At 67.8% G+C, this 109068-nt stretch carries 107 protein-coding genes, 5 tRNA genes and 1 pseudogene (1 of these 113 only partly in view); 55 read left to right on the forward strand and 58 right to left on the reverse strand.

Going from position 1 to position 109068, the window contains the following annotated elements:
• Positions 1 to 529: 529 nt before the first annotated feature.
• Entirely contained in the window at positions 530 to 2683 is a 2154-nt protein-coding gene (gene pnp, locus NGJ44_RS14430; protein WP_251864365.1) for a polyribonucleotide nucleotidyltransferase, read from the reverse strand.
• Between the two features lie 90 nt (positions 2684 to 2773).
• A complete protein-coding gene (gene rpsO / locus NGJ44_RS14435) occupies positions 2774 to 3043 on the reverse strand; it encodes a 30S ribosomal protein S15 (protein WP_053246178.1) in 270 nt (89 codons plus the stop codon).
• A gap of 195 nt (positions 3044 to 3238) precedes the next feature.
• Between rpsO and NGJ44_RS14440 the strand changes: the two genes are divergently transcribed.
• On the forward strand, positions 3239 to 3757 hold the full coding sequence (locus NGJ44_RS14440; RefSeq protein ID WP_053246177.1) for a hypothetical protein: 519 nt from the start codon (positions 3239 to 3241) through the stop codon (positions 3755 to 3757).
• Between the two features lie 48 nt (positions 3758 to 3805).
• Here NGJ44_RS14440 and pssA read toward each other — a convergent pair whose 3' ends face one another.
• The 4 genes from pssA to NGJ44_RS14460 form a co-directional block, all read right to left on the reverse strand.
• Positions 3806 to 4579: a CDP-diacylglycerol--serine O-phosphatidyltransferase gene (gene pssA, locus NGJ44_RS14445; protein WP_053246176.1), complete on the reverse strand. Its 774-nt coding sequence runs from the start codon at positions 4577 to 4579 to the stop codon at positions 3806 to 3808.
• Between the two features lie 138 nt (positions 4580 to 4717).
• Positions 4718 to 5734 (reverse strand): ketol-acid reductoisomerase, encoded by a 1017-nt coding sequence (ilvC, locus tag NGJ44_RS14450; protein ID WP_053246175.1) that lies wholly within the window; start codon positions 5732 to 5734, stop codon positions 4718 to 4720.
• Positions 5735 to 5822: 88 nt separating this feature from the next.
• Complete coding sequence (gene ilvN, locus NGJ44_RS14455) at positions 5823 to 6314, reverse strand: acetolactate synthase small subunit (protein WP_053246174.1); 492 nt, start codon at positions 6312 to 6314, stop codon at positions 5823 to 5825.
• A 13-nt stretch (positions 6315 to 6327) separates the two neighbouring features.
• Complete coding sequence (locus NGJ44_RS14460) at positions 6328 to 8097, reverse strand: acetolactate synthase 3 catalytic subunit (protein WP_255352277.1); 1770 nt, start codon at positions 8095 to 8097, stop codon at positions 6328 to 6330.
• A 520-nt stretch (positions 8098 to 8617) separates the two neighbouring features.
• Between NGJ44_RS14460 and NGJ44_RS14465 the strand changes: the two genes are divergently transcribed.
• Positions 8618 to 10837 (forward strand): FUSC family protein, encoded by a 2220-nt coding sequence (locus tag NGJ44_RS14465; RefSeq protein WP_251864366.1) that lies wholly within the window; start codon positions 8618 to 8620, stop codon positions 10835 to 10837.
• 21 nt (positions 10838 to 10858) lie between these two features.
• Here the strand turns inward: NGJ44_RS14465 and yaaA are convergent, their stop codons facing one another.
• The 3 genes from yaaA to NGJ44_RS14480 all read right to left on the reverse strand — a co-directional run bounded on the left by yaaA (position 10859) and on the right by NGJ44_RS14480 (position 13729).
• Positions 10859 to 11629, reverse strand: coding sequence for a peroxide stress protein YaaA (gene yaaA / locus NGJ44_RS14470; protein ID WP_053246330.1), 771 nt, complete (start codon positions 11627 to 11629; stop codon positions 10859 to 10861).
• Between the two features lie 16 nt (positions 11630 to 11645).
• Entirely contained in the window at positions 11646 to 12428 is a 783-nt protein-coding gene (locus tag NGJ44_RS14475) for a 3-hydroxybutyrate dehydrogenase (RefSeq protein ID WP_053246331.1), read from the reverse strand.
• A gap of 98 nt (positions 12429 to 12526) precedes the next feature.
• On the reverse strand, positions 12527 to 13729 hold the full coding sequence (locus NGJ44_RS14480; protein WP_053246335.1) for a cation:proton antiporter domain-containing protein: 1203 nt from the start codon (positions 13727 to 13729) through the stop codon (positions 12527 to 12529).
• Between the two features lie 336 nt (positions 13730 to 14065).
• On the opposite strand from NGJ44_RS14480, the gene NGJ44_RS14485 reads away from it, so the two are divergent.
• A tRNA-Ser gene (locus NGJ44_RS14485) sits at positions 14066 to 14156 on the forward strand.
• A gap of 157 nt (positions 14157 to 14313) precedes the next feature.
• On the opposite strand, the gene NGJ44_RS14490 is transcribed toward NGJ44_RS14485, so the two are convergent.
• Together NGJ44_RS14490 and NGJ44_RS14495 are read right to left on the reverse strand one after the other, a co-directional pair.
• The gene (locus NGJ44_RS14490; protein WP_053246332.1) at positions 14314 to 15273 is read right to left on the reverse strand and encodes a carbon-nitrogen hydrolase family protein; all 960 of its coding nucleotides are present in this window, start codon (positions 15271 to 15273) and stop codon (positions 14314 to 14316) included.
• Positions 15274 to 15408: 135 nt separating this feature from the next.
• Positions 15409 to 16908, reverse strand: coding sequence for an EAL domain-containing protein (locus tag NGJ44_RS14495; RefSeq protein WP_251864367.1), 1500 nt, complete (start codon positions 16906 to 16908; stop codon positions 15409 to 15411).
• Positions 16909 to 17260: 352 nt separating this feature from the next.
• Here NGJ44_RS14495 and NGJ44_RS14500 point away from each other — a divergent pair, with 352 nt between their 5' ends.
• Entirely contained in the window at positions 17261 to 18004 is a 744-nt protein-coding gene (locus NGJ44_RS14500) for an NAD-dependent epimerase/dehydratase family protein (protein ID WP_251864368.1), read from the forward strand.
• 80 nt (positions 18005 to 18084) lie between these two features.
• On the opposite strand, the gene NGJ44_RS14505 is transcribed toward NGJ44_RS14500, so the two are convergent.
• Together NGJ44_RS14505 and NGJ44_RS14510 are read right to left on the reverse strand one after the other, a co-directional pair.
• Complete coding sequence (locus NGJ44_RS14505; protein ID WP_353506960.1) at positions 18085 to 19266, reverse strand: amidohydrolase family protein; 1182 nt, start codon at positions 19264 to 19266, stop codon at positions 18085 to 18087.
• A gap of 76 nt (positions 19267 to 19342) precedes the next feature.
• Entirely contained in the window at positions 19343 to 19543 is a 201-nt protein-coding gene (locus tag NGJ44_RS14510; protein WP_200908030.1) for a hypothetical protein, read from the reverse strand.
• Between the two features lie 205 nt (positions 19544 to 19748).
• Here NGJ44_RS14510 and NGJ44_RS14515 point away from each other — a divergent pair, with 205 nt between their 5' ends.
• Both NGJ44_RS14515 and NGJ44_RS14520 read left to right on the forward strand, forming a co-directional pair.
• Positions 19749 to 20258, forward strand: a complete 510-nt coding sequence (locus tag NGJ44_RS14515) for an ASCH domain-containing protein (RefSeq protein WP_053245281.1) — start codon at positions 19749 to 19751, stop codon at positions 20256 to 20258.
• Between the two features lie 270 nt (positions 20259 to 20528).
• Positions 20529 to 20864: a hypothetical protein gene (locus tag NGJ44_RS14520; protein ID WP_053245282.1), complete on the forward strand. Its 336-nt coding sequence runs from the start codon at positions 20529 to 20531 to the stop codon at positions 20862 to 20864.
• Between the two features lie 64 nt (positions 20865 to 20928).
• On the opposite strand, the gene NGJ44_RS14525 is transcribed toward NGJ44_RS14520, so the two are convergent.
• The 5 genes from NGJ44_RS14525 to NGJ44_RS14545 all read right to left on the reverse strand — a co-directional run bounded on the left by NGJ44_RS14525 (position 20929) and on the right by NGJ44_RS14545 (position 25165).
• Positions 20929 to 21093 carry a hypothetical protein gene (locus NGJ44_RS14525; protein ID WP_251864370.1) on the reverse strand — a complete coding sequence of 55 codons (165 nt, stop codon included), beginning with the start codon at positions 21091 to 21093 and terminating at the stop codon, positions 20929 to 20931.
• A complete protein-coding gene (locus NGJ44_RS14530) occupies positions 21080 to 21328 on the reverse strand; it encodes a hypothetical protein (RefSeq protein WP_082308375.1) in 249 nt (82 codons plus the stop codon). Before NGJ44_RS14530 ends, NGJ44_RS14525 begins: the two co-directional genes overlap by 14 nt.
• Before the next feature lie 237 nt (positions 21329 to 21565).
• Positions 21566 to 22912, reverse strand: coding sequence for a serine--tRNA ligase (gene serS / locus NGJ44_RS14535; RefSeq protein WP_251864371.1), 1347 nt, complete (start codon positions 22910 to 22912; stop codon positions 21566 to 21568).
• Between the two features lie 42 nt (positions 22913 to 22954).
• Entirely contained in the window at positions 22955 to 24295 is a 1341-nt protein-coding gene (locus NGJ44_RS14540) for a replication-associated recombination protein A (RefSeq protein ID WP_053245284.1), read from the reverse strand.
• Positions 24296 to 24370: 75 nt separating this feature from the next.
• Positions 24371 to 25165, reverse strand: a complete 795-nt coding sequence (locus tag NGJ44_RS14545) for a deaminated glutathione amidase (protein ID WP_251864372.1) — start codon at positions 25163 to 25165, stop codon at positions 24371 to 24373.
• 222 nt (positions 25166 to 25387) lie between these two features.
• On the opposite strand from NGJ44_RS14545, the gene NGJ44_RS14550 reads away from it, so the two are divergent.
• Genes NGJ44_RS14550 through NGJ44_RS14590 form a run of 9 tightly spaced genes read left to right on the forward strand, consistent with a single transcriptional unit; the run spans position 25388 to position 34949 of the window.
• The gene (locus NGJ44_RS14550; protein ID WP_251864373.1) at positions 25388 to 26671 is read left to right on the forward strand and encodes an amino acid deaminase; all 1284 of its coding nucleotides are present in this window, start codon (positions 25388 to 25390) and stop codon (positions 26669 to 26671) included.
• 53 nt (positions 26672 to 26724) lie between these two features.
• Entirely contained in the window at positions 26725 to 28287 is a 1563-nt protein-coding gene (locus NGJ44_RS14555; RefSeq protein WP_251864374.1) for an ABC transporter substrate-binding protein, read from the forward strand.
• Positions 28288 to 28321: 34 nt separating this feature from the next.
• Entirely contained in the window at positions 28322 to 29263 is a 942-nt protein-coding gene (locus NGJ44_RS14560; protein ID WP_053245441.1) for an ABC transporter permease, read from the forward strand.
• Between the two features lies 1 nt (position 29264).
• Complete coding sequence (locus NGJ44_RS14565) at positions 29265 to 30134, forward strand: ABC transporter permease (protein ID WP_053245440.1); 870 nt, start codon at positions 29265 to 29267, stop codon at positions 30132 to 30134.
• 1 nt (position 30135) lies between these two features.
• Positions 30136 to 31143 carry an ABC transporter ATP-binding protein gene (locus tag NGJ44_RS14570; RefSeq protein WP_053245439.1) on the forward strand — a complete coding sequence of 336 codons (1008 nt, stop codon included), beginning with the start codon at positions 30136 to 30138 and terminating at the stop codon, positions 31141 to 31143.
• The gene (locus tag NGJ44_RS14575; protein ID WP_251864375.1) at positions 31140 to 32147 is read left to right on the forward strand and encodes an ABC transporter ATP-binding protein; all 1008 of its coding nucleotides are present in this window, start codon (positions 31140 to 31142) and stop codon (positions 32145 to 32147) included. Before NGJ44_RS14570 ends, NGJ44_RS14575 begins: the two co-directional genes overlap by 4 nt.
• On the forward strand, positions 32144 to 33016 hold the full coding sequence (locus tag NGJ44_RS14580; protein WP_053245437.1) for a MurR/RpiR family transcriptional regulator: 873 nt from the start codon (positions 32144 to 32146) through the stop codon (positions 33014 to 33016). The genes NGJ44_RS14575 and NGJ44_RS14580 overlap by 4 nt, the downstream gene beginning before the upstream one ends.
• 26 nt (positions 33017 to 33042) lie before the next feature.
• Entirely contained in the window at positions 33043 to 34497 is a 1455-nt protein-coding gene (locus NGJ44_RS14585; protein WP_251864376.1) for an N-acyl-D-amino-acid deacylase family protein, read from the forward strand.
• Positions 34498 to 34523: 26 nt separating this feature from the next.
• Entirely contained in the window at positions 34524 to 34949 is a 426-nt protein-coding gene (locus NGJ44_RS14590; RefSeq protein ID WP_053245435.1) for a RidA family protein, read from the forward strand.
• Positions 34950 to 35524: 575 nt separating this feature from the next.
• Here NGJ44_RS14590 and lolA read toward each other — a convergent pair.
• Both lolA and NGJ44_RS14600 read right to left on the reverse strand, forming a co-directional pair.
• A complete protein-coding gene (gene lolA, locus NGJ44_RS14595; RefSeq protein WP_053245434.1) occupies positions 35525 to 36151 on the reverse strand; it encodes an outer membrane lipoprotein chaperone LolA in 627 nt (208 codons plus the stop codon).
• Positions 36151 to 38523 (reverse strand): DNA translocase FtsK, encoded by a 2373-nt coding sequence (locus NGJ44_RS14600; protein WP_152968075.1) that lies wholly within the window; start codon positions 38521 to 38523, stop codon positions 36151 to 36153. The genes lolA and NGJ44_RS14600 overlap by 1 nt, the downstream gene beginning before the upstream one ends.
• A gap of 42 nt (positions 38524 to 38565) precedes the next feature.
• Between NGJ44_RS14600 and trxB the strand changes: the two genes are divergently transcribed.
• The 3 genes from trxB to NGJ44_RS14615 are packed head-to-tail and all read left to right on the forward strand — an operon-like array spanning position 38566 to position 40522.
• Positions 38566 to 39525, forward strand: a complete 960-nt coding sequence (gene trxB, locus NGJ44_RS14605; protein ID WP_053245432.1) for a thioredoxin-disulfide reductase — start codon at positions 38566 to 38568, stop codon at positions 39523 to 39525.
• On the forward strand, positions 39522 to 40196 hold the full coding sequence (locus tag NGJ44_RS14610; RefSeq protein WP_251864377.1) for a Smr/MutS family protein: 675 nt from the start codon (positions 39522 to 39524) through the stop codon (positions 40194 to 40196). The genes trxB and NGJ44_RS14610 overlap by 4 nt, the downstream gene beginning before the upstream one ends.
• Positions 40193 to 40522, forward strand: a complete 330-nt coding sequence (locus NGJ44_RS14615) for a DMT family transporter (RefSeq protein ID WP_053245427.1) — start codon at positions 40193 to 40195, stop codon at positions 40520 to 40522. Before NGJ44_RS14610 ends, NGJ44_RS14615 begins: the two co-directional genes overlap by 4 nt.
• Before the next feature lie 54 nt (positions 40523 to 40576).
• Here NGJ44_RS14615 and NGJ44_RS14620 read toward each other — a convergent pair whose 3' ends face one another.
• Together NGJ44_RS14620 and NGJ44_RS14625 are read right to left on the reverse strand one after the other, a co-directional pair.
• Positions 40577 to 42670: a sodium:solute symporter family protein gene (locus tag NGJ44_RS14620; RefSeq protein ID WP_251864378.1), complete on the reverse strand. Its 2094-nt coding sequence runs from the start codon at positions 42668 to 42670 to the stop codon at positions 40577 to 40579.
• Complete coding sequence (locus tag NGJ44_RS14625) at positions 42670 to 42945, reverse strand: DUF4212 domain-containing protein (RefSeq protein WP_053245428.1); 276 nt, start codon at positions 42943 to 42945, stop codon at positions 42670 to 42672. Before NGJ44_RS14625 ends, NGJ44_RS14620 begins: the two co-directional genes overlap by 1 nt.
• Positions 42946 to 43617: 672 nt before the next feature.
• On the opposite strand from NGJ44_RS14625, the gene kdpF reads away from it, so the two are divergent.
• From kdpF to kdpE, 6 genes and pseudogenes are all read left to right on the forward strand, one after another.
• Positions 43618 to 43707, forward strand: coding sequence for a K(+)-transporting ATPase subunit F (gene kdpF / locus NGJ44_RS14630; RefSeq protein WP_053245429.1), 90 nt, complete (start codon positions 43618 to 43620; stop codon positions 43705 to 43707).
• Positions 43707 to 45492: pseudogene (gene kdpA / locus NGJ44_RS14635) on the forward strand (potassium-transporting ATPase subunit KdpA). Before kdpF ends, kdpA begins: the two are co-directional and overlap by 1 nt.
• 22 nt (positions 45493 to 45514) lie before the next feature.
• Complete coding sequence (gene kdpB / locus NGJ44_RS14640; RefSeq protein ID WP_251864379.1) at positions 45515 to 47635, forward strand: potassium-transporting ATPase subunit KdpB; 2121 nt, start codon at positions 45515 to 45517, stop codon at positions 47633 to 47635.
• 32 nt (positions 47636 to 47667) lie between these two features.
• Entirely contained in the window at positions 47668 to 48276 is a 609-nt protein-coding gene (gene kdpC / locus NGJ44_RS14645; protein WP_251864380.1) for a potassium-transporting ATPase subunit KdpC, read from the forward strand.
• A gap of 72 nt (positions 48277 to 48348) precedes the next feature.
• Positions 48349 to 51114, forward strand: a complete 2766-nt coding sequence (locus tag NGJ44_RS14650; protein WP_251864381.1) for a DUF4118 domain-containing protein — start codon at positions 48349 to 48351, stop codon at positions 51112 to 51114.
• Between the two features lie 3 nt (positions 51115 to 51117).
• Complete coding sequence (gene kdpE, locus NGJ44_RS14655; RefSeq protein ID WP_053244193.1) at positions 51118 to 51810, forward strand: two-component system response regulator KdpE; 693 nt, start codon at positions 51118 to 51120, stop codon at positions 51808 to 51810.
• Positions 51811 to 51878: 68 nt separating this feature from the next.
• Here kdpE and icd read toward each other — a convergent pair whose 3' ends face one another.
• Positions 51879 to 53135: an NADP-dependent isocitrate dehydrogenase gene (icd, locus tag NGJ44_RS14660; RefSeq protein WP_053244192.1), complete on the reverse strand. Its 1257-nt coding sequence runs from the start codon at positions 53133 to 53135 to the stop codon at positions 51879 to 51881.
• Positions 53136 to 53390: 255 nt separating this feature from the next.
• Between icd and NGJ44_RS14665 the strand changes: the two genes are divergently transcribed.
• Positions 53391 to 54275 carry an RNA polymerase sigma-70 factor gene (locus NGJ44_RS14665; protein WP_251864382.1) on the forward strand — a complete coding sequence of 295 codons (885 nt, stop codon included), beginning with the start codon at positions 53391 to 53393 and terminating at the stop codon, positions 54273 to 54275.
• Positions 54276 to 54333: 58 nt separating this feature from the next.
• Positions 54334 to 55350, forward strand: coding sequence for a LysR family transcriptional regulator (locus NGJ44_RS14670; protein ID WP_251864383.1), 1017 nt, complete (start codon positions 54334 to 54336; stop codon positions 55348 to 55350).
• Here the strand turns inward: NGJ44_RS14670 and NGJ44_RS14675 are convergent.
• Together NGJ44_RS14675 and NGJ44_RS14680 are read right to left on the reverse strand one after the other, a co-directional pair.
• Complete coding sequence (locus tag NGJ44_RS14675; protein WP_082308239.1) at positions 55274 to 55846, reverse strand: Ohr family peroxiredoxin; 573 nt, start codon at positions 55844 to 55846, stop codon at positions 55274 to 55276. The genes NGJ44_RS14670 and NGJ44_RS14675 overlap by 77 nt on opposite strands.
• A 67-nt stretch (positions 55847 to 55913) precedes the next feature.
• On the reverse strand, positions 55914 to 56393 hold the full coding sequence (locus tag NGJ44_RS14680) for a carboxymuconolactone decarboxylase family protein (RefSeq protein ID WP_053244188.1): 480 nt from the start codon (positions 56391 to 56393) through the stop codon (positions 55914 to 55916).
• Positions 56394 to 56651: 258 nt separating this feature from the next.
• On the opposite strand from NGJ44_RS14680, the gene NGJ44_RS14685 reads away from it, so the two are divergent.
• Positions 56652 to 57077 (forward strand): DUF1841 family protein, encoded by a 426-nt coding sequence (locus NGJ44_RS14685; protein ID WP_053244187.1) that lies wholly within the window; start codon positions 56652 to 56654, stop codon positions 57075 to 57077.
• A gap of 205 nt (positions 57078 to 57282) precedes the next feature.
• On the opposite strand, the gene NGJ44_RS14690 is transcribed toward NGJ44_RS14685, so the two are convergent.
• Together NGJ44_RS14690 and NGJ44_RS14695 are read right to left on the reverse strand one after the other, a co-directional pair.
• Entirely contained in the window at positions 57283 to 57645 is a 363-nt protein-coding gene (locus tag NGJ44_RS14690; protein WP_053244181.1) for a c-type cytochrome, read from the reverse strand.
• A gap of 13 nt (positions 57646 to 57658) precedes the next feature.
• Positions 57659 to 58012, reverse strand: coding sequence for a c-type cytochrome (locus tag NGJ44_RS14695; protein ID WP_053244182.1), 354 nt, complete (start codon positions 58010 to 58012; stop codon positions 57659 to 57661).
• 150 nt (positions 58013 to 58162) lie between these two features.
• On the opposite strand from NGJ44_RS14695, the gene NGJ44_RS14700 reads away from it, so the two are divergent.
• Positions 58163 to 59044 (forward strand): AAA family ATPase, encoded by an 882-nt coding sequence (locus NGJ44_RS14700; protein WP_053244183.1) that lies wholly within the window; start codon positions 58163 to 58165, stop codon positions 59042 to 59044.
• A gap of 19 nt (positions 59045 to 59063) precedes the next feature.
• The gene (locus NGJ44_RS14705) at positions 59064 to 60236 is read left to right on the forward strand and encodes a vWA domain-containing protein (protein ID WP_251864384.1); all 1173 of its coding nucleotides are present in this window, start codon (positions 59064 to 59066) and stop codon (positions 60234 to 60236) included.
• 7 nt (positions 60237 to 60243) lie between these two features.
• Here NGJ44_RS14705 and NGJ44_RS14710 read toward each other — a convergent pair whose 3' ends face one another.
• A complete protein-coding gene (locus tag NGJ44_RS14710; protein WP_251864385.1) occupies positions 60244 to 60798 on the reverse strand; it encodes a GNAT family N-acetyltransferase in 555 nt (184 codons plus the stop codon).
• 44 nt (positions 60799 to 60842) lie between these two features.
• Complete coding sequence (gene pdxR, locus NGJ44_RS14715; RefSeq protein WP_251864434.1) at positions 60843 to 62267, reverse strand: MocR-like pyridoxine biosynthesis transcription factor PdxR; 1425 nt, start codon at positions 62265 to 62267, stop codon at positions 60843 to 60845.
• Positions 62268 to 62420: 153 nt separating this feature from the next.
• Here pdxR and NGJ44_RS14720 point away from each other — a divergent pair, with 153 nt between their 5' ends.
• A complete protein-coding gene (locus NGJ44_RS14720; protein WP_502802136.1) occupies positions 62421 to 62798 on the forward strand; it encodes a GNAT family N-acetyltransferase in 378 nt (125 codons plus the stop codon).
• 3 nt (positions 62799 to 62801) lie between these two features.
• Positions 62802 to 63419: an FMN-dependent NADH-azoreductase gene (locus tag NGJ44_RS14725; protein WP_251864387.1), complete on the forward strand. Its 618-nt coding sequence runs from the start codon at positions 62802 to 62804 to the stop codon at positions 63417 to 63419.
• A 6-nt stretch (positions 63420 to 63425) separates the two neighbouring features.
• Here the strand turns inward: NGJ44_RS14725 and NGJ44_RS14730 are convergent, their stop codons facing one another.
• The gene (locus NGJ44_RS14730; RefSeq protein WP_053244178.1) at positions 63426 to 63797 is read right to left on the reverse strand and encodes a hypothetical protein; all 372 of its coding nucleotides are present in this window, start codon (positions 63795 to 63797) and stop codon (positions 63426 to 63428) included.
• A gap of 241 nt (positions 63798 to 64038) precedes the next feature.
• A complete protein-coding gene (locus NGJ44_RS14735) occupies positions 64039 to 64641 on the reverse strand; it encodes a GNAT family N-acetyltransferase (RefSeq protein WP_251864388.1) in 603 nt (200 codons plus the stop codon).
• A gap of 90 nt (positions 64642 to 64731) precedes the next feature.
• Here NGJ44_RS14735 and NGJ44_RS14740 point away from each other — a divergent pair, with 90 nt between their 5' ends.
• Complete coding sequence (locus tag NGJ44_RS14740) at positions 64732 to 67491, forward strand: M16 family metallopeptidase (RefSeq protein ID WP_251864389.1); 2760 nt, start codon at positions 64732 to 64734, stop codon at positions 67489 to 67491.
• A 493-nt stretch (positions 67492 to 67984) separates the two neighbouring features.
• Complete coding sequence (locus NGJ44_RS14745) at positions 67985 to 68371, forward strand: DUF4148 domain-containing protein (protein WP_251864390.1); 387 nt, start codon at positions 67985 to 67987, stop codon at positions 68369 to 68371.
• Between the two features lie 297 nt (positions 68372 to 68668).
• Here NGJ44_RS14745 and dnaJ read toward each other — a convergent pair whose 3' ends face one another.
• The 7 genes from dnaJ to hrcA form a co-directional block, all read right to left on the reverse strand.
• Positions 68669 to 69787 carry a molecular chaperone DnaJ gene (gene dnaJ, locus NGJ44_RS14750; RefSeq protein ID WP_053244174.1) on the reverse strand — a complete coding sequence of 373 codons (1119 nt, stop codon included), beginning with the start codon at positions 69785 to 69787 and terminating at the stop codon, positions 68669 to 68671.
• A gap of 108 nt (positions 69788 to 69895) precedes the next feature.
• Positions 69896 to 71821, reverse strand: a complete 1926-nt coding sequence (dnaK, locus tag NGJ44_RS14755) for a molecular chaperone DnaK (RefSeq protein ID WP_053244173.1) — start codon at positions 71819 to 71821, stop codon at positions 69896 to 69898.
• A gap of 78 nt (positions 71822 to 71899) precedes the next feature.
• The gene (locus tag NGJ44_RS14760) at positions 71900 to 72307 is read right to left on the reverse strand and encodes a thioredoxin family protein (RefSeq protein WP_053244172.1); all 408 of its coding nucleotides are present in this window, start codon (positions 72305 to 72307) and stop codon (positions 71900 to 71902) included.
• Between the two features lie 41 nt (positions 72308 to 72348).
• The gene (grpE, locus tag NGJ44_RS14765; protein WP_053244171.1) at positions 72349 to 72915 is read right to left on the reverse strand and encodes a nucleotide exchange factor GrpE; all 567 of its coding nucleotides are present in this window, start codon (positions 72913 to 72915) and stop codon (positions 72349 to 72351) included.
• Positions 72916 to 73090: 175 nt separating this feature from the next.
• Complete coding sequence (locus tag NGJ44_RS14770) at positions 73091 to 73327, reverse strand: hypothetical protein (RefSeq protein WP_053244170.1); 237 nt, start codon at positions 73325 to 73327, stop codon at positions 73091 to 73093.
• Entirely contained in the window at positions 73317 to 74432 is a 1116-nt protein-coding gene (gene hemH, locus NGJ44_RS14775; protein WP_251864391.1) for a ferrochelatase, read from the reverse strand. The genes NGJ44_RS14770 and hemH overlap by 11 nt, the downstream gene beginning before the upstream one ends.
• Positions 74433 to 74477: 45 nt before the next feature.
• Positions 74478 to 75482, reverse strand: coding sequence for a heat-inducible transcriptional repressor HrcA (hrcA, locus tag NGJ44_RS14780; RefSeq protein ID WP_053244168.1), 1005 nt, complete (start codon positions 75480 to 75482; stop codon positions 74478 to 74480).
• A gap of 122 nt (positions 75483 to 75604) precedes the next feature.
• Here hrcA and NGJ44_RS14785 point away from each other — a divergent pair, with 122 nt between their 5' ends.
• Both NGJ44_RS14785 and recN read left to right on the forward strand, forming a co-directional pair.
• Positions 75605 to 76504 carry an NAD kinase gene (locus tag NGJ44_RS14785; RefSeq protein WP_053244167.1) on the forward strand — a complete coding sequence of 300 codons (900 nt, stop codon included), beginning with the start codon at positions 75605 to 75607 and terminating at the stop codon, positions 76502 to 76504.
• A 25-nt stretch (positions 76505 to 76529) separates the two neighbouring features.
• A complete protein-coding gene (gene recN / locus NGJ44_RS14790) occupies positions 76530 to 78206 on the forward strand; it encodes a DNA repair protein RecN (RefSeq protein WP_053244166.1) in 1677 nt (558 codons plus the stop codon).
• A 131-nt stretch (positions 78207 to 78337) separates the two neighbouring features.
• Here the strand turns inward: recN and fur are convergent, their stop codons facing one another.
• A complete protein-coding gene (gene fur, locus NGJ44_RS14795; RefSeq protein ID WP_053244195.1) occupies positions 78338 to 78757 on the reverse strand; it encodes a ferric iron uptake transcriptional regulator in 420 nt (139 codons plus the stop codon).
• Between the two features lie 151 nt (positions 78758 to 78908).
• Here fur and NGJ44_RS14800 point away from each other — a divergent pair, with 151 nt between their 5' ends.
• Entirely contained in the window at positions 78909 to 79445 is a 537-nt protein-coding gene (locus NGJ44_RS14800; protein WP_251864392.1) for an outer membrane protein assembly factor BamE, read from the forward strand.
• 17 nt (positions 79446 to 79462) lie between these two features.
• The gene (dapB, locus tag NGJ44_RS14805; RefSeq protein WP_053244164.1) at positions 79463 to 80254 is read left to right on the forward strand and encodes a 4-hydroxy-tetrahydrodipicolinate reductase; all 792 of its coding nucleotides are present in this window, start codon (positions 79463 to 79465) and stop codon (positions 80252 to 80254) included.
• Positions 80255 to 80330: 76 nt separating this feature from the next.
• Here the strand turns inward: dapB and murB are convergent, their stop codons facing one another.
• Positions 80331 to 81368, reverse strand: a complete 1038-nt coding sequence (gene murB, locus NGJ44_RS14810) for a UDP-N-acetylmuramate dehydrogenase (RefSeq protein ID WP_251864393.1) — start codon at positions 81366 to 81368, stop codon at positions 80331 to 80333.
• A gap of 283 nt (positions 81369 to 81651) precedes the next feature.
• Between murB and NGJ44_RS14815 the strand changes: the two genes are divergently transcribed.
• A tRNA-Gly gene (locus NGJ44_RS14815) sits at positions 81652 to 81727 on the forward strand.
• A 142-nt stretch (positions 81728 to 81869) separates the two neighbouring features.
• On the opposite strand, the gene NGJ44_RS14820 is transcribed toward NGJ44_RS14815, so the two are convergent.
• Complete coding sequence (locus NGJ44_RS14820; RefSeq protein WP_053244162.1) at positions 81870 to 82709, reverse strand: alpha/beta hydrolase; 840 nt, start codon at positions 82707 to 82709, stop codon at positions 81870 to 81872.
• Between the two features lie 193 nt (positions 82710 to 82902).
• On the opposite strand from NGJ44_RS14820, the gene NGJ44_RS14825 reads away from it, so the two are divergent.
• Positions 82903 to 82978 (forward strand) — tRNA-Gly (locus NGJ44_RS14825).
• Between the two features lie 163 nt (positions 82979 to 83141).
• Here the strand turns inward: NGJ44_RS14825 and NGJ44_RS14830 are convergent.
• Positions 83142 to 83627, reverse strand: coding sequence for an NADAR family protein (locus NGJ44_RS14830; RefSeq protein ID WP_053244161.1), 486 nt, complete (start codon positions 83625 to 83627; stop codon positions 83142 to 83144).
• Between the two features lie 92 nt (positions 83628 to 83719).
• The gene (locus NGJ44_RS14835; protein WP_251864394.1) at positions 83720 to 84925 is read right to left on the reverse strand and encodes a CynX/NimT family MFS transporter; all 1206 of its coding nucleotides are present in this window, start codon (positions 84923 to 84925) and stop codon (positions 83720 to 83722) included.
• A gap of 114 nt (positions 84926 to 85039) precedes the next feature.
• Between NGJ44_RS14835 and NGJ44_RS14840 the strand changes: the two genes are divergently transcribed.
• Positions 85040 to 85837, forward strand: coding sequence for an AraC family transcriptional regulator (locus tag NGJ44_RS14840; protein WP_235488956.1), 798 nt, complete (start codon positions 85040 to 85042; stop codon positions 85835 to 85837).
• A 163-nt stretch (positions 85838 to 86000) separates the two neighbouring features.
• Here the strand turns inward: NGJ44_RS14840 and NGJ44_RS14845 are convergent, their stop codons facing one another.
• Together NGJ44_RS14845 and NGJ44_RS14850 are read right to left on the reverse strand one after the other, a co-directional pair.
• Positions 86001 to 86258 (reverse strand): NUDIX hydrolase N-terminal domain-containing protein, encoded by a 258-nt coding sequence (locus tag NGJ44_RS14845; protein ID WP_251864395.1) that lies wholly within the window; start codon positions 86256 to 86258, stop codon positions 86001 to 86003.
• Complete coding sequence (locus NGJ44_RS14850; RefSeq protein ID WP_286012369.1) at positions 86258 to 86707, reverse strand: DoxX family protein; 450 nt, start codon at positions 86705 to 86707, stop codon at positions 86258 to 86260. The genes NGJ44_RS14845 and NGJ44_RS14850 overlap by 1 nt, the downstream gene beginning before the upstream one ends.
• 133 nt (positions 86708 to 86840) lie before the next feature.
• On the opposite strand from NGJ44_RS14850, the gene soxR reads away from it, so the two are divergent.
• Entirely contained in the window at positions 86841 to 87386 is a 546-nt protein-coding gene (soxR, locus tag NGJ44_RS14855; protein ID WP_251864396.1) for a redox-sensitive transcriptional activator SoxR, read from the forward strand.
• A gap of 169 nt (positions 87387 to 87555) precedes the next feature.
• Here the strand turns inward: soxR and NGJ44_RS14860 are convergent, their stop codons facing one another.
• The 5 genes from NGJ44_RS14860 to NGJ44_RS14880 form a co-directional block, all read right to left on the reverse strand.
• Complete coding sequence (locus NGJ44_RS14860; protein ID WP_251864397.1) at positions 87556 to 88548, reverse strand: D-2-hydroxyacid dehydrogenase family protein; 993 nt, start codon at positions 88546 to 88548, stop codon at positions 87556 to 87558.
• Positions 88545 to 89924 carry an MmgE/PrpD family protein gene (locus NGJ44_RS14865; RefSeq protein WP_251864398.1) on the reverse strand — a complete coding sequence of 460 codons (1380 nt, stop codon included), beginning with the start codon at positions 89922 to 89924 and terminating at the stop codon, positions 88545 to 88547. Before NGJ44_RS14865 ends, NGJ44_RS14860 begins: the two co-directional genes overlap by 4 nt.
• A gap of 80 nt (positions 89925 to 90004) precedes the next feature.
• Positions 90005 to 90985: a Bug family tripartite tricarboxylate transporter substrate binding protein gene (locus NGJ44_RS14870; RefSeq protein ID WP_251864399.1), complete on the reverse strand. Its 981-nt coding sequence runs from the start codon at positions 90983 to 90985 to the stop codon at positions 90005 to 90007.
• A 131-nt stretch (positions 90986 to 91116) separates the two neighbouring features.
• The gene (locus tag NGJ44_RS14875) at positions 91117 to 91815 is read right to left on the reverse strand and encodes a GntR family transcriptional regulator (RefSeq protein WP_053244154.1); all 699 of its coding nucleotides are present in this window, start codon (positions 91813 to 91815) and stop codon (positions 91117 to 91119) included.
• A gap of 153 nt (positions 91816 to 91968) precedes the next feature.
• Positions 91969 to 92481: an MFS transporter gene (locus NGJ44_RS14880; RefSeq protein WP_251864400.1), complete on the reverse strand. Its 513-nt coding sequence runs from the start codon at positions 92479 to 92481 to the stop codon at positions 91969 to 91971.
• 435 nt (positions 92482 to 92916) lie between these two features.
• Here NGJ44_RS14880 and NGJ44_RS14885 point away from each other — a divergent pair.
• The 5 genes from NGJ44_RS14885 (at position 92917) to NGJ44_RS14905 (ending at position 94745) form a co-directional block, all read left to right on the forward strand.
• A tRNA-Gly gene (locus tag NGJ44_RS14885) sits at positions 92917 to 92992 on the forward strand.
• Between the two features lie 56 nt (positions 92993 to 93048).
• Positions 93049 to 93122 (forward strand) — tRNA-Cys (locus tag NGJ44_RS14890).
• Positions 93123 to 93410: 288 nt separating this feature from the next.
• On the forward strand, positions 93411 to 93686 hold the full coding sequence (locus NGJ44_RS14895; protein WP_235489832.1) for a hypothetical protein: 276 nt from the start codon (positions 93411 to 93413) through the stop codon (positions 93684 to 93686).
• A gap of 144 nt (positions 93687 to 93830) precedes the next feature.
• On the forward strand, positions 93831 to 94145 hold the full coding sequence (locus NGJ44_RS14900) for a hypothetical protein (protein WP_053245206.1): 315 nt from the start codon (positions 93831 to 93833) through the stop codon (positions 94143 to 94145).
• Positions 94146 to 94154: 9 nt separating this feature from the next.
• Positions 94155 to 94745 (forward strand): DUF2946 family protein, encoded by a 591-nt coding sequence (locus tag NGJ44_RS14905; RefSeq protein WP_053245205.1) that lies wholly within the window; start codon positions 94155 to 94157, stop codon positions 94743 to 94745.
• Between the two features lie 40 nt (positions 94746 to 94785).
• On the opposite strand, the gene NGJ44_RS14910 is transcribed toward NGJ44_RS14905, so the two are convergent.
• On the reverse strand, positions 94786 to 95193 hold the full coding sequence (locus tag NGJ44_RS14910; protein ID WP_053245204.1) for a DoxX family protein: 408 nt from the start codon (positions 95191 to 95193) through the stop codon (positions 94786 to 94788).
• A 152-nt stretch (positions 95194 to 95345) separates the two neighbouring features.
• On the opposite strand from NGJ44_RS14910, the gene NGJ44_RS14915 reads away from it, so the two are divergent.
• The 5 genes from NGJ44_RS14915 to NGJ44_RS14935 all read left to right on the forward strand — a co-directional run bounded on the left by NGJ44_RS14915 (position 95346) and on the right by NGJ44_RS14935 (position 99515).
• The gene (locus NGJ44_RS14915; RefSeq protein ID WP_251864436.1) at positions 95346 to 96248 is read left to right on the forward strand and encodes a LysR family transcriptional regulator; all 903 of its coding nucleotides are present in this window, start codon (positions 95346 to 95348) and stop codon (positions 96246 to 96248) included.
• 10 nt (positions 96249 to 96258) lie between these two features.
• A complete protein-coding gene (locus NGJ44_RS14920) occupies positions 96259 to 96840 on the forward strand; it encodes an NUDIX hydrolase (protein ID WP_053245217.1) in 582 nt (193 codons plus the stop codon).
• Complete coding sequence (aat, locus tag NGJ44_RS14925; RefSeq protein ID WP_251864401.1) at positions 96837 to 97610, forward strand: leucyl/phenylalanyl-tRNA--protein transferase; 774 nt, start codon at positions 96837 to 96839, stop codon at positions 97608 to 97610. Before NGJ44_RS14920 ends, aat begins: the two co-directional genes overlap by 4 nt.
• A gap of 44 nt (positions 97611 to 97654) precedes the next feature.
• Positions 97655 to 98392 carry an arginyltransferase gene (locus NGJ44_RS14930; protein WP_251864402.1) on the forward strand — a complete coding sequence of 246 codons (738 nt, stop codon included), beginning with the start codon at positions 97655 to 97657 and terminating at the stop codon, positions 98390 to 98392.
• Positions 98393 to 98471: 79 nt separating this feature from the next.
• On the forward strand, positions 98472 to 99515 hold the full coding sequence (locus NGJ44_RS14935) for a quinone-dependent dihydroorotate dehydrogenase (RefSeq protein ID WP_251864403.1): 1044 nt from the start codon (positions 98472 to 98474) through the stop codon (positions 99513 to 99515).
• A gap of 138 nt (positions 99516 to 99653) precedes the next feature.
• Here the strand turns inward: NGJ44_RS14935 and phaP are convergent, their stop codons facing one another.
• Entirely contained in the window at positions 99654 to 100232 is a 579-nt protein-coding gene (gene phaP, locus NGJ44_RS14940; protein WP_053245211.1) for a TIGR01841 family phasin, read from the reverse strand.
• Between the two features lie 369 nt (positions 100233 to 100601).
• Between phaP and NGJ44_RS14945 the strand changes: the two genes are divergently transcribed.
• A complete protein-coding gene (locus NGJ44_RS14945) occupies positions 100602 to 101579 on the forward strand; it encodes a tripartite tricarboxylate transporter substrate binding protein BugD (protein WP_251864404.1) in 978 nt (325 codons plus the stop codon).
• A gap of 168 nt (positions 101580 to 101747) precedes the next feature.
• Here the strand turns inward: NGJ44_RS14945 and NGJ44_RS14950 are convergent, their stop codons facing one another.
• The 3 genes from NGJ44_RS14950 to NGJ44_RS14960 form a co-directional block, all read right to left on the reverse strand.
• A complete protein-coding gene (locus NGJ44_RS14950; RefSeq protein ID WP_251864405.1) occupies positions 101748 to 102617 on the reverse strand; it encodes an IclR family transcriptional regulator in 870 nt (289 codons plus the stop codon).
• 150 nt (positions 102618 to 102767) lie between these two features.
• A complete protein-coding gene (locus NGJ44_RS14955; RefSeq protein WP_251864406.1) occupies positions 102768 to 103580 on the reverse strand; it encodes a competence/damage-inducible protein A in 813 nt (270 codons plus the stop codon).
• Between the two features lie 34 nt (positions 103581 to 103614).
• On the reverse strand, positions 103615 to 104430 hold the full coding sequence (locus NGJ44_RS14960) for an EI24 domain-containing protein (RefSeq protein ID WP_053245213.1): 816 nt from the start codon (positions 104428 to 104430) through the stop codon (positions 103615 to 103617).
• Between the two features lie 62 nt (positions 104431 to 104492).
• Here NGJ44_RS14960 and NGJ44_RS14965 point away from each other — a divergent pair, with 62 nt between their 5' ends.
• Complete coding sequence (locus tag NGJ44_RS14965) at positions 104493 to 104873, forward strand: thioredoxin family protein (protein ID WP_053245667.1); 381 nt, start codon at positions 104493 to 104495, stop codon at positions 104871 to 104873.
• Positions 104874 to 104944: 71 nt separating this feature from the next.
• Here NGJ44_RS14965 and NGJ44_RS14970 read toward each other — a convergent pair whose 3' ends face one another.
• The 3 genes from NGJ44_RS14970 to NGJ44_RS14980 form a co-directional block, all read right to left on the reverse strand.
• Positions 104945 to 106381: a DEAD/DEAH box helicase gene (locus NGJ44_RS14970; protein ID WP_251864407.1), complete on the reverse strand. Its 1437-nt coding sequence runs from the start codon at positions 106379 to 106381 to the stop codon at positions 104945 to 104947.
• Between the two features lie 366 nt (positions 106382 to 106747).
• On the reverse strand, positions 106748 to 107083 hold the full coding sequence (locus NGJ44_RS14975; RefSeq protein WP_251864408.1) for an AzlD domain-containing protein: 336 nt from the start codon (positions 107081 to 107083) through the stop codon (positions 106748 to 106750).
• Positions 107080 to 107829 carry an AzlC family ABC transporter permease gene (locus NGJ44_RS14980; RefSeq protein WP_251864409.1) on the reverse strand — a complete coding sequence of 250 codons (750 nt, stop codon included), beginning with the start codon at positions 107827 to 107829 and terminating at the stop codon, positions 107080 to 107082. The genes NGJ44_RS14975 and NGJ44_RS14980 overlap by 4 nt, the downstream gene beginning before the upstream one ends.
• A gap of 237 nt (positions 107830 to 108066) precedes the next feature.
• Between NGJ44_RS14980 and NGJ44_RS14985 the strand changes: the two genes are divergently transcribed.
• Together NGJ44_RS14985 and NGJ44_RS14990 are read left to right on the forward strand one after the other, a co-directional pair.
• The gene (locus NGJ44_RS14985) at positions 108067 to 108987 is read left to right on the forward strand and encodes a branched-chain amino acid transaminase (RefSeq protein ID WP_053246670.1); all 921 of its coding nucleotides are present in this window, start codon (positions 108067 to 108069) and stop codon (positions 108985 to 108987) included.
• A gap of 76 nt (positions 108988 to 109063) precedes the next feature.
• On the forward strand, positions 109064 to 109068 hold the start of the coding sequence (locus NGJ44_RS14990; RefSeq protein WP_053246671.1) for a zinc-finger domain-containing protein. It continues 214 nt past the right edge of the window; only the first 5 of its 219 coding nucleotides appear in the window; it begins with the start codon at positions 109064 to 109066; its stop codon lies off the right edge, out of view.

The following is a 109068-nucleotide window of genomic DNA, read 5'->3' on the forward strand; positions in this document are numbered from 1 at the left end:
CCGGGATGGCCCGCCCCGGGATGGCCCGCCCCCGGGGCGCGTCCGCATCGGGTAGGGTGAGGGGTTACCCCCTCAGCCCTCCCACACCACCGTACGTGCGGGTCGCCGCCTTCGCCATCGACCTGCCATGCCCTCTGCTGACTTCTGGCCGCACATCCCGTCGCCTTGCGACTCCGGCAGTCGGGTTTGACCCCGGCATACGACCAGATCTCCCCGGGTATTGCGCACCCGCCTTCACGCTCATGCCTGGCGGATTTACGGGCCAGCGTTCCGTACAAGTATCGGGCTTTGACGAATTTGGCCGCCTTGCCCCGCTGACACGCCTCATCCGCTTCCTGTTCGTCAGGCCAGCGCTTTGCCATCCAGCTTCCTTCAGACCCCCGGTCACCCGGGTTGCCCTTGCCTTCGGCTAACGCTTCCCCTTGTCGGGCGAGTAGAGGTCTTCCACCTCCAAGTGGGTGCGCCCTGCCGGGCGCACCAAAGAAAACGGCGCCCCGCAGGGCGCCGTGGCGTTCAATCGCAAGCAGGCTTATTCGGCCTGTTCCGACTGGGGCGCGGCTTCGGCGGCGGCTTGCTGCTGCTCGATGCCGCCGATGGCCTTGATGGACAGGCGCAGGCGGCCCTTGTCGTCGGCCTCGATGACCTTGACGCGGACCTGCTGGCCGACCTTGAGCACGTCGTTGATGTTGGCGATGCGGTAGTTGGCGATTTCGGAGATGTGCAACAGGCCGTCGCGGCCGGGCAGCACCTGCACGATGGCGCCGAAGTCCAGCAGGCGCAGGACCGTGCCGTCGTAGACCTGGCCCACTTCCACGTCGGCGGTCAGTTCGACGATGCGGCGTTGGGCCTCCTTGGCCTGCGCTTCGTCGACGCTGGCGATCACGATGGTGCCGTCGTCGGAGATGTCGATCTGCGTGCCGGTTTCCTCGGTGAGCGCGCGGATGGTGGCGCCGCCCTTGCCGATCACGTCGCGGATCTTCTCGGAGTTGATCTTGATGGTCAGCATGCGCGGGGCGAAGGCCGACAGCTCGTTGCGCGAGCCTTCGAGCGCTTCTTTCATCTTGCCCAGGATGTGCAGGCGGCCTTCGCGGGCCTGGGCCAGCGCCACCTGCATGATTTCCTTGGTGATGCCCTGGATCTTGATGTCCATCTGCAGGGCCGTGACGCCGTTCTCGGTGCCCGCGACCTTGAAGTCCATGTCGCCCAGGTGGTCTTCATCGCCCAGGATGTCGGTGAGGACGGCGAACTTGCCGTTCTCGAGGATGAGGCCCATGGCCACGCCAGCCACGTGATCCTTGACCGGCACGCCGGCGTCCATCATGGCCAGCGAGCCGCCGCAGACCGAAGCCATGGACGAGGAGCCGTTGGACTCGGTGATCTCCGACACGAGGCGGATGGTGTACTGGAAGTCTTCGGGCGCCGGCAGCAGCGGCAACAGCGCGCGCTTGGCCAGGCGGCCGTGGCCGATCTCGCGGCGCTTGGGCACGCCGATGCGGCCCGTTTCGCCGGTGGCGAACGGAGGCATGTTGTAGTGCAGCATGAAGCGGTCGCGGTATTCGCCCATGAGCGCGTCGATGATCTGCTCGTCCTGCTTGGTGCCCAGCGTGGCCACCACCAGCGCCTGCGTCTCGCCGCGGGTGAAAAGCGCGCTGCCGTGCGCGCGGGGCAGCACGCCCAGGCGCACGCTGATCGGGCGCACGGTGCGGGTGTCGCGGCCGTCGATGCGCGGCTCGCCGTTCAGGATCTGGCCGCGCACGATGGCCGATTCCAGCGAAAACAGGATGTTGTCGACGGTGACGCCGTCGGGCGCTTCCTGGCCCTTCTCGGCGGCCTGGGCGGCCAGCTTCTCGGCCACTTCGGCGTAGACTTCGCGCAGCTTGGCCGTGCGGGCCTGCTTCTCGCGGATCTGGTAGGCGGCGTTCAGGCCTTCCTGGGCGGCCGCGGTCACGGCGGCGATCAGGGCCTCGTCCTTGGCGGGAGGCTGCCAGTCCCATTCGGGCTTGCCGGCTTCCTTGACCAGGTCGTGGATGGCGTTGATGACGGCCTGCATCTGCTCGTGGCCGAACACCACGCCGCCCAGCATCACGTCTTCAGGCAGCTGGTCGGCTTCGGATTCCACCATCAGCACGGCGTTCTCGGTGCCGGCCACCACCAGATCCAGCTTGGAGGACTTGAGCTGCGTGGCGGTGGGGTTGAGCACGTACTGGCCGTCGACGTAGCCCACGCGGGCGGCGCCGATCGGGCCGTTGAACGGGATGCCGGAAATCGCCAGGGCGGCCGAAGCGCCGATCATGGCGGCGATGTCGGGATCGATCTCGGGATTGACCGACAGTGTGTGGATGACGACCTGGACTTCGTTGTAGAAGTCTTCGGGGAAGAGCGGGCGCAGCGGACGGTCGATGAGGCGGGAAGTCAGCGTTTCCTTCTCGGAGGGCTTGCCTTCGCGCTTGAAGAAACCGCCAGGAATGCGGCCGGCAGCGTAGGTCTTCTCGATGTAGTCGACCGTCAGCGGGAAGAACGTCTGGCCGGGCTTGGCCTTCTTGGCCGCCACCACGGTGGCCAGCACCACGGTGTCTTCGATGGACACCATCACGGCGCCGGAAGCCTGGCGCGCGATTTCGCCGGTTTCCAGTACGACCGTGTGCTGGCCGTACTGGAAGGATTTTGTCACTTTGTTGAACATGACGAGTATTCCTTGCAAATGAAAAACCGTGGCCGCCGCGACATGCGTCGCACCGGCCACGGTTGCGTCATGGGGAGCCAGCCCCGTCGATCACTTGCGCAGACCGAGTTTTTCGATCAGTGCGCGGTACGAATCGGGATTGCGGCCCTTGAGATAGTCGAGCAGCTTGCGGCGGCGGCTGACCATACGCAGCAGACCGCGGCGCGAGTGATGGTCCTTCATGTGTTCCTTGAAGTGACCGGTCAGTTCGTTGATACGGGCGGTGAGCAGAGCCACCTGGACTTCGGGGGAGCCGGTGTCGCCTTGGGCGCGCTGGAATTGCGCGACGATGTCGGCTTTGTTGATGTCAGCTACAGACATTGATGACCTCTTCGGACATGCGTCAGGGCCGAGGCGCCCTGACGTGGTTGAAAAAATGCTCCGGTGAAACCGAAGCTTACGCCTTGCAGAATCAATTCGTTTGATAAAGCCCGGTGATTATAGCCGATTCGATAAAATTGCCCCAACCGGGTGTCTGCCCGTCCTGCGAGCGGCGCCCGCGCCCTGGAGAAAGCCATGCCAACCTGTAATAAAGTTGCACGATACTCCGCGGCCGCCGCCCTGGCCGCCCTGCTGGCGGCCTGCACCAGCATGGAACAACTGCCGCCCGGCACCCCGCTCGCCCAGGTGGAAACCCAATACGGCCGCCCCAACTTCGAGTGCCCGCTGGCCAATGGCGGGCGGCGCGTGATCTGGACGCAGCAACCCCTGGGCCAGTATGCCTGGGGGGCCAACGTGGGGCCGGACGGCCGGGTGGACCGGATCGTGCCGCTGCTGACCGACGAGCATTTCAGGGTGCTGGATACCGGCAACTGGACGCCCGACCGGGTGCGCTGCGAGTTCGGGCCGCCGGCCGAGATCACGGAAGCCGGGCTGGGCGAGAAGCGCGAAGTGGTGTGGTCTTACCGCTACAAGGAAAACAGCGTCTGGAACTCGCTGATGTACGTCTACATGGGCCGCCAGGGCGACCACGTGACGCACCATCATCCCGGACCGGATCCCATGTACGACGACGAGCGCTTTTTCTGGCGCTGAGCCGGGAACCGGCCGTGGGGGGCGGACTGCCCGCCTGCGGTCCCGCCTTCAGGACGAGTGCCCGCGGCGCTCCTGCTGCAGCCGGCGCGCGCGGTTCCAGCGCCACAGCCAGGTGATCCAGCCCGACAGCCCGTACAGCACGAACAGGCCGAACAGCACCACCGGCGGGTCGCTGGACACGAAGACGAACACCGCGACCACCAGCAGAATGCCCCAGAAGGGCACGCTGCGGCCCAGGGCGAAACTCTTGCCGGAGAAGAACGGCGCGTTGGACACCATGGTGATGCCCGCGTACATGGTGAGCGTGAACGCCACCCACGCCATGACGCTGTCGTGGATGGGCAGCTTGTTGTCCACCGCCAGCCACACGAAGCCGGCGACCAGCGCCGCGGCGGCGGGGCTGGGCAGCCCCTGGAAGTAGCGCTTGTCCACCACCGCGATATTGGTGTTGAAGCGGGCCAGGCGCAGCGCGGCCCCCGCCACGTAGACGAACGCGGCCAGCCAGCCCCAGCGGCCCAGGTCGTTGAGGATCCATTCGTACATGACCAGGGCCGGCGCGACGCCGAAGGAGGTCATGTCGGAAAGCGAGTCGTACTGCTCGCCGAAGGCGGACTGCGTATTGGTGAGCCGCGCAACGCGGCCGTCCATGCCGTCGAGCACCATGGCCACGAAAATGGCGATGGCGGCGACCTCGAAGCGATTGTTCATGGCCTGCACCACCGCGTAGAACCCCGCGAACAGCGCAGCGGTGGTGAACGCGTTGGGCAGCAGATAAATGCTTCGGTGGCGATTCTCGGGATCGCGCATTGAGAAATTGGGCATGAATCTCGGTAACTTCAGACAGACAGTCGAAAGATTAACCCATCTGGCCCTGCTTGCGTGCCGAGGCGGCATGCCCGCGGCAGGCATGCCGCGGGCGATGGCGGCAACGGCGCCGCCCGCGGGCGGCGCCGGCGCGCATCAGTTCTTGGACTTGTCCACCAGCTTGTTGGCGGCGATCCAGGGCATCATGGCGCGCAGCTTGCCGCCCACCTGCTCGATCTGCGATTCCGCGTTGATGCGGCGGCGCGAGGTCAGCGTCGGGGCGCCGGCGGCGTTTTCCAGGATGAACTTCTTGGCGTATTCGCCCGTCTGGATGTCCTTCAGGCACTGGCGCATGGCCTTGCGGGTTTCTTCCGTGACGATCTTCGGGCCGGTTTCGTACTCGCCGAACTCGGCGTTGTTCGAGATCGAGTAGTTCATGTTGGCGATGCCGCCTTCGTAGATCAGGTCCACGATCAGCTTGAGCTCGTGCAGGCACTCGAAATAGGCCATTTCGGGCGCGTAGCCGGCTTCCACCAGCGTGTCGAAACCGGCCTTGATGAGCTCGACGGTGCCGCCGCACAGCACGGCCTGTTCGCCGAACAGGTCGGTTTCGGTTTCTTCGCGGAAGTTGGTCTCGATGATGCCGGCGCGGCCGCCGCCGTTGGCGCTGGCGTACGACAGGGCCACGTCGCGCGCGGCGCCGGACTTGTCCTGGTAGACCGCCACCAGGTGCGGCACGCCGCCGCCCTGCTTGTAGGTGTTGCGCACGGTGTGGCCCGGGGCCTTGGGCGCGATCATGATGACATCGATGTCTTCGCGCGGCACGACCTGGCCGTAGTGCACGTTGAAGCCGTGGGCGAACGCCAGGGCGGCGCCGGGCTTGATGTTGGCGTGCACTTCCTTGTTGTAGACGGCGGCGATGTTCTCGTCGGGCAGCAGCATCATGACGATGTCGGCCGACTTGACGGCCTCGGCCACTTCCTTGACTTCCAGGCCGGCGTTGGCGGCCTTGTTCCACGAGGCGCCGCCCTTGCGCAGGCCGACCACGACCTTGACGCCCGAGTCGTTCAGGTTCTGCGCATGGGCGTGGCCCTGCGAGCCGTAGCCGATGATGGCGACGGTCTTGCCCTTGACGAGGGAGAGGTCGCAGTCTTTGTCGTAGAAAACTTTCATGTTGTGCTCCAGATTCCGTAATTCGGTTATTTGATTGATTTCAGGGGTAGGGTGCGGCGGGTCCGGCGCGCCCGGTGGGCGCCGCCGGTCAAATCTTCAGGATCCGTTCGCCGCGCCCGATGCCGGACACGCCGGTGCGCACGGTTTCCAGGATGGCGCTGCGGTCCAGGGCCTCGAGGAAGGCCTGGACCTTTTCCTGCACCCCCGTGAGTTCGATGGTGTAGGACTTGTCGGTAACGTCGATGATGCGGCCGCGGAAGATGTCGGCCATGCGCTTCATTTCCTCGCGCTCCTTGCCGACGGCGCGCACCTTGACGAGCATGAGCTCGCGCTCGATGTGGGCGCCTTCGGTCAGGTCCACCACTTTCACCACGTCCACCAGGCGGTTCAGGTGCTTGGTGATCTGCTCGATGATCTCGTCGGAACCGGTGGTCACGATGGTCATGCGCGACAGCGTGGCGTCCTCGGTGGGCGCGACGGTCAGGGTTTCGATGTTGTAGCCCCGCGCGGAAAACAGGCCGACCACGCGCGACAACGCGCCGGGTTCGTTTTCCAGGAGGACGGAAATCACGTGCTTCATGGGGTGGGCCTCCTCACAGGTCTTCAGAGCCGAGCAGCATTTCGGTCAGCCCGCGGCCGGCCTTCACCATGGGCCACACGTTTTCCGTGCGGTCGGTGATGAAGTCCAGGAAGACCAGGCGGTCCTTGTGCTTCTTGAATGCTTCGCGCAGCGCCGGCTCGACGTCGGCCGGGCGCTCGATGCGCAGCCCCACGTGCCCGTAGGCTTCGGCCAGCCGGACGAAATCGGGCAGCGAATCCATGTACGACTCGGAATAGCGCGAGCCGTAGTCGATCTGTTGCCACTGGCGGACCATGCCCAGGAAGCGGTTGTTGAGGCAGACGATCTTGGGCGTCAGCCGGTACTGGTGGCAGGTCGAGAGCTCCTGGATGTTCATCTGGATGGAAGCCTCGCCCGTGATGACGGCCACGTCCGCGCCCGGATTGGCCATCTGCACGCCCATGGCGTAGGGCAGCCCCACGCCCATGGTGCCAAGGCCGCCGGAATTGATCCAGCGGCGCGGCTTGTCGAACTTGTAGTACTGCGCGGCCCACATCTGGTGCTGGCCCACGTCGGAGGTGACGAAGGCATCGCCGCCCGTGACTTCCCAGAGCTTTTCCACCACGAACTGCGGCTTGATGACCTCGCTGGAGTTGGCGTACTTCAGGCATTCCTTGCCGCGCCAGGCCTCGATCTGCTCCCACCACTTGGCGATGGAGGCCGGCTTGTGCTCGGCCGCGGCGATCTCGTACTGGGCGCTGAGATCGGCCAGCACGTCTTTCACGTTGCCCACGATGGGCACGTCCACGCGCACGCGCTTGGAAATGGAAGACGGGTCGATGTCGATGTGGATGATCTTGCGGGCATTCTGCGCGAAATGCCGGGGATTGCCGATCACCCGGTCGTCGAAGCGCGCGCCGATGGCCAGCAGCACGTCGCAGTGCTGCATGGCCATGTTGGCCTCGTAGGTGCCGTGCATGCCGGGCATGCCCACGAACTGGCCGCTGCTGGCCGGATAGCCGCCCAGGCCCATCAGAGTGCTGGTGCACGGCGCGCCGAGCTGCGAGACGAGCTTGTTCAATTCCGGCGCGGCGTTGGAGAGGATCACGCCGCCGCCGGTGTAGATCATGGGGCGCTCGGCCGACAGCAGCATCTGCACGGCTTTCTTGATCTGCCCCTGGTGCCCCTTGGTGACGGGCGCGTAGGAACGCATCGCGATCTCGCCCTTGGGCGGCGCGTACTTGCACTGCGCCACGGTGACGTCCTTGGGGATGTCCACCAGCACCGGGCCGGGACGGCCGGTGCGCGCGATGTAGAACGCGCGGCGCATGGTCTCGGCCAGGTCTTTCACGTCGCGCACCAGGAAGTTGTGCTTGACGCAGGGACGCGTGATGCCGACGGTGTCGCACTCCTGGAAGGCGTCTTCGCCGATGGCCGCAGTGGGCACCTGCCCGCTGATGATGACCATGGGAATGGAGTCCATGTACGCCGTGGCGATGCCGGTGACGGCGTTGGTCACGCCGGGGCCGCTGGTCACGATGCACACGCCCACCTTTTGCGAGGCGCGCGAATACGCATCGGCGGCATGCACGGCAGCCTGCTCGTGGCGCACCAGGATGTGCTGGAATTTGTCCTGCTTGAAAATCGCGTCGTAGATGTAGAGCACCGCGCCGCCGGGGTAGCCGAAAACGTGTTCCACGCCTTCTTCGGCCAGGCAGCGCACGACGATATCGGCGCCATTGAGTTCCATGTTGTGTTTCCTTTCTGTACCGGCTCTGCAACCCTGGCTGCTGCCCGCCCGGATACGGCGGCAACGGAACCCATGCCGGCTGCGGCAACATGATCCGGCGCTTAGCGGCTCACGGAGCCACGCCACCCGGACACCCTGCCGACCCGACACACGCTCGCCAGAACGCAGTGCTCGCGCCCCTGGGGGACGCTGGAGGTCGAAATGGAAGCCTTGGCAACACACGCTTGTGGCGCGGCCAACGGCAGGTATCGCTGCTGCGGAAAAGGCCGGGAGGTGACCCGGAACCACCGCCTCATCGCGCCGGTTTCGGATAGTCAGCCCGGCGCAGGTGGACGACTTTACCGCGTTGCGTCATCGGGAGCAAATCGGCCGCCGCCGCGCCGCTCGCGGCGGCGCGCGCCCATCCGGCCCTGAATAGCGGCGGCCGGCTTTTGCGCCGCGGCATGCCGTCGCCGGACGCGGGCTGCCGCCCGGCCCCGTCCGGGCCGCCCGCGCGAAAACCGCTGCCGCGCCGGCCGCAAGCCGGCGGCCGGTCTATATACTTGTGCCGTCCCGTCGACGCGAGCCGCCGCTTATGGATTTGCGCATTGCCAGCATTCGCCGCTTCCTCTACAGCCACTATTTCTTCGGAGGAGTGCGCCAGGGCGTCGGCATGCTGCTGCCCGTGCTGGTCGTGGGGGGCCTGCTCGGCCACTACACCACGGGGCTGGTCGCCACCTTCGGCGCCCAGTGCCTGGCCATCATCGACCAGCCGGGCGGGCCGCACCGGCACCGCATCAACGAAATGCTGGGCGGCGCCCTGCTGGGCACCTTCACCGTCATCGTCACCGGGCTGGCCTCCACCTACCCGCTGATGCTGTGGCTGGTGGTCATCGCGCAGTGCTTCGCCTATTCCATGTTCACGGTGTTCGGCAAGCGCGGCGGGCTGATCGGCTTCGCCGGCCTGCTCCTCATGACGCTCACCATGCACTCGCCGCTCGAACCCGACGAGGTGCTGGCCCACGCGGCCGCCACGCTGGGCGGCGCGCTGTTCTACGTGGCGTTCAGCCTGGGCTTCAGCCGCCTGCTGTGGCTGCGCGAAGAGCAGCAGGCCATGTCGGTGGCGCTCTTCGCCACCGCCGACTACGTGGCCGCGCGCGCCGCCTTCTACGACGAAACCACCGATCTGGACGAGTGCTACCGCGACGTGATCCAGCGCCAGTCCGTCATGACGGAAAAGCACCAGGCCGCGCGCGACATGGTGCTGCGCGCGCTGCCGCGCGGCAAGGGCGTGGGCGACCGGCGCCGCGTCATGCTGTGGAACATGTTCGTGGACATGCTCCAGCTGCTGGACACCCTGGTGGCCACGCATACCGACTACGCGGCCCTGCGCCGCACCCTGGCGGGCAACGACTGCCTGATCTTCATGCGCGACGCCCTGGTGAAGATGTCGCTGGAGCTCAACCGCATCGCGCTGGACGTTTCGCGCGGCAGGCAGGTGCAGTACCGCAGCAGCGCCAAGGCGGAACTGCGCGCCATCGAATACGAAATCGAGCAGCTGAGACAGCAGGGGCTGGGCGAGCGCGAGCCGGAAATGCTCGCGCTCATCATCCAGGTGCTGCGCCGGCTGCGCAATTCGGCGCGCATCGTCGACCGGCTGGCCGACCACACGGCGGCCTCGCCCGACGCCAAGCCCACCGACACCCTGCGCATCAACAAGTCGCTCACGCGGTTCATTTCGCGGCAGGAGTTCCGCTTCGGCCTCATCACCAGCAACCTGCGCCTGGACTCGCCGCACTTCCGCTACGCGCTGCGCGTGACGGCGGCGGCGGCCATCGCCATGACGCTGGCCAGCCGCTGGCTGTCGCCCGCCTTCTCGGCGCACAACTACTGGATCATGCTGACCATCATCATCATCATGAAGCCGGGGTTCGCGCTGACCCGCCAGCGCAACGGCTGGCGCCTGATGGGCACCCTCATCGGCTGCCTGTGCGCACTGCTGCTGTTCAACTTCACCGCCCGCCCCGCCGTCCTGTTCGCCGCGCTGCTGGGCGCGTGCATCATGGGCAACAGCCTGGTCCAGCTCAATTACATGGCCAGCGCCATCTTCAACACCCTGTTCGTGGTGCTGGTGTTCCACTTCGTGTCGCCGGGAACCGTCTCGCTCGACGTGATCGGCGAGCGCGCGCTGGACACCCTGCTGGGCTGCGCGCTGGCCCTGGTGTGCAGCTACATCCTGCCGTGGTGGGAAGCGCGCTATCTCAAGCCGCTGGCCGCGGCGGCCACGCGCGCCAATCGCGAGTACCTGCTGGCCGGCCTGCGCTACGTGGAGGCCATGCAGGCGCATGGCGCGCCGGTGGGGCGTTCCGCTGCCGACACGCCCGCCGTCAGCGAAGCCGACATCGCCTGGCGCCTGGCGCGCAAGAACGTGCACATCGCCTTCAGCAACTTCGCCGAGGCGTTCTACCGCATGATGAGCGAGCCCAAGTCGCACCAGGTCAACGTGCCGGAACTGAACAACCTGCTGATCCAGAACCACGTGCTCGCCTCGCAGATCACGGCGGCGATCCCGATCCTGGCCGCCCTGCCCGCCACGCCGGAGCCCGTGGCCCGGGCGCTGGCCGGCATGGCCGAGCAACTGGACGAGAACCAGCCCGACCCCCGCCCCCAGCAGCCCGCCCTCGACACCTCGGGCGAGCTGGCGGCGCTGGCCTATCCGCTCAAGCAGATGCTGAGAGCCGCCCACATGATCCGTCAGGAGCTGATGGCCCTGGACGACCCGCTGCATGCCCGGCCACGCCCGGCCGCCGCCTGACGAGCGCCGGCCCCGCCGGGCTCAGGCCTTGCGGCGGAACACCAGCTTGTCGGGCGACGACGCCCCGGCGTCGTAGGCGTAGCCCTCCAGGTCGAAGCCCTGCAGCCCTTCGGGCCTGGACACCTTGTGCAGGATGGCATAGCGGGCCATGAGGCCGCGCGCGCGCTTGGCGTGGAAGCTGATGACTTTCCAGGCCCCGCTCTTCCAGTCCTGGAACACGCACTGCACCACGCGCGCCTTCAGCGTCTTCAGGTCCACCGACTTGAAATACTCTTCGGACGCCAGATTGACGATCACCGGCGTCTTGTCGCCCTGCAGGCGTTCGTTGAGGTATTCGGCAATGGTGCTGCCCCAGTACTCGTACAGGTTCCTGCCCTTGGGCGTGACCAGCCGCGTGCCCATTTCCAGGCGGTAGGGCTGCATCAGGTCGAGCGGACGCAGCACGCCGTACAGGCCGCTCAGGATGGCGACGTGCTCCTGCGCCCAGTCGAGCTGCCTGGCCGACAGCGTGGAAGCTTCCAGCCCTTCGTATACGTCGCCATTGAAGGCGAGCACGGCAGGGCGGGAGTTTTCCTGGGTGAAGCTGCGCTTCCAGTGCGCGTAGCGCTGCGCGTTGAGTTCGGACAACGCCGGGCTCAGGCTCATGAGCTCGCCGATTTCCTCGGCGGACTTGGTCTTGAGCACCTTGATGAGCGCGGCGGCCTGGTCCACGAACAGGGGCTGGGTATGCGCCTGCACGTGCAGCGGCGAATCGTAGTCCAGCTTCTTGGCGGGAGAGAGCAAAAACAGCATGGGGTTCGTTTCCTTGTCAGCGCGCCGTCCAGCCGCCGTCGACGGAGATGGTGGTGCCGGTAATCTGCGCGGCGGCTTCGGAAGCCAGGAACACGGCCGTGCCGCCCAGTTGTTCCGGCGTCACGAATTGCAGCGACGGCTGTTTTTCGCCCAACAGCTCGCGGGCGGCGGTTTCCTGGTCCACGCCGTTTTGCCCGGCGAGGGCCGTGATCTGTTTCTCGACCAGGGGCGTGCGCACCCAGCCCGGGCAGATAGCGTTGGCGGTAATGCCCTGGCCGGCGGTTTCGAGCGCCGTTACCTTCGTGAAACCCACCACGCCGTGCTTGGCCGCCACATAAGCGGACTTGTTCACCGAGGCAACCAGCCCGTGCGCGGAGGCAATGTTGATGATGCGGCCCCAGCCCTGCTTCTTCATGTGGGGCAGCGCGGCGGCGGTGCCGTGGAACACGGCGGACAGGTTCAGCGCGATGATGGCGTCCCACTTCTCGACGGGAAATTCCTCGATCGGGGCCGTGTGCTGGATGCCGGCATTGTTCACCAGGATGTCGATGCGGCCGAGCTGCTTCACGGCGTTGTCGATGAGGCCGCGCACGGCCTCGCCGCGCGAGAGGTCGGCACCGTCGTACACCACCTTCACCCCGTGCCGGTCCGCCAGCCCGGCGCGCACTTTCTCGATCTCGGCGGCGTCGCCGAATCCGTTGAGCACGATGTCGGCGCCCTGCTGCGCGAAGGCCGTGGCGATGCCCAGGCCGATTCCGCTGGTGGAACCCGTGACGACTGCGACTTTTCCTTTGAGCATGAGAATTCTCCTGTCTGGCGCAAGAAACGGGCATCAGTGTAGCGGGCCCGGGACGGCACAATAATGCCACGACCGCGCGCGCCGGGGTGGCGGGCGGCTCAGGAGGAAGGCGGCCCGCCCTCCTCCTTGCCGGCCGGCGCCCGCGGCGGCGCGGGCAGGTCGGCCATGCCGCCCATGCTCTCCGGCAACCGCTCCAGCAGCTTGATCAGCATGGGCACCACGCCCATCGACACCGCCACCACCATGGAAAGCACGTCGCGCTGCACTTGGTTCACCAGGTGGTTGTCCCAGGCTTCATTGAAAATCGCGAAACTGAACTCGCCGCCCTGCGCCAGCACCATGGCGAACAGCAGCCGGTGATAGCGCGGCAGGCCCAGCAGCCGCGCGAGCCCGTACAGCAGCGCGCCCTTGATGAGCAGCAGTGCGGCCACGCCCACCAGGATGAAGCGCCAGTAGTCTTCCACCACCCGCAGGTTGACCGACATGCCGATCGACAGGAAGAACAGCCCCAGGAGCAGCCCCTTGAACGGCTCGATGGACGCCTCCAGCCGGTCGCGGTAGCGCGATTCCGCCATGAACACGCCCGCCAGAAAGCCGCCCAGGCCCGCCGACAGCCCGGCAAAGTCGAACAACTGGGCGGCCCCCACCACCAGCAGCAGCGCCGCCGCCGTAAATAGCTCGGGCAGCCTGGCCTTGTCGGCCCAGCTCAGCATCTTCAGGCGGTGCCCGACGGCCAGCACCGCCACGGCCACCAGCGCCATGGTGAACGAGGGCGCCGACGTGCCGTCCGAACCCAGCAGCCCCGCCGCCAGCAGCATGGGAATCGCCGCCATGTCCTGGAACAGCAGAATGCCCAGCGCCGACCGCCCCAGCGGCGCCCGGGTCAGGCCGCGCTCGTCCAGCAGCCGCAGCGCCACCGCCGTGGACGACAGCGCCAGCGACAGCCCGCAGATGACCGCGCCCTGCCACGGCATGCCGGCCAGGTGCCGCAGCGCCATCCCCAACGCCACGCCCAGCACCAGCCCGCAGGCCAGCATCTGCATCGCGCCCAGCGCGAACACTTCCATCCGCATCGCCCACAGCCGCCGCGGCGCCAGCTCCAGCCCGATCACGAACAGCATCATCACCACGCCCCACTGGGACACGTTGACGATGGTGTTCACGTCCGTGACGAGCTTCAGGCACGACGGCCCCACCAGCAGGCCGGCCAGCAGGTAGCCGGGTATGGCGCCCAGACCGAGCACCTGTGTCAGGGGCACGCAGATGACGGCGGCAAGCAGGAGAATGAGGATCAGGTCCATGGCGCGTCCCGGCGAAAGGAAGGCACAGCGGAAGAAGAGGCACGAGCGCATTCTGCGGCATGCAGCCGCCGGCGCGAAAGCCGTCCGCGGGCCCCGGCCCCGCCCGGTGTGGCTTTTCCGACAAGCCAGGCCGGGCGCGCGCGAATTCTTTACACGCCTTCCAAAATTGCTGTATAGTTACTGGCTTAGCTGCTTTGCGTGCGCAGGCTCACCGACCAAGAGCCTGACCGCGGAAACGGCTTCGGGATTTGCGCCGCTGTTTCTCTTGCAAGGTACAAGAGCAAGGTACAAGGCGCGCTTGCCGGATCCGCCATGCCGCCCGCAAAATCCAGCCACGGAGAGGTGGCAGAGTGGTCGAATGTACCTGACTCGAAATCAGGCGTACGGTTTCCCCGTACCGTGGGTTCGAATCCCACCCTCTCCGCCAGTTGCACGTCCAACGGCGTCCGGCCGAATCCAGAAAACCCGCACCAGCCAAGGCTCTGCGGGTTTTTTCTTGCCCGATGCGCCCCCCATCCCTTGCCCTCCCACTCAAGAGAGCCAGGCATCCGAGCCCACTGAGCAGCATGCCTTTCTGGCCGCGCTCAAAACGCTGTTGCGCCCGGCGCACTCCCCGGCGCGGCCTGGACGGCGGGCTTGGCCTGCGTGTCCACCTGGAGCCGGAAGACGTCGGGCCGCGCGTAGTGGCCCGACACGTCGAAATCGTATTTGCCGCGCAGGATCTGGTTCGGATCGATGTCGGCGTAGAGGATAGTCTCGCCGGCATAGTCGGGCCCGGCCAGGATCTGGCCCAGCGGGTCGATGATGGCGCTGCCGCCGCGCATCAGCACGGTTTCCGGCGCGTCGCCGAGGGCGCATTCGAAATCCTCGGGATAGGCGTCGCGGCGCAGGTGCTGGCATGCCGTGAGCACGTAGCAGCGGCCTTCGAGCGCGATGTGGCGCATGCTGGGGATCCAGGTGTCGCGGTCGTCGGCGGTGGGCGCGCAATACAGCGCGACGCCCTGGCTGTACATGTACATGCGCAGCATGGGCATGTAGTTTTCCCAGCAGATGACGGCGCCGATGCGGCCGTAGGGCGTGTCGATGACGGGCAGGGTGGAGCCGTCGCCGAAGCCCCAGATCAGCCGCTCGCCCGCGGTGGGCATGAGCTTGCGGTGCTTGCCCGCCAGGCCGCGGTGTCCGTTGAAATACAGCGCGGTGCAGTACAGGGTGCCGCCATCGGCCTCGATGCAGCCCAGCACCACGACGCTGTCGGTGTCGATGGCGGCCTGGGCGATGATCGCGACTTCGTCGCCGTCCAGGCGGACGGCCTGGCGGTGATAACTGGCGTAAGCGTCCCGCCCTTCGGGCTTGCGCATGCCGATGGGCGCGCCGAAGGTGTTGCCCTTGGGATAGCCGCCCAGGAAGGCTTCCGGAAACACCAGCACTTTCGCGCCCTGCCCGGCGGCCTCGTGGATCAGCGCGGCCGCCTTGCGCGCGCACGCGATGCTGTCGGTGGGAATCGAGGCCGCCTGGATGACGGCCGCCTTGAACGTCTGCGGCATGGTTGTCTCGCTCCTGAGGGTCCATGTTGGAGATTCCGGCCGATGGCCTGGACCATGCATGGCGCCACCGGACCGTGCTCCATGGTAACAACGGCCGCGGCGGGAGGAGAATGAAGAACGGCGGCGGCTGCCGCGTCAGGCCGCCTGCGCCCGGGCCGGACGGACCGCCCCCGCGCCATGCCGGCGGTAGAAGCGGATGAAGTCGCCGGCCTCCATGGGCTTGCCGAACAGCCAGCCCTGGCCCAGGTCGACGTCGCGGGCCTTGAGGTAGTCGGCCTGCTCCTGATGCTCGATGCCTTCGGCGACGATTTTCAGGCGCAGGGACTTGGCCATTTCGATGACGTGGTCGGTGACGTTGTGGGTGGCGGAGTCGGTGCCGATGGTGTCGACGAAGGATTTGTCGATCTTCAGCGCGTCCAGCGGCAGGCGCTGCAGGTACGAGAGGCTGGAATAGCCGGTGCCGAAGTCGTCGATGGCGATGATGTGGCCGAGCTCCCGGGCCTCCATGATCGTGGCGCGCGCCCGCTCCACGTCGAGAAAGCCGGCCTCGGTGGCTTCCAGCCATATCTGTTGCGGCGCGATGCCGGTGTCGCGCAGCATTTCGTGCAGGGCATGCAGGGAGCCGAGGTCTTTCATGTCGCCCGCGCTCAGGTTGATGGCGATGTGCGCGTTGCGGTCGCGGGCCAGCAGATCGCCCATGTCGCGGATGGCCAGGCGGAACACCTCGCGCGTGATGTCGGTAATGAGGCCATGGGCCTCGGCCACGGGGATGAACTGGTCGGGCCGCAGCAAGGCGCGGCCCGGGCGCGCCCAGCGCACCAGGGCTTCCGCGCCGACGCACGTGCCGGCGCGCAGGTCCATGATGGGCTGGTAATGCAGGACGAATTCGCGGCGGCGAATGGCGATGGCCAGCTCTCCCCGCAGCGACAGGCGCCAGCACGAAAGCCAGACGACGAGCGCGATCAGGACGGCCGAGGCGACGGCGCCCAGGGGCAGCCACAGCCAGTGTTCGCGGCGCAACGCGGCCAGAGCCTCGCTCTGCGGTTCGAGCATGACCACGGCCAGGTCGCTGCTGCGCGCGACCGAGGTCAGGTAGTCTTCCTCCAGCCGCAGCGTGCCTCCGCCCAGGGCCTGGGCCACCAGCACCAGATCGGGATTGGCCACCGAACCCAGCAGGCCCACGCCCGGCAACACCAGCGCGAGCTGCACGCCGTCGGGCAGCACCACGTCGGTGAAGCGGCCCGGTTCGATCAGGGCGCTGTAGGCGCCGTCGCGCACGGCCACCATGCGCAGCGCGGCGCTGACCACCGGCACGGCGTCGAGCTTGAGGCTGGCGCCGCTGGACAGCTTGAGGTCGGGCGGCGCCAGCGACGTCTGCGCATCGGGCACGCCCCAGGTGGTGCATCGCACCAGGCCGCCCTCGACGTATGCGATCTCGTCGATGGCGCGGTCGCGCAGCGCCAGGGTCTGCATGTGCCGCACGTGCTGCCGGCTGCAAGGCTCCAGCGCGAGAGCGTTGAGCCCGCGCAGCGCGGCCGCCGTATTGTCCAGCACGCCTTGCGCGTGGGCGCGCACGCGCTCGGCCTGGTTATCGAGGTGATGCTGCTCCTGGGCGACGGCGCGGCTCCAGGACATGTGCAGGACAAAGCCGATGGGGAGCGGGGCTCCCGCGGCGGCCAGGATTACGGTTATTCCGATTACATACTTGCGCGTCATCGACGCTCGTCCCCAGGATTTTCGCAGCGACGGCGAAAGTCATACCTTTTTACACTTTTTCATGCGTCCGAGTAAGGCAATTTTGCCGCCTCGCGCATCCTGGAAAACCAGGGAAATACCGGATGGCGCGGCGTCCCGGCGTTGCGGCCCGGCCGACGGCAGTCCGGGGGCAGGCTCCATGTCCTGGTTTTTTATTTCATTCATGGTTCTTTTTGCTGGGCCATGCGTCGGCCTACGCTGCAAGCCTCTCGGTTTTGATCGGTGACCTGTCATGCAAGAAAGAATTTTCCTCGCCGGCGCCACCGGCGCCATCGGCACGGCGCTCATCCCGCTGCTTCGCGCGGCCGGCTACGAGGTATACGGCAGCACCCGGCATGCGGACCGGGCCGCCCGGCTGGAAACGGCAGGCGTGCACCCGGTGGTGGTGGATGTGTTCGACGCCGAGGCGCTTGCCGTCGCGCTGATGCGCATCCGCCCGGCCAGCATCATGCACCAGTTGACGGATCTGGCCACGCTGCACGACCCCGCCCGGGCCGCCGAGACGGCGCGCCGCAACGCGCGCATCCGTGAAACCGGCACGCGCAACCTGGTCCATGCGGCGAGCCAGGCGGGCGCCGTTGGCATGGTGGCGCAAAGCATCAACTGGATCTATGCGCCCGATGCGCCGCGCCCCTGCGACGAAACGGCCCCGCTGGACCTGAATGCCACGGGCGACCGGCGGGTCAGCGTGCTGGGCGCGGCGGCGCTGGAGCGGCAGGTGCTGCAGGCGCCCGGCCTGCGCGGCACGGTGCTGCGCTACGGACGGCTGTATGGGCCGGGCACCGGCGTCAAGGCGCGGCCCGTGTCCAACGGGCTGCACGTGAACGAAGCGGCCAGGGCCGCGCTTGCCGCGCTGCGGTATACGGGCGGCGGCGTCTTCAACATTGCCGAGGACGAAGTAGAAGTCAGTTGCGCCCGCGCGCATGCGATGCTGGGCTGGCGCCCCGCCGGAGCGGCGCCTGCCGGCGCAGGCTGACCCCGCCGCCCGCGGCAGCTGGGACGGAGTCCGGTCGCGGCGTCCGGTCGCGGCGTCCGGTCGCGGCGTCCGGTCGCGGATCAGGCCGGCGCGTCGCGGCCGTCGCGGGCGACCACGTTGCCGCCTGCGATGACCAGGCGGCGCGGGGCGCGGCGCGCCACGGCTTCCGCCACACAGGAGGCATCCACCAGCACGAGGTCCGCCCGCGCTCCGGGCTCCAGGCCGTAATCGGCGAAACCGCAGGCGCGCGCGGCCGCCGCGCTCACGCAGTCGAAGGCCCACAGGATCTCCTCGTCGCGCCGCAGATCGTTGCGCAGCCCGATCAGCATGGCCCGCGCCAGCATGTCGGGCTCGCCGTAGGGCGTCCAGGTATCGCGGATGCCGTCGTTGCCGCCGAACAGCGTCACCCCCGCCTGCCGACAGGCGCGCAGGGCTGGCACGGGGCGCGACGGCGGCGCGGTGGTCAGCAGGGCCACGTCGAGCCCGGCCAGGCGGCCCAGCAGGCCGTGCAGGCGCCGCTCGTCCACAGCGCCCAGGCAGAATGCGTGGCTCACTACCGCCCTGCCCTGCATGCCCAGCGCCTGGACCCGGTCCAGGATCAGCTCCAGCGTGAACGCGCCCAGCTCGCCGGGCTCGTGCAGGTGGATGTCCACCGGCTTGCCGTGCCGGTCGGCCAGGCCGAACAGCGTATCGAGCGAGCGGACGGGATCGCGGTCGATGGCGCTGGGATCGAGCCCGCCCAGCACGTCGGCGCCGGCGGCCAGCGCCGTATCGAGCAGCTCGGCCGTGCCCGGCCGGACGAGCAGGCCGGATTGGGGAAAAGCGACGAGCTGGATGTCCACGCGCCCGGCCAGTTCCTCGCGCACGGCCAGCAGCCCTTCAAGGTGCCGCAGGCCCGCATCGGTGTCGATGTCGACGTGGCTGCGGATGCGGGTGACGCCGTTGCGCAGGAAGGCCAGCGCCAGCGCCCGCGCATGCGCGCCGGCGTCGTGCCCGGTGCGGGCGCGCCACGCGCGTTCGTTGTCGATGCGGTCGGCCAGCGCGGGGCCGACGTCGTTCACGTACCAGGGCGAGCCCCAGGTCGTCTTGTCCAGATGGGTATGGCCTTCGACCAAGCCGGGCAGCAGCAACGCCCCCGCACCGTCCTCGACCCGCAGCGGGCCGGTTGCGGGCAGGCCCGCGCCCAGCGCCGCGATGCGGCCGTCGCGCACGAGCACGTCCACCGCGCTCCCGCCCAGCGGGCGCACATTGCGAAGCAGCAAGCCGCTCGCTGGACGACCTTCGCGCCGCGCACGGCGGTATTCGCCCCTGGAGCTGTCCGGCAACGTCATGCCGAGGTCAGACCTTGGGAGGTTCGATCCAGAAGAAACGCTCGCCCTGGCGGATCATGTCCGCCACCCCTTCGGGAGCCAGGCGGTAATCGGTGCCCATGAGCGTGGCCCCGCCGTCTTCATGAATGTGAATGACGGCCAGCGGGTCGTTGGCCATGGTGTACCAGTAGTACCCGGGTTTGAGATCGTGCGGTGAAGTCGTAGTCATTCGTCGAGTATACAAACAACGCGCCGCCCGGCGCGGGGCCCGCGCCCGGGGGCGCAGCAAAAATAACGCGGAGACTGACACGATGCTTATGACGCGTCATACTCTGCGTTCCGCCAGGCCCAGACACGCGTACGCGGCGCGTCCGGCGAAACGCATAGCGGATATGCTCGCGCTGCGTTATCGACGAGAGGGGGGTGACGTTCCAATGAAGAGGCAGGCACTTCAGTTCAGCGAACCGCTCAAACAGGCGATATTGGACGGGCACAAAGTGCAGGCCCGCCGCATCGTCAAGCCGCAGCCGTCCAAGCCGACGACGGCCTGGTTCGCCGATGCCTCCGATTCGAGCCGCTGGATCGCCATGGGGCCTGCCGACGGCTGCGCCGAACTGCGCCGCACCTCCAACTGGATCACCTGCCCTTTCGGCAAGACAGGCCAGAGCATCGAGCTCGAGGACGAAAACGGCGTGCGCTTTGCCACGGCGGTGGTGGTGGGGGTCCGCATCCAGCGCCTGCAGCAGCTTACCGAGGCGGACGCGCGCGCCGAAGGCACGCAGGCCATCTACCAAAGCAGCGCCCTGCTGCCGGGCGTGCCCCTGCTGACGGCCTTTGCCATCAACTGGTGCGAGCGCTATGGCGCGCATGCCTGGGCCGCCAATCCCTGGGTCTGGGTGGTGGAATTCCGGCGCCAGCATCCCGGCACGGCCCCTGATTTCTGAAGATGCGGTTTTCCCGCCGGCGTTGGTTACCAGATGAAACTTCGCCGTCGAGGCCGGGCCCGAACCGCCGGATTTCAGTTGATTTCAAACCGGGGGTTTCCAGAGTGACGGACACCTGACGCAATGCAGCAAGCTGCCGGGATTCATTCGGGGGACGGTTGCGGATTGTCGCCATTGGGCCCGGGGCGCTTACGATCGGCGGGCGTGAAAACCGCGAAAATACGCCCATCGATACTCAACTTTGCTGCGTCAGCAGCAGGCAGGTGCAAGATGAAGAAGTGGCTGATAGCCGGCGCGGGCGCCGCGGCCATGCTGATTTCGGGGGTTGCGTCCGCCCGGGTGGACGTGGGCATCTCGATCGGCGTGCCGGGAATCGTGTATCCCGCGCCCGTCTACGTGGCGCCGCCTCCGCCGGTCGTCGTTGCCCCGCCGCCGCCCGTTTACTACCGGCCGGCGCCGGTTTATGTGGCGCCGCCGGTCGTGTACCCCGCGCCGGTATATTACGGCGGACGCCCCCACTGGCATGGCCACCGCCCTCCGCACGGGCATGGCCGGGGCTGGGGCCCTCCGCCTCCGGGATACCGCGGCGGTCCGCACCGGCACTGAACCGGCGCTCGTTAATACATTAACCAGCATGCCCGGATACCGCCTGGCATACCGCATCCGCCGATTATGCGATGGGCGTGCGTCCGACCTTGTCGGCGGTTTCGGCCGCAGGCTTGCGCAGGGTTTTGGGGGCCTTGCCGTCCACGGCAAGGCGGGGGGGTTCCTGGATCAGGTCGATCCAGCGGCGCGGCGTGCTCGACGCGCGCCACCAGCCATTATGCGGACGCATGGGCAAACTCCGGTTCACCGTTGAAACGAACCCCGTTGATGCCATGGAAAAGCTGCTCGCTCTCGCGCTGCGCCTCGTCCAGGCTGGCAAAGGGGCGCTGGCCGGGTACGGTCCAGCATTTTTCCGGCGCGTTCATGCCGACGCGGCGGGTCCATATTTGCACGCGATATCCCTGGCCGTCTTCGCGGGCCACGGTGCATCTCACGCGAAAATCTCCGATCATTCTTGAAGTCATGGACAAACTCCTTGTTATATAAGCTGAATGAAGCGTGTCGAACACATTGGTATTGTGCCGCAACTATCCGGCCCCACTTCCCGGATTACACACTTTCTAACATCAGAATCAGGGCTTTTACGCAAAATCAGATTAACTGCCAAACGCGACAGAAATATGGCTAATGATAAAAAAAAAGCGGAACCCGAGGGTTCCGCTTTTTTATCGTCCATAAGGCCGATGGACAAACGGGCCGGTTCAGGGCTTGAGCACCTCGACCCCGCCCATGTAGGGCCGCAGCGCCTGCGGGACGCGCACGCTGCCGTCGGCCTGCTGGTGGTTTTCGAGCACCGCGACCAGCGCCCGGCCCACGGCCAGGCCGGAGCCGTTCAGGGTGTGCACGAACTCCGGCTTGCCCTGCGCGTTGCGGAAACGCGCCTGCATGCGGCGGGCCTGGAAGGTTTCGCAATTCGACACCGAGGAAATCTCGCGCCAGGTATTCTGCGCCGGCAGCCAGACCTCCAGGTCGTAGGTCTTGGCCGAGCCGAAACCCATGTCGCCGGTGCACAGCAGCACCACGCGATACGGCAGTTCCAACAACTGCAGCACACGCTCGGCGTGGCCCACCATTTCTTCCAGCGCCTCGTAAGAGCGCTCGGGGTGCGTGACCTGCACCATTTCCACCTTGTCGAACTGGTGCTGGCGGATCATGCCGCGCGTATCGCGCCCGCCGCTGCCGGCCTCGGAGCGGAAGCAGGGCGTGTGGGCGGTGAGCTTCATGGGCAGCGCCTCGGCCGGAAGTATGGCGTCGCGCGCCACGCTGGTCAGCGTGATCTCGGAGGTGGAGATGAGGTACTGGTCTTCGCGCACATAGGCCTTGCCGTGTTCGTCGACCTTGGGGTCGTCGTCGCCGCCGCCCTTGGACACGGCGAACATGTCGTCCTTGAACTTGGGCAGCTGGCCCGTGCCGTACAGCGTCGAGGCGTTGACGATATAGGGCGTGTAGCACTCGGTGTAGCCGTGCGTGCCCGTCTGCAGGTCGAGCATGAATTGCGCCAGCGCGCGATGCAGGCGCGCGACGGGGCCGCGCATGAACGAGAAGCGCGCGCCCGAGAGCTTGGCCGCGGTGTCGAAATCCAGGCCCAGCGGTTCGCCCAGGGCGACATGATCGCGTGGCTCGAACCCCAGCGGCGGCGGATTGCCGTCGGGGCCGGCCTCGGCGGGCAGCCAGCGGCGCACCTCGACGTTGTCGTCGGCCGATTCGCCCACCGGCACGCTGGCGTGCGGCAGGTTGGGCACCGACATGAGCAGTTCGGCCAGCGGCTGCTGCAGCGCGGCCAGCTCGTCCTCGAGCTGCTTCAGGCGCACCGGCACGGCTTGCGACTCGGCCATGACGGCGCTGGCGTCCTCGCCCTTGGCCTTGAGCTGTCCGATCTGCTTGGCCAGCGCGTTGCGCCGGGCTTGCAGGGACTCGGTTTCGGTCTGGACGGCCTTGCGGCGGGACTCCAGGTCGTTGAACCGTTCCGTGTCGAAGGACACGCCGCGGGTCTTGAGGCGGTCGACGACGGTTTGCAGGTCTTTGCGCAGCAGTATCGGGTCTAGCATGGTGATGTCGGTGAGGTTGCGGAAAGCAACGGGCGCGGCCCGTTACCGTTTCCTGGCGCGTTCCTGGGCGTCCAGTTCGCGCAGGAAGGCCAGCTTTTGCTGGATTTTAGCCTCCAGGCCGCGATCGGTCGGGCGATAGAAGGAAGGGTTCATGCCATCCGGGAAATACCGCTCGCCGGCGGCGTAGCCGTGCGGCTCGTCGTGCGCGTAGCGGTAGGCCTTGCCGTGGCCCAGCTGTTTCATGAGCTTGGTGGGGGCGTTGCGCAGGTGGATGGGCACCGGCGCGCTGCCATGCTCGGCGGCAAACTTGCGGGCGGCGTTGTAGGCGTTGTAGACGGCGTTCGACTTGGCGGCGCAGGCCAGGTAGACCACCGCCTGGGCCAGCGCCAGCTCGCCTTCGGGCGAACCCAGGCGTTCGTAGATGTCGGCGCCGTTGAGGGCCAGCTCGGTGGCGCGCGGGTCGGCCAGACCGATGTCTTCGATCGCCATGCGCACCACGCGGCGCGCCAGGTACCTGGGATCGGCGCCTCCGTCCAGCATGCGGCAGAACCAGTAAAGCGCCGCGTCCGGGTCGGAGCCGCGCACGGATTTGTGCAGGGCGCTGATCTGGTCGTAGAACGCGTCGCCGCCCTTGTCGAAGCGGCGCAGGTTCTGCGACAGCGAGGTTTCGAGCCAGGCGGCGTCCACGGTGCCGCGGCCCGCGGCCTGCGCCGATTCGGCCACCACCTCCACCGCGCTGATGAGGCGGCGCGCATCGCCGTCGGCCCACGCGGCCAATTGCTCGCGGGCCTGCTCGTCCATGCTGATGCGCGCGCCCTCTTCGGCGTCTTCGTTGAGGGCCTGCAAAGCGCGGTCCACCAGTTGCAGCAGTTCTTCCTGCGTGAGCGATTGCAGCACGTACACGCGCGCGCGCGACAGCAGGGCGGAATTGACCTCGAACGAGGGGTTCTCGGTGGTGGCGCCGATGAAGGTGAACAGCCCGCTCTCGACATAGGGCAGGAAGGCGTCCTGCTGCGACTTGTTGAAGCGATGCACCTCGTCCACGAACAGAATGGTGCGGCGGCCCTGCCCCTGCGCCACCTGCGCGGTGACGACCGCGTCGCGGATGTCTTTCACCCCGCCCAGCACGGCCGAGATGGCGATGAACTGGGCGTCGAAGCCGTCGGCCATCAGCCGGGCGAGCGTGGTCTTGCCCACGCCCGGCGGCCCCCAGAAAATCATGGAGTGCGGACGGCCGGACTCGAAGGCCACGCGCAGGGGCTTGTCCGGGCCCAGCAGGTGCGACTGGCCCACCACGTCGGAAAGCGTGCGCGGCCGCAGGCGCTCGGCCAGCGGCACATAGGGCCGGTGCTTGGGGTCGGCCGCAAAGAGATCGTTGCTCATTGACAGCAGATGGGGGGAAAAGGCGGGAAATTCAAGCCGCTATTACACCATGGGCGGCGTCCCGGCCGCCGGCGGTCAGGCCAGCTCCGGCGGGCCGAACCGTCGGTTGGCCAGCGCGGGCAGCACCTTGCGGGCATGGTCCAGGCGCTGCCTGTCGATGTCGGCCAGCAGCAGCACGGGCGCTTCGCCGGCCCGCGCCGTGACCACGCCCAGCGGATCCACCACCATGCTGCAGCCAATGTTGCGTTCGCCGCATTCTCCCGTGGCCACCACGTAGCAGGTGTTTTCCAGGGCCCGCGCCGTGACCAGCACTTCCCAGTGGTGCTCCTTGAGCGCGCCCCGCACCCAGGCGGAGGGCAGCACCAGCACGTCGGCCCCGTCCAGGGCCAGGCGGCGGGCCAACTCGGGAAAGCGCACGTCGTAGCAGGTCATGAGGCCGACCTTGAAGCCGTCCACCTCCACCAGCGGCGGGATCTCGTCGCCGGCGGTGACGTTGGCGGATTCCTTCATGTTGAAGGCGTCGTACAGGTGCAGCTTGCGGTAGCGCGACAGGATCCGCCCATCGCGCAGCGTGACGAGGGTGTTCCAGACCCGACTCTCGCCGGTGGGCACGTGCACGCAGAACATGGTGGTGAGCGACGGCGTCGCGCGGCTGGCCTCCAGCAAGCGGGTCACGAAGGGGCCGTCCAGGGGCTGCGCGGCTTTCAGCACGATCTGCGGATCGGTGATATCGCGCGCCAGCACGCCTTCGGGCAGCACCAGCAGCCCCGCGCCCGCGGCGGCGGCGCGCGCCATGAGGTCTGCGCAGACCTGCGCGTTTTCTTCCCAGACTCGGCTGACGGCGAACTGGCCCAGGGCGACTTTCAGCATGGCGGTTCCTCGTAGAAGCATGCGCGGGCGGCGCCCCGCGTCGATGCGGCTATTGTCGCGCGATCGGCGGGGTCTGTGCGCCCCGGGGGCCATGCGGACGCTGGAAGAAGCCGCGCACAGGTCCTAGGGGTTAGTCCCAACTGCTGTCTGTAAATTATTTTCAAGATAATCTCCAACATCAGCGTCTGATTAAATAATTTTTCAAGACACGCCGAGGCAGACATGACAAAGGGCGCCCCTTCCACTCCCGCTGTACCGCTGGATCCCGACGGCAAGGGCCTGGGCCCGTTTCCGCCCGCCTGTACCACGGCCGGGGCGGCCGGCCTCGGCTGGAATCTCCTGGCCGAGGACGTCAGCCTGCCCGTGGCCGTGCTGTACGAAAGCCGCGTGCGCCACAATCTCGCGTGGATGCAGCGGTTCATGGAAGCCTACCGCGTCAAGCTCGCGCCGCACGGCAAGACCACCATGAGCCCGACGCTCTTCCAGCGCCAGATCGACGCGGGAGCCTGGGGCATCACGCTGGCCACGGCCCCGCAGACCCAGGCCGCCTACCGCCACGGCATCCGCCGCGTAATCATGGCCAACCAACTGGTGGGCAAGGCCAACATGGCCATCATCGCGCAGTTGCTGCGCGACCCCTCGTTCACCTACTTCTGCATCGTCGACTCCGCGACCAACGCGGCGCAGCTGGGCCGCTATTTCGGCGACCAGGGGCTGACCCTGCCCGTGCTGATCGAGCTCGGCCCGCCAGGCGGGCGCACCGGCGTGCGCGAGCCGGCGCAACTGCGCGAGGTGGCCGCGGAAATCGCGCGCTGGCCCGCCCTGGCCCTGGCGGGCGTCGAAGTCTACGAGGGCGTGCTGCAAGAAGAACCGGACATCCGCGCCTTCCTGCGGCGCGCCGCCGACGCCCTGCGCGAACTGGCCGCCGCCGGGCGGCTGCGCCGCAATGGTCCGGCGCTGATCTCCGGGGCGGGCTCGGCGTGGTTCGACGTGGTGGCCGAAGAATTCTCGCAGATCGACATCGGCGCCCCGCTGGACGTGGTGCTGCGCCCGGGCTGCTATCTGTCGCACGACGTGGGCATCTACCGCAGCGCCGCCGAGCGCATCCAGGCCCGGAACCCGGTGGCCCGCGGCATGGCGCCCGGCCTGCTGCCGGCGCTCCAGGTATGGGCCTACGTGCAGTCGATGCCCGAGCCCGGCCGCGCCATCGTGGCGCTGGGCAAGCGCGACGCGGCCTTCGACGCCGGCCTGCCCGAACCCGCGCGGCATTACCGGCCCGGCGCGCCGGCCGGCGCCCGGCCTCTGCCCGCCCCCCCGCAATGGAAGCTCACCGCCATGATGGACCAGCATGCCTTCATGCAGGTCGGGCCCGGCGACGACATCGCGGTGGGCGACATGATCGCATTCGACATTTCCCATCCCTGCCTCACCTTCGACAAATGGCGGCAGGTGCTGCTGGTGGACGACGACTACCGCGTCACGGGCGTGGCGCCCACCTATTTCTGACCCGCGTTACGTATCTCATCGCTGTTCCCCACCCATAGCCTGGAGAGAGCATCATGAACTTGCGCACCATCCGGCGCGGCGGGCTGAAGCGCCTGCTGCTGGCCGGCGCCGTCGGCCTGGCCGCCCTGTCGGTTTCCGCCCTGAGCGCGCAGCCCGTCAAGGGAGGCGCCATCACGGTCGCCACCATCGGCGAGCCGCCGACACTGGACCCCATGATCAGCACGGCGGACCTCGTCAGCATCCTCACGCAGCATGTCTTCGAAACCCTCTATACCTTCGATGCCAAGTGGAACCTGACGCCGCTGCTGGCGGAGAAGCTGCCCGAGATCAGCCCGGACGGGCTGGTCTACACCATCGCGCTGCGCCAAGGCATCAAGTTCCACGACGGCTCCGACATGGACGCCTCGGACGTGCTGGCCTCGCTCGAGCGCTGGACCGCAGCGGCCTCGCGCGGCAAGATGGCCAGCCGCGTCATCGCGGGCATCGACGCGCCGGATGCGCGCACGGTGCGCATCACGCTCAAGCAGCCCTATGCGCCGCTTACCGCGCTGTTGGCCATGACCAATAGCGCGGCGGTCATCCTGCCCAAGGAGAAGATCGAGCCCGTGCTGAAAGAGTTCGTGGGCACGGGGCCCTACCAGCTCAAGGCGCGCGTGCCCGACCAGTACATCCAGCTCACGCGCTTCGACGGCTACAGGCAGCGGGCCGGCGAGCCCGACGGCTACGGCGGCGCGCGCAAGCAGTACGCGGACGAGATCCGCTTCGTGCCGGTGGCCAACGCCAACACGCGGGCGGAAGCCGCCGCGGCCGGCCAGTTCGACTACGTGGACTCGCTGCCGGTGGAAGCCATGGGCAAGCTCGAAGGCAGCCGGTCCGAGGCCGTGCTGCTCAAGCCCTTCGGCTGGCCGCGGCTGGTGCTCAACACCAAGGCGGGCATCATGTCCAACCTGGCGGCGCGGCGCGCCGTGCAGCTCGCGCTCAACGAAGAAGACATGCTGTACGCCGCCTTCGGCAACAAGGACTTCTACAAGCTCAACGGCGACCTCTACCCCGAGGGCTATCCCTGGGCTACGTCGCTGGGCGGCAAGGTCTATAACCAGGGCGATGCGGCGGGCGCGAAGAAGCTGCTGGACGAGGCCGGCATCAAGGACCGCAAGATCCGCATCCTGACCAGCCAGCAATACGAGTTCCACTACAAGATGGCGCTGGTGGCGGCCGAATACCTCAAGGCGGCCGGCTTCACCGTGGACATGCAGGTCGTGGACTGGGCCACGCTCACGCAGCGCCGGCAGAATCCGGCCGTGTGGGACATCTTCATCACCCACAGCGTATTCCTGCCCGAGCCGGCGCTCATCGACTTCCCGTCCAGGGACGCCCCGGGCTGGTGGGACACGCCGCGCCGCGCGCAGGTCATGGACGCCTTCAACCAGGCCCGCACGCAGGAAGAGCGCGTCAAGCGCTGGGCCGACGTGCAGCAGGCCGTGTACGACGAGGTGCCCTTCGTGAAAGTGGGCGACTTCAACGCGCTGGCCGCCCGCTCGCCCGCGCTGCAAGGCTTTACCCCTTCGGCCTGGCCGTACTTCTGGAACGCCTGGAAGGCCGCCGCCCGGCCCTGAAGCCCGCCGCCGAACCGCAAGCAGGATACCGCCCGTGCTCCGCTATCTCTTGAACCGCCTGGTCGGACTGGTGGCCGTGATGTTCATCGTGGCAACCATCGTGTTCGTCATCATCCGCCTCACGCCCGGCGATCCCGCCGCCGTGATGCTGGGGCCCCAGGCCAGCCAACAGGACATCGATGCGCTGCGCGCCCGCCTGGGGCTGGACCAGCCGCTGGCCGCGCAGTACGTGCAATGGCTGGGCAAGCTGGCGCAGGGCGACCTGGGCCAGTCCATTTTCCTGAACAAGCCGGTGCTGGCGGCCCTGGCGGACCGGGCCGAACCCACGCTGCTCCTGACGCTGATGTCGCTTGCCATCGCCGGCGCCATCGCGCTGCCGGTGGGCATTCTGTCGGCGGTGCGGCGGGGCACGGTCCTGGACCAGTCGGTGCTGAGTTTTTCCATGTTCACCTCCAGCGTGCCCAGCTTCTGGCTGGGCTTGCTGCTGATGCAGCTTTTCTCGGTCAGGCTGGGCTGGCTGCCGGTGGCGGGCTACGGCGGCCCCGACGCGTCGCTGGCCACCCGGCTGTCGCATCTGGTGCTGCCGGCGGTGGTGCTGGGGCTGGTGAACTCGGCGCTCATCACGCGCTTCATCCGCGCGAGCATGCTGGACGTGTTGCGCGACGACTACGTGCGCACCGCCCGCGCCAAGGGTCTGCCCGAAAGCAAGGTGATACTCCGGCACGCGGTGCGCAATGCGCTGATTCCCATCCTGACGGTGCTGGGCCTGACCACCGCCCTGCTCATCAGCGGCGCGGTGGTCACGGAAACCGTGTTCGGGCTGCCCGGCGTGGGCAACCTCGTGGTTTCGGCCGTGCTGCGGCGCGACTACCCCGTGATCCAGGGCGCGCTGCTGGTGATCGCCGCCATTTACGTGCTCATCAATCTGTTCATCGACCTGCTGTATCTGGCGGTCGACCCCCGGGTGCGCTACTGACATGACAACCGCGACCCTGACTCCGGCCGGCGCCGAGAAATGGCAGGCGCTGCGCCTGCTGGTTTCGCGCAAGACCGTGCTGGCCAGCCTCATCGTGCTGGCGCTGCTGGTGGCCGCCGCGCTGCTGGCGCCCTGGATCAGCCCCTACGATCCGTTCAAGCTCTCCATCATGAACCGGCTCAAGGCGCCCGGCGCCGCGCACTGGTTCGGCACGGACGATTTCGGGCGCGACGTGTTCAGCCGGGTGATCTACGGCGGGCGCCTGTCGCTGCTGGTCGGCTTCTCGGTGGTGGTGCTGTCCAGCGCGCTGGGCATCGCGCTGGGACTGGTGGCGGGCTTCTTCCGCTCGGCCGACAAATTCGTATCGCGCCTGATCGACGCCATGATGGCCTTCCCGGACATACTGCTGGCCATTTCCCTGGTGGCGGCGCTGGGGCCCTCGCTCGTCAACGTCATCGTGGCGCTGGGCATCGTCTACACCCCGCGGCTGGCCCGCATCGTGCGCGCCTCCACGCTGGTGATCCGCGAACTGCCTTTCGTGGAAGCGGCGCGCGCGCTCGGCGTGCCCACCTGGCGCATCGTGACGGTGCACGTGCTGCGCAACCTGGTCTCGCCCATCCTGGTGCAGGGCACGTTCATCTTCGCCTACGCCATCCTGGCCGAGGCGGGCCTGTCCTTCCTGGGCGTGGGCGTCTCGCCCGACATTCCCACCTGGGGCACGATGATCAACGCCGGCCAGCAGTACATGGGCTCGGCGGACTGGATCATGATTTTCCCCGGGCTGGCCATCGTGCTGTCGGTGCTGTCGCTGCAACTGGTGGGCGACGGGCTGCGCGACGTGCTCGACCCCCGCCTGCGCAAGGAGCTGTGACATGAGCGCAGGCATCCGCGACATCGTGCTTTCCGTGCAGGGGCTGAAAACCTGGTTCCACAGCCGCGACGGCATCGCCCGCTCGGTGGACGGCGTGACCTTCGACCTCGCCCGCGGCGAAACGCTGGCCATCGTGGGCGAATCGGGATCGGGCAAGTCGGTGACCAGCCTGTCCATCATGGGCCTGCTGCCCGGGCCGGCCGGCCGCATCGAGGCGGGCAGCATCCTGTTCCGCGACCGCCAGGGCCGCGAGCACGACCTGGCCCGGGCCCCGGCGGCAACGCTGCGGCGCATCCGCGGAGCCGAGATCGCCATGATCTTCCAGGAACCCATGACCAGCCTGAACCCGCTGTACACCGTGGGCGACCAGATCGCCGAGACCGTGCTGCAGCACGAAGGCGGCACGCGCGCGGCGGCGCTGGCGCGGGCGCGCGAGATGCTGGAGCGGGTGGAGATTCCAGCCGCGGCGCGCCGCCTCGGCGAGTATCCGCACCAGATGTCGGGCGGCATGCGCCAGCGGGTGATGATCGCCCTGGCGCTGGCCTGCAATCCGGCCGTGCTCATCGCCGACGAACCCACCACCGCCCTGGATGTCACCGTGCAGGCGCAGATCCTCGACCTGCTGCGCCGCCTGCAGGCCGAGCTGAACATGAGCATTCTCTTCATCACGCACAACCTGGGCGTGGTGGCCGAGATCGCGCACCGCGTGGCGGTCATGTATGCCGGGCGGGTGGTGGAAGACGCCGACGTGTACGCGCTTTTCGAACGGCCTGCCCACCCCTATACGCGCGGCCTGCTGTCGTGCATTCCCACGGCGGCGCTGCGTGCCTCGGGCGAGCGCCTGCGCGCCATTCCCGGCAACGTGCCCAGCGTGCTGTCGCTGCCGCCGGGCTGCGCGTTCGCGCCGCGCTGCCCCATCGCCGCCGGCGAATGCCGGCGGGCCGTGCCCGAACTGGAGGCGGTGCGCGCAGGCCACCGCGCCCGCTGCATCAAGGTGACTGCCGCATGAACGCGCCCTCCGCCGCCCCCCCGCTGGTCCGCGTCCAGGACCTCAAGGTGCATTTCCCCACGTCGTCCGCGCGCCATGCCCCGGTGGTGCGCGCGGTGGACGGCGTCAGCTTCGACGTGCCGCGCAACACTATCGTCGGCCTGGTGGGCGAGTCCGGATCGGGCAAGACCACCACCGGCCGCGCGCTGCTGCGCCTCTTCGCGCCCACCGCCGGACGCATCGAGTTCGACGGCGTGGACATCACCCGCCTGACCGAAAAAGCCCTGCTGCCCTGGCGCCGCCGCATGCAGATCGTGTTCCAGGATCCTTATGCCAGCCTCAATCCGCGCATGACCGTGGCCGAGATCCTGGGCGAAGCGCTGGACACGCACCAGCTTGCCCAACAGCGGCGCGCGGCCCGCATCGCCGAGCTGCTGGAGCGCGTGGGCCTGGACGCCGGCCATGCGCGGCGCTACCCGCATGAATTCTCCGGCGGCCAGCGCCAGCGCATCGGCATCGCGCGGGCGCTGGCGGTGGAACCGGCCTTCATCGTGGCCGACGAGCCGGTTTCGGCGCTGGATGTCTCCGTGCAGGCGCAGGTGCTGAACCTGCTGCAGGACCTGCAGCGCGACCTCGGGCTGACCATGCTGTTCGTGGCGCACGACCTGGCGGTGGTGGACTACCTGTGCGACGAAGTCGTGGTGATGTACCTGGGCCGGGTCATGGAGCGCGGCCCCACGCGCGAGGTCTACGGCAACCCCCGCCACCCCTACACGCAGGCCCTGCTGTCGGCCGCGCCCGTGCCCGATCCGCGCGCGCCCCGTTCGCGTATCCTGCTCAAGGGCGATATTCCCAGCCCGGTGGACCCGCCATCGGGCTGCGTGTTCCGCACGCGCTGTCCGCATGCCGTCGACGCCTGCGCGCAAACCGTGCCGCCGCCGGCCGAAGCGGGCCCCGGCCACCAGGCCGCCTGTCTGCGCCTGGACGCCCTCCAGGCCGAGCCTCTCAACAGGACCATCGCATGAACATGATCCGCGATATCGTTTTCCAGATACGCAGCCGCCGCGACGCGCTCAGCGTCACCGAGCGCAAGGTGGCCGACGCCATCCTGGACGACATCATCTGGAGCGCGAGCGCCACGGTGGACCAGCTTGCGTCCAAGGCGGGCGTCAGCATCGCCACCATTTCGCGCTTCGCGCGCACCGTGGGCTGCGAAGACACGCGCGACCTGAAGATGAAGCTGGCGCAGGCCAGCGCGGTGGGCAGCCGCTTCCTGGACGCCTCCGCGCCCGCCGAGGAAAGCACCTTCTACGCGCGCATCTATGCCGACATCGAGAGCACGCTGCGCGCGCATCTGCCCGAGTTCACCGAGCCGCTGATCGAACGCGCCACCGCGCTGGTGCGCGAGGCCCGCATGACCTACGTCTTCGGCATGGGCGGCGCCTCGGCGGTGCTGGCCCATGAGATCCAGTCGCGGCTGGTGCGCCTGGGCTATCCGGTGGCCGCCTATACCGACGCGGTGCTGCTGCGCATGGTGGCGGCCACGCTGGACGAACGCGACACCGTGCTGGCGCTTTCCGCCTCGGGCCTCACCCCTGAAATCCTGGGCGGCGCCCGCATCGTGAAGCAGTACCGGGCCCGCATCGTGGCGCTCACCGATCCCGCCTCGCCGCTGGCGGACATGGCCGACGTCGTGGTGCCGATACGCACGGCCGAAACCGACTTCATCTACAAGCCCTCGGCGTCGCGCTACGCCATGATGCTGGCCATCGACCTGCTGGCCACGGAACTGGCCATGCTCGACCAGGACGGCAACCGCGAACGCCTGCGCCGCATCAAGCTGGCGCTGGACGAGTACCGCGGCGGCCCCAACCGGCTGCCCCTGGGCGACTGAACGACAACGCGCAACGGACGCTCCCGATGTACGACACCCTGATCGCCCAGGTCCGCGTGCTGGACGGCTCCGGCGGCCCCGAAACCGTCGCCGACGTGGCGCTGGCCGGCGACCGCATTGCCGCCATCGGCGCGCTCGGCGGCCGGCCGGCGGCGCGGCGCATCGACGGCCGGGGCCTGGCGCTCGCGCCCGGCTTCATCGACGTGCACACCCATGACGACACCAACGTCATCCGCACCCCCGGCATGCTGCCCAAGCTTTCGCAAGGCGTGACCACCGTGATCGTGGGCAACTGCGGCATCAGCGCCTCTCCCGTGACGCTGCGCGGCGATCCGCCCGACCCGATGAACCTGCTGGGCGGCCCGGACGATTTCCGCTACCCCGCCTTCGCCGACTACACGCGCGCCATCGAGCAAGCCCGGCCCGCCGTGAACGTGGCGGCGCTGGTGGGCCACACCGCGCTGCGCAACAACCACATGGACCGGCTCGACCGCCCCGCCACGCGCCGGGAGGCGCTGGCGATGCGGGAACAACTCCGCGACGCGCTGGCGCATGGCGCCATCGGTTTGAGCACGGGCCTGGCCTATGCGTCCGCCTTCGAGGCGGACACCGCCGAGGTCAAGCTGCTGGCCGAGGCGCTGGACGAATTCGGCGCGCTGTACGCCACGCATCTGCGCTCGGAATTCGCGGCCATCCTCGAAGCCATGCAGGAAGCCTTCGACGTGGGCCTGCATGCGCGCGTGCCAGTGGTGGTGTCGCACCTGAAATGCGCGGGCGCGGGCAACTGGGGCCGCACGAAGGAGGTGCTGTTCGCGCTGGAGAACGCCGGCCGCATGCAGCGGGTGGGCTGCGACTGCTATCCGTATTCGGCCAGCTCGTCCACCCTGGACCTGAAGCAGGTCACGGACGAATTCGATATCTTCATCACCTGGTCCGCCCCGCACCCGGAACAGGCGCGCCGCACGCTGGCCGCGATTGCGCGCGACTGGAACGTGAGCCTGACGGAGGCCGCCTCGCGCCTGCAGCCGGCCGGCGCGGTGTACCACAACATGCGCGAAGACGACGTGCGCCGCGTACTGTCGCACCCGCTCACCATGGTGGGGTCCGACGGCCTGCCCAACGACCCCATGCCCCACCCGCGCCTGTGGGGCGCGTTTCCGCGCGTGCTCGGACACTACAGCCGCGACGTGGGGCTGTTCCCGCTGGCCGAGGCCGTGCACAAGATGACCGGCCTGTCGGCGCGGCGCTATGGCCTGGCCGGGCGCGGCCAGGTACGCGAGGGCTATCACGCCGATCTCGTGCTGTTCGACCCCGCGGGCGTGACCGACCGCGCCACCTTCGCCGACCCGGTCCGGGCCGCGGACGGTATCGAGGCCGTGTGGGTCAACGGCGTGCTGTCCTACGACCACGGCCAGCCCACCGGCCTGCGCGCCGGACGCTGGCTTCCCCGCCAGGGCGACCTGCGCGCGGATTTCCGCTGAAACAGACCTGCCACGAGGAGAAAAGCATGAACCAGGCTCCCACCCCCGATCAATACGGCATCACGCGCTACGGCGCGACCGGCGGCGCCGGCCAGGGCGGCTCGCATATGCCGTTCGCGCGCGCCGTGGCCGCCGACGGCTGGCTCCATGTGTCTGGCCAGGTGCCCATGGAAAACGGCGAAGTCGTCGAGGGCGGCATCGTCACGCAATCGCACAAGGCCATCCAGCAACTGCTGGCGATCCTGAAAGAAGCGGGCTACGGACCCGAGCACGTGGTGCGCTGCGGCGTATGGCTGGACGACGCGCGCGACTTCCCGGCTTTCAACAAGGTGTTCCGCGAGTATTTCGGCGAGTACGCGCCGGCGCGCGCCTGCGTGCAGTCGCCGCTGATGGTGGACGCGAAGGTGGAGATCGATTGCGTGGCGTATAAAGGCCCACCCCCTACCCGCTGACGCGGGCCCCCTCAAGGGGGCGGCGCTGGCGGACCGGCCAAGCCGGATCCGCGGCGCCCTGGCTTGGGAAGAGGGGGGATGCGAAGGTGGAAATTGATTGTATGAAGAACCCCTTACCCGCTGACGCGCGCGCCCTCAAGGGGGCGGCGCTGGCGGACCGGCCAAGCCGGATCCGCGGCGCCCTGGCTTGGGGAGAGGGGGGATGCGAAGGTGGAAATTGATTGTATGAAGACCCCCCTACCCGCTGACGCGCGCGCCCTCAAGGGGGCGGCGCTGGCGGACCGGCCAGGCCGGATCCGCGGCGCCCTGGCTTGGGGAGAGGGGGGATGCGAAGGTGGAAATTGATTGTATGAAGAACCCCTTACCCGCTGACGCGCGCGCCCTCAAGGGGGCGGCGCTGGCGGACCGGCCAAGCCGGATCCGCGGCGCCCTGGCTTGGGAAGAGGGGGGATGCGAAGGTGGAAATTGATTGTATGAAGAACCCCTACCCGCTGACGCGGGCCCTCAAGGGGGCGGCGCTAGCAAGAACGGGCTCGCTTCGGAGGCTGCCGGGGCGCCGCGGATTCCCTGTCGGCCTACATCTTCACCACGTCCACGCCCTTGGGGGGCGCGAACTGGAATTCGCTGGCGGGGAGCTGGGGGTTGGGCGTGATGCCGGACAGGTCCACACGGGTGGTCTGGCCGAAGGAGTCGAGCAGTTCGACGCGCACGGGCAGGTTGTCTTTCATGCCGATGTCGACGCGGGAGAAGCCGGCGTCGGCGTTGCGGGGCTTGGCGCGCAGCCAGTCCACGCCGTCCCGGGAAGGCAGGGCGGACACCTCGAAAGACTGCTCCAGCGAGCCGGAGCCGAACAGGATGGCGGCCGGCGAGGTGCCGATGGCCGCGTCCACGTTGCGCTCCGTGACCTGCGCCAGGTCGGGGTCGTATTGGTAGACCTGGCGGCCGTTGGACACGATGAGCTGCTCGTAGGGCCGCTGCACGGCCCACTTGAACTTGCCGGGACGCTGGAACGAAAACGTGCCCGTCTGCGTGGGCTGCGGACGGCTCTGCTGATTGCCGATGGTGACCTGCGAAAAAGAGCCGGTGGCGGCGCTCACGGTGCCGACGAAGGCGCGCAGTTGTTCCTGGGCGCTGGCGGCGAGCGCCAGCGCGGGGGACAGGCAGAGGGCCGCGGCGGCGGCCATGCCACGTAGGGTAGGCATCATGCTTCCTCTCGGGCGGCGGGCACCAGGATTTCCCGGTTGCCATTGGATTGCATCGCCGACACCATACCCGATTGCTCCATCTGCTCCAGTAACCGGGCCGCTCGGTTGTAACCAATGCGCAAGTGCCGCTGCACGAGGGAGATGGACGCGCGGCGGTGCTTGAGCACCACTTCGCAGGCCTGGTCGTACATGGGGTCGGACTCGGCGTCGCCGCCGATGCCGGTGACGCTGCTGGCGCCGTCGGCGCCGTCGCCGTCCAGTCCGCCTTCCAGCAGGCCCTCGACGTAGTTGGGCTCGCCCTGGGCCTTCAGGTTTTCCACCACGCGGTGCACTTCGTCGTCATGCACGAAAGCGCCGTGCACGCGCACCGGCAGCCCGGTGCCCGGCGGCATGTACAGCATGTCGCCCTGCCCCAGCAGGGTCTCGGCGCCCATCTGGTCGAGGATGGTGCGCGAATCGATCTTGGACGACACCTGGAACGCGATACGGGTGGGGATATTGGCCTTGATGAGGCCGGTAATCACGTCCACGCTGGGCCGCTGGGTGGCGAGCACCAGGTGGATGCCCGCCGCGCGCGCTTTTTGCGCCAGGCGGGCGATGAGTTCCTCGATCTTCTTGCCCACCACCATCATCAGGTCGGCCAGCTCGTCGATGACCACCACGATGGTGGGCAGCGGCGCGAGCGGCTCGGGCTGGTCCGGCGTGAGCGAGAAGGGGTTGGGAATCGGCTCCTCGCGCTTGATGGCGTCGCGGATCTTGGCGTTGTAGCCCGCCAGGTTGCGCACGCCCATCTTGCTCATGAGGCGGTAGCGTTTTTCCATTTCGCCCACGCACCAGTTCAGGGCGTTGGCGGCCTGGCGCATGTCGGTGACGACCGGCGCGAGCAGGTGCGGTATGCCTTCGTACACACTCATTTCCAGCATCTTGGGGTCGATGAGGATGAGGCGCGTATGCGAGGCGTCGGCCTTGTACAGCAGCGAGAGGATCATGGCGTTGATCCCCACCGATTTGCCCGAGCCCGTGGTGCCGGCCACCAGCAGGTGCGGCATCTTGGCCAGGTCGGCCACCACGGGATTGCCCGCGATGTCCTTGCCCAGCGCCATGGTCAGCACCGACTGGCTGGCGTGGTAGGTCTGCGAGCCGATGATCTCGGAGAGCTTCACCATCTGGCGGCGCGGGTTGGGCAGCTCCAGGCCCATCAGGTTCTTGCCGGGAATGGTTTCCACCACGCGGATGCTCACCAGGCTGAGCGCGCGGGCGAGGTCCTTGGCCAGGTTGACGATCTGGCTGCCCTTCACGCCCGTGGCGGGCTCGATTTCGTAGCGCGTGATGACGGGCCCGGCCTGCGCCGCCACGACCGTGACGGACACGCCGAAGTCGGCGAGCTTCTTCTCGATGAGGCGCGAGGTGAACTCGATGGTTTCGGCCGACACGGTTTCCTGGTTGGCCACGGGGGGATCGAGCAGGCTGATGGCCGGCAGGTCGCCTTCGCCGCCCGCGGGGGCGAAGAACAGGCTTTGCTGCTTTTCTTTCTCGACGCGCTCGGACTTGGGCACCACCGTGATGGCGGGCTCGATGCGCACCGGCTGCTCGTGCACCAGTTTTTCCTGCTTGGCCTCCACCTGCTCGGTGCGCACGGCCTTGGCCACCTGGCCCGCCTTGCGGTCCTGGCGGGCGGTGTAGGAATCGCGCACGCGGCGCACCAGACCTTCGAGCCAGGCGCCCACGCGCTCGGCCAGCGCGAGCCAGGAGAAGGAGAAGAAGAGGCTCAGGCCGATGGCGACCATGACCAGGAAGGCCAGCGTGCTGCCTGTGAAGCCGATGCTGCGGCTCACCAGGTCGGCCAGGGTGTGGCCGATGACGCCGCCCGCGCCGCTGGCCGTTTCGGAAGCGCCCGGCAGATGCGTGCCATGGCTCGCAAGCCGCAGCGCCTCCATGCCCAGCGATCCCACCAGCAGCAGGAAGAAGCCTATGCCCTCCTCCCAGTGCACGCGGGGCAGCGGCTCGGGTTGTTTACTATTGGTAACGCGCAGGTGGCTGGCCAGGCGGCGGTAGCCGGCGCGCACCCGGTGCAGCAGCAGCACGACCCACCACCAGGCGGAAAAACCGAACAGATAGAGCAGGATGTCGGCCAGGTAGGCGCCCAGCATCCCGCCCCGGTTGTGGATGGCGCCCGCGGACACGGAGTGCGACCAGCCCGGATCGGCCGGATTCCAGGTGGCGAGCACCAGGGTGAGCCAGGCGGCCAGCGCGGCGAAGAGGATCCAGCGGGCCTCGCGCAGCAGCGAAGAAATTCGCGTCTGGAGCGGCGACGGCCCATTGCGGGTATTGCGCGAGGCGCGCGGGGTAGCATTGGAGATACGCGGCATGCGGCTCATTATAATTGGGCGTTACCCTAAAGATACCCGCCCATGTCCACGCCCAAGCACGCTAAAGTTTTGATACTTGGTTCCGGCCCCGCCGGCTACACCGCCGCCGTCTACGCCGCGCGCGCCAATCTCAAGCCCGTTCTCATCACGGGCCTCGCGCAGGGCGGCCAGCTCATGACCACCACCGAGGTCGACAACTGGCCCGCCGACGCGGCCGGCGTGCAGGGCCCCGAGCTCATGCAGCGCTTCCAGCAGCATGCGGAGCGCTTCGAAACCGAGCTGGTGTTCGACCACATCGCCAAGGTGGACCTCTCCCGCCGCCCGTTCACGCTCACGGGCGACACGGGCAACGTCTACACTTGCGACGCGCTCATCGTGGCCACCGGCGCCTCGGCCAAGTACCTGGGCCTGCCCTCCGAGGAAGCCTTCATGGGACGCGGCGTCTCGGGCTGCGCCACCTGCGACGGCTTTTTCTACCGCAACCAGGACGTGGTGGTGGTGGGCGGCGGCAACACCGCCGTCGAAGAGGCGCTGTACCTGTCCAACATCTGCCGCAAGGTCACGCTCATCCACCGCCGCGACAAGTTCCGCGCCGAGCCCATCCTGGTGGACAAGATGATGGAGAAGGTCGAAAAGGGCAATATGGAGCTCAAGCTTTTCCACACCCTGGAAGAAGTGCTGGGCGACGACTCCGGCGTCACCGGCGTGCGCATCCGCCACGTGGACACCGGCGCCACCGAAGACCTGAAGGCCACGGGCGCCTTCATCGCCATCGGCCACCAGCCCAATACCGGCATTTTCGAAGGCCAGCTCGAAATGAAAGACGGCTACATCGTCACCCGCAGCGGCCTGTCGGGCATGGCCACCATGACCTCCGTGCCCGGGGTGTTCGCCGCCGGCGACGTGCAGGACCACGTCTACCGCCAGGCCATCACCAGCGCCGGCACGGGCTGCATGGCCGCGCTGGACGCGCAGCGCTGGCTGGAGAACGAAGGGCAGTGAAAGGCAGCAAAGCCGGCCTGGCCGACCTGAAGCGGCTGAAGAAGGAACTGCAGGCCGCCCAGGAACGCGCCGAACACGAACGCAAGGCGCAGGCCGCGCGCAAGGCCGCCGCCGCGCCCGAGGACGACGTGGCGGCCTTCCGGCGCAGCCTGCAATCCGTCACGCCGCTCCGGCCGCAGACGCGGGTCGAGCACAAGCCCGTCCCGGTTCCGCCGGCGGCCCAGGCCCTGCGCCGCGCCCATGCGCTGGGCGAAACCGCGCCGCGCGCCGACGCCGGCGTGTCCGACGGCAGCGACATCACCCATCTGCTCTCCGAAGGCGGCACCGCCTTCGTGCGCGCGGATGCCGCGCCCGACACCGCGCGCAACCTGCGGCGCGGCCAGTGGCGCGCGGGCGCCGAGCTCGACCTGCACGGGCTGCGCGTCGAACAGGCGCGCCACGCCCTGCTCTCCTTCCTGGACGAATGCCTGGAACACGGCATCCGCTGCGTGCGCATCGTGCATGGCAAGGGCTACGGCTCGCAGGGCCTGGAGCCGGTGCTCAAGGACAAGGCGCGCACCTGGCTGGTGCAGAAAGCCGAGGTCATGGCGTTTTCGGAAGCGCCCGAGCGCGAAGGCGGCGCGGGCGCGCTGCTGGTCCTGATGCGCCAACCCGACGGAGTCCGCAAATGAAATGGCTGTACCTGGCCGTGGCCATCGTGGCCGAGATCATCGCCACCAGCGCGCTCAAGAGCTCGGACGGGTTCAGCCGGCTGATTCCCTCGGCAGTCACGGTCACGGGCTACGTGGTGTCGTTCTATTTTCTTTCGCTGACCCTGCGCGAGATTCCCGTGGGCATCGCCTATGCGATCTGGTCGGGCGTCGGCATCGTACTCATCTCGCTGGTGGGCGCCGTGTTCTTCAAGCAGCACCTGGACGCGCCCGCGCTCGCGGGCATTGGCCTCATCATCGCCGGCGTGGCGGTGATGAACCTGTTCTCCAAGTCCGTTCCCCATTGATTGCCGGCTCCCGCCGGGCGCCCGCCCCGTCCAGCGCCCCGGTGGAACGCGCCCTCAGGCTTCTTCGCCGGAGGACCGGCCGTTGTTGCGCCCGGGGCTGCGCAAATATTCCACCAGGGCGCGCGTGGCGCGGTCGGGCGCGGGCGTCAGCAGCGACACCACGATAATGGCCAGGAAGGCGACCGGGGCGCCGAACACGCCGGCCGCAATGGGCTGTATGCCCCACCACAGCTGCACCGGCTCGGTGCGCGGAATGCCCATCACCCACTCGCGCAGCCAGGGCTGGGTGTGGGTCATGTAGGCAAAGGTGGTCAGGAGCCCGGCCGCCATGCCCAGCGTGGCGCCCCACTTGTTCGCGCGCCGCCAGAATACGCCCATCACCAGCGCCGGAAAGAACGACGAGGCCGCGAACGAGAACGCCGCGGACACCATGAACAGAATGTCGGCGGGCTTGCGCGCGGCCACCCAGGCCGCGCCGAAGGCCACGACCAGCAGCAGTATCTTGGACACCATCACGCGGCGCGCCGCCGACATGCGCGGCGACACTACGCGGTACCACATGTCGTGCGACAGGGAGTTGGAGAGCGTCAGCAGCAGTCCGTCGGCGGTAGACAGCGCGGCGGCCAGGCCGCCCGCCGCCACCAGCCCCGAAATCACATAAGGCAGGCCGCCGATCTCGGGCATGGCGAGCACTACCACGTCGGCGCCCATGCTGATCTCGCCCAACTGCACGATGCCGTCTCGGTTCACGTCCAGCACTTCCAGCAGGTTGCTGTCGACCGCGCTCCAGGCGTGCACCCAGTTGGGCAGGCTGAGAAAGCTGCTGCCCACCACCTGCGTGTACACCTCGTATTTCACCAGCAGCGCCAGGGCCGGCGCCATGAAATACAGCAGCAGGATGAACAGCAGCGACCAGGCCACCGAGCGCCGCGCCTCCACCACCGACGCCGTGGTGTAGGAGCGCATGAGGATATGCGGCATGCCGGCGGTGCCCAGCATCAGGCACAGCACCAGCGCCAGGAAATTGGCGCGCATGTGGCTGCGCTCCTGCGGGTCCTTGGACGGAAACGGCTCGGCATGCGGCACCGGCGGCGCGGCGCGCGCCTCGAACACCGCCTTGGCCTGCGACCAGGCCGCGCGGGCGTCCTCGACGCTCGCCGGGTAGGCTGCCAGCTCCCGCTCCACCGAGCGGATCTCGACCATGGGCGCGTCCGTGGCGTTCAGCTGCGCGAGCCGGCTGCGCAGCTTGTCGCGCTCCAGCGTCCAGGATTCGGGCAGCGCCTGCACCCGCTGCGCCATTTCGTCGGCGCGTTCCTGCCACAGGCGGCGCACCTCGACTTCGCCCGGATCGTTCTGCAGATAGGCTTCCTTCTCGGCCACCTGCTGCAGCACCGCGCCGCCCGAAATCTGGGGCAAGGGGATGTGCGTGTGCTTGACCGACAGCCAGATCACCGGCACCAGGTAGGCGATGACCAGGATGATGTACTGGCCCACCTGCGTCCAGGTGACCGCGCGCATGCCGCCCAGGAAGGAACAGACCAGCATTCCTCCCAGCGCCACGAAAATGCCCAGCTCGAACGAGATGCCGGTCATGCGGGTGGTGATGATGCCCACGCCGTAGATCTGCGCCACCAGGTAGGTAAATGAGCACAGTACGGCGCAGAACACCCCCGCCAGCCGCGGCAGGTTGCCGCCGTAGCGCGCGCCCATGAAATCGGGAATCGTGTACTGGCCGAAACGGCGCAGGTAGGGCGCCAGCAGCGTGGCCACCAGCACGTAGCCGCCCGTCCAGCCCATGATGTAGGCCAGGCCGCCATACCCGGTCAGGTAGAGCGTGCCGGCCACGCCGATGAAAGACGCCACGGACATCCAGTCGGCCGCGGTTGCCATGCCGTTGTAGACGGCCGGCACGCGGCGGCCGGCCACGTAGTATTCCACCTGGTCCGAGGTGCGGCACACGATGCCGATGCCCGCGTACAGGCAGACCGTGACCAGCAGGAACACGTAGCCGATCCACTGCCGCGGCATGCCCAGCACCTCGGCCAGGGCCATCAGCAGGATCATGAGCAGAAAGCCTGCCGTGTAGAGCACGTACACGCGCCGCAGGCGGATGCGCAATTCCTCGGGACTGCCGCCGCCGAAAGGCATCAGCGGGTCCCCCCGGGGGCGTCCTCGTCGCCGTCCTTGCGGTTCATGACGCGCGCATAGACGACGACAATGACAAGATAGGCCAGCGGCGCGCCGTAGGCTGCCATCCAGAAGGCGAAAGGCCAGCCGATGAAATCGAACGACAGGTCGCGCGCGAAATATGAGGGCAGGAAAGTCAGCGCCGCCCAGACGAGCAGCGACACGAGGATCAGCCGCAGGTTGCGGCGCCAGTAGGAAGGCGGGGCGGAGTCAGGGGAAAGACGGGTTTCCGGCATTGTCAGGGTCTGTGCCACACCACTGATTATCGCGAAACGCGCCGCCTGAAAGCACCTGAAGCTGAATTGCCGGGCTTTTATGCGACAACGGCCGGCACTACCTGGTGCCAGCCGTTGTGCGTTTTGCTTTTTTTGAGTACTGCTTACTTTTTTATATACCGGTGCCGCCGGTTGTTTGCCCATGCAGGGCGTTGTCTCCTCACCTGCATGGGAAGAGATTCTGCACCAGTTACGGGATTGCCACACTAGGGGAATGCCCTAATTCGGCGCATTCATTTACTTATTCAATGCACCAAATCGGTGCATTGAATCACGAAAATCCCAGCTTCTGGGATTTTTTGCCTCGACAACTGATTCTGCCTCAATTTTCGCGCGCCCGGCGCCGGGCGCCGCCCGCCCTGGATCGGACCGGGGTTCCGGCTACGTATTGCCCGGAATTGTGCACGGCGATTTTTACGCCGCCTTTACACCCCGCCGCGAAAGCTATACCCCGTTTTTACCCCCCGCTCCCTAATCTGCCGGTGTCCTGGCGGGCCGCCCGCCGCATGCATGGGAGCCTGGCTCCCGGGAGGAAGAAATGGATGCCGTCTATCTCGCGCTCTTCGCGCTCATGGCGGGGCTGACCTGGGCCCTGCTCCACTTCTGCGCCGCCCTGGCCCGGGGAGGCGCGTCATGACCTGGCTTTACTGGCTGAGCGGCGCAACGGCGGCGCTGCTCTTCGCATACCTGCTGGCCGCCTTGTTCAAACCGGAGAAGTTCTGATGGATGCCGATTTCCTGGGATTGCTGGCGCTGTACCTTGCCGTGCTGCTCGCGCTCGCCCCGCTGCTGGGGCGCTATATCCGCCTGGCCGTCGAAAACGGCCAGTGGCGCTGGACGGCCTGGGGCCGCCCCCTGGAGCGGGCCATTTACCGGCTGGGCGGCGTCGACCCCGCCGCGGACATGGGCTGGAAACGCTATGCCCTGTCGGTGCTCGCGTTCAACGTACTGGGCGTGCTGGCGGTGTACGCCTTGCAGCGCGCGCAGGGCGCCCTGCCGCTGAACCCCGCCGGCCTGGGCCCGGTGGCTCCCGATTCCGCGCTCAACACCGCGATCAGCTTCGTCGCCAATACCAATTGGCAGGGATACGCCGGCGAAAGCACCATGAGCTACCTCACCCAGATGCTGGCGCTCACGGTGCAGAACTTCGTTTCGGCGGCGACCGGCATCGCCGTGCTGTTCGCCCTGGTGCGCGGGCTGGCGCGGCACAGCGCGGCGGGAATCGGCAACTTCTGGGCCGACCTGGTGCGCAGCACGCTATACGTGCTGCTGCCCCTGTCGCTGGCGCTGGCCCTGGCGCTGGTGAGCCAGGGCGTGATCCAGAACACCAGCCCCTATCTCGAAGTGCCCCTGGTGGAAGCGGCGCACTATGAACAGCCGCGCATGGATGCGCAGGGCCGGCCCGTGCTCGACGCGCAGGGCCAGCCCCTGACCGAACCGGCGCTCGCCCGCACCCAGACCCTGGCCATGGGCCCCGTAGCCTCGCAGGAGGCCATCAAGCTGCTGGGCACCAACGGAGGCGGGTTCTTCAATGCCAATTCCGCGCACCCCTACGAAAACCCCACGCCGCTGGCCAATTTCCTGCAAATGCTGGCAATCCTGCTGATCCCGGCGGCGCTGTGCTTCACGTTCGGCGAAATGGTGGGCAGCCGGCGCCAGGGGCGCAGTCATTCTCGCCGCCATGACCCTGATGTTCGCCGCCTTCGCCCTGTGCACCCACTACTACGAGCGGCAGCCCAACCCCATGGCGGCGCAGGCCGGCGCGCAGACCCTGCCCGGCGTCGGCAACATGGAAGGCAAGGAAACGCGGTTCGGCGCAGGGGCCACCGCCCTCTACGCCACCGTGACTACCGCCGCTTCCTGCGGCGCGGTCAACGGCATGCACGACTCCCTCAACCCGATGGGCGGCCTGCCTCCCATGCTGTTGATGCAGCTGGGCGAAGTGGTGTTCGGCGGCGTGGGGTCGGGCTTGTACGGCATGCTGGCCTTCGCGCTGCTGGCGGTGTTCATCGCCGGCCTGATGATCGGCCGCACGCCCGAGTACCTGGGCAAGAAGATCGAGGCCTACGACATGAAGATGGTTTCGATCGTCATTCTGGCCACCCCGATGCTGGTGCTGGGCGGCACGGCCCTGGCCGTCACGCTGCCGGCCGGCCTGGCCGGTGTGCTCAACCCCGGCATACACGGCTACTCCGAGATCCTGTATGCGCTGTCCTCCGCGGCCAACAACAACGGCAGCGCCTTCGCGGGGCTGTCGGCCAACACGCCTTTCTACAACGTGCTGCTGGGCATCGCGATGTGGTTCGGCCGCTTCGCCGTCATCGTCGCCGTGCTGGCCCTGGCCGGCTCCATGGCGGCCAAGCGCCGCCTGCCCGCCGGCCCCGGCAGCATGCCGACGACCGGCCCGCTTTTCGTGACGCTGCTCATCGGCGCCGTGCTGATGGTGGGCGCGCTCACTTATGTGCCCGCGCTCGCCCTCGGTCCGGTCGCGGAGCAGCTGCAACCCTGATATCCAGAGGAATCCCCCCGACATGGCCCAGATCGAAACTTCCGCCGCCGGCGCCGCACGCCCCTTCGGGCTGTGGTCGCACAGCCTGGCCGGCCCCGCCCTGCGCGACAGCCTGCGCAAGCTGTCGCCCGCGGCCCAACTGAAAAACCCCGTCATGTTCGTCGTGTACGCGGGCAGCATCCTGACCACGATACTGTGGCTGGCAGCCCTGGCCGGCCAGGCCGAAGCCCCGCCCGGCTTCATCCTGGCCATCGCCGTCTGGCTCTGGTTCACGGTGCTGTTCGCCAATTTCGCCGAAGCCCTGGCGGAAGGCCGGGGCAAACAGCAGGCCGCCGCGCTGCGCGGCCTGCGCACCACGCTGGACGCGCAGCTGCTGAAGGGCTTTCGCGATGCCGACGCCGAGGGCGCGACGCCCGAGGCGTGGCGCGCGCGGGCCGCGGCCCAGCCCTCCGGCCTGCTGCGCCGCGGCGACGTGGTGCTGGTCGAGGCGGGCGGCACCATACCGGGCGACGGCCAGGTGATCGCCGGCGTCGCGGCGGTGGACGAAAGCGCCATCACGGGCGAATCCGCGCCGGTCATCCGCGAATCGGGCGGGGACTTTTCTTCCGTTACCGGCGGCACGCGCGTGCTTTCCGACTGGATTTTCGTGCGCATCGCGGCCGATCCGGGCGAGAGCTTCCTGGACCGCATGATCGGCATGGTGGAAGGCGCGAAGCGGCAGAAAACCCCCAACGAGCTGGCGCTGACCATTCTGCTGGTGGGGCTGACGCTGGTCTTTCTGCTGGTGGTCGCCACGCTGATGCCGTTCTCCCTGTACGCGACGGCCCAGGCGGGCAGCGGAACAGCCGTCGCCGTCACCGTGCTGGTGGCGCTGCTGGTCTGCCTGATTCCCACCACCATCGGCGGCCTGCTGTCGGCCATCGGCGTGGCGGGCATGAGCCGCATGATGGGCGCGAACGTCATTGCCACCTCGGGCCGCGCGGTGGAGGCGGCGGGCGACGTGGACGTGCTGCTGCTCGACAAGACCGGCACCATCACCTACGGCAACCGGCAAGCCTCGGCCTTCCTGCCCGCCCCGGGCGTATCGGCCGAAGAACTGGCGCGCGCGGCGCGCCTGGCGTCGCTGGCCGACGAAACTCCCGAGGGCCGCAGCATCGTGGGCCTGGCGGACAAGATGCTGCCCGCCCGCGGCGCGCGCCCGGACGCGGCGGTCTTCGTGCCCTTTTCCGCGCAGACCCGCATGAGCGGCGTGGACATCGAAGGCCGCCAGATCCGCAAGGGCGCGCTCGATGCGGTGCAGGCATGGCTGCTGCGGCAGGGCGGCGCCATGCCGGCCGAAGCGCGCCGCCTCGCCGAAGACGCGGCCCGGCGCGGCAGCACGCCGCTGGCCGTCAGCGACGGCAACCGCGTGCTGGGCGTGATCGAGCTGAAGGACATCGTCAAGCCCGGCATCAAATCGCGGTTCGAGGCGCTGCGCCGCATGGGCATCAAGACCGTGATGATCACCGGCGACAACCGGCTCACCGCCGCCTCCATCGCCGCGGAGGCGGGCGTCGACGATTTCCTGGCCGAGGCCACGCCGGAAGCCAAGCTCAGGCTCATCCGCGACTACCAGAGCGAAGGGCGGCTGGTCGCCATGACCGGCGACGGCACCAACGACGCGCCGGCGCTGGCCCAGGCCGACGTGGCCGTGGCCATGAACTCGGGCACGCAGGCGGCCAAGGAAGCGGGCAACATGGTGGACCTGGACTCCAATCCCACCAAGCTGATCGAGATCGTGGAAATCGGCAAGCAGATGCTGATGACGCGCGGCGCGCTCACCACGTTCAGCGTGGCCAACGACGTGGCCAAGTATTTCGCCATCATTCCCGCGGCGTTCGTCACGGTGTTTCCGCAACTGGGCGCACTGAACGTCATGGCGCTCGCCACGCCCTCCTCGGCGATCCTGTCGGCCGTGATCTTCAACGCGCTGATCATCGTCGCCCTGATCCCCCTGGCGCTGCGCGGCGTGCGCTACCGCCCGCTGGGCGCGGCCACGCTGCTGCGCCGCAACCTGCTCATCTACGGCCTGGGCGGCCTGCTCGTGCCGTTTGCCGGCATCAAGCTGGTGGACATGGCGCTGGCCGCGCTGGGCTGGGCCTGAACCGCTTCCGCGCCTCGAATCAGGAGACTCTCATGGAACAGAAAACCCCCGACGCCCGCCATGCCGGCATACTGCGCCCGGCGCTGGCCATCTTCGTCATGCTCTCGGCGCTCGCCGGGCTCGCCTATCCCCTGGCCGCCACCGGCCTGGCCGGGGCCTTGTTTCCGCGCCAGGCGGCGGGATCCCTCATCGAGCAGGACGGCAGGACGGTGGGATCCGCGCTCATCGGCCAGCCCTTCTCGTCGCCGCGCTACTTCTGGAGCCGGCCTTCGGCCACCGCCCCCATGCCTTACAACGCGGCGGCTTCGTCCGGCTCCAACCTGGGGCCGCGCAACCCCGCGCTGGCCGACGCCGTCGCCCAACGCATCGCCGCGCTGCGGGCGGCCGATCCCGGCAACACGGCGCCCGTCCCCGCCGACCTCGTCACGGCGTCGGGCAGCGGGCTGGATCCGCACATCAGCCCGGAGGCGGCCGCCTATCAAGCGGCCCGTGTGGCGCGCGAACGCGGGCTGCCGCTGGCGCAGGTGCAGTCGCTCATCGCCGAGCACACCGCGGCCCCCTGGCCCGCCGTGCTCGGCCGGCCCGCGGTCAACGTCCTCACGCTCAATCTCGCGCTGGACCGGCTGGAGCGGGCGCGGTGACGCGCGCCAGGACGCGCCGGCAGGGGACGTATAGTATGGCGAGCTTCACCTTTCCCTCCGGCGCCCGCGCACATGGCTGAACGCACCGACGAGCGTCCCGACCCGGACGCATTGTTGAAAACCCTGGACGACGAAAGCCGCCAGGCCGCGCGCGGCAGGCTGCGCGTGTACTTCGGCGCCTCGGCGGGCGTGGGCAAGACCTGCGCCATGCTGGCCGCCGCGCAGGCGCAGGCCGCGCAGGGCGTGCCGGTGGCGGCCGGCGTGGTCGAAACCCACGGACGCCGCGAAACCGCGGCCTTGCTCGAAGGACTGGCGGTCCTGCCCTTGCGCCGCGTCGAGCACCGCGGCCGCGTGCTGCAGGAATTCGACCTCGACGCCGCGCTCGCGCTGCGGCCCGCGCTGATCCTGGTCGACGAGCTGGCGCACACCAACGCGCCCGGATCGCGGCACGCCAAGCGCTGGCAGGACATCGAAGAACTCCTCGCCGCCGGCATCGACGTCTGGACCACCCTCAACGTGCAGCACCTGGACAGCCTGAACGAGGCCGTGGGCGGCATCACGGGCGTGCGCGTGCGCGAAACCGTGCCCGATGCGGTGTTCGACGGCGCGGACGAAGTCATCCTGGTGGATATCCCGGCCGACGAACTGCTGCGCCGCCTGAAGGAGGGCAAGGTCTACCTGCCGGAGCAGGCGCGCCACGCGGGCCGCAATTTCTTCCGCAAGGGAAACCTGATCGCGCTGCGCGAGCTGGCGCTGCGCCGCACCGCCGAGCACGTGGACGACGACGTGCAGGCTTACCGCCGCGACCGCGCCATCGAGCCCGTATGGCGCACGCGCGAGGCGGTGGTGGCCTGCATTGGCGCCGACGCCGACGCGGAATACGTGATCCGCAGCGCGCACCGCCTGAGCCGGCAGCTCGAATGCGATCTGCACGTGGTAACCATAGACCGTCCGCGCGCGACGCCCGCGCCGCAGGCGCTGCGCGAGCGCCTGGAGCGCGGCCTGGCCCTGGCGGATTCGCTGGGCGCGCGCACCGAGACCCTGGCCGGCGGCGATATGGTGGAAGCCATGGTGCGCTACGTCCGCCGCCACAACATCACCAAGGCGGTCATCGGCCGCACGCGCGCGAGCGGGCTGCAGCGCCTGCGCCTGTCGGTTTCGGCACTGCTGTCCGCGGCGCTGGCGCCGGGCTGGCTCTGGCGGCGGCAGAGCTTTGCCGACCGCCTGGCGGCCGGCTGTCCGGAAATCGACGTGATCCGGCTGGGCGCCCCGCCCCTGCCCGCCGCCGAGCGCGGACGCGCGCCGCCCGCGCCGGATGCCGCCCGGCCCCGCGGAACGCATCCGCTCGCGGGTTATGCCTGGGCGCTCTGCTATTGCGCTGCGGCCGCCGGCATTTCCGCGCTGGCATTCCCCGCGCTGCACCAGACCAACATCGTCATGCTCTTCCTGCTGGCGGTGGTGGGCGTGGCGCTGCGCCATGGGCGCGGGCCGGCCGCGCTGGCTTCCGTCGTCAGCGTGGGGCTGTTCGACTTCCTGTTCGTCCAGCCGCTGGCCTCCTTTGCCGTTTCGGACGTGCAGTACCTGCTGACCTTCGGCGTGCTGCTGACGGTGGGCCTGCTCATCGGCCAGCTCACCGCGGGCCTGCGCCTGCAGGCGCAGGCTTCGGTCAAGCGCGAGGCCGACGCGCGCAGCCTTTACGAATTCGCGCGCGAACTGTCGTCCGCCCTGCTGCCCGGGCAGATCGTCGCATCGGCCGACGCCTTCATTCACGCCACGTTCGGCTCGCGCTGCGCGCTGTACATACAGGGCATGGACGAGCGCCTGTCGCTGGCCTCTCCCTCCGAGGGCATGGCCGGCCTGGAGCCGGCGCTGGCGCAATGGGTGTACGACCACGGCCAGCCGGCCGGGGCCGGCACGGCCACGCTCTCGCGCAGCGAGCTGCTGTACCTGCCGCTGAAGGCGCCCATGCGCACGCGCGGCGTGCTGGCGCTGGCCGCGCCGCACCGCGGCCTCTATGCCGACGCCGGGGCCCGACGGCAGATCGAGGCATACGCCACCCTGATCGCCATCGCGCTGGAACGCCTGCACTATGTGGAAGTGGCGCAGCAGGCGCTGCTGACCATGGAATCGGAAAGACTGCGCAACTCGCTGCTGGCGGCGGTGTCGCACGATCTGCGCACGCCGCTCACCAGCCTGGTGGGCCTGGCCGACACGCTGCTGCGCCAGCCGGACGCGCTGCCGCGCGCCGCGCAGGAGACGGCGCGCGCCATGCGCGAACAGGCCCAGCGCATGCAGGCGCTGGTGATCAATCTGCTCGACATGGCGAGGCTGCAGAACCGCGCCGCGCCGCTGCGCAAAGAATGGCAGTCCATCGAGGAGCTGGTGGGCGCGGCGCTGGCCGACCTGCGCGAACCCCTGTCCGGCCACCGGATCGCCGTGGCCCCGCTGTCCGACCTTCCGCTGGTGGAATGCGATGGCGTGCTGATCGAGCGGGTGCTCTGCAACCTGCTCGAAAACGCCGCCAAGTTCACGCCCGCCGGCAGTACGATACGCGTTCACGCCATGGCGGCGGACGGCGAGCTGCGGGTGTCGGTGTGCGACGAGGGCCCCGGCGTGCCGGCGGGCGCCGAGCGCCGCATTTTCGAGAAGTTCACGCGCGGCGAACGCGAGTCCGCCACCCCGGGCGTGGGCCTGGGGCTGGCGGTCTGCGAAGCCATCGTGGCCGCGCACCACGGCCGCATCTGGGTCGAACCGGCGCCCGGCCAGCCGCGGGGCGCGCGGTTCGTCTTTACCTTGCCGCTGGGCGCGCCGCCCCCGGTACAACCCGAAATCTCCTGACGCATGTTCGACTATCAGCCCACCCTGCTACTCATCGAAGACGACGCCGGCATCCGGCGTTTCGTGCGCCAGGCCCTGGAGGACGAAGGTTGTGCGGTGCACGAAGCGGAAACCGTCAGGCGCGGCCTGATCGAGGCCGGCACGCGGCAGCCCGACGCCGTGATCCTGGATCTCGGCCTGCCCGACGACGACGGCATGACGCTGATCCGCGAGCTGCGGGGCTGGACCGAGGTGCCGGTGCTGGTGCTCTCGGCGCGCACGGCGGAAGCCGACAAGGTGGCCGCCCTGGACGCCGGCGCCGACGACTACCTGACCAAGCCGTTCGGCGTGAACGAACTGCTGGCGCGCCTGCGCGTACTGCTGCGCCGGCATGCGCGCGGCGGCGCGGGCAATGCGACGGAGATCCGCTTCGGCGACGTGCGCGTCGATTTTTCCAGGCGCGTGGTCGAGCGCGGCGGCAGGCACGTGCACCTGACGTCGCTGGAATACCGCCTGCTCGCCGCACTGCTCGCGCACCGCGGCAAGGTCATGACCCACCGCGAACTGCTGCGCGAAGTATGGGGCCCTTCGCACGTGGAAAGCCACCATTACCTGCGCATCTACATGGGCCACCTGCGCCAGAAGCTGGAGGCCGATCCGGCCCAGCCCGCGTACCTGCTCACGGAAATCGGCGTGGGCTACCGTTTCGCGGGCTGAATGCCGGCGAAAAAAAGCCCGCCTGTCGGCAGGACGGGCGGGCCCGGGCGCCGGCAAGCCGGCTGCCGCTACATGTTTTCGATCATGACCTGGCCGAAGCCCGAGCACGACACTTGCGTGGCGCCTTCGAGCAGGCGGGCGAAATCATAGGTGACCTTCTTGGACAGGATGGATTTCTCCATGCTGGAGATGATGAGGTCGGCCGCCTCGGTCCAGCCCATGTGGCGCAGCATCATCTCGGCCGAGAGAATCTCGGAACCCGGATTGACGTAGTCCTTGCCCGCGTACTTGGGCGCCGTGCCGTGCGTGGCCTCGAACATGGCCACGGAGTCGGAAAGGTTGGCCCCCGGCGCGATGCCGATGCCGCCCACCTGCGCCGCCAGCGCGTCGGAGATGTAGTCGCCGTTCAGGTTCAGCGTGGCGATGACGTCGTACTCGGCCGGGCGCAGCAGGATCTGCTGCAGGAAGGCGTCGGCGATCGAATCCTTGACGGTGATCTCGCGGCCCGTCTTGGGATTCTTGAACTTGCACCACGGGCCGCCGTCGATGAGCTGCGCGCCGAATTCCTTCTGCGCCAGGGCGTAGCCCCAGTCGCGGAAGCCGCCCTCGGTGAACTTCATGATGTTGCCCTTGTGCACCAGCGTGACCGAAGAGCGGTCGTTGTCGATGGCGTACTGCAGGGCCTTGCGCACCAGGCGCTCGGTGCCTTCGCGCGACACCGGCTTGATGCCGATGGACGAGGTGTTCGGGAAACGGATTTTCTTCACGCCGAGCCGGGTCTGCAGGAACTGGATGAGTTCCTTGGCCTGCTCGCTCTCGGCCATGTATTCGATGCCGGCGTAGATGTCTTCGGAGTTCTCGCGGAAGATGACCATGTCGGTCTTCTCGGGCTCGCGCACCGGCGAGGGCACGCCCTTGAAATAACGCACCGGGCGCAGGCAGACGTACAGGTCGAGCTGCTGGCGCAGCGCCACGTTGAGCGAGCGGATGCCGCCGCCCACGGGCGTGGTGAGCGGTCCCTTGATGGACACGACATAGTCCTTCACCACATCGAGCGTCTCGTCGGGCAGCCAGACGTCGGGGCCGTAGACCTTGGTGGCCTTCTCGCCGGCGTAGACCTCCATCCAGTGGATCTTGCGCTTGCCGCCGTAGGCTTTCTGCACCGCAGCATCCACCACCTTGATCATCACGGGGGTGATGTCGGCGCCGGTTCCATCGCCCTCGATGTAGGGGACGATGGGCTGATCCGGCACATTCAGCGAGAAATCGGCGTTGACCGTAATCTTCTGGCCCCCAGCGGGCACCTTGATGTGTTGGTAGGACATGTATGCTCCATTTGCTCCAGGTGATTTTTTCCGCGCGTGCGCCGCATCGGACGGCGCGGCCGCCGCGGGTGGACCCGTCCGCGGAACGCGCGCCGGCTGGCGGATAGCTCGACCATTCTATATCGCATTGCACGTCCCGCAGCGAGAATCGCCTTCACCGCCCTGGGCCGGTTCTCCCCGCCTTGCCGATTTCCCGGGCCGATAGCACAATGGGGAGCTTCCTCCACCCGCTCCCGCCCTGGCCCTGGCTTTACCATGACCGGCTCCCCCCGCCTGTTCGACAGCGTCCGCCCCCGGCTGCACGCCATCGCCTATCGCATGCTGGGTTCGGTGGAAGAAGCGGAAGACGTGGTGCAGGACGCCTGGCTGCGCTGGCACGAGGCCGACACGCAGGCGCTGGACAATCCCGAGGCGTGGCTGGTCACGGTCACGACGCGGCTGGCCATCGACCGCCTGCGCAGCCTGAAGGCCGAGCGGGCCCGCTACGTGGGCGTCTGGCTGCCGGAGCCCGTGCTGACCGCGCCCCAGGCCACGCCGGAAGAAGCCCACGAACGCGCCGACGACGTTTCCGTGGCCTTCCTGTACCTGCTGGAGCGCCTGTCGCCCGAGGCCCGCGCCGCCTTCCTGATGCGCGAGGTGTTCGATGCCGAATACGCCGAAGTGGCGCGCACGCTCGGCAAGACCGAAACGGCATGCCGCCAGCTCGTGAGCCGGGCGAGACGGCAACTGCGCCAGGGCCCGCGCCGCCTGGCGGTGCCCCGCGCAACCCACCACCGCCTGATGCGGGACTTTGCCGACGCCATGCGGCGCGGCGACCTCCATGGGCTGCAAGCGCTGCTGGCCGACGACGCCGAGCTCATCGGCGACGGCGGCGGCAAGGTGCCGAGTTTCGCAAGCCTGGCGGGAGGCCGGCGGCTGGCCCAACTGTTCTACGCCGGCAAGCGCCGCTACGGCGACGCGCTGCGCGTGGAAGTGGCCCAGGTGAACGGCCAGTGGGCGCTGCTGCGCTTCATCGAGGGCGCCCTGGAATCGGTGCAGTCCTATGAAACCGACGGAAGCCGCATCGTCCGGGTGCTGGTCCAGCGCAATCCGGACAAACTGGCTCGCGTGGCCGCGGCCTTCGATTCGGCGCCTTCCTGATCCGCCTTTTTTTCGAGCCGGACGTCACAAAACGCCCCCGGCGGCCGTCTTACGGGGCATGGAAAAGAAAACCTCACCCAGCGCCGCGACGGCCCGCAACGCTTCTCCGCACGGCGGCGCCGACCCGCTGGCGCACAGCTTCGTCACCAGCTATGCCGGCGTGGTGGCCTTCATGGCGGTCGCGGCGGAAGGCAACTTCGCCAGGGCCGGCGACCGCCTGGACATCGGCCGCTCGGCGGTCAGCCGCAGCGTGCAGAAACTGGAAGACCAGCTCGGCGTGCGGCTCTTCGTGCGGACCACGCGCAGCACCTCGCTCACTCCCGAAGGCGAGCGCTTCTACGAAAGCTGCCGTCCCGGCGTGGAAGGCATCGTCCAGGCCCTGGAAACCATGCGCGAACTGCGCGCAGGCCCGCCCGCCGGCCACTTGCGCGTGTGCGCCACCGTGGGCTTCGGGCGCAAGGTCATCGCCCCGTTGCTGCAGGGTTTCCAGGAAGCCCACCCGGACATCGCCATCGACCTGCTGCTGGACGACGGCCCCACCGACTTCACCACGGACCGGGTCGACGTCTCGTTCCGCAATGGCCGCATGGAAGACAGCCAGGTCATTGCCAAGCGCCTGATCCCGATGCAGATGCTGTTGTGCGCATCGCCCGCGTATGCGGCCCGCCACCCCCTGCCCCGCGCCCTCGACGAGCTCGCCGGCCACCGCTGCATCAACTTCCGGCTGGCCTCGGGGCGGGTGTACGAATGGGAATTCAAGGTGGGCGGCCGCATGCGCAAGTTCGCGCCTGCCGCCACGCTGGCCTTCAACGACGCCGACCTCGTGCTGCAGGCCGTGCTCGACGGCCGGGGCATCGCCCAGATGGCCGGCTACCAGGTTTGCGAGCACCTGCGCGCCGGCGCTCTCGTGGCATGCCTGCCGCAATACGCGCCGGACGATCGGGGCCACTACCTCTGCTATCTCAGCCGCCAGCACCTGCCCGGCCGGATCCGCGTCTTCATCGACTACATGACCGAGCGCATCCGCGCGCTGGACCTGCAGATCCTGGACAGCCTGCTGCCGGGGCAGACATGAGCCGGCGAACCTGCTGCGTCGGCGCCACCACGCTTTCGATTCCCTGCCGCGCCATCTTGGCATACGGGCAGTGGCGCTCGGCATTGCGCACCAGCGCTTCGGCCACGGCCCGGTCCAACCCCGGCAGGTGGATGTCGATATGCGCGGCCAGCGCGTAAAGCCCGTCGACCGGATCGCGCCCGAAGGTAACGCGGGCCCGCACCTCGGCTTCGGCAATGCACAGGCCCGCCCGGGCGGCCAGCAGCGCCAGCGCGCCATGGAAGCAGGCGGCATAGCCCGCGGCAAACAGTTGCTCGGGATTGGTTCCGCCACCGGGCCCGCCGAGCTCCCTGGGCAGGCGCAGATCCCGCTGCAAGGCGCCGTCGTCGGAACGCGCGCGGCCCGACGCGCGCCCGTGCGCGGCCTCGCCGCCCCGCACCGCGACGCGGGCGGTGTAAAGCGGCCGGAAGTCGTCTCCGCGGTTTTTGTCCGGGAGGCTGAGCGGGGCGGCTGCAATCGGCTCATGCCGGTCTGTCCGGAGATGCCGAGGTTCCGCCTGCAGCCGGGATTTTCATGGCCTGTCCTCAGTCCAGCTTGGCCTTGTCCAGGCCGTAGGCCTTGTCGACCGAGCCTGGAACGGTACGCAAGCCCACGTTGAGGCGGTTCCATCCGTTGATGGCCATGATGGCGAAGCTCAGGTCGGAGATTTCCTTTTCCGACAGCTGCGCGCGCACGCGCTCGTAGATCTCGTCCGGCACGCCCTGCTCGGGCAGTTTCGTCAGCGCTTCGGTCCATTCCAGCGCGGCGCGCTCCCGCGGCGAGAACAGGGGGGATTCGCGCCAGATGGCCACGTGGTGCAGGCGCAGCTCGCGCTCGCCGTGGATCTTGGCCTGCTTGACGTGCATGTCCAGGCAGAAGGCGCAGCCGTTCATCTGCGAGGCGCGGATCTCCACGAGGGCCAGGATGGACTCCTCGATCGCGCCCGACCTGACCAGCAGGCCGAATTCGATGAACTTCTTGAACAGCTCGGGCGATTGCGCGAAAGCGTTGAGACGTTGGGTCATGATGATTCCCTCGATGGTGGGTAGCCGCCCGCTTCACGGATCCGGAAGCGGATCCGGAAGCCGGGCCGGAAAACGGGAGCCAAGCGTGGTTGCGTAAGTCCAGGCAACGGACAAATCGTAGGCTTCGGGGAATCGGGCCGGTAGAGGCGGGCGCGGGATCATGGTGTTGCCCTGATTGCAACAATTGCCGCCGCAGCCGGGCGGCCGGCGTCCGGGCGTTAAAATAGGATTCTTCCAGTCCGCTTTTCCCCTCCCCCGATGTTCAATCCCTCCCGCGACCAAGTCCGCGAATTCTTTATCGAAACCTGGCGCAAGCACCGCTCGGCCGAGGTGCTGAGTCCGCTCGAAGCCATGGCGCTGGATTGGATCATCGAGCATCCGGAATATCACGGCGACCTGGAGAATCCCCAGGCCATGAGCGAGGAATACTCGGTCGAAAAGGGACGCACCAATCCCTTCCTGCACCTGTCCATGCACCTCGCTATCGCGGAGCAGCTCTCCATCGACCATCCTCCCGGCATCCGCCGGGCCTACCAGAAGCTCGTCTCGCGCACGGACGCGCACCAGGCCGCCCACGAAATCATGGAGTGCCTGGGACAGGTGGTATGGGAAGCCCAGCGCCTGGGCAAGCCGCTGGACAGCGACACCTACATCGATCTCATCCGCCAGCGCGCGGAACGCTGAGGCGCCCTGCGCCTCAGGGCTCGCGGACTTCGGGGCCGCCCGGACGCAGCGCCGCCGCGGCGGTGCACGCCATGACGGGCCAACCGGGAGCATGCGCGCTGTGCGCGGGAGTCGGCCTGGCGGCGCTGGCCTTCCGGACCGCCAGGCTGCGGTTCATGCCGGGCGCGGCGCGCGGGCCGGAAGCCGCCCCTGCCCGGCGGCGGAGTCAGCGGCGCACGCCCAGGTCGCTGGGCAGCGAAGCCAGCCAGGCCGCCACGTTGCTGATGTCCTGGTCGGACAGCTGGGTGGCGAAGGCGCCCATGATGGGGTTCTTGCGCACGTTGGCGGTGGCGGGGCTGCCCGAGGCGCCGCGCTTGTAGGCCTTGAGCGCGTGGGCGATGTAGTCGGCGTGCTGGCCCGCCAGCGTGGGGTAGGACGGATCGACGGCGGTCTTGGCGTCGGCGCCGTGGCACGAGGCGCAATTGAACTTGTCGAACACCGCTTTGCCGGCGGCCAGGTCCTGGGCCTGCGCGGCGGCGCCGCACGCGGCCAGCACGAGGCCTGCAACGGCAGACAGAATGCGTTTCATGTAGGCCCCCTTGTTATTTGAGATTCGAGTAGTACGCGGCCAGGTCGGCGATGTCCTGGTCGCTCAGGCTGCCGGCAATGGCGTCCATCGTGGGATGGCTGCGCGCGCCTTTCTTGTACTCGTTGAGGGCGGTCTCGATGTATTTGGCGTTCTGCCCGGCGATCTTGGGCACGTGGTAGAGCTCGGGGAACGTCGCCTTGTAGCCCTCGATGCCATGGCAGCCGATGCACATCGACACCTTGTCCCGGGCGTTTTTGATGTTACCGGCCGGCGCTGCATCCGCAGCGTTTGCCTGGCCGGCGATCGCACAGGATGCGATCGCGGTCAGTGCGCCGGCCATGCACTTCAGTGAGGTTCGCAACTTCATTGACTGACTCTTCCTGTTAGGGCTAAGGACAGGGCAAACACGTTGCGGGTCGAACCCGGCTGCAAAACCGCCTGATTGTACGATAATTGACCAGGATTCAAACCCCACGATGGCATTGCGCCGCGTCAACCACGACCAGTACAGCCCACCATGCCCGCAGCCTCGCACGCCTCTTTCGCCCCGTCCGCCCGCTTCGAAGGAACCGACACCTACGTCGCCACCGACGACCTCAAACTCGCCGTCAACGCCGCCCTCACACTGCAGCGCCCGCTGCTCATCAAGGGCGAGCCCGGCACCGGCAAGACCATGCTGGCGGAAGAAGTGGCCCGCGCGCTGGGCCGGCCGCTGCTGCAATGGCACATCAAGTCCACCACCAAGGCGCACCAGGGCCTGTACGAATACGACGCGGTCTCGCGCCTGCGCGACTCGCAGCTCGGCGACGAGAAAGTGCGCGACATCCGCAACTACATCGTGCAAGGCACGCTGTGGCAGGCCTTCGAGTCCGACGAGCCCGTCGTGCTGCTCATCGACGAAATCGACAAGGCCGACATCGAATTCCCCAACGACCTGCTGCGCGAGCTGGACCGCATGGAGTTCCATGTCTACGAAACGCGCCAGACCATTGCCGCGCGCCACCGCCCGCTGGTCATCATCACGTCCAACAACGAGAAAGACCTGCCCGACGCGTTCCTGCGCCGCTGCTTCTTCCACTACATCCGCTTCCCCGACCGCGAAACCATGCGCGACATCGTCAACGTGCATTTTCCCGACCTGAAGCAGGAGGTGCTGCGCGCGGCGCTGGACACGTTCTTTGCGCTGCGCGACACCCCCGGCCTGAAGAAGAAGCCCTCCACCTCCGAGCTGCTCGACTGGCTGCGCCTGCTGCTGGCCGAAGACATCCCGGCCGCGCAGATCGACGCCCACAACGCCACCGCGGTGCCGCTCATGGCCGGCGCGCTGCTCAAGAACGAGCAGGACGTGCACCTGCTCGAGCGCCTGGCCGCCATGACGCGCGGCAGCGCGCGCCGCTGAACGCTTCCGCCCGCCGCCCATGCTCATCGACTTCTTCTACCACCTGCGCGCGCACAAGCTGCCGGTCTCGGTCAAGGAATACCTGACCCTGGTCGAGGCCCTGCGCCAGGACCTGATGGCGCCCACGCTGGACGATTTCTACTTCCTCGCGCGCGCCACGCTGGTCAAGGACGAGTCCCTGTACGACCGCTACGACCAGGCATTCGGGGCCTACTGCAAGGGCATCGAGGCGGCGCTGCCGGCCGGCAAGGAAATCCCCGTCGACTGGCTCGTCAAGCAGTTCGAGAAAAGCCTGAGCCCCGAAGAAAAAGCCGCCATCGAGAAACACGGCTGGGACAAGCTCATGGAGCTCTTCAAGCAGCGCCTGGAAGAGCAGAAAGAACGCCATGCCGGCGGCAGCAAATGGATAGGCACGGGCGGCACCTCGCCCTTCGGCAATGGCGGCTACCACCCCGAAGGCATGCGCGTGGGCGGCGCCTCGGCCGGCAACCGCACGGCGGTCAAGGTCTGGGACATGCGGCAGTTCCGCGACTACGACGACCAGGTCGAGCTGGGCACCCGGAATTTCAAGGTGGCGCTGCGGCGCCTGCGCCGCTTCGCGCGCGAAGGCGCGGAGCTCGAACTCGACCTGGACGACACCATCGCCAGCACCGCGCGCAATGCGGGCCACCTGGACCTGCGCATGGTGCCGGAACGCCACAATACCGTGAAGGTGCTCATGCTGCTGGACGTGGGCGGCAGCATGGACGACCACATCGCGCGGGTCGAGGAGCTGTTCTCGGCCGCGCGCAGCGAATTCCGCAACCTGGAAGTCTATTACTTCCACAACTGCCCTTACGAAACGCTGTGGCAGAGCAACCGCCGCCGCCAGAGCGAACGCTTCGACACCTGGGACGTGCTGCGCAAGTACAACCCCGACTGGCGCCTCATCATCGTGGGCGACGCCACCATGAGCCCCTACGAGATCCTGCAACCGGGCGGCTCGGTGGAGCACTACAACAAGGAAGCGGGCGCGGTCTGGATGCGGCGCCTGCTCGACGCCTGGCCCAAGTCGGTGTGGCTCAATCCCGAGCCCACGGCCTCGTGGCAGTACCGGCAGTCCATTGCGCTGATGCGCGACATCATGCAAGACCGCATGTACCCCGTCACCGTCTCCGGCCTGGAACAGGCCATGCGCATGCTGTCGAAATAGCCGCCGCTCAGCCGTCCACCGGGTGCTCGGGCGTGTCCAGCGCCAGCCGGTAGAACACCAGGTCCAGCCAGCGCCCGAACTTGAATCCGGCCTGCTCGATGGTGCCGCAGCGCGCGAACCCCAGCCGCTCGTGCAGGCGGATGCTGCCGGCATTGGCCGCGTCGATGGCGCCGATCAGCAGATGCACCTGGCTGGCGCGGGCCCGCGCGATCAGCTCGCGCATCAGGGCCTCGCCCAGGCCCCTGCCCCGGAACCGCGCGTCCACGTACACCGAATGCTCCACCGTGTACTTGAAAGCGGGAAACGCCCTGAACGTGCCGTAGCTGGCGAATCCCATGAGATCGCCGTCCGCATTCTCGTAGCCCAGCACAGGGAACCCGCCCTGCCGCTTGGCCTCGAACCAGCCCCGCATGGCTTCGGGCGGGCGCGGCTTGTAGTCGTACAGCGCGGTGGTGTGGACGATGGCGTCGTTGAGAATGGCCAGGATCTGCCCGGCGTGGCGCTCGGGCGTGCAATCGACCAGAATGGCGCCCGGAGGCGTGGAAGTGGCGGCGGCGTTCATGGCGGCATTGTATCGGCGGCCGGCCGCCGCCAGAAGCGGAGGGTTCAGCGCGCGGCGTCGAAGGCGGCCCGCAGCCGCTCTGCCTGCGCGCGCGCCTCGTCCGCGCTTTGCAGATTGGCGAACCCCAGCAGCAGCCCGCCGGCCGCGGATTTGCGGATGCGCCAGTCGCTCAGCGCCTGCACGGCCAAGCCCCGGGCGCGTGCTTCGGCCGCGATCGCCCGGTCGCTGCGCCGCCCGGCCAGATGGGCCAGCACGTGAATGCCCCCGGCCTGGGGCTGGACGTGCAGGCGCCCGCCGAAAACCGCGTCCAGCGCATCGACCAGGAAGCCGCGGCGCACCGCGTACAAGGCGCGCATCCGGCGCAGATGCCGGGCGAAGTGCCCCTGGTCCATGAAATCGGCCACCGCGGCCTGCAGCGGCACGGCTCCCGGCCCGGGCAACCGCTGCGCGGCCTCCTGGAGCCGCGCGGCCTGCGCCTGCGGCGCCACCAGGTACGCCAGGCGCAGCCCCGGAAACAGCGCTTTGCTGAACGTGCCCGCATAAAGCACCCGCCCCTGGGCGTCCAGGCTCTTGAGCGCGGGCAGCGGCCGGCCGTGGTAGCGGAATTCGCTGTCGTAATCGTCCTCCACGATCCATGCCGCGCTCCGGCCGGCCCATTCGAGCAGCTCGAGCCGGCGGGGCAGGCTGAGCGCCATGCCCAACGGACTCTGGTGCGTGGGCGTGACGACGGCGAACCGCGCCCGCGCGGCGCGGCGGATGCCCTGGCCCACGTCCAGCCCCTCTTCGTCCACCGCCACCGGCGCCAGGCGCATGCCCTCGTCTTCCAGCAGCCGCCTCGCGTATGGATAGCCCGGGTCTTCGTACCAGCCCTCGTCGCCCGGCTCGAGCAGCGCGCGGCACGCCAGCTGCAGCGCGCCCCGGTAGCCGTTGGTGACGAAAACCTGCGCGGGCGTGCAGGCGATGCCGCGCGAGATGCCCAGATAGGCGGCGATGGAACGCCGCAGGGGCTCGTAGCCCGCCGGATCGGGATGGACCATTGCGGCCATGCCCAGGGAGCGCAGCGTCCGGCCGGCCAGGCGGACCCAGGTCTTGCGGGGAAAGGCGTCCAGCGCGGGCAGCCCGAGCTGGAACGGGCGCGGCGCCGGGACGGCGGCCATTCCGGTCGGAGCGGCCGCCGGGCGCGCGCCGCGCGCTGCGCGGGGCGTTTGCGCCAGGGGCTCCAGTCCCGGCGACACGAACGTGCCGGCCGGGCCCCGCGCCAGCAGATAGCCTTCGCTCGCCAGCATCTGGTAGGCCAGCTCCACGGTGCCGCGCGCGAGATTCAGCTCGCTGGCCAGGCTGCGCACGGCCGGCACGCGATCGCCCGGGCGCAGCTTGCCCGCCGCGATCGCGTCGCGGTAGCGGCGGTACAACTGCAGGTAGATCGGCCCGCCGTGGTTCCGGTCGGGCCGCAGATGGCGCAGGTCCATGGCCATGGCCCATTCAACTCGTCAAAACTTGCCTCTGTGGCATAGGGCATGATTTTCTTAGAGTGAAGGCTGCGCGACAAGGAGATCATCTTGCATCCCATCACTCTCAGCCATGTCCACACCGGACCCGACCTGCTGGCCTGCTTCGAGGTCATGCGGTCGCTGCGGCCCCACCTGGAAAGCGCCGCCGCGTTCGCCGCGCAGGTCGCGCGCCAGACGGAACAGGGCTACCGCTTGCTCGCCGCCTGGCGCGAGGGACGCGTGGCGGGCCTGGCCGGCTACCGCCTGCAGGAGAACCTGATATACGGCCGGTTTCTCTACGTGGACGATCTGGTCGCCATGGAAGGTTCGCGCTCGCAGGGCCTGGGCGCCCGCCTCGTCGATGCCGTGCGCGAAGAAGCCCGGCGGCACGACTGCGCCTTCCTGGTGCTCGACACCGGCCTGGGCAACGCGCTGGCGCAGCGCTTCTATTTCCGGCAGGGCCTGCTCGCCATGGGACTGCATTTCCGCCAGGCGCTGCGGGCGGGTTAGGCCATGAAATCCCTGCTGTTTCTCGAATCCAGCCCGCACGGCCATGCCTCGCGAAGCGCGCGCCTGGCCGCATCGGCCATGGCGGCCCTGCAGCGGCGCCATCCGGGCATACGCATCGTCAGCCGCAGCCTGGCCCGGGATCCGCCTCCGCCCATCTCCGCGGCGTATGCGCGCGCCATCACCGGCGGCGCGCCGCGCGACGCCGCCGTGTTCGCGGAGTCGGAGCGCCTGATCCGCGAACTGGAAGACTGCAATGGCCTGCTGATCTGCACGCCCATGCACAACTTCACGGTCCCGGCCGCGCTGAAGCTGTGGATAGACCATGTGCTGCGCATGGGCCGCACCATGACGTCCACGCCGCACGGAAAGGCCGGGCTGCTGGCCGACCGGCCCACGCTGGTGCTGGTGCGCGCCGGCAGCCGCTGCGCCGGCGAAGACGCGCGGCAGCCGGACTTTCTCACTCCCTATCTGGGCCGGGCGCTCGCCGCCATGGGCATTCATCGCACCCGGTTCGCCTATCTCCAGGGCCCCCGGCCCGCCGCGCGGGACGAGGCGGACGCGCTGGAGGCGCTGGCCGCGCTGTTTCATGCCGTGTCCCGCGAGGGCGCGGCGGCCGCCTGATGCCTCTCAGGCGGCCCTGCCCTGCGCCCGCGGCCTGGCGATGGCCGCCGGCCCCGGGCACTCGTGCCAGGACAGCTCGTCGGCGTCCATGTCCAGGTCGAACAGGTCATTGGCCGCCGGCCAGGGATGGCGCCGCGCGGCCGCGCCCTCCATCTCGAGCACGTGGCCGGCGAAGCCGCAGGGCGAGCCGCCGCATTCGGCGAAATAGCGCCGGCTGTTCAGGTCCACCACATAGGTGGTCATGTCGTGGGCGAGTATGGCTACGAATTGGCCGTCATCGCTGGCATAGGCGTACTGGAATTGCCCCTTGATGCCCTCACCGGTGAGGGGGGTGCCGGTGAGCTGGGACAGTGCGCGCGTGACGATCTCGGTCAGCATGGGTCGTTCCTCCGGAAAGTGCGCCGGCGGAAGGCCGGCGGCGAAGGCGCGAACGACAAGCGCCGGCGCGGCGCCCCGGGGCGAGGCGGGGTCGGCGTTGGACGGGAAGCCTGTAGCCGGGCTGCCGCGCGTCCCGTCGGCAACGTGTGCTACATGCGTGAAATCGTACACCCGCGGCCGAGGCCGCCTCAAATCGCCGCGTCACGCCCGCGGATACCGCATCGCAACAAACCGGCCGGCCTCAGGCGGCCGGCACGGGCGCCTCGTCGGCCGGCGCGGGCCCGGCGCAGCGGGCGCGCCAGTCGTCGCGGCCCAGGCGGTAGAGCACGTGGCGCCTAAGCGGATGGCCGTCCGGCACGCCGGGATGATCGAACTCCTGCGCATCCTGGTGCATGCCGAGCCGGCGCATGACCGCGCGCGAGCGCGTGTTGGCCGGGACGGTCATGGCCACGATCTCGGGCAGGCCGACCTGCTCGAAACCCACCCGCAGCGCGGCCCGCGCCGCCTCCAGCGCGTAGCCCTTGCCCCAGTGGCGATGGGCCAGCCGCCAGGCGGCCTCGACCGCGGGCGCGAAAGGAAACGCCCCGGCCAGAGGCTTGATGCCCACGAAACCGACGAACGGCGCCACGCCGGGCGCCTCCACGGCCCAGCATCCCCAGCCGTATTCGTCGATACCGGCCGCCAGGCGGTCGGCCAGCGCGTCGCTTTCCGCCCGCGACAGCGGCAGCAGGCAGGCCATGACGCGCGGGTCGGCGTTGAGTTCGGCAAACGGGGCGCGATCGGCGGCTCGCCACTGGCGCAGCACCAGGCGCGGGGTCTCGATGGCGAGGGGCAGGGAAGACATAGGACGGATTCCGCAGAACGGCTCGCCGCTTGAACCATCGGCAGCGTATACACTCCAACGGATTCTGCCATGCCTAAGGAATGATCTGCCATGCGCTTGTCCTTGTCGAAGCTGCCGCGCCCGGTGGGCCTGCTGCTGTTTTCGTCCTTCCTCGCCTTCCAGGCGGGGGCCGCCAGCCTGCCCGCGGGCGTTTCCGAAGCCGCCTCGATCGAAGGCATCACCGAATACCGCCTCAGCAACGGCCTGCGCGTGCTTCTCGCGCCCGACGACTCCAAGCCTTCCACCACGGTCAACATGACCTACCTCGTGGGCTCGCGCAACGAGAACTACGGCCAGACCGGCATGGCGCACCTGCTCGAGCACATGCTGTTCAAGGGCACGTCCACCACCCGCAACGCCATGGGCGAGTTCTCGCGCCGCGGGCTGCAGGCCAACGGCTCCACGTCCAGCGACCGCACCAACTACTTCGCCAGCTTCGCCGCCAACCCCGACACCCTCAAGTGGTACCTGGGCTGGCAGGCCGACGCCATGGTGAACTCGCTGATCGCCAAGGAAGACCTCGATTCCGAAATGACGGTCGTGCGCAACGAGATGGAAAGCGGCGAGAACAGCCCGTTCCGCATCCTCATGCAGAAGATGCAGTCGGCGGCCTACCAGTGGCACAGCTACGGCAAGAACACCATCGGCGCGCGCTCCGACGTCGAAAACGTGGACATCGGGCAACTGCGCGCCTTCTATCATCAGTACTACCAGCCCGACAACGCCGTGCTGATCGTGGCGGGCAAGTTCGATCCGCAGGCCACGCTGGCCGACATCGCCGCCACGCTGGGCAAGCTGCCCAGGCCCGAACGCAAGCTTCCGCGCGAATACACGGTCGAGCCCGTGCAGGACGGCGAGCGTTCGGTCACGTTGCGCCGCGTCGGCGGCACGCCGCTGGCGGCGGCCATGTACCACATCCCGGCGGCCGGCAGCCCCGACTTCGTGCCGTTCGACCTGGCCACCACCATCCTGGCCGACACGCCTTCCGGCCGCCTGTACCACGCGCTCGTGCCCACCAAGCAGGCCTCCGGCGTGTTCGGGTTCACCATGGAGCAGCTCGACCCCGGCCTGGTCATGTTCGGCGCCCAGCTCGCGCCGGGCAAGAACCCCGACACGGCGCTCGCCACGCTGACCAGCACGCTCGAATCCGTGGGCAAGAAGCCCTTCACCCAGCAGGAGCTCGAGCGCGCGCGCAGCAAATGGCTCACCGCCTGGGAGCAGACCTACAGCGACCCCGAACAGGTGGGCGTGGCGCTTTCCGAGGCCATCGCCGCCGGCGACTGGCGCCTGTTCTTCCTGCAGCGCGACCGCGCCCGCAAGGCCACGCTCGACGAGGTCCAAAAGGCCGCCACGGCCTATCTCGTGCGCAGCAACCGCATCGAGGGCCGGTACATCCCCACCGAGAAGCCTGAGCGCGCCCCGCTGGCGCAGCGCGTGGACCTGACCGAGGTCTTCAAGAACTACAAAGGCGACCCCGGCTTCAAGCCGGCCACCGCCTTCGATCCCACCCCCGCCAACATCGACAAGCTGACGCAGCGCAAGACCCTCGAGCTGCCCAACGGCCCGGTCGAGCTTGCCCTGCTGCCCAAGGCCACCCGCGGGCAGCGCGTGCAGGCCCAGATGCTCATCCAGTTCGGCAACGCCGAAGACCTGCGAGGGCAGCGCGTGAACGCCGCCGCGGTGGCCGACCTGCTCATGCGCGGCACCGCCAAGCTCACGCGCCAGGACATCCAGGACCATCTCGACAAGCTGCAGGCCGAACTCGGCTTCAGCGGCGGCGGCACCACGCTGAAGGTCGCCATGTCGACCAAGGGCGAGAACCTGCCCGAGCTCACCGCGCTCGCGCTGGACATCGTGCGCAACGCCAGTTTCCCGCAAGCGCAGCTCGAGGAATACCAGCGCCAGTTGGAAACCTCCATCCGGAACGCCATGACGGAGCCGACGGCGCTGGCCTCGCGCGCGCTGGCGCGCCAGAACAATCCCTGGCCCGCCGACGACGTGCGCTACGTGCCCAGCTTCGAAGAGGCGCTGGCCGACGTGCGCGCCCTCGGGCGCGACAACCTGCTGAAATTCCACAGCCGTTTCTACGGCGCCGGCAAGATCGAATACACCGCCGTGGGCGACTTCCAGCCCGAGGCCGTGGAAGCCGCGGTCAAGAAGGGCCTGGCCGGATGGAAGCGTGCGCCGGCCTACACCCGCGTGAGCGATCCCTATCGCGACGTCCCGCCCAAGCGTTTCGACATCGAAACGCCCGACAAGGCCAACGCGTTCTATCTCTCGCGCCTGCCGCTCAAGCTGCAGGACACGGACCCCGACTACCCCGCGCTGTATCTCGCCAACTATCTGCTGGGCGCCTCGGAAACTTCGCGCCTCTGGAACCGCGTGCGCGAGCAGGAAGGCCTCTCGTACAACGTGCGCAGCTCGCTGTCGGTCTCGTCGTTCGAGCCCACCGCGAGCTGGAGCCTCTACGCCATCTACGCGCCCCAGAACCGCGAGCGGCTTGAAAAAGCCATCAGCGAGGAAATCGCCCGCGCGGTCAAGGACGGCTTCTCCGACAAGGAAGTCTCCGACGGCATCACGGCGCTGCTCAATTACCGCAACCTGGCCCGCGCCCAGGACGACGTGCTCGCCGGCGCGTGGCTGGATTACCTCCAGCTCGGCCGCACGTTCGCATGGTCGGCCGACATGGACAAGAAAATCTCCGCGCTGACTCCGCAAGCCGTCAACGCGGCCATGCGCAAGTACCTGCGCCCCGACGCGTTCAGCACCGCCGTGGCGGGCGACTTCAAGAAGGAAAAGGCCGCCCCTTGATTTGAAGCCTCCGCCCCTGCGAGCCGCCGCCATGAGGCCATCGCCTCAAGGCGGCGCTTTCAGTACACCGCTTCATGACGGTTTCTTCCGGCTGCGGTTCGTCCGCGGCGCGCCTGCGATGCGTCTGCGATTCGTCTACTACTCTGCGTCTTCGAACCCGGGCCGGCCCCCTCGTCCCCACTCGGCAGCCCCGCCGTATTCAAGCGGGGGCTGATATGTCCCGCGCCCTGCCGCCCGCGGCGCGCCATGGCGTCGGCGCTCACTTCACATGAATACGGGATATACGCCATTAATAAGATTAATTAGCCATGATTTTGGAAAAATCATTTCGGTAAATACGGGTTTATCCTGACTCGCTGCTGGACCACAATACGTTCATCGGGAACAAGAAAACGAACCACGGCACCGCCCCCGGGGCACAGAGCGCGCAAGCGCCGGCCATCGGGCCAGACCGCTGGATACGTTTCCCATCATCAACAATTGGAGGTCCATCATGAAAACCCTTGCTACCGCCCTACTGATGTCGCTGGCCCTTGCCGGCGCCGCCCAGGCCGCCGATCTCGGCCAACCCAAGACCAGCGCCCAGGTGGCTGCCGAGCTGCAACAGGCCAAGGCCAACGGCCAATACACGTTTGGCGAGCTCGACTACCCGCCCGCCATCGCCCAGAACACCAGCCTGGGCTCGCAGGAAGTCCGGGCCCAGCTCCAGCAGGCCAAGGCCAGCGGCCAGTACACCTTCGGCGAACTGCAATACCCGCCCGTGGTGGCCGCCGCGGCCAGCGCCAAGTCGAGCGCCGACGTCCGGGCCGAACTGGCCCAGGCCAAGGCCAGCGGCCAATACACTTTCGGCGAACTCGAATATCCGCCGATCTCCCGGTGAGCTGCTTGCTGTAGCCCGGCCGGCCTCAGGCGGCATCATGGCCTGGGGCCGGTTTTTTCCGGCCACAGCGGCAACCTGCAGCACCTCCGCGGCGCAAGCCGCGGTTTTTTTTTGCGAGCCGCCGACCCTCCCCGCAACAAGAGCGCCCTCCCGGGCGGCGGCAAGCCCGCACGTCAGGCGTCGCGCGGAGCTGCCTGCGCGGGCCCGCCAGTGCAATCGCCCGTTTCCCGCCGGCTCTTTCCGCTCATCCAAAAAAAACCGCGGCTTGCGCCGCGGTTCGTTTTTGTGAAGCAACAATCAGCTAAAGAATTCCTTCACCCGGTCGGTCCAGGACTTGCTTTGCGGCGAATGGCGGTCGCCGCCGTCGTTCAGGGAGGCCTCGAACTGGCGCAGAATGTTCTTCTGTTCCTCGCTCAGCCGCACCGGGGTTTCCACGACGACGTGGCAGTAGAGATCGCCCGGATAGCTGCCCCGCACGCCGCGGATGCCCTTGCCGCGCAGGCGGAAGGTCTTGCCGGACTGGGTGCCTTCGGGAATGGAGATCTCCGCCTTGCCGCCCAGCGTCGGCACCTGCAGTTCGCCGCCCAGAGCGGCCGTGGTAAACGGAATGGTCAGCTCGCAATGGAGATCGTCGCCGTCGCGCTGGAAGATCTTGTGCGGCTTGATGTGGATTTCCACATACAGGTCGCCCGGAGGCCCGCCGTTGATGCCGGGCTCGCCGTTGCCGCTGGAGCGGATGCGCATGCCGTCGTCGATGCCGGCCGGAATCTTGACCTGCAGGGTCTTGTTGCGGCGAGTGCGGCCCACGCCGTCGCAGGCGGGGCACGGATCCGTGATTTCCTTGCCGTTGCCGTGGCAGGTGGGGCAAGTCTGCTGCACGCTGAAGAATCCCTGCTGCATGCGCACCGCGCCCGAGCCGCCGCAGGTGCGGCAGGTCTTGGGCGAGGTGCCGGGCTTGGCGCCCGAGCCGTGGCAGGTGTCGCAGTTTTCCCAGCTCGGCACGCGGATCTCGGTGTCGAAGCCGGCGGCCGCTTGTTCCAGCGTGATTTCGAGCGCGTACTTCAGGTCGGCGCCGCGATAAACCTGGGGGCCGCCGCCACGGCGGCCGCCGCCGAAGATCTCGCCGAAGATGTCGCCGAAGGCATCGGCGAAACCGCCGCCCATGCCGCCGCCCATACCCGCCGCATTGGGATCCACGCCGGCGTGGCCGTAGCGGTCATAGGCCGCGCGCTTCTGCTCGTCGCCCAGGACCTCGTAGGCTTCCTTGGCTTCCTTGAATTTCTCTTCGGCCTCTTTGCTGTCCGGATTGCGGTCCGGATGATACTTCATGGCCAGCTTTCGATAGGCCTTCTTCAGTTCGTCATCCGAGGCGTTTTTCGCCACGCCCAGGACGTCGTAATAGTCGCGTTTTGCCATGATCGGTGGGCTCGGCAACGAGCCTTCTTTTCAGTGCTGCAGAATGAGCCCGCCCGGTAGCCGGAAAATCCGGTTACCGGGCGGCAGAGGAAGGTCAGGAGGCGGCCATTATTGGTCGCGCTTGACTTCCTTGAAGTCGGCATCGACCACGTTGTCGTCCACCGGCTTCGCATTGTCGGCGGCCTGCTGCTGGCTGGCGGCCTGCTGCGCCTGCATGTCGGCATACATCTTCTCGCCGAGCTTCTGCGAAGCGGCCGACAGGGCCTCGACCTTGGCGTCGATCGCCGCCTTGTCGCCGTCCTTGAGCGTTTCCTCCAGGGACTTGATGGCGGCCTCGATGCTTTCCTTTTCGGAAGCCTCGAGCTTGTCGCCGTATTCGGTCAGCGACTTGCGGGTGGCGTGCACCAGCGCGTCGGCCTGGTTGCGCGACTGGGCCAGCTCGGCCAGGCGATGGTCTTCCGCGGCGTTGGCCTCGGCGTCCTTCACCATGCGCTGGATCTCTTCTTCCGACAGGCCGGAGTTGGCCTTGATGGTGATCTTGTTTTCCTTGCCGGTGCCCTTGTCCTTGGCCGACACGTGCAGGATGCCGTTGGCGTCGATGTCGAACGTGACCTCGATCTGCGGCACGCCGCGCGGCGACGGCGGGATGCCCTCGAGGTTGAACTCGCCCAGGGCCTTGTTGCCCGCGGCGATTTCGCGCTCGCCCTGGAACACCTTGATCGTCACGGCCGGCTGGTTGTCGTCGGCAGTGGAGAAGGTCTGCGAGAACCGGGTCGGGATGGTCGTGTTCTTCTGGATCATCTTGGTCATCACGCCGCCCAGGGTTTCAATGCCCAGGGAGAGCGGGGTGACGTCCAGCAGCAGCACGTCCTTGCGGTCGCCCGACAGCACGGAACCCTGGATGGCGGCGCCGGCGGCGACGGCCTCGTCGGGGTTCACGTCCTTGCGCGGATCCTTGCCGAAGAACTCCTTCACCTTTTCCTGGACCTTGGGCATGCGGGTCATGCCGCCCACCAGGATCACGTCGTCGATGTCGGAAACCTTCACGCCGGCGTCCTTGATGGCCACGCGGCACGGCTCGATGGTGCGCTCGATCAGGTCTTCGACCAGGGCTTCCAGCTTGGCGCGCGTGATCTTCAGGTTCAGGTGCTTGGGACCGGACGCGTCGGCCGTGATGTACGGCAGGTTGATCTCGGTCTGCTGGCTGGAGGACAGCTCGATCTTGGCCTTCTCGGCGGCTTCCTTCAGGCGCTGCAGGGCCAGCACGTCCTTGGACAGGTCCACGCCCTGTTCTTTCTTGAACTCGGCGATGATGTAGTCGATGATGCGCTGGTCGAAGTCTTCGCCGCCCAGGAAGGTGTCGCCGTTGGTCGACAGCACTTCGAACTGCTTCTCGCCGTCCACGTCGGCGATCTCGATGATGGACACGTCGAACGTGCCGCCGCCCAGGTCATATACCGCGATCTTGCGGTCGCCCTTGTCGGACTTGTCCAGGCCGAAGGCCAGCGCGGCCGCGGTCGGCTCGTTGATGATGCGCTTGACTTCCAGGCCGGCGATGCGGCCGGCGTCCTTGGTGGCCTGGCGCTGGCTGTCGTTGAAGTACGCGGGCACGGTGATGACGGCCTCGGTCACCTCCTCGCCCAGGTAGTCCTCGGCGGTTTTCTTCATCTTGCGCAGCACGTCGGCCGACACTTGGGGAGGCGCCATCTTCTTGCCGCGCACTTCCACCCAGGCATCGCCGTTGTCGGCCTTGACGATGCTGTAGGGCATCAGGTCGATGTCCTTCTGCACCGCTTTTTCGTCGAACTTGCGGCCGATCAGGCGCTTCACCGCATAGAGGGTGTTCTTCGGATTGGTCACGGCCTGGCGCTTGGCCGGGGCGCCGACCAGCGTTTCGCCGTCGTCCATGTAGGCAACAATGGACGGGGTGGTGCGGGCGCCTTCCGCATTTTCGATGATCTTGACCTGGCCACCGTCCATGACAGCCACGCAGCTGTTGGTCGTGCCCAGGTCAATGCCGATAATTTTGCTCATGGTGGGTTACCTTGGTTGAATCCGTGAAAATAGAAAGAAAATTCCGTCTACCCATAACTGGGGCCCGCGGCAGGGTTTTCAAGACGCCCCGCCGGAATTTTCCGCCGTTTTCGCTTCCTGCAGCCGGCGGATCGCCGCGGTGAACTGCGGCAGGCCGGGCCAGCCGGTGATACGGCCCAGCCGCTTGCCGGCGCGGTACAGCATGAAAGTGGGGACGCCATGCAGCGAAAAGCGCCGCCCCAGCGGCTCGTCGGCGTAGACATCCGCCTCGAACCACGTAAGACCGAGTTCCAGCAAGGCCGCCCGCTGCATGAGGGCCGCCTGCTTGAAAAGATTGCAGTTATAGCAATCTTCGCCCCACAGAAACACGCAGCGCAGGTCGTCGCCGGGCGCCTGCACCACGGCGGCGTCGAACCCCTGGGAGTCGACGCGGCGCATGCCGAACACTTCGAATACCTGGGAGGGATCGAAACCCTGCGCGCTCATCGGGAATCCTTGTAACGAATGGGACCGGTAGGGGCCGGGGATCAGCCTTCGTCGGCCTGCCCGGCCGACACCACGACCAGCGCCGGTCGCAGCGTGCGGTCGGCGATCGCGTAGCCCTTTTGCAGCAGCTGCACCACCGTATTGGCGGGCTGGTCGGCCGGCACGGACGAAATGGCCTGGTGCAGGTGCGGATCGAACTTGTCGCCCTGGGCCGGCGCGATTTCCTTCAGCAGGTTGCGTTCGAAGGCCGCGGCGAGCTGCTTCAGGGTGACTTCCACCCCCTCGCGCAGGGTTTCCACGCTCTGTTCGGCCTGGGCCAGGGCGGCCTCCAGGCTGTCCTTGACCGGGACGAGGCTTTCGGCAAACGACTCGATGCCGAACTTGCGGGCCTTGGAAACTTCTTCCTGGGCGCGGCGGCGGACATTTTCCGCCTCGGCATGGGCCCGCAGCAGCTGGTCCTGCTGCTGCTGCACGGTGGCCTGGGCGGCGTCCAGTTGGGCGCGCAGCTCCTTCAGCTCGGCTTGCACGGGATCCTGGACCTCGGGCGACGAGGCGGTGTCGCCACCGGCTTCGGGCGTCTGGTCTACAGGCTCTTGGGGTGCCGTCATTGGGGAATCCTCCGGATAAGAATGGCTTTCGCAGACATGAATGGGGGCCAATACCCCTATTTCAAGCCCGGGAAAACGAAAATTCCCCCTTGCTGCCCCTGCCGGGCGCCAGCCGGCGGCGCGCAAGAAAGAACGGCCCCGCAACCGGGGCCGCTGCCGGGGGACGGGAAATGCGCTACTTCTTGCCCGGCTGGGCGGGAGACGACGCGTCGCTGGCCGGAAAGCTGTCTTTCGAGGCGCGATCGACCTGCTTGTCCGTTTCCTCAGGCTCGGGGTTGATGGCAATCGGATCGCTGGCGGGAAACGTTTCGGCCAGGGCCTCGTCCAGCTCGTGCTCGACGAGATCCTCGTTCACGGGCGTGGCTACCGTCCCTTTTTTTACGATCTTGCCGGTCTTCGGATCATGATGCATGCGCCTTCTCCTTCAAGTCCGTATGAAGGCCCGGCCAGCCTTGCAAATGGCGCGCCGCCAGGCCTGCCAGCCCCCGGATCCAGGCCGGATCGTCGTTCAGGGCCGGAATGTACCGGAAGCGTCTGCCGCCCGCCGCCAGGAAGGCGTCACGGCATTCGAGGCTGATTTCTTCCAGCGTTTCCAGACAGTCTGCCACAAATCCCGGACAAACCACATCGACTTCCTCGACCCCCTCCGCCGCCAGCGCCTTCAGGGTGGGCTCGGTGTACGGCTCCAGCCACCGGGCGCTGCCGAAACGGCTCTGGAACGTCACCTCGGTCTGGGCGCGGGGCAGCGACAGCCGTTCGGAAAGCAGGCGCGCGGTTTCCATGCAGTCGCGGTAGTAGGGGTCGCCCAGCTCGACGCTGTAGCGCGGCAGGCCGTGGAAACTCATCACGAGCTTCTGCGGGCGGCCGTGCTCCGCCCAGTAGCGTTCGATCCGGGCCGCCAGGGCGTCCAGGTAGACGGGATCGTCGTGGAACCGTTTGACGAAGCGCAGCTCCGGCTGGTCGCGCAGCCGCGCGGCATGGCGGCTGACCGCGTCCACCGTCGTGGCCGTGGTGCTGGCGGCGTACTGGGGATAAAGCGGGATGGTCAGGATGCGCTCGCAGCCCTGCGCCTTCAACCGCTCCATCGCCTCGGCGATGGAAGGGTTGCCGTAGCGCATGCCCAGCTCGACCACGGCATCCACGCCGGCCTCGCGCAGCGCCGCCGCCACGCCCTCGGCCTGCCTGCGGCTGTAGACCATGAGCGGAGAGCCCTCGTCCATCCAGATGCCGGCATAGCGCGGCGCGAGGCGCTTCGGGCGCCTGGCCAGCACCAGGCCATGCAGGATGGGCAGCCAGAGATAACGCGGAATCTCGATGACGCGCGGGTCGGAAAGGAATTCGCCCAGGTATTTGCGGATGTCCCGGGGCTGCGCCGTATCCGGCGTGCCCAGGTTCACCAGCAGCACGCCCGCCCTGCCCGGCGCGCGCGGCGGCGGATCCTCGTCGAACGGATCCTGCTGCGCGGGCTCCGGCAGGTAGCGTTCCGGCCACAGGTACTTGAACAGGCGTAGAAACACAAAAACTCCCCTTCCTCCGCCGGGAGGATGTCCGGCTGGGACGATTTACTGGTTGTGGCTGAGCGCGTTGGACAGCAGGCGGGCCGTGATGTCCACGATGGGGATGACCCGTTCGTAGGCCATGCGCGTGGGGCCGATGACCCCCAGCGTGCCCACGACCTTGCCGTCCACCCCATAGGGCGCGGTGATGACGGAGACATCGTCCAGCGGCACGAGCTGGGAATCGCCGCCGATGTAGATCTGCACGCCCTGCGCGCGGCTGGAGACGTCCAGCAATTGCAGCAGGTCGGTCTTTTTCTCGAACAGCGAGAACATCTTGCGCAAGCGGTCCATGTCGGAAGCGATGTCGGCCACGTCGAGCAGCTTGCGCTCGCCCGAAATCACCACCGCATCGCCGTCCTCGGCGGTCTCGGCGCTGGCTTCCACCGCCGCCTGCATCAGGCGGGAGATGTCCTCGCGCAGCTGGGCGAGTTCGGTGGACAGCGTGCGGCGCACGGCGTCGAAGGACTTGCCCGCGAAGTGCACGTTGAAGAAATTGCCCGCCTCCAGCAGCTCGGACTCGGAATAATCGCGCTGCACGAAGAGGATGCGGTTCTGCACGTCGCCGTCGGGCGTAACGATGATGAGCAGCACCCGCCTTTCGGACAGGCGGATGAATTCGATCTGGCGGAACACCTGCGAACGCTTGGGCGTGAGCACCACGCCCGCGAACTGGGTCAGGTTGGACAACAGCGCGGCGGCGGCATTGACCGCGCGCGTGGGCTCGGCCGCGGGCAGCATCTCGCCGATGTTCTGGGGCTCGAACTGGTAAGGCTGCACAGCGAGCAGCGAGTCCACGAACATGCGGTAGCCGCGCGGCGTGGGCACCCGCCCCGCCGAGGTGTGCGGGCTGTGGATGAGGCCCTGCTCTTCCAGGTCCGACATGACGTTGCGGATGGTGGCAGGCGACAGGTCGAACACCTTGGAAAGCGTGCGCGAGCCGACAGGCTGCCCATCGGCGATATAGCGTTCTATCAACGCTTTCAATAGTGCGCGTGCGCGATCGTCCATGGAACCTATTTTAGGGAATCTTTCCACTTAAGGCGATTTTTGTCCCGCAAGCCCATATGCGGCCCCATATAATCGGCAAACGGGCTCCAACAAGCGCTTAACCTACCGACTCATCGTCCGCCATGCATTTTCCCACCGTCGCTCTCATCGGCAGATACCAGGACACCGGCCTGGACGCCCCGCTGCGGGCGCTCGCGCTGGCCTTGACGGGCGCGGGCAGAAAAGTCCTGGTCGACGCCGATACCGCCCGCAATACCGGCGTGACGGAATACCCCGTCGCCACGCTGGAAGAAATCGGCCGCCAGGCGACGCTCGCCGTGGTCATGGGCGGCGACGGCACGGTGCTGGGCGCGGCCCGGCACCTGGCGCCCTACGGCGTGCCGCTGGTCGGCATCAACCACGGGCGGCTGGGCTTCATCACCGACATCCCGCTGCAGGACGCCCACGAGGCGCTGGCCCGGGTGTTCGAGGGCAAGTTCCAGACCGAGGAGCGCATGCTGCTCGAGGGCAGCGTCTGGCGCGGCGAGCAGCAGATGTACTCGGCCTCCGCCCTGAACGACGTGGTGCTCAACCGCGCCGGCCGCGGCGGCATGATCGAAGTGCGGGTGGAGCTCGACGACGCCTACATGTACACCCAGCGCGCCGACGGCCTCATCATCGCCACCCCCACCGGCTCCACCGCCTATGCGCTGTCGGCCAACGGCCCGCTGCTGCACCCGGGCCTGAACGCCATGGTGCTGGTGCCGGTGGCGCCGCAAACGCTGTCCAACCGGCCCATCGTCATCCCGGACTCGGGCGTGCTCAACATGACGCTCACCGCCATGGGCCGCGTGGAAAGCGGCGCCAGCGTGCACTTCGACATGCAGACCTGGTCCGACCTGCAACCGGGCGACCGCATCGTGGTGCGGCGCGCGCCCTACACCATCCGCTTCGTGCATCCGGAAGGCTACAGCTTCTTCGCCACCCTGCGCCGCAAGCTGCACTGGAACCTGATGCCGCAAGCTTCCGACAACGTAGAGTAAGCAAGTCAGTTAGCTGGCGCCTCCCATGCTGCGCACCCTGCACATCCGAGACTTCGTCATCGTCGAGCACGCCGAAATCCATTTCGGGCCGGGCTTTACCGTATTTACCGGGGAAACCGGCGCGGGCAAGTCCATCCTGGTGGACGCGCTGGCGCTCGCCCTGGGCGAACGCGGCGACGCCGGCATGCTGCGCGAGGGCGCCTCGCGCGCGGACATCACCGCGGTGTTCGACATGCCCGAGAACCTGCGGGACTGGCTGGCCGAGCGCGAAATAGACGCCGACGAATCCCTCGCGCTGCGCCGGGTCATCGACGCCCAGGGCCGCAGCCGCGCCTACATCAACGGCACGCCCGCCACCGTCTCGCAACTGCGCGAGCTGGGCGACGGGCTGGTCGACATCCACGGCCAGCACGCGCACCAGAGCCTGATGCGGGCCGACGCGCAACGCGACCTGCTGGACGCCCACGGCGGACATGCCGAACTGCGCCAGGAAACCGCCTCCGCCTGGAAGGCGTGGCGCACCGTGGCGCGCCAGCTCGAGGCCGCCGAAAAAGACGCCCAGGCCCTGGCCGACGAGCGCGACCGCGTGCAGTGGCAAGCGGAAGAGCTCGACCGCCTGGACCTGCAACCCGACGAATGGGACGCCTTGCAGGCCGAGCACACCCGGCTTGCCCACGCGCAATCCCTGCTGGAAGGCGCGAACCAGATCCTCGAAGCGCTGGACGGCGAAGGCGACTCCGCCCGCCACCGCATCACCGCCGCCAGCCAGCGGCTGCAGCAGATGCTGCGCCACGACGCCGCGCTGCAGGGCGTGTGCGACGAGCTGGAATCGGCCGGCATCGCCATTGCCGAGGCGGTGTCCGACCTGAACAACTACGTAAGCCGCGTGGACCTCGATCCGCGACGGCTGGCCGATGTCGAGGCCCGGCTGGGAGCCGTTTTCGAAACGGCGCGCAAGTTCCGCACGGAACCCGAAGCGCTGTGCGGGCTGCGCGAGTCGCTGCACGCCCGGCTGGCGGAACTGCAGGCGGCGGGCGACATCGACGCCCTGCGCGCGCAGGCCCAGGCCGCCCAGGCGCGCTACGACGCGGCGGCGGCCAGGCTGGGCGCGGCGCGCCGCAAGGTCGCCAAGGATCTCGGCAAGCGCGTCACGCAGGCCATGCAGACGCTCTCCATGCAGGGCGGCCGCTTCGAGGCGGCGCTCGCCCAAGGCCCCGCCTCGGCCAGCGGCAGCGAGATCGTGGAATTCCTCGTGGCCGGCCATGCCGGGGCCACGCCGCGCCCGCTGGCCAAGGTCGCCTCCGGCGGCGAGCTTTCCCGCATCTCGCTCGCCCTGTCCGTCATCGCCAGCCGCGCGGCGCGCGTGCCTACCCTGATCTTCGACGAAGTGGACAGCGGCGTAGGCGGCGCGGTGGCCGAAGTGGTGGGCAAGCTGCTGCGCGAACTGGGCGAGCGCCATCAGGTGCTCTGCGTCACGCACCTGCCCCAGGTCGCCGCCTGCGCCGCCACCCAATTCCAGGTCAGCAAGCAGGAATCCGACGGCGCCACGCGCTCGCGCATCCAGGAACTGGACGCCGAAGCCCGCGTCGAGGAAATCGCGCGCATGCTGGGCGGCATCAAACTCACCGCCACCACGCGCGAGCACGCCCGCGAAATGCTCGCAGGCGGCCCCCCCGCCGCGCAAGCCGCCCCTGCCCCTTGACCCCGACGGTCCGTCGGTCCGTCGGTCCACGCCACGCACGGACGAAAAAAAACCCCTTCAAGTCGAAGGGGCTTTGGATCTCGACGGCCCGCGGCGAGCGCGGCCACGGGCCTGGAGCGGGAAGGCCGCGTTCAGCGGTTCTTCATGCAGGGGCCGCAAATGCCGTACAGCACCATGGCATGGCTTTCGAGGGCGAAGCCGTTGTCCTTGGCGATCTTCTGCTGGCGCTTTTCGATGTCGGGGTCGGAAAATTCCACGACCTTGCCGCAATTGGTGCAGATGAGGTGATCGTGGTGATCGCCGTCGTTCAGTTCGAATACCGCCTTGCCGCTGTCGAACTGGCTGCGCGCCAGAATACCCGCCTGCTCGAACTGCGTCAGGACGCGATACACGGTGGCCAGGCCGATTTCGACGTTCTCGTTGATGAGGGCGCGGTAGACGTCTTCGGCGCTGAGGTGGCGCTGATCGGACTTCCGGAAGATGTCAAGAATTTTCAGGCGGGGAAAGGTCGCCTTCAAACCCATGTTTTTCAGTTCGCTCTGGTCGGTCATGGTGTAATCGCTCTCCGTCCGCGTTGGCATGGGCTTTCCGCAGGAGGCGCAAGCCGGACTGCCGAATTCGTGCCGCCTCGCGGAACTCTCCTGATGAAACCTTTATGATAACGGTTTTGTCTGCTTCCAAATAATAGGGGCGCGAGTGTCCATGATTGCACGTATTCCCTCCCTGCCGCTGAAGACGGCGCTGGCCGCCGTCGCCCTGGCCGCCGCGCTGGCCGGCTGCTCTTCCGACAAATGGGGCTTCCCCTACAAGGCCAGCGTGCAGCAGGGGAACTGGATCACCCAGGAACAGGTGGCCCTCCTGCAGCCCGGCATGACCCGTGAACAGGTCCGATTCGCCCTGGGCAGCCCCACCCTGACCAGCGTGCTGCACGCAGACCGCTGGGACTACCCCTATTACTTCAAGCCCGGCTACGGCAAGGCGCAGGAGCGCAAGTTCACCGTCTGGTTCGAGAACGACCGCCTGGTGCGCTGGGAAGGCGACAAGCAGCCCGAGCTGCAGCCCTACCAGATCAACACCCCCAGCCCGACCGGCGACGAAAAGGCGAACGAACGGGCGAGCCAGGACGAAAAGCGCCTGCAGGAAGAAGCGCAAGAGCGGAAGTCCGACGCCAACGCGCCGGTCAACCCCACCACCCAATATCCCGGCCAGCCCGGCAACGCGCCCGAGCCGCTGCGCTGATCCCCAAGGACACTCACATGCGTATAGCCATCGCCGGCGCCAGCGGCCGCATGGGCCAGATGCTGATCGAAGCCGTACTCAACGCCGACGACGCCGGGCTGGCCGTCGCGCTGGACCGCCCGGATTCGCCCTCCCTCGGAAAAGACGCCGGCGCCCCGCTCGGCAAACAGACGGGCGTGGCCATCACGGACGACCTCGGCGCGTTGGCCCAGGCCGACTGCCTCATCGACTTCACCCGCCCCGAAGGCACGCTGGAACACCTGCGCGCCTGCGTGCAGCACGGCGTGAACCTCGTCATCGGCACCACCGGCTTCGACGACGGCGGCCGCGCGGCCATCGAGGTCGCGGCCCAGAAGATCGGCATCGTCTTCGCCCCGAACATGAGCGTGGGCGTGAACGCCACGCTCAAGCTGCTGGACATGGCCGCCCGCATCCTCAACAGCGGCTACGACGTGGAAATCTTCGAGGCCCATCACCGCAACAAGGTGGACGCCCCTTCGGGCACCGCCCTCAAGATGGGTGAAACCATCGCCTCGGCATGGGAAGTCGCGCTGCCCGACGTAGCCACCTGGAGCCGCCACGGCGACACCGGCGTGCGCAAGCCGGGCACCATCGGCTTCTCGGTGCTGCGCGGCGGCGACATCGTGGGCGATCACACGGTGTCCTTCTGCGGCATCGGCGAACGCATCGAGATCACGCACCGCTCCTCCAGCCGCGCCACCTATGCGGCCGGCGCCCTGCGGGCCGCACGCTTTCTTTCGGGCAAGCACAACGGGCTGTACGACATGCAGGCCGTGCTGGGGCTGTAGCCCGCCTCAGCAGCCAGGCAACGAAAAGCCCGGACAGTGAACTGCCCCCGGGCTTTTCCTCTTGCGGACGCGAGCCCTACACCACCGCGGGCTCCGGCTCCAGCGCCACGCCGTAGCGCCGCGCCACGTCGTCCTGGATCGCGGCGGCCAGGCGCATGATGTCGGCCGCCGTGGCGCCGCCCCGGTTCACCAGCACCAGCGCCTGGCGGTCGTGCACACCCGCCGGCCCCAGCGACTTCCCCTTCCAGCCGCACTGGTCGATCAGCCAGCCGGCCGCCAGCTTGCAGCGTCCGTCCGGCATGGCGTATGACACCAGCCCCGGAAACCGGGCCGCCAGCGCGTCGCGCTGCTCGGCGCTCACGACCGGGTTCTTGAAAAAACTGCCGGCATTGCCGATGACCGCCGGGTCGGGCAGCTTGGCGCGGCGGATCTCGCAGACCGCCTCGAAAATATCGCGCGCGCCCGGCGCTGCCTGCGCCAGCCTGGCCGAACGCTGCAGGTCCGGATAGTCGAGCTGCGCCCGCCAGGGCCGGGGCAGCCGCAACCTGACCGACACGATCACCCAGCGCCCCGGCTCCGCGTGCTTGAACACGCTGTCGCGATAGGCGTAGCGGCAGTCGCCGGCGCGCATTTCCACGAACCGCGCCGCGCGGACATCCCAGGCCGTGAGGCTCTCGAAGCGGTCGGCCAGCTCCACGCCGTAGGCGCCGATGTTCTGCACCGGCGCCGCGCCCGCCGTGCCGGGGATCAGGGCCAGGTTCTCCAGCCCGTCCCAGCCCTGGGCCACGCACCGCGACACCACGCCGTGCCAGCTCTCGCCCGCGGCGGCCTCCACGATCCATGCGTCGCTGCGCGCCTCCACCAGCCTCAGGCCGCGAAACGCCACGTGCGCCACCAGGCCCGGCACGCGCCCGGGCAGCACCACGTTGCTGCCTCCGCCCAGCACCAGCAGGCGCTCGTAGCCCGCGGCAAGCTCGGAGAACGCGGGCAGCCGCGACGCATCGTCCAGCGTCACGAAAGCGGGCGCGGCGGCCGCGAGTCCCAAGGTGTTGAAATCGGAGAGGTCCTGGAAACGGGGAAGCAGCGCATCGGCTGCTTCTTGTGCGTTTGACATGTAGGGGGAAGGCTATGCTATAGTTTCTGTCTTTCCCAGTTTACTTGATTGGCCCGCCTGATTTCTCATCGGCCGGACGTCGGTTTCTGGGGCGGCCGGGCCCGCGGGCTTCGTGATCTTCATGTGGCAATCGCGTGAAAATCATGTAGAATACGCGGCCTTTCGATCGATAACCAGATCGATCGGCCCGAGGTGCATGTCGGCAGCCATGCCGCAAGTACGTCGGACGCCATAAAATGGTTCAGCACGATTTGGTTGAACGCCATTTTTCTGCCGAACCCATGCGGGAATAGCTCAGTTGGTAGAGCGCAACCTTGCCAAGGTTGAGGTCGCGAGTTCGAGACTCGTTTCCCGCTCCAGATTCCGCCGCGCAGCGCACGCCTGCGAGGCATGCAAGCAAGGGGCCATACGGCCCCTTCTTTCTTTTCCCCCTTCTTCTCATCCCTTCTTCTCTCGCCCGCTTCTTCACTTCCGCTCCGCATTTCCCGCGGCGTCTCCACGCTAACCGCCCCGCCCCGCCCGCATCGTCGCGGCCAACGCCTCGAGCATGACGCCGTCGGGCCGCGCCAGGTCGTCGAGCAGCGAAAAATGCGCGCAGCCGGGCACCTGCAGCCCGCGCACCGGCTCGCCAGCAGCCTCGCAAGCCCGGACGTAGTCCTCGGTCTGGCGCACGAGCTCCGGCAGTTCGGCCGCGCCGACCGCCGCCACCGCCGGCGCGCCCGGACCGATGTGAAGCAGCGGGCTGCAGGCGCGCGCCTCGGCTTCGGACAGCCGCAGTTTTTCGTTCAGCCAACAGAGCCGGATCGGCTCCAGGTCCACCAGTGCGCTGATGGCCAGGCCCCAGGCGACGGCGGGGTGCGCGCGGTGCATGGCGGTCAGGTGGCCGCCCGCGGAATGGCCGCTCAGGCACAGGGGCTTGCCGCGCGAGCCCACGCCATCGGGATCCACCGCCAGGTGATCCAGCAGCCCGCCGATTTCCGCCACGATGTCCGTCAGCGAGGCCTGCGGCGCCAGCGTGTATTCCGCCAGCGCCACATTGAAGCCGCGTCCCAGCGGGCCGCTGGCGACAAAAGCGAAATCCTCCTTCTCGCAATGCTGCCAATAGCCGCCGTGGATGAAGACGAAGGTAGGCGCGCCCGCCTGCCCGCAGGAAAACCAGTCGTAGCGCTGGCGCGGCCGCGCGCCATAGGAAAGGTCGCGCCGGCACACGGCCGACTCGTAGAGCCGGGCGCTGCGCGCCTGGAAATCGGCCAGGATCCCGGCAAAGTCCGGCGCCGCCGCGACATTGTTGTAGGCGGCGTCCAGCGCCGCGCGGTCCATGCCGCGATAAATTGCCGTCATGATTGCTCCTGGGGCCGCCCGAAAATCCGATTCTACCCAGCGCCATTCGCGCGCTGTTGCGGTGCCCGCCGCTTGCTCCATGCGAATTTTGCGGTAGAATCTCGCCTTTCCGACGCGGCGGCGCCGCGTCGGCCGGTCGCCGAGGCTGCATCGCGCAGCAAGCGCAACGCGCAAACGCGGCGAACACAAACACGCGGGAATAGCTCAGTTGGTAGAGCGCAACCTTGCCAAGGTTGAGGTCGCGAGTTCGAGACTCGTTTCCCGCTCCAGATCTTGATCGGCAGACTTCCACTGGCGTCTGCAAGTCGTTGAAAAAGGAGCTTCGGCTCCTTTTTTCGTTCCGGCAGAACCCATGCGAGCCGGCCCGCAGCCGGCGTTGTCGAGGCGGGGACGGCAGTCCTGAAGCCGTGGATGTCCGCGATCACCAATGGGTCACGATGCCGCCAGCCACGCCTGCAGCAATTCGTCTCGAATGCCGGTCAGAATCCGGCAGAACACCCCGGCCGGCAGCGAGGTCGTCGCGGCTTCCTTCCGCCCCGTGTCGTGGATGAGAACCAGCCCGCTTGTCGATAACAGCGCTCTCTGCAGTCCTGCGGACTGACGGATCCTCGCCCGTATGGCGGCTTCGATGAGCCGATGATGTTGCATCGAGCCATAAGGCAGGCATTGCCCGTTCCAATAGGCGCCGCCGCGGTCCGCCTGCTCTCCGAGATGCTTTGCTTCCCAGCCGCTCAGGTTGAAGGCCTGCAGCCGCCGCGGATCGTTCTCGGGAAACTTGATGCCTTGTATGAATCCCTCGACGGATGCGAACAGCATGCCGTTGAATATGAATGGCGATAGTCCGAAGTTGGAAAGCGCCAACCCGCGCCAGTCATCGGACGTGCTGGAGACATTCAGAAAGGTCGTCTTGCTGCTCATTTCGATGCATCACGAATCCATGGTTCCGCAGGCGCGGGCCGCCCTGACGCGGGCCGCCCTGACGCGGGCCAGCGGACCGCACATGAATGGCATTAGCGGCGAGCCTGCGGGTGCTCGATCCCGATCGTGCGCGAACGGCCTGCGAGCAAGCCAAAGATCGTCATCACGACCGCGAGGGCCACGCCGATGTGCAGCACGGCGATCCAGCTGCCGGTGAGGTCGTGGAGCTTGCCTGCAAGCGTCGGGCCGCTCGCGGCCAGAAAATAGCCGACACATTGGGCCATGCCGGACAGCGACGCGGCCTGATGGGCGTTGCTGGCCCGCAGGCCCATGAACATCAACGCCAGCAACACGCCGCCGCCCGAGCTCAGGCCGAAGCAGAACGCCCACAAAGAAGCCCAGGAAGGCGCCAGGCAGAATCCGACAAGCGCCACGGCCATCAACCCGCCCATGGCGGAGGCGACCAGCCGCTGGTCCTTCATGCGGCTGACGATAGGACCGAGCAGTAATCCCGGCACGGCGGATGCGAACTGCATCACCCCGTGAAGCGAGCCGGCAGCCTCGGGAGAAACCCCCGTGGAGGTCAGGATGGACGGCAGCCACGCGACCAGCACGTAATACACCAGGGAATTGATGCCCATGAACAAGGTTACCTGCCAAGCCAAGGCGGAGCGCCACACCCGCCCTCCATGCGGCGCCGCCGCGGTTCCCCTGGCCGGGCCGGTATGTCCGCCCAATTGGCCGGCCCACACCAAGGCGGCAACCAGCGGAAAGACAGCCGTGGCGCCCAGCGCGCCTTGCCAGCCGAAGGCATGTCCCAGCGGCACGGCGCCCGCGGATGCCAGCGCGGCCGCGCCGCCCATGGCAATGGAGCAGACGCCCATAACGGTGGGCACCTTTGCCGGGAAGTCGCGTTTGACCAGGCTGGGGAGCAGCACATTGCCCACGGCGATGCCGGCGCCGATGATGGCCGTGCCCAGATACAGGGTCCACACGGGCCCGGTGGATCGGACAGCCACGCCGGCCCCGATAAGCAGCAGCGCCCCGAACAGAGAGCGCTCCAGGCCGTACTCCCTCGCGAACATCGCGGCAAATGGGGAAATGACGCCAAACGCCAGCAACGGCAGCGTCGTCAAGAGCCCCGCTTGAGCCGGCGACAGCGCAAACGCCGATTGCAGCGTCTCCAGTACGGGGGCAACGCCCGTGATGGGCGCACGCAGGTTGGTCGCGATCAACAGTAGGCCCGCGATCAGCAAAGCGGGCCGCGCAACCACCAAGGCTGCGTCACGATGGCTCATTCATGACTCCAAAAAACAAACAGGCAGGCTTGAAAGTTATCGCTTGGGCTCGCATATGAATTTAGATAAGATGACAACAGATCACTAAATTCTGCCAAAGTGAAGACAATGGCCATGTCGCTGGAACCGTCGTTGAGAAATTTCGACGAAACCCGGGTCCGTGGCCCGGTGGCTGGTATGCGCGTGGATGTCGCCGAGCACCGCAGCGAAGTCCCGGTCCATCAACATCGCCAAGGGCAACTGGTTCTTGCGCTTAAAGGCGGCGTGACCTGCGAGGTGCCGAACGCGATCTGGATGGTCCCTCCGCGATGCGCCGTGTGGATCCCCGGGCAAATGCCCCACAGCGTTCGCGCCACAGCCAACGCGCGGATCTGCTATCTCTTCGTGCAGCCGGATGCCGCGCCGCTTCCGGAGCAATGCTGCACGCTTTCCATTACCCCGCTGGTGCGGGAACTGGTGCTGCACATGGCCGGCCAGCCTCCCGAGTACGCTCCGGACAGCCCCACGGGACGCAAGGCTGTCGTGCTTCTGGATGAGCTCGCCCAAATGCCGATCGAACAGCTGTACCTGCCGACATCGAACGAGCACCGGATGCGCAAGATCGCGAAGATGCTGTCCGACAACCCGGCGGATCGAAGGACACTTGCTGACTGGGCCCGGCTCGTGGCCATGAGCGAACGCTCGCTGGCCAGACTCGTCCTGCAGGAAACCGGCTTGACGTTCGGACGCTGGCGCCAGCAACTGCATCTGATCGTTGCCATGCGCCAGCTTTCCTCCGGGCAGACGGTGCAGCGCGTAGCGGACCAATTGGGCTACGACTCAGTCACCGCCTTCATCACCATGTTCAAGAAGGCCGTCGGGAAGCCTCCGGCACGCTACTTCTCCGAACTCACGCAGGTCGATGAGCCATAGCGGCCTGCAGATCACTCGAACTTGTGGGTCACGTTCACCATGAAGTTCCGGGGTTCGCCGTAGAGGCAGTGGTTGCAGGGGATTCCCCGATATCGCGCCATCCTCCCGACAGCGTCCATCGCCCATCGCCTGTTTCCTTCTCCGGTAGAACACGGCCCTGTCGTCACGCACGCGCGCCGACGTCCGGCTTCGGCGTCGCGCAATTCCCGTCGTATGCGATCCATTCAGCCACCTTTTCGGCCTCGATGTCCTCCGGTTTCGACAACAGCTCCGCGCCTGGCCATCGATGTTGACGGGACCGATCGATGTCGAACGCATCCTTGGAATACGCCAGGCCGATCTGGGCGACGTTCGGCGTCTTCACGATAAACCCGAGGATCTCCTTGGCGGGAACGCCATTCTGCCTTTCGACCATCACCATCAGCGCTGCGAAACGCCGCAGTAGACATTCAATGCCACGTGCAGCCGCTTCCTGAAGCGGCTGGCAATGGCTGCCGCCATCAATCCGCCGATAAGCGACGTATGCTCCAAAGCCCAGTACAGGGCCTGCGTGGCCTGGGCATTTTCAAGCGCCCAGAATCGATGAACGATCGGAACGGTCAGCAGCAGAAACGTGGCCAGCACGGCCGCGCCCAGCCAAAGCGCCCTGTCCAGCATGATCAGCGCCGCGCCGGCGATCAGTACGGTGGCCGTGGCTGCGTTGAAGAACCACTCCGGCTGCAGGCCGGCGGCGCGCATCTCTGCCCGGCCGCCCTGGAAATCGATGAGCTTCGCCAGTCCGGATGAAAGAAAAACGACCGCCAGCAAAATGCGCGCCGTGACCCACAGCCACCGGCTGTCCAATGCGTGTCCGATGCGATGGCGCATCATGTGTCTCCAGGTGAGATCAAAGCCATGCCCTCGACGAGAACGGCCTGAAGCGTTGAAGGAAAGCAGGCAACAGTGCTTGCCCATATGGATTCGCAGCACTATAAAACCTCAAGTTAAGTTAAGGTCAACAGGCATGGCAGCAAAGAAACCCATCGACTTTTCCCGCTTGCTTACCGTAGGCGAGGTCGCGCACCGTTCGGGCGTGGCGATATCGACCATCCATTTCTATGAGGCGAAGGGGCTGATCGCCGGTACGCGCAATGCCGGCAACCAGCGCCGTTTTCCATCGACCGTGCTGCGCTATGTCGCCATCATCAAGGTGGCGCAACGCACCGGCATCCCGCTGGAAGAAATCAAGGAAGCGCTGAGCCGCTATCCGGCCGGCAGCAGGCTCACGGCCGCGCAATGGCGTGCGCTATCCTCGCGCTGGAGAAAAAGCCTGGATGAACGGATCCAGCGGCTCACCCGCCTGCGCGATGAGCTGGACGGCTGCATTGGCTGCGGTTGCCTGTCCTTGAAGGACTGCCCGTTGCGCAATCCCATGGACGCCCTGGGCGCGCAGGGGCCCGGGCCGAGGATTCTTGAACGCCCCGGCAAAATGCTCGACAGAGACGCTGTCAGGCACCCGCGAGCAAGCCAGGACCAGCCAGAACCGGCAGCACCAGGAATTCCGGGCTGAACCGCTCCAGCCGGCGGTCCTGCTCGTCGTTGCGTTCCGCGCCGCGAGCTAACCGTCGCCCCGCGCAGCGCCGGTTCGTGCGCGATGCGCACCAGGCCAGGCATCGATCATTCCTGTCGCGCATCGGCCCCGCACACTCCCCCTGCCACCCTCTCGCGGCCGCGAACGCTCAGGCAGCCGACGGCAGGGTATGGGGCACCTCTTCTCCCGCAAGCCACGCTTCGATATTGCGCTGAACGCCTCGGGCGAATTCGGCATAGACCTGCTTGCTGAGAAAACCGTAGTGCGGCGTCAGCAGCACGTTGGGCAGGCCCAGCAGCGGGTGGCCGCCGGGCAGCGGTTCGCTGTCGAACACGTCGAAGGCGCCAAAGCCCGGTCTTCCCGCCCGCAGCGCTTCAACCAGGGCGTCGGTATCGACGAGTTCGGCGCGCGAGGTGTTCACCAGCAGGCTGTCGGGCCGCATCAGGGCCAGGCGCCCGCGATCGAGCAGGCGGCGGGTGCCCGCCGCCGGCACGAGGTGCAGGCTGACCACGTGCGAGCCGGCCAGGAGCTCGTCCAGGTCGACCGAACTCGCGCTGTGCTCGCGCGCGCGTTCGGGCGTCATGTGGGGGCTCCATGTCAGCACTTCCATTCCCAGCGCGCGGCCAACCGCGGCGACCCGCTGGCCGATCTGTCCCAGCCCGATCAGGCCCAGACGCTGCCCGTGCAACACGCCGGGCAGGAACGCCGAGGCGCCGGGATCGCGCCAGACATTGCGCGCCGGCGTGAGCATGAGCTGCGGCAGGCGCCGCGTGGCGGCCAGGATCAGCGACCAGGTCATCTCGCAGGTGCTGGCTTTGGAAGGCCCCCATTCCGTATGGCTGACCAGGATGCCGGCGCGCTGCGCCGCCGCCGCGTCCAGCGTCTTGTTGCGCGTGCCGGTGAACACGATGTGGCGCAGGCGCGGCAGCCTGCCCAGCAGGGCGGCGCCGACGGGCGTGCGGTCGCGCAGCAGCACGACGCAATCGGCCTGCGCGAGGGCGGCCAGCAGCGCATCGCCGCGCAGCGCGACGTTGTGCAAGGCAACGTCGGCGGCGCGCCGGATGGCGCTCCAGTCCACGCCGTCGCGCAGGCCGTTCTCCCAATCGTCCAGGACGACGATGGACGGACGGCGCGCGCTCACTGCGCCGCCTTGCGGGCCAGCGCGGCCAGGGCGCGCACGTCCTGCGCCTTGCCCAGGCTCCAGCACGCGTCCATCAGCTTGCGCACCTGGCCCGCTCCCAGGATGGGATCGGCCTGGCTGCTGAACTTGGCTTCCAGGTCCTGGTCGGACATGGGGCGCTGCAGCGAGCCGATGGCGTGTTCGACGAACACGTGGACCTTGCGGCCGTCCTTCAGCGTGGCCACGGCGTCGACGGCGGCTTCGTCGATGCTGTCGTCGACAGTGGCGACCACTTTGCGGCGCACGGCCACGACGTCTTCGCGCGTGACGATGTCGTCGGCGTACTCGCTTTCCGACGCGCGGCCGAAAATCAGGCCGGCCGCGCAGCCATGGTAGACGCTGAACTTGCCTTGCAGACCGTCGGCGGGTTCCTTCTTGCCGGTGAGCTCCAGCACCAGCGAGTGCACGCGCAGGTCGATGCGCTCCAGGTTCTCCGGCGTCACGCCCTGAGCGCGCAACTGCACGCAGGCGTCGATGCTGGGATGGATGACGATGCCGCAGGCAAAGGGTTTGTAGGTGTTGAAGGAAATCTCGAAGCGCTTGCCCAGCTCGTCGGTGATTTCGTTCCAGTCGAACTTGGTCGACAGCACCTGGGCAAAGCCGCGCGGCGCTTCGATGGCGCGCTTGCTGGAGGTAAAGCCCTCGCGCGCCAGCAGGGCCGACATCAGGCCCGCGGACGCGGCGCCGCCCGGATGGAAGGGCTTGGTCATGGTGCCGAACTGTTCGCGCAGGCCGACCGGCTGCGAGGCCGCGATGCCCAGCGCCATCTGCGTTCTGTCCGCATCCAGGCCCAGCAGGCGGGCGCAGGCGGCGGCGGCGCCCAGCCCGCCCGTGGAGCCGGTGATGTGCCAGCCGCGGTCATAGTGGTGCGGATAGATCATGTTGCCGGTGCGGCACGACACATCGATGCCCAGGACGATGGCGTCGATAAGCTGGCGGCCGCTGGCGCCCGTGTGCTCGGCCAGCGCAAGCACCGCCGAGCACACCGGGCCGGCGGGGTGAATGATGGTCTTGAGGTGGGTGTCGTCGAAATCGAAGGTATGCGAACTGATGCCGTTGATCAGCGCGGCGCTGGCGATATCCACCCGCTCGCTGCGGCCCAGCACGCTGGCCTGGGCGGCGGGCTGCAGCACCTGCACGGCGCGCAGCGCGGCTTCGCCGGCTTCGTGATGGGCGGCGCCGACGGCGCAGCCCAACCAGTTCATGAACGTGCGGTGCGCCTCGTGCTCGACGGCGTCGTCCCATCCGTGCGACGGATGGTTGACGACGTGTTCGGCCAGGATGCGGGTGACCGGCGGGGCATTGTGATCGGCATCGATCTTGGTGTTGAGGGCCATGTTGTCTCTCGGGGTGCTACGGAAATCGGGGCATGGAAGGCAGGAATCCCGGCAGGAAGGCATTCCGGCCGGGCTCGGCTTCAGGCGTCGAGATGGATGTTCTGGTCTTTCGCCACCCTGGACCAGCGCGCATAGTCCTTGCTCACGTAGGCGGCGAACTGCGCGGGCGACATCGGCATGGGCACGATGGCTTCGGTGTCCAGCGCCTTGGTCAGGCCGGGGTCTTTCAGCACTTTGTTCAGGGCGGTGTTCAAGGTCTGCACCACGCCGCCGTCCATGCCCGCCGGGCCGGACACGCCGTACCACTGCAACACGTCGTCGAAACCCTCCAGACCCAGCTCCTTGAACGTCGGCACGTCGGGGAATGCCTTGTTGCGCGCCTCGCCGGACAGGGCGATGGCGCGCACGGTGCCGGCCCGCAGGTGCGGCACGGCGGCGGCCAGGCCCGGGCACATGAACTGGGTCTGCTGCGACAGCAGGTCGGTAAAAGCCGGGGCGATGCCTTTGTAGGCGATGTGCACCATGTGGGCGCCGACCTGCTGCAGCAGCAGTTCCATCAGCAGATGGGTCAGCGAACCGGCGCCGGCCGAGCCGTAGTTCACGTTGTCCTGCGACTTGGCGTAGGCGATGAACGCTTTCAGGTTGTGCACGGGCAGCTTGGCGTTCACCATCAGCACATTGGGCGTGCCGCCTATCATGCCGACCGCGGTGAAGTCCTTGATGGGATCGTAGGGCACCTTGCGCGTGGCCGGACTGGTTCCCAGCGTGGCGACGTAGCCCTGCATCAGCGTGTAGCCGTCGGGCTTGGCGCGCATGGTCTTCTGGCACGCGATCACGCCGCCGGCGCCGCTCTGGTTCTCGACGATGAATGTGGCGCCCAGCGCATTGCCCAGAGCGTTCGCGGCGGCGCGGCCCACATAGTCGCTGCCGCCGCCCGGCGCCACCGGGACGATGTAGGTGACGGGGCGGTCGGGATAGGCGGACGCGGCGAAGGACGGCAGGGCGCAGGGCAGGCCGGCGGCGGCCGCGCCTGCGCCGAGCAGGAAGGAACGTCGATTCATGGGTTTGTCTCCTCGTAGGAATTTTTTTGGGTATGGGCCGGGACGCCAGGGACGCCGTCCCGGCTGCGGGGGCGAGCGCCCTGATCAGGGCGGATCGGGCGCCGCCAGAGACGCGAGGCGCGGCGCGCGCATCACAGCACCGACAGGCGATCGTGGGCGTTGATGACGTGCCTGGCCAGCAGTTCCGCGTATTCGGCGGCCTGGCCGGACGACGTCACCTTGCGCAGGGCGTCGACGATTTCGCGGTGTTCGGCGTTGGAGCGGAGGCGGTGCGCCTCGGTGGACAGGTTCTTCAGGCGCGCCAGGTGCAGTTTCTGGATGATCTCGCGATAGGCCTTGGCGATCTCGCGATTGCCGGCGTATTCGATGAACAGCCAGTGGAACTCCAGATTGAGGCTGTAGTAGCCCTGGGCGTTGCCTTCGCGGATGGCCGCGTCCATAGCGGACACGCAGTTGTCCAGCTCGCGCACGAGCTCCTCGCGCTCGTCGTCCGGCAGTTGCGCCGCCATGCGGCCGGCATGGCTGTCCAGCAGGGCGCGGAACTGGTAGAGATCCCTGACCTCTTCGTCGCTCAGTTCGCGCACGTAGACCCCGGAGTGCTTGCGCGACACCACCAGGCCGGAGCTTTCCAGCTCGCGCAGGGCTTCGCGCACCGGCACGCGCGACACCTTCAACTGCTCCACCAGCTCGGACTCGCGCAAGGCCTGGCCGGGCGCATAAGCGCCGGAAAGAATGCCGCTGAGCAATTGGTCGCGCACCAGTTTGCCCAGCGAGGTGTTCTTGATGTCCTCGAACGTTGCCTGGCCGGTGCTAGAGGCAAGCCATTTCATGAACAGGCTCCTGCTTGATGTTTCGTATAATCGTATACGATTAGACAACTACGTCAGGAAGAATGTCAATCCGGCAGGCTGCATGACGCAGGCACGCGCCGTAAGAAGAAAACGCAAGGAAAAAAAGCAACGGGCGGGCTGGCCCGCGCCCCCTCAGCGGCCACCGCCCTGCCCGATCAGGCGTGCGCGGTCCGCCAGGTCGCCGAACGCGGCCATGGCCCCCCACCCGGCCAGGGGCACCGCGACGGCGGACGCCAGCCGCCGCGCCGCCCATGATGAGGGCGCACACCCCGTAATGGTCGGCACGCGGAAAGGAGAATCGCGCTTGACGAGACTGGGTAGCAGCACGTTGCCCACCGCGATGCCCGCGCCGGTGACGGCGGCGCCCGGATACAGCACCAGGCCGGGCCCAGCGACCGCACGGCGATCCCGCCCGCGACGAAAACCAGGGCGGCGAAAAGGGATCGCTCCAGGCCGTACCCGCGCGAACAGCGCCACGAAGGGAGAAATGAAGCCGAACGCCAACAGCGGCAGCGTCGCCAGCAGCCCGGCCTGCGCGGGCGACAGCGCAAAGGCTTCCTGCAGGGTTTCCAGCACCGGCGCCACGCTGGTGATGGGCGCGCGCAGGTTGGCGGCGATGAGCAGCAGGCCCGCAAGCAGGCTCAAGGGGCGCGTAGCGGCCAGGGCGGCCTGTCGTTAAGTCATGGAAACACGTCGGAATCGGATCGGGCAAGGCTCCCACCTTGCCCCAACGCGCGCATCTGCCGCCGCTTCGCACAGCCCGGCGCGGCCGCGCTGCTGGAGCAACTGGCGCGCATACCGGTCGAGCGTCTCTACCTGCCGGTGTCCGGCGACGAACGGCTGCGCCGCATCGCCCAGCGGGCTTTCCGGACATCCCGAAGACCGGCGCGAAAAGCGATTCCACCCACGACCGCTGCACAAGCCCGGAAAACCGTGTATAATTGCTGTCTTTGGTTGACACGCGATGTTTTTCGGCAACGCGGCCTGATGAAGAAAGCAGGCGGATGAAGAAAGCAGGCAAATCAAGCCCGTCGAAAAAGCAAGCGGCGCGCCCCCGGCGCACCCAAGCGTGAAATCCACGCGGGAATAGCTCAGTTGGTAGAGCGCAACCTTGCCAAGGTTGAGGTCGCGAGTTCGAGACTCGTTTCCCGCTCCAAATATACAAAAAGGAAGCAACGGCCCTCCCCGCGCTTCCTTTTTTCTTGCAGTACTGGCGCAATGGCAGAGTGGTTATGCAGCGGATTGCAAATCCGTGTACGTCGGTTCGATTCCGGCTTGCGCCTCCAAAGAATCCCATCAAGGCCCGCGATCTTCGCGGGCTTTTTGTTGCGGGTTCCGTGGCCGCAGGCCGGCCCGCGACAACCCTGCCCCGTCTTTTCGAGTCGGTCATCCGTCGGGCCGCCTCCCTTCCCGTCGTCAAACCGGCAGGCGATCCCGCGCCTGCCTGGCCATTCGTCGCCAGCCCCGGAAATAAAACGACTGATCCGCTACCTTTTTTTACCCTCGTAAGGTATATTCCCGCATAGAGTTACATAACGCTACATAAAGATATGTTGACGGCGGATTGGGATCACTTGCGTGAAGCGGCTGCGAACACGATGCAGCTCGCCCTGGAAACGGTCAGAAACCTCGAGGTAGAGACTTCCACGATGGTTGCCGCGGGCGTCATGGCGTATCTCGCCAGGCGCATCTGGAGACGACGCGCCGCCCGGATCGCCGAACTGAACGCGCTGATTCCCATCTACGGCAAGAAACTCTCGCACCAGATTCTGCGCGACCGGCGCGCCTCTTCCAACTACATCATGCCGCCCCGCTCGGACGATGACGAGCCCTGGAGCTGGCGGAGCTGAAGGCGGGCGATCCGAGACGCGCTTGCGGATCCGCGGGCCTGCGGACCCGCACGCCCGAGCAGCAGCATCCGGTTACCCTCGCCTACGCCCAGTCAGGCAATGGCCTGTTAAGGTGGCCCCGTTTTCCACTGACGGTCACGTCCCATGCGCAAACCCTCGCTCTCCCGACCCTGTACCGGCCTGCTGAACCTGTCCGCCGCGGCGCTGCTCGCGCTCGCGCCATTCGCCGCGGAGGCCGATCACGACCGCCACCGCCACCGGCACGGACGCGAATACAAGGAAAAATACTGGGACGGCGCCTGCAAGGTGGAGCGGCAATGGAAGCGCAACGGCGAATATCGTGAAAAGCGCAAATGCCGCCCCGACTACGGCTATGCTTATGCCGTGCCCCGCGCGGCCGTGCAGCCGGTCGTGCCCGCCATCGTGATCAATCCGCCGCCCATCGTCATCCGGCCCTGACCCCATGCCATGGATCCCTCGGTAAAAGATGCGCTCGCGCGCTGGCCCAACGTCCCGGCCGTCTACGGCTGGCTGTCGCTGGACGCGCGCGGCCGCTGGCGCTTCCATCCCGAAGGCCGGGCGGCCGAAGGCGGGCCGGGGGAATCCATCACCAATACGCAGATCCTCGGCTTCATCGACCGCAACTACGGTCATGACGAGCAGGGGCGCTGGTTTTTCCAGAACGGGCCGCAGCGGGTATACGTCAGGCTGGACGCGGCGCCGTGGGTGCTGCGGCTGTCGGACGACCAGCGCAGGCTGCTGACCCATACGGGCCGGCCGGTCCAGTCGGTGCTGGGCTGGCGGCTGGACGAGGACGGCCGCCTGTATGCGCGGACCGAGGCGGGTGCGGGTGTGGTGCTGGACCGCGATCTGCCCATGCTGCTGGAAATCCTGCGTACCCCCGACGGCCGTCCGCTGCTGGACGCGCTGGAGGGCGCGCCGCCTCCGGCTATTTCGTTTCCGGGCGCATACGAGCCGGCCCCCCTGGCCTCTCTTGCCCGGGCGGAGGCGGCCGCATGCCTGGGCTTTGTGGCCGACCCCGCGCCCGCCCCGGAATGACTCCGCCCGCGCAAGCCGCGGGCATCCGGATCGCGCACCCCTAGGCGGCGGGGCGCTTGCCGGGCGCGAGCGCCAGCTTGCCGTCGCCCAGCAAGGCCAGCGCGAGCGCCGCTACCGCCAGGAAGACCGGATACTCCCAGCCGCCGCCGGGGTTGCCGAAGCCCCAGCCATTGCCGAAGTGCACGGTGGCGGCCACGAACAGCTGCACAGCCCCTACGGCGGCCACCCAGCGCGGCGCGACGCCCAGGATCAGCAGCGCGCCCGCCCCGATCTCGAAGAACGTTACCGGATAGGCCAGCCAGGAGGGAAAGCCGATCTGGCCGAAGAACCCGGCCGTGCCGGGCAGCGTGAAAACCAGCAGCTTGGTCAGGCCGTGGGCCAGGTACATGACGCCCAGCGCCAGGCGCAAAAGCAGGGCGGCGTACGGAGCGGTGCGGGAATCGATCATGAACAACCTCTGTATCGGATACGGGATAGGACTCGCCGCCCACGCGGGAGCCGTCTCGGCGCTATTCTTCCCATTCCGGAAAAGGCGATAAAGATGCAAAATCGCAAATTATTGTTCCTGTTCGGGAAATAATCGTGGATACGCATGCCGCCATGCAGACCTTTGCCAAGGTCGTGGAACTGGGGTCTTTCGCCGCGGCGGCGGACAAACTGGACCTCGCCCGCTCGGTGGTGACGCGCCAGATCGCGCACCTGGAGCACCGGTACGGCGTGCGCCTGCTCAACCGGACCACGCGCAAGCTCAGCCTGACCGATGCCGGACAGGCTTTCTACGAGCGCGTGCGCCCCATCCTCGCCGAAGTGGCCGACCTGGAACTGGCGCTGCAGGCGCAGGGCAGCACGCCCAGCGGCCGGCTGCGGGTAAGCGCGCCCGTGTCCTTCGGCATCCTGCACCTGGGACCGGCCATCGCGGAGTACCTGCAGCAATATCCCGAAGTCACTATCGACCTGGATCTCAACGACCGGGTGGTGGACCTGGTGGAAGACGGCTACGACGTGGCGGTGCGCATCGGGCCGCTGCTGGACTCGTCCCTGGTGGCGCGGCCGCTGGCGCCGCAGCGGCTGCACGTGTGCGCTTCGCCCGGCTACATCGAGCGCCACGGCGCGCCGCGGGTTCCCGAAGACCTGAAACGGCACCGCTGCCTGCACTATGCCTATGCCAGCACCGGCAACGAATGGCGCTTCGAGAAAGACGGGATCAGCCACCTGGTGCGCGTGAACGCGGCCCTGCGCGCGAACAACGGAGACGTGCTGCGCACGGCGGCCCTGGCCGGCCACGGCATCATCTTGCAGCCGGAATTCCTGATCGGCGCAGACCTGCGCGCCGGGCGCCTGGTCGCGCTGCTGGAAGACTACGCCCACACCGAGATTTCGATGTACGCGGTGTACCCGCACCGGCGGTTTCTGTCCCCCAAAGTGCGGTCCTTCGTGGAGCACCTGGAGCGCCGCTTCGGCGCCTCGTCCGAGGATCGCGCAGGGCCGCGCCGCACCCGTTAGAATCGTGCCCATGACCGACAAACCGCCTCTCGTCTATTTTCCCGCGCCGCGCCGCGCCAATTTCTGCAGTCAGTGCGGCTCGCCGGTCAGCCGGCGCGTGCCGGAAGGCGACAACCGCGAACGCGACATCTGCGACCATTGCGGCGCCATCCATTACCAGAATCCGCGCCTGGTGGTGGGCACCGTGCCGGTGTGGCAAGACCGCGTGCTGCTGTGCCGCCGCGCCATCGAGCCCCGCTACAACACCTGGACGCTGCCGGCGGGCTTCATGGAGCTGGGCGAAAGCACCGCGCAGGGCGCGGCCCGCGAAACCCTCGAGGAATCGGGCGCGCGCGTGCGGCTGGGCGAGATCTACACCATCATCGACGTGCCGCAGATAGAACAGGTGCACGTGTTCTATCTCGCGCACGCCGCCGGCCCCGAACTGGACCCCGGGCCCGAGAGCCTGGAAGCCCGCTACTACGACGAAGCGGAAATCCCCTGGGACGACCTGGCGTTCCGCACCGTCGTCACCACGCTGCGGCACTTTTTCGAAGACCGCAAGCGCGGCATGTTCGGCCCTCATCACTACACGCTCGAATCGCACCGTTGAAGCTGCCCTGGCTCGCCGCAGACACGCCTTTCCCGCCAGCCTACACAGCGCTGCGCGACCCGGACGGCCTGCTCGCCGCGGGAGCCGATCTTTCGCCGCGCCGCCTCGCGCAGGCGTATTCCAACGGCATCTTTCCCTGGTACTCGGAGGGCGAACCGATACTGTGGTGGAGTCCCGATCCGCGCATGGTGCTGGCCTGCCGGGACTTCGCACCATCTCACTCGCTGCGCAAGCTGCTGCGCCAGATCGCGCGCCATGAACATGAGGCTCCGCGCGTGCGGGTCCGGGTCGACACCGCCTTTGCGGAAGTCATGGCGCAATGCGCCTCCCCCCGCGAGGGACAGCCCGGCACCTGGATCACGGCCGCCATGCAGCAGGCGTACCGCCAATGGCACGAGGCGGGCTTCGTGCACAGCATAGAAACCTGGATCGACGGCGAACTGGCCGGCGGGCTCTACGGCATCAGCCTGGGACGCATGTTTTTCGGCGAATCCATGTTCACCCGCGTGCCCAACGCCTCCAAGATCGCGCTGGCCTATCTGGTGCGGTTCCTGCAGGCGCAGGGCGTGGCCTGGATCGATTGCCAGCAGCAGACCCGGCACCTGGCCAGCCTGGGCGCGCGGCCCGTGCCGCGCGCCGCGTTCCTCGAACACGTGCGGCGGGCGACGGCGCGCGCGCCCATCGCCTGGACGCGCGGCTGGCTGGACAGCGCCGGCCGCCTGCATCCCGGAAGCGGCGCGGAACCCGCCCCCGGCGGCGTTAATATGTAGGCATCCCTTGCGGGCAGGCGTGCCGGCGGGATACGGGGATATTCATGAGCCAGCTCAAAGAGTTACCTTTCTCCACGCTGCAGTTCTACGCGACCGCGCCCTACCCCTGCAGCTACCTGCCCGGGCGGCAGGCGCGCTCCCAGGTCGCCGCGCCCGGCCACCTCATCAACGCCGGCACTTATTCGCAGCTCGTGGAGCAGGGCTTCCGGCGCAGCGGGCTGTTCACGTACCGGCCGCATTGCGATAACTGCCAGGCATGCGTGCCCGTGCGCGTCGATGCCGCGGCCTTCGCGCCCAACCGAAGCCAGCGGCGGGCGTGGCGCAACCATCGGAATCTGCGCGCCTTCGTGGCCGAGCTGGCCTGGTCGCCCGAGCATTACCGGCTGTACACCCGCTACCAGCAGGGGCGCCATCCGGGCGGCGGCATGGACGAGGACAGCCGCACCCAGTATGCGCAGTTCCTGCTGACCAGCCGCGTCAACACGAGGCTGGTCGAATTCCGCGACGGCGAAGACCAGTTGATGATGGTGTCCATCATCGACGTGCTGGACGACGGCCTTTCCTCCGTCTACACCTTCTATGACCCCGACGTGCCGGGCAGCCTGGGCACCTACAGCATCCTGTGGCAAATCGAGCAGTGCCGCACGCTGGGCCTGCCCTGGCTCTATCTGGGATACTGGATCCGCGACAGCCGCAAGATGTCGTACAAGTCCGGCTTCCGGCCCGCCCAGCTCCTGGTGCGTGGCGCCTGGCGCGAGGCGGATTTCGACCCGCCCGCCTAGCCGGATCTGATCTGGCGCGGCCGGCAAGGCGCGGCCGGCGAGGCGCGGCCTGCCCCAAGTCGCTCTACAATCGCGCCTTATGTCTATTCTCTTCCACGCCTATCCCCTGGCCCGCACGGCGCTCTTCGCCATGGATGCGGAAACCGCCCACGAAGTCACGCTGTCGGGGCTGCAGCGCGCCTATGACTGCGGCGCCACGCGCAGGCTGCTGCATGCGCAGCCCAAGGCGCCCTGCACCCTCATGGGCATGAGACTCTCGAACCCGGTCGGACTCGCGGCGGGGCTGGACAAGAACGGCGCCTACATCGACGCGCTCGGCAACCTGGGCTTCGGCTTCGTGGAAGTGGGCACGGTCACGCCGCGCGCCCAGCCGGGCAATCCCAAGCCGCGCATGTTCCGCCTGCCGCGCGCGCAGGCGCTCATCAACCGGCTGGGGTTCAACAACCAGGGGCTGGATGCTTTCCTGGCCAACGTGCGGCGCAGCCAGTGGCGCAGCCAGGGCGGCGTGCTGGGGCTCAACATCGGCAAGAACGCCGACACCCCCATCGAGAACGCGGCGAGCGACTACCTGATCGGGCTGGAAGGCGTATACCCCCACGCCGACTACGTCACGGTGAATATTTCTTCGCCCAACACCAAGAACCTGCGCGCCCTGCAGGGCGGTGACGAGCTGTCGGCACTGCTGGACCGGCTGGCGGACAAGCGCCGCGAACTGGAAGACCGGCATCAGCGGCGCGTGCCCATCGCCGTGAAGATCGCGCCCGATCTGACCGAAGAGCAGATCGACGCCATTGCCGGAATCCTGCCGCGCCACGGCATCGACGGCGTCATCGCCACCAACACCACGCTGTCCCGCGAGGCGGTGGCCGGCATGGCGCACGCCGACGAGGCGGGCGGCCTGTCGGGTGCGCCGGTGCACGAGCTGTCGCTGGCGGTGATCCGCCGCCTGCGCCAGAAGCTGGGCGCGGACATGGCCATCATCGGCGTGGGCGGGGTAATGTCGGGGCGGCATGCCCGCGAGAAGATCGAAGCCGGCGCCAACGCGGTGCAACTGTACACCGGCCTCATCTACCGGGGCCCGGCCCTGGTCGGCGAATGCGTGAGCGCGCTGGCGCGGGCGTAAAAAAAGGCCACCCGTGGGTGGCCCTAATTCCAGCTCTGCTCTGTCACTCAACAGTACTACATAACTGCGGTTTGCGCACCGCCTGCGTTCGGCCCGGGATGTAAATCCCGGACCAGGCCCCATGATCCGTTACCGGACTCAGGCGCTGCGGCGGCTGCGGCTGGCAACCTTGGTGGCGGCGTCGGCGGCGTCCGAGGCAGCCTTGAAGGTCGCGTTGGCGGCGGCGTTCAGGTTCGATTCGGCGACTTCGGCGGCCTGCTTGGCAGCCTTGGACAGCGAATCGTAGGCGCTGGTCGCGGTGGCCAGCGAGGACTTGATCAGCGCGACGGCGCTTTCCGAGCCGGCGGGAGCGTTCTTGGAGAACTGCTCGACGGCGTCGGACAGCTGCTGCTGCGTTTCGGCGATCTGCGCTTCAGTCAGCTTGGCCAGGTTGCCCTGCACGCCGGCCACGATGTCGTAGACGTGCTTGCTGTAGGCCAGGGCCTTCTCGGCGCCGGGCTGCAGCAGGCCGGTGGCGAAGGCGGCGGCTTCCTGCGGATCCTTGACTTCGACGGCCTGCTGCGACTTCTGGGCGACTTCGTCCAGGGTGGCGCGCACGACCTTCAGATTCAGTTCAACGAGCTTTTCGAAGCCCGCGAAAACGGCGGATTGGGCAGCCAGAAAGGTGTTGACGCTGGCTTTCTGACGGTCCAGGACTTGTTGCGGAATAGTGCTCATAGGATGCTCCTATCGGTGCCGGACGCGCCGGCAAGGTGGGTGTCTGCGACGAAAGAAAAAAACGTGCGCGGATACTGGTACTACACGCAACCGCCGGCTCGTTTGATGCACTGCACAATGCACATTCTAGGGGCCTCAAAAAACTTGTCAAGCAGTTTTTGTGCAACGCAACAACTGTTTGCACTTTCGTGGGGCATGCGGGCTCGGGCCTTGATCTGGCACAAGATTCCGCTTCGCGTTGGGGAAATACCGGACTGACTCCGTACCCAGTCTTCCCTACACTCGCGGCACACTGGTGTGATTCAAACTATTACAAACCGGTATCCCATAACGACTACGCAGCACAGCAAACCCTGCATTGGAGACCCCATGAATTTCCTCCCCCGCACGCTTTCGGCTCTCTTCGCCGCCAGCGCCCTGCTCGCGGCCGGCGCTGCCCACGCCGAATACCCGGACCACCCCATCAACATGGTGGTGCCTTTCGCCGCGGGCGGCCCGACCGACAACGTCGCGCGCTCGCTGGCTGAGGCCATGCGGACGTCTCTGGGCCAGACGGTCGTGGTCGAAAACAAGGGCGGCGCCGGCGGCACGATCGGCACCACCCAGGTCGCGCGCTCGCAGCCCGACGGCTATTCCGTCCTGCTGATGCACGCCGGCTTCTCGACGGCGCCCTCTCTCTACAAGAACCCCGGCTACGATCCGTACAAGAGCTTCGAGCCCATCGGCCTCGTGGTGGACGTGCCCATGACCGTCATCGCGCGGTCGGACTTCCCGCCCAACACCATCCAGGAACTGGCCGAGTACGTCAAAAAGAACAAGGACAAGGTTTCGCTCGCCAACGCCGGCATCGGCGCGGCCAGCCACCTGTGCGGCACCATGCTCCAGGAAGCCCTGGGCGTGCAGCTGCTGACCATTCCCTACAAGGGCACCGCTCCCGCCATGAACGATCTGCTGGGCAAGCAGGTGGACATGCTCTGCGACCAGACCACCAACACCACGCAGCAGATCGACGCCGGCAAGGTGAAGGCCTATGCCGTCACCAGCCTCAAGCGCGTGCCCACGCTGCCCAAGCTGCCCACCATGGACGAGTCGGGCTACAAGGGCTTCGAAGTCGGCATCTGGCATGGCATGTGGGTGCCGAAAGGCACGCCCAAGCCCGTGGTGGACAAGCTGGTCAAGGCCTTGCAGGCCGGCCTGGCCGATCCCAAGTTCCAGGAGCGCATGAAACAACTGGGCGCCACCGTGCTCACCGCGGAAGCCAATCCGCAGGCGCTGGAAGCCAAGGTGAAGCAGCAGGTGCCGCAGTGGGCCGAGCTTTTCAAGAAGGCGGGCGTCGAGCCGCAGTAAGCCGCGCGGCCGCCCCTCCCCGGCAAACGCCCTGCGATTGTGAACTGCCCCCGAAGGTTGGATTCGTCCAACTTTCGGAGGGCAGTTCAGATGCGGGGCGTTTTCTTTTCAAGAAGGCGGTTCTTCGCGCGATGCGCGGCGCGCGGGCCGGGCGGCGGAATGCCGCGGCTACACGCGGGCGGTGGTTTCGGGCGCGGGCAGGCCGTTGAAGCCGCCGGGGCCCGCGCCGGGCGGCTCGTAGCCCAGCGCCTCGGAAATTTCGGCGGCGGTGTCCACCAGCGCCTTGATCCATTCGTCCTGCAGGCGCTCCGCCGGCGCCGAAATGGACAGGCCGGCCACCAGCTTGCCGGTGTCGTCGTAGATGCCGGCCGCGATGCAGCGCACGCCCAGTTCCAGTTCTTCGTTGTCGCGCGCGTAGCCGTGGCGGCGCACCAGCGCCAGTTCGCGCTCGAGGCGGTCGAGGTCGGTGAGGCTGTTGCGGGTGTGGCCGGCCAGCCCGGTGCGCAGCGCGTAGGCGCGCACCTGGCGGGAGTCGGCGGTGGACAGGAACAGCTTGCCCGTGGAGGTGAGGTGCAGGGGCGCCCGGCCGCCGATGGCCCGCACCACCTGCATGCCGGAACGCTCGCTCCAGGCGCGCTCGATGTAGACGATTTCGTCGCCCTGCTGCACCGAAAGGTTGATGGTCTGGCCCGTGAGCTTATGCAGCGAACGCATGGCCGAGATCGAGGCCTCGCGCACGTTGAGCCGCCCCTTGACCAGCGAGCCCAGTTCCAGCAGACGCATGCCGAGCTGGTAGAGGCCGTTATCCACGCGCTCTACGTAGCGCCCCACCACCAGGTCGTTCAGGATGCGGTGGGCCGTGGAGGCGTGCAGGCCCGTGGTGGCCGAGAGCTCCTTCAGGGTGACGGGGTCGGGCTGGGCCGCCAGCGCGTCGAGCAGCCGCATGGCCCGCTCGATGACCTGGATGGCGATGGGATGGGACGAGGCGCCATCGTGCTCGGCGTCCGGGGCATTGCGTGAATTGGGCAGACGGGACATAGATTGACGGAAAGGGCTTGGCGGCACGGCCATGGCACAGGGGTTTTGCGGCAATGCAGCAAACAAATCTTTCCCGTATTGTGAAATTTAGCGACCCGTTTGGCAATTGGTTTTTTTAATCGGATTGCGACGGATCGCAACGCCGGACGCTCAGGCGGCGGGCGGCGCCAGCTTGCCGCCCAGGCGCAGCACCTCGGCGCGCAGGTATTCCAGCGCGGCCGCCGCCGCCTCGGGCTCGCCCTTGACGCCCAGGTCGATGTGCGGCGTGCCGCCCGCCTCGCCCACGCTGGGCAGGCTGAAGGCGCGCACCCCCGGCCAGCGGCTTTCGACCGTGAGCATGGCGGGCGTGATGCGCGATTCGGGCATGCCGAACACCAGGAAGGAATGCTCGACGTGCGCGCGCGCATGCTGCAACGCACGATAGCGGGTGTCCAGCGTCCATTCGAGCATGGGCCAAGCCATGACCGGAAATCCAGGCACGAAGGTGTGATCGCGGATGAAGAAGCCGGGAATGCGGTTGTACGGGTTGGGCACGATTTCACAGCCCCGGGGAAACACGCCCATCTGCAGCCGCTGCTGGTTCTCGGGCGTGCTCATGTCGGCCGAGCCCTGGCCCTTGGCCGCCATCTCGGCAGCCCGCTGCGCGATGGCCTCGGCCGCCTGGGGATGCAGCTCCAGGGGCAGCCCCAGCGCCTCGGCCGCTGCCTGGCGGGTGTGATCGTCGGGCGTGCCGCCGATGCCGCCGCAGGAGAACACCACGTCGCCGCTGGCGAAGCTGCGGCGGTAGGCCTCGGCCAGGCGGGCGCGGTCGTCGGGCAGGAATTCGGCCCACCCCAGCTGCATGCCGCGCGCCGAGAGCATTTCCACGACTTTGGAAAAATGCTTGTCCTGCCGGCGGCCGGAGAGGATTTCGTCTCCGACGATGATAAGGCCGATGCGGCGGGCGGCGGTTTCTGCGGACATGATGGGGTTCCGGATAGCGGTGAAAGGGGAAGGATCAGACGTCGATGGTGCGCTGCTGGCGCAATTGCCGCAGCGCATCCAGCCCGTAGTGCGCATACACCAGCGCGGAAAACACGGGCAGCACCACCCAGGCCGGCGGCAGCAGGTTCAGCAGCGAGCAGACCAGGCCGATGATCCAGAAGCCGACGTTGTTGCGCTTGAGCAGGATCTGGCGCTCGGCGGGACTGGCGTGCTCGACGATGGCGTCCACGCGCATCATCCGCGAAAAAGCGAAGGCCCACCAGAACACCGACAGCACCACGGCCATGGGAGGCACCAGCCACAGGGGCAGCGTCAATACCCACCCCAGCGCGAACGCGAGCGACACCCACACGGCGTTCCACACGCTGACCGCCGTGGAAAAACGGCCCTGCCGCGCCACGCCGGCGTACTCGCGCTCGCTCACGTGCCGCAGCACCAGCGGCATGACGAACACCGCCGCGATGGCCAGGCCCAGGATGCCCGACACGGGCAGCAGGATTCCGGCCGCGATAACGGGCACCAGATAGAGCTTGAGGGAGAACAGCCCCACCGCGACCAGCCAGTCATCCACGCGGTTGACCATGTCCCATTGGGAGGCTTCCATGCGCAGCCAGTCGGTCAGGGGCGTCCAGAACAGCCAGAGCAGAACGATGGCGCCCACCAGCGCGATCAGGAACGGCAGCAGCACGGCGAACAGCATGCTCGGATGGCATTGCGACACCAGGGCGCGCTTGAATGCCTGGGCCACGCCCGCCGCGCCCGCGCTCGCGCGGGGCGAAAATCCTGGACGCGATTCGGACGTATCGGACTCGGGGCGCAGTGCGTTCATGGCAGGCAGGCGTGAATGGACAACCCGGGTATGATAGTCAAACACGTCCTGATCTGCTTCACATGCCCCTACTCGTTCCCGGCGCCGACCTGGGCGCCCTGCGCGATCGCCTCGGATCGCCCGATACCTGGCTCATTGCGTGTTTCTGTGCCGCCTGGTGCGATACCTGCGGACAATACCGCCCCCGTCTCCAGGCACTTTCCGACACCCTGCCGCAGCACGTCTTCGCATGGATAGACATCGAAGACCATGAAGAACTGCTGGGCGAGGAAGACGTGGAGAACTTCCCCACTCTGCTGGTGCAGGCCGGCCCGCGCACGGTGTTCTACGGCCCGATGCTGCCCCACATCGGCCACCTGGAGCGGCTCCTCGACAGCCTGGGGCCGGACAGCCCGGCCGTGGCGACCGCCCTGCCCGACCTGCGCCGGCTGCTGCGCGGCTGAACCTTCCGGCCGCGCCAGGCGCGGCCCGCTGCGGGGAGCCTCGAAAGCCGCGTACGAACGACCGCGAGGGCTCAGGCCTTGCGGCTGCCGCCCAGCAGGACGGCAAGCTGGCGCTTGGGCGCCGCGCCGTTCTTGGGCGCGGGCGCGTCTTCGGCGCGCGGCGCCGGCGCCGGCGCGGCGGACGGCTCGTAAGGCTTGTAGAAAAAATCGTCCGCCGGCTGGCGCGGCGCCGATGCCGCATGGCCCGACCGGCGCTCCGGACGGCCGCGGCTTTCGCGGGCGCCGCGCTCTTCGCCCCGCCCGTGGCTGCGGGCGAGCAGGTCGGCCGGCACTTCCAGCGTGCCGCGCGGCACCTGGCGCTTGATGAGTTTCTCGATGTCGAGCAGATAGCGCTCTTCGTCGGGCGTGAAGAGGGCGATGGCTTCGCCCGAGGCGCCCGCACGGCCGGTGCGGCCGATGCGGTGCACGTAGTCTTCCGCATTGTGCGGCAGGTCGTAGTTGATGACGCAGGGCACGCCCGCCACGTCCAGGCCGCGCGCGGCCACGTCGGTGGCCACCAGCACCTCGAGCTCGCCCGCCTTGAAGGCGTCCAGCGCCTTCATGCGGTCGGCCTGGGTCTTGTCGCCATGGATCGACTCGGCTTTCACGCCGTCGCGCTCCAGTTGGCGCGCCAGGCGCGCGGTGCCGATCTTGGTGTTGGAGAACACGATGACCTGGTTCAGCCCGCGCGACTTGACCAGGTGGACCACGGCGGCGCGCTTGGCTTCGCCGGACATCTTGTAGGCGATCTGGCTGACCGTGTCGGCGGTGGCGTTGCGGGCCGCGACCTCGATCTCGACCGGATGGTTCAGGTACGAACGGCCCAGCTTGCGGATCTCGTTGCTGAACGTGGCCGAAAAGAGCAGGCTCTGGCGCTGGGCGGGCAGCAGCCGGATGATGCGTTCCAGGTCGGGCAGGAAGCCCATGTCCAGCATACGGTCGGCTTCGTCCAGAACCAGGATGCCCACCTGGCCCAGGTTGACGTTCTTCTGCTCCACGTGGTCCAGCAGGCGGCCGGGCGTGGCGACCAGCACCTCGCAGCCGCGGCGCAGCGCTTCTTTCTGGGGGCCGATGTCCACGCCGCCGAACACCACGGCCGAACGCAGCGGCGTCTGCTTGCTGTAGCGCTTGACGCTTTCGTAGACCTGGTCCGCCAGCTCGCGGGTCGGCGCCAGGATGAGGGCCCGCACCGGATGGCGGGCCGGCGAGGCGCTGGTGTTGGCCAGCGGCATGAGGCGGTGCAGGATGGGCAGCGTGAAGGCCGCGGTCTTGCCGGTGCCGGTCTGCGCGGCGCCCATGACGTCCCGCCCGGCGACGACGACCGGAATGGCCTGGGCCTGGATGGGGGTGGGAGTGGTGTAGCCGGTTTCGGCGATGGATTGCAGCAGAAGCGGATGCAATCCGAAATCGGCGAAAACGGGCGCGGGCGCGTCGGGGTTGGATGCTACGGTTTGAGTAGATTCAGTCATCAGGGTTGGGCAAGCGCCGGACCAGGTAAAAAGAACAAAACGAGAGTGCTGCATGCACCGCGCCGCATGGATATCGAACCCCCGGATTGCGCGGCACGCACGCTGGCGTGCCGACGGCGCGCGGTTTTCCGCGGCGGCGATCCGCGGTCAGCCGGGCAAGCCATGCGGCGCATTCTGGAACGGATATCCGTGGGGCAGTACCAAGCCCGGATTGCTGTGGATCGCATAATTTTAGCGCAGGCCGGCTCTGCGGCTGTCAAGCCGGGCCCTGACGCCTTCCGGCCCGGGCCTGGGAGGCCCCGCCGGGCGGCCGCCGGCGGATGGCCGCGTCCGCGGGCCGTACAGGCTACTGGCGAGTAACCCCGATCAGCCCGCCAGCCAGCGCAGGCCCCACAGGACCAGCATGCCCGCCACGATGACGAGCACCGCGCTGCGCGTGCGCAGGAACACCAGGATGCCCACGACGCCCGCCACCAGCTTGTAGTCGAACACCGGCCCCAGCCCGGCCTTCCAGGGCAGCAGGTCGGGCACCACGATGGCGGTGAGCGCCGCCGCCGGGGCATAGCGCAGCGCGCGGCGCACGTGGTCGGGCAGCGGGATGTAATCGCCGAACAGCATGAAGCCGGCGCGGGTCAGCACGCTGCAGAGAGTCAGCAGCAGGATGGCCGAATAGACGTAGATCTCGGAAGGCCAGAGTGTCATGCGCGCGCCTTGAAATAGCGTTCCGCCCAGATGCCGGCCCCCACGCCCGCGATGACGGCGGCCGCCAGGCCCAGCCGCAGCGGCAGCGCCTGCCCCACCCAGGCGACCACGCCCGCCGCCAGCATGGAGATCAGCATGGGCCTGGAGTTGGCCAGCGGCACCGTGATGGCCAGCAGCGCCAGCACCGCGGCGAAATCGAGCGACCAGGCCGCCGGCACCAGCGTGCCCATGTAGATGCCCGCGATGGACGAGGTCTGCCAGACCAGCCATCCGGGCGCGATCGTGCCGAGGAAGTACCAGAGCTGCTCGCGCGTGCCGCGCTCGGCCGCGTCGCCGTAGCGGGGCATGAAGAGCACGAAGCCCATGTCCGTGGTGAAGTACCCCAGGCCCAGCCGCTTGGGCCAGGACAGGTGGCGGAAATAAGGCTGCAGCGCCGCGCCGAAGATGATGAAGCGCAGGTTCACCACGAAGCCGGCGGCGAAGACCAGCCAGAGCGGGGCGCCGGTGGCGATGAGCGGCAGGGAGGTGAGCTGGGCCGAGCCCGCGTAGAGCAGCAGGGTCATGGCCAGCGCCATGGACTCCGTGAGGCCGGATTTCACCATGGCGACGCCGGTGACCAGCCCCCAGGTGGCGGTGGCGACGAGGGCGGGAACGATGGCATGCACGCCGGCGCGGAAAGCCTCGGCACGCTCGCGGCGGGCGAGCTTCGCGTCTTCGGCGCCGGGCAACGCGGACTCAGATGACAAGGGCGGCCCCCCGGCGATTCGGACAGAACGTCATGGCACTTTGAAAAGGAAAGAAAACGCACGGCATTCCGCCAGGTCCGCCCGGCAGGCGGACGCGCGGCGCCCTGAAGCGCCCCGCCGGAGCTGAATGGCGATTATTGTAACCTCGCCGCTTGATACAATAAGCGGCCCGCGTTTTCCGAGTCTCCCGGCGGTGTGGCCCGGGACGGCAGGCCGGCGCTCATTGGGGAGACGACCATGTCTATGGCGGACCGAGACGGTTTGATCTGGTATGACGGCAAGCTGGTGCCGTGGCGCGACGCCACGACACACGTCCTGACCCATTCCCTGCATTACGGCCTGGCGGTCTTCGAAGGCCTGCGCGCCTACCAGTCCGAGATCGGCACCGCCATCTTCCGCCTCGAAGACCACACCCGGCGCCTGTTCAATTCCGCGCACATCTACCAGATGGCCATTCCCTGGGACCGCGACACGATCAACGAGGCGCAGCGGACGGTGGTGCGCGAGAACAAGCTCGAATCCTGCTATATCCGCCCGCTGGTGTTCTACGGCTCCGAAAAGATGGGCGTCTCGCCGCGAGGCGCCCGGGTCCACGTCGCCATCGCCGCCTGGCCCTGGGGCGCCTACCTGGGCGAAGAGGCCCTGTCCAAGGGCATCCGGGTAAAAGTGTCTTCCTATTCGCGCCAGCACGTGAACGTCACCATGCCGCGCGCCAAGGTCGCCACCACCTACGCCAATTCCATCCTGGCCAACAACGAAGCCCTGCAGGACGGCTACGACGAGGCCCTGCTGCTGGACACCGAAGGCTTCGTGGCCGAAGGCTCGGGCGAGAACCTCTTCATCGTCAAGGACGGCGCGCTCTGCGAACCCGAGATCGCCTCGGCCCTCACCGGCATCACGCGCTCCACCATCCACGCGCTGGCCGCCGACCTCGGCATCCCCGTGCACACCCGCCGCCTCACGCGCGACGACGTCTACATCGCCGACGAGGCCTTCTTCACCGGCACCGCCGCCGAGGTCACGCCGATCCGCGAGGTGGACAACCGCCGGATCGGCGCCGGACGGCGCGGTCCGGTCACGGAGAAGCTCCAGCAGGCGTTCTTCGACGTGGTGCATGGCCGCAACCCGAAGTACCATCACTGGTTGAGCAAAGTTTGATCCCGCGGCGCTGCCGCAGCGCCCGCCTCCCCTTCAACCCTGCCGTTCCACGGTTTTTTTCATGTCAGGAAAGTCCATGTC

Source organism: Achromobacter sp. Marseille-Q4962, assembly GCF_943737005.1.
Taxonomy (GTDB): domain Bacteria; phylum Pseudomonadota; class Gammaproteobacteria; order Burkholderiales; family Burkholderiaceae_B; genus Achromobacter.

What these genes read in the sequence shown, in the direction of transcription:
- NGJ44_RS14525 (WP_251864370.1), bottom strand. Translation starts at nt 21,093, where the DNA reads ATGCGTCCGCATAATGGCTGGTGGCGCGCGTCGAGCACGCCGCGCCGC.
- NGJ44_RS14695 (WP_053244182.1), bottom strand. Translation starts at nt 58,012, where the DNA reads ATGAAGTTGCGAACCTCACTGAAGTGCATGGCCGGCGCACTGACCGCG.
- murB (WP_251864393.1), bottom strand. Translation starts at nt 81,368, where the DNA reads ATGTCAAACGCACAAGAAGCAGCCGATGCGCTGCTTCCCCGTTTCCAG.
- NGJ44_RS14870 (WP_251864399.1), bottom strand. Translation starts at nt 90,985, where the DNA reads ATGAATCGACGTTCCTTCCTGCTCGGCGCAGGCGCGGCCGCCGCCGGC.
- NGJ44_RS14745 (WP_251864390.1), top strand. Translation starts at nt 67,985, where the DNA reads ATGAAAACCCTTGCTACCGCCCTACTGATGTCGCTGGCCCTTGCCGGC.
- NGJ44_RS14800 (WP_251864392.1), top strand. Translation starts at nt 78,909, where the DNA reads ATGATTGCACGTATTCCCTCCCTGCCGCTGAAGACGGCGCTGGCCGCC.
- NGJ44_RS14830 (WP_053244161.1), bottom strand. Translation starts at nt 83,627, where the DNA reads ATGAGCAGCAAGACGACCTTTCTGAATGTCTCCAGCACGTCCGATGAC.
- kdpF (WP_053245429.1), top strand. Translation starts at nt 43,618, where the DNA reads ATGACCTGGCTTTACTGGCTGAGCGGCGCAACGGCGGCGCTGCTCTTC.
- NGJ44_RS14625 (WP_053245428.1), bottom strand. Translation starts at nt 42,945, where the DNA reads ATGCCGGAAACCCGTCTTTCCCCTGACTCCGCCCCGCCTTCCTACTGG.
- recN (WP_053244166.1), top strand. Translation starts at nt 76,530, where the DNA reads ATGCTGCGCACCCTGCACATCCGAGACTTCGTCATCGTCGAGCACGCC.
- NGJ44_RS14515 (WP_053245281.1), top strand. Translation starts at nt 19,749, where the DNA reads ATGAAGAGGCAGGCACTTCAGTTCAGCGAACCGCTCAAACAGGCGATA.
- yaaA (WP_053246330.1), bottom strand. Translation starts at nt 11,629, where the DNA reads ATGCTGTTTTTGCTCTCTCCCGCCAAGAAGCTGGACTACGATTCGCCG.
- fur (WP_053244195.1), bottom strand. Translation starts at nt 78,757, where the DNA reads ATGACCGACCAGAGCGAACTGAAAAACATGGGTTTGAAGGCGACCTTT.
- NGJ44_RS14530 (WP_082308375.1), bottom strand. Translation starts at nt 21,328, where the DNA reads ATGACTTCAAGAATGATCGGAGATTTTCGCGTGAGATGCACCGTGGCC.
- kdpC (WP_251864380.1), top strand. Translation starts at nt 47,668, where the DNA reads ATGGAACAGAAAACCCCCGACGCCCGCCATGCCGGCATACTGCGCCCG.
- rpsO (WP_053246178.1), bottom strand. Translation starts at nt 3,043, where the DNA reads ATGTCTGTAGCTGACATCAACAAAGCCGACATCGTCGCGCAATTCCAG.
- NGJ44_RS14725 (WP_251864387.1), top strand. Translation starts at nt 62,802, where the DNA reads ATGAAATCCCTGCTGTTTCTCGAATCCAGCCCGCACGGCCATGCCTCG.
- NGJ44_RS14590 (WP_053245435.1), top strand. Translation starts at nt 34,524, where the DNA reads ATGAACCAGGCTCCCACCCCCGATCAATACGGCATCACGCGCTACGGC.
- NGJ44_RS14620 (WP_251864378.1), bottom strand. Translation starts at nt 42,670, where the DNA reads ATGCCTTTCGGCGGCGGCAGTCCCGAGGAATTGCGCATCCGCCTGCGG.
- NGJ44_RS14665 (WP_251864382.1), top strand. Translation starts at nt 53,391, where the DNA reads ATGACCGGCTCCCCCCGCCTGTTCGACAGCGTCCGCCCCCGGCTGCAC.
- NGJ44_RS14985 (WP_053246670.1), top strand. Translation starts at nt 108,067, where the DNA reads ATGTCTATGGCGGACCGAGACGGTTTGATCTGGTATGACGGCAAGCTG.
- NGJ44_RS14970 (WP_251864407.1), bottom strand. Translation starts at nt 106,381, where the DNA reads ATGACTGAATCTACTCAAACCGTAGCATCCAACCCCGACGCGCCCGCG.
- NGJ44_RS14840 (WP_235488956.1), top strand. Translation starts at nt 85,040, where the DNA reads ATGTCGCTGGAACCGTCGTTGAGAAATTTCGACGAAACCCGGGTCCGT.
- NGJ44_RS14845 (WP_251864395.1), bottom strand. Translation starts at nt 86,258, where the DNA reads ATGGTGATGGTCGAAAGGCAGAATGGCGTTCCCGCCAAGGAGATCCTC.
- NGJ44_RS14875 (WP_053244154.1), bottom strand. Translation starts at nt 91,815, where the DNA reads ATGAAATGGCTTGCCTCTAGCACCGGCCAGGCAACGTTCGAGGACATC.
- NGJ44_RS14935 (WP_251864403.1), top strand. Translation starts at nt 98,472, where the DNA reads ATGTCTATTCTCTTCCACGCCTATCCCCTGGCCCGCACGGCGCTCTTC.
- NGJ44_RS14945 (WP_251864404.1), top strand. Translation starts at nt 100,602, where the DNA reads ATGAATTTCCTCCCCCGCACGCTTTCGGCTCTCTTCGCCGCCAGCGCC.
- NGJ44_RS14785 (WP_053244167.1), top strand. Translation starts at nt 75,605, where the DNA reads ATGCATTTTCCCACCGTCGCTCTCATCGGCAGATACCAGGACACCGGC.
- NGJ44_RS14910 (WP_053245204.1), bottom strand. Translation starts at nt 95,193, where the DNA reads ATGATCGATTCCCGCACCGCTCCGTACGCCGCCCTGCTTTTGCGCCTG.
- NGJ44_RS14950 (WP_251864405.1), bottom strand. Translation starts at nt 102,617, where the DNA reads ATGTCCCGTCTGCCCAATTCACGCAATGCCCCGGACGCCGAGCACGAT.
- ilvN (WP_053246174.1), bottom strand. Translation starts at nt 6,314, where the DNA reads ATGAAGCACGTGATTTCCGTCCTCCTGGAAAACGAACCCGGCGCGTTG.
- NGJ44_RS14465 (WP_251864366.1), top strand. Translation starts at nt 8,618, where the DNA reads ATGGATTTGCGCATTGCCAGCATTCGCCGCTTCCTCTACAGCCACTAT.
- NGJ44_RS14760 (WP_053244172.1), bottom strand. Translation starts at nt 72,307, where the DNA reads ATGAGCGCGCAGGGTTTCGATCCCTCCCAGGTATTCGAAGTGTTCGGC.
- NGJ44_RS14720 (WP_502802136.1), top strand. Translation starts at nt 62,421, where the DNA reads ATGCGGTCGCTGCGGCCCCACCTGGAAAGCGCCGCCGCGTTCGCCGCG.
- soxR (WP_251864396.1), top strand. Translation starts at nt 86,841, where the DNA reads ATGGCAGCAAAGAAACCCATCGACTTTTCCCGCTTGCTTACCGTAGGC.
- NGJ44_RS14835 (WP_251864394.1), bottom strand. Translation starts at nt 84,925, where the DNA reads ATGAGCCATCGTGACGCAGCCTTGGTGGTTGCGCGGCCCGCTTTGCTG.
- NGJ44_RS14600 (WP_152968075.1), bottom strand. Translation starts at nt 38,523, where the DNA reads ATGCCGCGTATCTCCAATGCTACCCCGCGCGCCTCGCGCAATACCCGC.
- grpE (WP_053244171.1), bottom strand. Translation starts at nt 72,915, where the DNA reads ATGACGGCACCCCAAGAGCCTGTAGACCAGACGCCCGAAGCCGGTGGC.
- NGJ44_RS14575 (WP_251864375.1), top strand. Translation starts at nt 31,140, where the DNA reads ATGAACGCGCCCTCCGCCGCCCCCCCGCTGGTCCGCGTCCAGGACCTC.
- NGJ44_RS14905 (WP_053245205.1), top strand. Translation starts at nt 94,155, where the DNA reads ATGGATCCCTCGGTAAAAGATGCGCTCGCGCGCTGGCCCAACGTCCCG.
- NGJ44_RS14730 (WP_053244178.1), bottom strand. Translation starts at nt 63,797, where the DNA reads ATGCTGACCGAGATCGTCACGCGCGCACTGTCCCAGCTCACCGGCACC.
- NGJ44_RS14680 (WP_053244188.1), bottom strand. Translation starts at nt 56,393, where the DNA reads ATGACCCAACGTCTCAACGCTTTCGCGCAATCGCCCGAGCTGTTCAAG.
- NGJ44_RS14565 (WP_053245440.1), top strand. Translation starts at nt 29,265, where the DNA reads ATGACAACCGCGACCCTGACTCCGGCCGGCGCCGAGAAATGGCAGGCG.
- dnaK (WP_053244173.1), bottom strand. Translation starts at nt 71,821, where the DNA reads ATGAGCAAAATTATCGGCATTGACCTGGGCACGACCAACAGCTGCGTG.
- NGJ44_RS14615 (WP_053245427.1), top strand. Translation starts at nt 40,193, where the DNA reads ATGAAATGGCTGTACCTGGCCGTGGCCATCGTGGCCGAGATCATCGCC.
- hrcA (WP_053244168.1), bottom strand. Translation starts at nt 75,482, where the DNA reads ATGGACGATCGCGCACGCGCACTATTGAAAGCGTTGATAGAACGCTAT.
- trxB (WP_053245432.1), top strand. Translation starts at nt 38,566, where the DNA reads ATGTCCACGCCCAAGCACGCTAAAGTTTTGATACTTGGTTCCGGCCCC.
- NGJ44_RS14555 (WP_251864374.1), top strand. Translation starts at nt 26,725, where the DNA reads ATGAACTTGCGCACCATCCGGCGCGGCGGGCTGAAGCGCCTGCTGCTG.
- NGJ44_RS14705 (WP_251864384.1), top strand. Translation starts at nt 59,064, where the DNA reads ATGCTCATCGACTTCTTCTACCACCTGCGCGCGCACAAGCTGCCGGTC.
- NGJ44_RS14520 (WP_053245282.1), top strand. Translation starts at nt 20,529, where the DNA reads ATGAAGAAGTGGCTGATAGCCGGCGCGGGCGCCGCGGCCATGCTGATT.
- NGJ44_RS14975 (WP_251864408.1), bottom strand. Translation starts at nt 107,083, where the DNA reads ATGACACTCTGGCCTTCCGAGATCTACGTCTATTCGGCCATCCTGCTG.
- NGJ44_RS14685 (WP_053244187.1), top strand. Translation starts at nt 56,652, where the DNA reads ATGTTCAATCCCTCCCGCGACCAAGTCCGCGAATTCTTTATCGAAACC.
- pnp (WP_251864365.1), bottom strand. Translation starts at nt 2,683, where the DNA reads ATGTTCAACAAAGTGACAAAATCCTTCCAGTACGGCCAGCACACGGTC.
- NGJ44_RS14960 (WP_053245213.1), bottom strand. Translation starts at nt 104,430, where the DNA reads ATGAACGCACTGCGCCCCGAGTCCGATACGTCCGAATCGCGTCCAGGA.
- NGJ44_RS14480 (WP_053246335.1), bottom strand. Translation starts at nt 13,729, where the DNA reads ATGGACCTGATCCTCATTCTCCTGCTTGCCGCCGTCATCTGCGTGCCC.
- NGJ44_RS14545 (WP_251864372.1), bottom strand. Translation starts at nt 25,165, where the DNA reads ATGCTGAAAGTCGCCCTGGGCCAGTTCGCCGTCAGCCGAGTCTGGGAA.
- NGJ44_RS14930 (WP_251864402.1), top strand. Translation starts at nt 97,655, where the DNA reads ATGAGCCAGCTCAAAGAGTTACCTTTCTCCACGCTGCAGTTCTACGCG.
- NGJ44_RS14955 (WP_251864406.1), bottom strand. Translation starts at nt 103,580, where the DNA reads ATGTCCGCAGAAACCGCCGCCCGCCGCATCGGCCTTATCATCGTCGGA.
- dapB (WP_053244164.1), top strand. Translation starts at nt 79,463, where the DNA reads ATGCGTATAGCCATCGCCGGCGCCAGCGGCCGCATGGGCCAGATGCTG.
- NGJ44_RS14570 (WP_053245439.1), top strand. Translation starts at nt 30,136, where the DNA reads ATGAGCGCAGGCATCCGCGACATCGTGCTTTCCGTGCAGGGGCTGAAA.
- dnaJ (WP_053244174.1), bottom strand. Translation starts at nt 69,787, where the DNA reads ATGGCAAAACGCGACTATTACGACGTCCTGGGCGTGGCGAAAAACGCC.
- NGJ44_RS14920 (WP_053245217.1), top strand. Translation starts at nt 96,259, where the DNA reads ATGACCGACAAACCGCCTCTCGTCTATTTTCCCGCGCCGCGCCGCGCC.
- kdpE (WP_053244193.1), top strand. Translation starts at nt 51,118, where the DNA reads ATGTTCGACTATCAGCCCACCCTGCTACTCATCGAAGACGACGCCGGC.
- NGJ44_RS14495 (WP_251864367.1), bottom strand. Translation starts at nt 16,908, where the DNA reads ATGTCCTGGAGCCGCGCCGTCGCCCAGGAGCAGCATCACCTCGATAAC.
- NGJ44_RS14965 (WP_053245667.1), top strand. Translation starts at nt 104,493, where the DNA reads ATGCCCCTACTCGTTCCCGGCGCCGACCTGGGCGCCCTGCGCGATCGC.
- NGJ44_RS14915 (WP_251864436.1), top strand. Translation starts at nt 95,346, where the DNA reads ATGCAGACCTTTGCCAAGGTCGTGGAACTGGGGTCTTTCGCCGCGGCG.
- NGJ44_RS14580 (WP_053245437.1), top strand. Translation starts at nt 32,144, where the DNA reads ATGAACATGATCCGCGATATCGTTTTCCAGATACGCAGCCGCCGCGAC.
- lolA (WP_053245434.1), bottom strand. Translation starts at nt 36,151, where the DNA reads ATGCCTACCCTACGTGGCATGGCCGCCGCCGCGGCCCTCTGCCTGTCC.
- NGJ44_RS14865 (WP_251864398.1), bottom strand. Translation starts at nt 89,924, where the DNA reads ATGGCCCTCAACACCAAGATCGATGCCGATCACAATGCCCCGCCGGTC.
- pssA (WP_053246176.1), bottom strand. Translation starts at nt 4,579, where the DNA reads ATGCCCAATTTCTCAATGCGCGATCCCGAGAATCGCCACCGAAGCATT.
- NGJ44_RS14770 (WP_053244170.1), bottom strand. Translation starts at nt 73,327, where the DNA reads ATGCATCATGATCCGAAGACCGGCAAGATCGTAAAAAAAGGGACGGTA.
- NGJ44_RS14440 (WP_053246177.1), top strand. Translation starts at nt 3,239, where the DNA reads ATGCCAACCTGTAATAAAGTTGCACGATACTCCGCGGCCGCCGCCCTG.
- NGJ44_RS14500 (WP_251864368.1), top strand. Translation starts at nt 17,261, where the DNA reads ATGCAAGAAAGAATTTTCCTCGCCGGCGCCACCGGCGCCATCGGCACG.
- NGJ44_RS14850 (WP_286012369.1), bottom strand. Translation starts at nt 86,707, where the DNA reads ATGATGCGCCATCGCATCGGACACGCATTGGACAGCCGGTGGCTGTGG.
- NGJ44_RS14670 (WP_251864383.1), top strand. Translation starts at nt 54,334, where the DNA reads ATGGAAAAGAAAACCTCACCCAGCGCCGCGACGGCCCGCAACGCTTCT.
- icd (WP_053244192.1), bottom strand. Translation starts at nt 53,135, where the DNA reads ATGTCCTACCAACACATCAAGGTGCCCGCTGGGGGCCAGAAGATTACG.
- NGJ44_RS14650 (WP_251864381.1), top strand. Translation starts at nt 48,349, where the DNA reads ATGGCTGAACGCACCGACGAGCGTCCCGACCCGGACGCATTGTTGAAA.
- NGJ44_RS14550 (WP_251864373.1), top strand. Translation starts at nt 25,388, where the DNA reads ATGACAAAGGGCGCCCCTTCCACTCCCGCTGTACCGCTGGATCCCGAC.
- NGJ44_RS14510 (WP_200908030.1), bottom strand. Translation starts at nt 19,543, where the DNA reads ATGACTACGACTTCACCGCACGATCTCAAACCCGGGTACTACTGGTAC.
- serS (WP_251864371.1), bottom strand. Translation starts at nt 22,912, where the DNA reads ATGCTAGACCCGATACTGCTGCGCAAAGACCTGCAAACCGTCGTCGAC.
- NGJ44_RS14540 (WP_053245284.1), bottom strand. Translation starts at nt 24,295, where the DNA reads ATGAGCAACGATCTCTTTGCGGCCGACCCCAAGCACCGGCCCTATGTG.
- NGJ44_RS14700 (WP_053244183.1), top strand. Translation starts at nt 58,163, where the DNA reads ATGCCCGCAGCCTCGCACGCCTCTTTCGCCCCGTCCGCCCGCTTCGAA.
- NGJ44_RS14490 (WP_053246332.1), bottom strand. Translation starts at nt 15,273, where the DNA reads ATGCCGCAGACGTTCAAGGCGGCCGTCATCCAGGCGGCCTCGATTCCC.
- pdxR (WP_251864434.1), bottom strand. Translation starts at nt 62,267, where the DNA reads ATGGACCTGCGCCATCTGCGGCCCGACCGGAACCACGGCGGGCCGATC.
- ilvC (WP_053246175.1), bottom strand. Translation starts at nt 5,734, where the DNA reads ATGAAAGTTTTCTACGACAAAGACTGCGACCTCTCCCTCGTCAAGGGC.
- NGJ44_RS14820 (WP_053244162.1), bottom strand. Translation starts at nt 82,709, where the DNA reads ATGACGGCAATTTATCGCGGCATGGACCGCGCGGCGCTGGACGCCGCC.
- phaP (WP_053245211.1), bottom strand. Translation starts at nt 100,232, where the DNA reads ATGAGCACTATTCCGCAACAAGTCCTGGACCGTCAGAAAGCCAGCGTC.
- NGJ44_RS14900 (WP_053245206.1), top strand. Translation starts at nt 93,831, where the DNA reads ATGCGCAAACCCTCGCTCTCCCGACCCTGTACCGGCCTGCTGAACCTG.
- NGJ44_RS14740 (WP_251864389.1), top strand. Translation starts at nt 64,732, where the DNA reads ATGCGCTTGTCCTTGTCGAAGCTGCCGCGCCCGGTGGGCCTGCTGCTG.
- NGJ44_RS14475 (WP_053246331.1), bottom strand. Translation starts at nt 12,428, where the DNA reads ATGCTCAAAGGAAAAGTCGCAGTCGTCACGGGTTCCACCAGCGGAATC.
- NGJ44_RS14585 (WP_251864376.1), top strand. Translation starts at nt 33,043, where the DNA reads ATGTACGACACCCTGATCGCCCAGGTCCGCGTGCTGGACGGCTCCGGC.
- NGJ44_RS14710 (WP_251864385.1), bottom strand. Translation starts at nt 60,798, where the DNA reads ATGAACGCCGCCGCCACTTCCACGCCTCCGGGCGCCATTCTGGTCGAT.
- kdpB (WP_251864379.1), top strand. Translation starts at nt 45,515, where the DNA reads ATGGCCCAGATCGAAACTTCCGCCGCCGGCGCCGCACGCCCCTTCGGG.
- NGJ44_RS14735 (WP_251864388.1), bottom strand. Translation starts at nt 64,641, where the DNA reads ATGTCTTCCCTGCCCCTCGCCATCGAGACCCCGCGCCTGGTGCTGCGC.
- NGJ44_RS14690 (WP_053244181.1), bottom strand. Translation starts at nt 57,645, where the DNA reads ATGAAACGCATTCTGTCTGCCGTTGCAGGCCTCGTGCTGGCCGCGTGC.